General features: G+C 71.1%; 82 protein-coding genes and 1 pseudogene (1 of these 83 only partly in view). 45 read left to right on the top strand and 38 right to left on the bottom strand.

What is annotated here, in order from left to right:
* The first annotated feature begins 156 nt into the window (after positions 1-156).
* Positions 157-813 (top strand): leucine efflux protein LeuE, encoded by a 657-nt coding sequence (gene leuE, locus ACIA8D_RS00930; protein ID WP_399227788.1) that lies wholly within the window; start codon positions 157-159, stop codon positions 811-813.
* A 25-nt stretch (positions 814-838) separates the two neighbouring features.
* Here leuE and ACIA8D_RS00925 read toward each other — a convergent pair whose 3' ends face one another.
* Genes ACIA8D_RS00925 through ACIA8D_RS00915 form a run of 3 tightly spaced genes read right to left on the bottom strand, consistent with a single transcriptional unit; the run spans position 839 to position 4319 of the window.
* Positions 839-1981, bottom strand: coding sequence for an acyltransferase family protein (locus ACIA8D_RS00925; protein WP_399227787.1), 1143 nt, complete (start codon positions 1979-1981; stop codon positions 839-841).
* On the bottom strand, positions 1978-3345 hold the full coding sequence (locus tag ACIA8D_RS00920; RefSeq protein WP_399227786.1) for a polysialyltransferase family glycosyltransferase: 1368 nt from the start codon (positions 3343-3345) through the stop codon (positions 1978-1980). Before ACIA8D_RS00920 ends, ACIA8D_RS00925 begins: the two co-directional genes overlap by 4 nt.
* Positions 3342-4319, bottom strand: coding sequence for a glycosyltransferase family 2 protein (locus ACIA8D_RS00915; RefSeq protein ID WP_399227785.1), 978 nt, complete (start codon positions 4317-4319; stop codon positions 3342-3344). Before ACIA8D_RS00915 ends, ACIA8D_RS00920 begins: the two co-directional genes overlap by 4 nt.
* A 198-nt stretch (positions 4320-4517) precedes the next feature.
* On the opposite strand from ACIA8D_RS00915, the gene ACIA8D_RS00910 reads away from it, so the two are divergent.
* The 14 genes from ACIA8D_RS00910 to ACIA8D_RS00845 all read left to right on the top strand — a co-directional run bounded on the left by ACIA8D_RS00910 (position 4518) and on the right by ACIA8D_RS00845 (position 20623).
* Positions 4518-5819: a DUF6716 putative glycosyltransferase gene (locus tag ACIA8D_RS00910; protein ID WP_399227784.1), complete on the top strand. Its 1302-nt coding sequence runs from the start codon at positions 4518-4520 to the stop codon at positions 5817-5819.
* A 38-nt stretch (positions 5820-5857) separates the two neighbouring features.
* The gene (locus ACIA8D_RS00905; protein ID WP_399227783.1) at positions 5858-7192 is read left to right on the top strand and encodes a cytidylyltransferase domain-containing protein; all 1335 of its coding nucleotides are present in this window, start codon (positions 5858-5860) and stop codon (positions 7190-7192) included.
* Positions 7193-7206: 14 nt separating this feature from the next.
* Positions 7207-8151, top strand: coding sequence for an N-acetylneuraminate synthase family protein (locus tag ACIA8D_RS00900; RefSeq protein ID WP_399227782.1), 945 nt, complete (start codon positions 7207-7209; stop codon positions 8149-8151).
* Between the two features lie 80 nt (positions 8152-8231).
* Positions 8232-9257: a hypothetical protein gene (locus ACIA8D_RS00895; protein WP_399227781.1), complete on the top strand. Its 1026-nt coding sequence runs from the start codon at positions 8232-8234 to the stop codon at positions 9255-9257.
* A 293-nt stretch (positions 9258-9550) separates the two neighbouring features.
* Positions 9551-10735, top strand: a complete 1185-nt coding sequence (locus ACIA8D_RS00890; RefSeq protein ID WP_399227780.1) for a Cmx/CmrA family chloramphenicol efflux MFS transporter — start codon at positions 9551-9553, stop codon at positions 10733-10735.
* A gap of 150 nt (positions 10736-10885) precedes the next feature.
* Positions 10886-12151 carry an amidohydrolase gene (locus ACIA8D_RS00885; RefSeq protein ID WP_399227779.1) on the top strand — a complete coding sequence of 422 codons (1266 nt, stop codon included), beginning with the start codon at positions 10886-10888 and terminating at the stop codon, positions 12149-12151.
* Between the two features lie 135 nt (positions 12152-12286).
* A complete protein-coding gene (locus ACIA8D_RS00880) occupies positions 12287-13348 on the top strand; it encodes a BMP family protein (protein WP_399227778.1) in 1062 nt (353 codons plus the stop codon).
* 204 nt (positions 13349-13552) lie between these two features.
* Positions 13553-14611, top strand: a complete 1059-nt coding sequence (locus ACIA8D_RS00875) for a BMP family protein (protein ID WP_399227777.1) — start codon at positions 13553-13555, stop codon at positions 14609-14611.
* A 133-nt stretch (positions 14612-14744) separates the two neighbouring features.
* Positions 14745-16313: an ABC transporter ATP-binding protein gene (locus ACIA8D_RS00870; protein WP_399228047.1), complete on the top strand. Its 1569-nt coding sequence runs from the start codon at positions 14745-14747 to the stop codon at positions 16311-16313.
* Between the two features lie 2 nt (positions 16314-16315).
* On the top strand, positions 16316-17458 hold the full coding sequence (locus tag ACIA8D_RS00865; protein WP_399227776.1) for an ABC transporter permease: 1143 nt from the start codon (positions 16316-16318) through the stop codon (positions 17456-17458).
* Positions 17455-18711: an ABC transporter permease gene (locus tag ACIA8D_RS00860; protein WP_399227775.1), complete on the top strand. Its 1257-nt coding sequence runs from the start codon at positions 17455-17457 to the stop codon at positions 18709-18711. The genes ACIA8D_RS00865 and ACIA8D_RS00860 overlap by 4 nt, the downstream gene beginning before the upstream one ends.
* Positions 18708-19094: a cytidine deaminase gene (locus ACIA8D_RS00855; RefSeq protein WP_399227774.1), complete on the top strand. Its 387-nt coding sequence runs from the start codon at positions 18708-18710 to the stop codon at positions 19092-19094. Before ACIA8D_RS00860 ends, ACIA8D_RS00855 begins: the two co-directional genes overlap by 4 nt.
* 102 nt (positions 19095-19196) lie before the next feature.
* Positions 19197-19748: a carboxymuconolactone decarboxylase family protein gene (locus ACIA8D_RS00850; protein ID WP_399228046.1), complete on the top strand. Its 552-nt coding sequence runs from the start codon at positions 19197-19199 to the stop codon at positions 19746-19748.
* A gap of 11 nt (positions 19749-19759) precedes the next feature.
* The gene (locus ACIA8D_RS00845) at positions 19760-20623 is read left to right on the top strand and encodes an RNA polymerase sigma-70 factor (protein WP_399227773.1); all 864 of its coding nucleotides are present in this window, start codon (positions 19760-19762) and stop codon (positions 20621-20623) included.
* Between the two features lie 125 nt (positions 20624-20748).
* On the opposite strand, the gene ACIA8D_RS00840 is transcribed toward ACIA8D_RS00845, so the two are convergent.
* Positions 20749-21444 carry a DNA alkylation repair protein gene (locus tag ACIA8D_RS00840; protein WP_399227772.1) on the bottom strand — a complete coding sequence of 232 codons (696 nt, stop codon included), beginning with the start codon at positions 21442-21444 and terminating at the stop codon, positions 20749-20751.
* Between the two features lie 154 nt (positions 21445-21598).
* On the opposite strand from ACIA8D_RS00840, the gene ACIA8D_RS00835 reads away from it, so the two are divergent.
* Positions 21599-22876, top strand: a complete 1278-nt coding sequence (locus tag ACIA8D_RS00835; RefSeq protein ID WP_399227771.1) for a thymidine phosphorylase — start codon at positions 21599-21601, stop codon at positions 22874-22876.
* 94 nt (positions 22877-22970) lie between these two features.
* Here the strand turns inward: ACIA8D_RS00835 and ACIA8D_RS00830 are convergent, their stop codons facing one another.
* Positions 22971-23906, bottom strand: a complete 936-nt coding sequence (locus tag ACIA8D_RS00830) for an AEC family transporter (protein ID WP_399227770.1) — start codon at positions 23904-23906, stop codon at positions 22971-22973.
* Positions 23907-24036: 130 nt separating this feature from the next.
* On the opposite strand from ACIA8D_RS00830, the gene ACIA8D_RS00825 reads away from it, so the two are divergent.
* Positions 24037-24435, top strand: coding sequence for a lipid asymmetry maintenance protein MlaB (locus tag ACIA8D_RS00825; protein WP_399227769.1), 399 nt, complete (start codon positions 24037-24039; stop codon positions 24433-24435).
* Here ACIA8D_RS00825 and ACIA8D_RS00820 read toward each other — a convergent pair.
* Together ACIA8D_RS00820 and ACIA8D_RS00815 are read right to left on the bottom strand one after the other, a co-directional pair.
* Positions 24346-25323: a sigma-70 family RNA polymerase sigma factor gene (locus tag ACIA8D_RS00820; protein WP_399227768.1), complete on the bottom strand. Its 978-nt coding sequence runs from the start codon at positions 25321-25323 to the stop codon at positions 24346-24348. The two genes, ACIA8D_RS00825 and ACIA8D_RS00820, sit on opposite strands and share 90 nt — an antisense overlap.
* 185 nt (positions 25324-25508) lie before the next feature.
* Positions 25509-26798: an MFS transporter gene (locus ACIA8D_RS00815; RefSeq protein ID WP_399227767.1), complete on the bottom strand. Its 1290-nt coding sequence runs from the start codon at positions 26796-26798 to the stop codon at positions 25509-25511.
* Positions 26799-26862: 64 nt separating this feature from the next.
* Between ACIA8D_RS00815 and ACIA8D_RS00810 the strand changes: the two genes are divergently transcribed.
* Complete coding sequence (locus tag ACIA8D_RS00810) at positions 26863-27822, top strand: LysR family transcriptional regulator (RefSeq protein WP_399227766.1); 960 nt, start codon at positions 26863-26865, stop codon at positions 27820-27822.
* A gap of 116 nt (positions 27823-27938) precedes the next feature.
* Here the strand turns inward: ACIA8D_RS00810 and ACIA8D_RS00805 are convergent, their stop codons facing one another.
* Positions 27939-28691, bottom strand: coding sequence for an alpha/beta hydrolase (locus ACIA8D_RS00805; RefSeq protein WP_399227765.1), 753 nt, complete (start codon positions 28689-28691; stop codon positions 27939-27941).
* Positions 28692-28862: 171 nt separating this feature from the next.
* Between ACIA8D_RS00805 and ACIA8D_RS00800 the strand changes: the two genes are divergently transcribed.
* Together ACIA8D_RS00800 and ACIA8D_RS00795 are read left to right on the top strand one after the other, a co-directional pair.
* Positions 28863-30029, top strand: coding sequence for an adenosine deaminase (locus ACIA8D_RS00800; protein ID WP_399227764.1), 1167 nt, complete (start codon positions 28863-28865; stop codon positions 30027-30029).
* 148 nt (positions 30030-30177) lie between these two features.
* Positions 30178-30504: an ATP-binding protein gene (locus tag ACIA8D_RS00795; protein WP_399227763.1), complete on the top strand. Its 327-nt coding sequence runs from the start codon at positions 30178-30180 to the stop codon at positions 30502-30504.
* Positions 30505-30588: 84 nt separating this feature from the next.
* Here ACIA8D_RS00795 and ACIA8D_RS00790 read toward each other — a convergent pair whose 3' ends face one another.
* From ACIA8D_RS00790 to afsQ1, 5 genes are all read right to left on the bottom strand, one after another.
* On the bottom strand, positions 30589-30789 hold the full coding sequence (locus ACIA8D_RS00790) for a PspC domain-containing protein (protein ID WP_399227762.1): 201 nt from the start codon (positions 30787-30789) through the stop codon (positions 30589-30591).
* 86 nt (positions 30790-30875) lie between these two features.
* Positions 30876-31418, bottom strand: coding sequence for a VanZ family protein (locus ACIA8D_RS00785; protein ID WP_399227761.1), 543 nt, complete (start codon positions 31416-31418; stop codon positions 30876-30878).
* A 57-nt stretch (positions 31419-31475) separates the two neighbouring features.
* Positions 31476-32078 carry a hypothetical protein gene (locus tag ACIA8D_RS00780; protein ID WP_399227760.1) on the bottom strand — a complete coding sequence of 201 codons (603 nt, stop codon included), beginning with the start codon at positions 32076-32078 and terminating at the stop codon, positions 31476-31478.
* Positions 32075-33643 carry an ATP-binding protein gene (locus tag ACIA8D_RS00775; RefSeq protein ID WP_399227759.1) on the bottom strand — a complete coding sequence of 523 codons (1569 nt, stop codon included), beginning with the start codon at positions 33641-33643 and terminating at the stop codon, positions 32075-32077. Before ACIA8D_RS00775 ends, ACIA8D_RS00780 begins: the two co-directional genes overlap by 4 nt.
* On the bottom strand, positions 33640-34317 hold the full coding sequence (gene afsQ1, locus ACIA8D_RS00770) for a two-component system response regulator AfsQ1 (protein WP_013001223.1): 678 nt from the start codon (positions 34315-34317) through the stop codon (positions 33640-33642). Before afsQ1 ends, ACIA8D_RS00775 begins: the two co-directional genes overlap by 4 nt.
* A gap of 253 nt (positions 34318-34570) precedes the next feature.
* Here afsQ1 and ACIA8D_RS00765 point away from each other — a divergent pair, with 253 nt between their 5' ends.
* The gene (locus ACIA8D_RS00765) at positions 34571-35335 is read left to right on the top strand and encodes a SigE family RNA polymerase sigma factor (RefSeq protein WP_399227758.1); all 765 of its coding nucleotides are present in this window, start codon (positions 34571-34573) and stop codon (positions 35333-35335) included.
* 254 nt (positions 35336-35589) lie between these two features.
* Here ACIA8D_RS00765 and ACIA8D_RS00760 read toward each other — a convergent pair whose 3' ends face one another.
* A complete protein-coding gene (locus ACIA8D_RS00760) occupies positions 35590-36219 on the bottom strand; it encodes a uridine kinase (protein WP_399227757.1) in 630 nt (209 codons plus the stop codon).
* A gap of 125 nt (positions 36220-36344) precedes the next feature.
* On the opposite strand from ACIA8D_RS00760, the gene ACIA8D_RS00755 reads away from it, so the two are divergent.
* Positions 36345-36758 (top strand): hypothetical protein, encoded by a 414-nt coding sequence (locus ACIA8D_RS00755; protein ID WP_399227756.1) that lies wholly within the window; start codon positions 36345-36347, stop codon positions 36756-36758.
* Between the two features lie 65 nt (positions 36759-36823).
* Here the strand turns inward: ACIA8D_RS00755 and ACIA8D_RS00750 are convergent, their stop codons facing one another.
* From ACIA8D_RS00750 to deoC, 3 genes are read right to left on the bottom strand one after another with little or no spacing between them, the layout of a single operon-like run.
* Positions 36824-37714, bottom strand: a complete 891-nt coding sequence (locus tag ACIA8D_RS00750; protein ID WP_399227755.1) for an aldehyde dehydrogenase family protein — start codon at positions 37712-37714, stop codon at positions 36824-36826.
* Positions 37707-39149, bottom strand: a complete 1443-nt coding sequence (locus ACIA8D_RS00745) for an aldehyde dehydrogenase family protein (protein ID WP_399227754.1) — start codon at positions 39147-39149, stop codon at positions 37707-37709. Before ACIA8D_RS00745 ends, ACIA8D_RS00750 begins: the two co-directional genes overlap by 8 nt.
* 5 nt (positions 39150-39154) lie before the next feature.
* Positions 39155-40108, bottom strand: coding sequence for a deoxyribose-phosphate aldolase (gene deoC, locus ACIA8D_RS00740; protein WP_399227753.1), 954 nt, complete (start codon positions 40106-40108; stop codon positions 39155-39157).
* A gap of 193 nt (positions 40109-40301) precedes the next feature.
* Here deoC and ACIA8D_RS00735 point away from each other — a divergent pair, with 193 nt between their 5' ends.
* Positions 40302-40925 (top strand): PH domain-containing protein, encoded by a 624-nt coding sequence (locus ACIA8D_RS00735; protein WP_399227752.1) that lies wholly within the window; start codon positions 40302-40304, stop codon positions 40923-40925.
* 61 nt (positions 40926-40986) lie between these two features.
* Here ACIA8D_RS00735 and ACIA8D_RS00730 read toward each other — a convergent pair whose 3' ends face one another.
* The 3 genes from ACIA8D_RS00730 to ACIA8D_RS00720 all read right to left on the bottom strand — a co-directional run bounded on the left by ACIA8D_RS00730 (position 40987) and on the right by ACIA8D_RS00720 (position 44173).
* The gene (locus tag ACIA8D_RS00730; RefSeq protein WP_399227751.1) at positions 40987-42642 is read right to left on the bottom strand and encodes a phospho-sugar mutase; all 1656 of its coding nucleotides are present in this window, start codon (positions 42640-42642) and stop codon (positions 40987-40989) included.
* Between the two features lie 152 nt (positions 42643-42794).
* The gene (locus tag ACIA8D_RS00725) at positions 42795-43619 is read right to left on the bottom strand and encodes a purine-nucleoside phosphorylase (protein WP_399227750.1); all 825 of its coding nucleotides are present in this window, start codon (positions 43617-43619) and stop codon (positions 42795-42797) included.
* A gap of 116 nt (positions 43620-43735) precedes the next feature.
* Positions 43736-44173 (bottom strand): gamma-glutamylcyclotransferase, encoded by a 438-nt coding sequence (locus ACIA8D_RS00720; protein ID WP_385764484.1) that lies wholly within the window; start codon positions 44171-44173, stop codon positions 43736-43738.
* 129 nt (positions 44174-44302) lie between these two features.
* On the opposite strand from ACIA8D_RS00720, the gene ACIA8D_RS00715 reads away from it, so the two are divergent.
* Positions 44303-45751 carry an NAD(P)H-quinone dehydrogenase gene (locus tag ACIA8D_RS00715; protein ID WP_399227749.1) on the top strand — a complete coding sequence of 483 codons (1449 nt, stop codon included), beginning with the start codon at positions 44303-44305 and terminating at the stop codon, positions 45749-45751.
* A 174-nt stretch (positions 45752-45925) separates the two neighbouring features.
* Entirely contained in the window at positions 45926-46870 is a 945-nt protein-coding gene (locus tag ACIA8D_RS00710) for a DeoR/GlpR family DNA-binding transcription regulator (protein ID WP_399227748.1), read from the top strand.
* A gap of 163 nt (positions 46871-47033) precedes the next feature.
* On the opposite strand, the gene ACIA8D_RS00705 is transcribed toward ACIA8D_RS00710, so the two are convergent.
* The 3 genes and pseudogenes from ACIA8D_RS00705 to ACIA8D_RS00695 all read right to left on the bottom strand — a co-directional run bounded on the left by ACIA8D_RS00705 (position 47034) and on the right by ACIA8D_RS00695 (position 50909).
* Positions 47034-47579, bottom strand: coding sequence for a TetR/AcrR family transcriptional regulator (locus ACIA8D_RS00705; RefSeq protein WP_399228045.1), 546 nt, complete (start codon positions 47577-47579; stop codon positions 47034-47036).
* A 188-nt stretch (positions 47580-47767) separates the two neighbouring features.
* Positions 47768-48870: pseudogene (locus tag ACIA8D_RS00700) on the bottom strand (RNA-guided endonuclease InsQ/TnpB family protein).
* Positions 48871-49136: 266 nt separating this feature from the next.
* Positions 49137-50909, bottom strand: a complete 1773-nt coding sequence (locus ACIA8D_RS00695; RefSeq protein ID WP_399227747.1) for a biotin carboxylase N-terminal domain-containing protein — start codon at positions 50907-50909, stop codon at positions 49137-49139.
* 456 nt (positions 50910-51365) lie between these two features.
* Between ACIA8D_RS00695 and ACIA8D_RS00690 the strand changes: the two genes are divergently transcribed.
* Entirely contained in the window at positions 51366-51836 is a 471-nt protein-coding gene (locus ACIA8D_RS00690) for a hypothetical protein (protein WP_399227746.1), read from the top strand.
* On the opposite strand, the gene ACIA8D_RS00685 is transcribed toward ACIA8D_RS00690, so the two are convergent.
* The 4 genes from ACIA8D_RS00685 to ACIA8D_RS00670 form a co-directional block, all read right to left on the bottom strand.
* The gene (locus ACIA8D_RS00685) at positions 51808-52419 is read right to left on the bottom strand and encodes a Maf family protein (RefSeq protein ID WP_399227745.1); all 612 of its coding nucleotides are present in this window, start codon (positions 52417-52419) and stop codon (positions 51808-51810) included. The genes ACIA8D_RS00690 and ACIA8D_RS00685 overlap by 29 nt on opposite strands.
* Before the next feature lie 66 nt (positions 52420-52485).
* The gene (mmpB, locus tag ACIA8D_RS00680; RefSeq protein ID WP_399227744.1) at positions 52486-52614 is read right to left on the bottom strand and encodes a morphogenic membrane protein MmpB; all 129 of its coding nucleotides are present in this window, start codon (positions 52612-52614) and stop codon (positions 52486-52488) included.
* A 103-nt stretch (positions 52615-52717) separates the two neighbouring features.
* Positions 52718-52924 (bottom strand): acyl-CoA carboxylase subunit epsilon, encoded by a 207-nt coding sequence (locus tag ACIA8D_RS00675; protein ID WP_326018755.1) that lies wholly within the window; start codon positions 52922-52924, stop codon positions 52718-52720.
* An 11-nt stretch (positions 52925-52935) separates the two neighbouring features.
* Positions 52936-54531, bottom strand: a complete 1596-nt coding sequence (locus ACIA8D_RS00670; protein WP_399227743.1) for an acyl-CoA carboxylase subunit beta — start codon at positions 54529-54531, stop codon at positions 52936-52938.
* Positions 54532-54679: 148 nt separating this feature from the next.
* On the opposite strand from ACIA8D_RS00670, the gene ACIA8D_RS00665 reads away from it, so the two are divergent.
* The 4 genes from ACIA8D_RS00665 (at position 54680) to ACIA8D_RS00650 (ending at position 58936) form a co-directional block, all read left to right on the top strand.
* Positions 54680-55552 carry a biotin--[acetyl-CoA-carboxylase] ligase gene (locus ACIA8D_RS00665; RefSeq protein WP_399227742.1) on the top strand — a complete coding sequence of 291 codons (873 nt, stop codon included), beginning with the start codon at positions 54680-54682 and terminating at the stop codon, positions 55550-55552.
* A gap of 128 nt (positions 55553-55680) precedes the next feature.
* Positions 55681-56811, top strand: a complete 1131-nt coding sequence (locus ACIA8D_RS00660; protein ID WP_399227741.1) for an adenylate/guanylate cyclase domain-containing protein — start codon at positions 55681-55683, stop codon at positions 56809-56811.
* Positions 56812-56852: 41 nt separating this feature from the next.
* A complete protein-coding gene (locus tag ACIA8D_RS00655; protein WP_399227740.1) occupies positions 56853-57656 on the top strand; it encodes an enoyl-CoA hydratase/isomerase family protein in 804 nt (267 codons plus the stop codon).
* A 122-nt stretch (positions 57657-57778) separates the two neighbouring features.
* Positions 57779-58936, top strand: a complete 1158-nt coding sequence (locus ACIA8D_RS00650) for a diguanylate cyclase domain-containing protein (RefSeq protein ID WP_399227739.1) — start codon at positions 57779-57781, stop codon at positions 58934-58936.
* Positions 58937-59150: 214 nt separating this feature from the next.
* Here the strand turns inward: ACIA8D_RS00650 and ACIA8D_RS00645 are convergent, their stop codons facing one another.
* Entirely contained in the window at positions 59151-59435 is a 285-nt protein-coding gene (locus ACIA8D_RS00645) for a hypothetical protein (RefSeq protein WP_399227738.1), read from the bottom strand.
* A gap of 108 nt (positions 59436-59543) precedes the next feature.
* On the opposite strand from ACIA8D_RS00645, the gene ACIA8D_RS00640 reads away from it, so the two are divergent.
* From ACIA8D_RS00640 to ACIA8D_RS00610, 7 genes are all read left to right on the top strand, one after another.
* Entirely contained in the window at positions 59544-59882 is a 339-nt protein-coding gene (locus ACIA8D_RS00640; RefSeq protein ID WP_399227737.1) for a hypothetical protein, read from the top strand.
* A gap of 234 nt (positions 59883-60116) precedes the next feature.
* Complete coding sequence (locus ACIA8D_RS00635) at positions 60117-61373, top strand: Ig-like domain-containing protein (protein ID WP_399227736.1); 1257 nt, start codon at positions 60117-60119, stop codon at positions 61371-61373.
* A gap of 177 nt (positions 61374-61550) precedes the next feature.
* Positions 61551-63029, top strand: coding sequence for an ABC transporter permease (locus ACIA8D_RS00630; protein ID WP_399227735.1), 1479 nt, complete (start codon positions 61551-61553; stop codon positions 63027-63029).
* Between the two features lie 46 nt (positions 63030-63075).
* Positions 63076-63762 (top strand): ABC transporter ATP-binding protein, encoded by a 687-nt coding sequence (locus tag ACIA8D_RS00625; protein ID WP_399227734.1) that lies wholly within the window; start codon positions 63076-63078, stop codon positions 63760-63762.
* A gap of 247 nt (positions 63763-64009) precedes the next feature.
* Positions 64010-66115: a bifunctional polysaccharide deacetylase/glycosyltransferase family 2 protein gene (locus ACIA8D_RS00620; protein ID WP_399227733.1), complete on the top strand. Its 2106-nt coding sequence runs from the start codon at positions 64010-64012 to the stop codon at positions 66113-66115.
* The gene (locus ACIA8D_RS00615) at positions 66112-67260 is read left to right on the top strand and encodes an LCP family protein (protein ID WP_399227732.1); all 1149 of its coding nucleotides are present in this window, start codon (positions 66112-66114) and stop codon (positions 67258-67260) included. The genes ACIA8D_RS00620 and ACIA8D_RS00615 overlap by 4 nt, the downstream gene beginning before the upstream one ends.
* A 61-nt stretch (positions 67261-67321) precedes the next feature.
* Positions 67322-68098, top strand: a complete 777-nt coding sequence (locus ACIA8D_RS00610) for a group II truncated hemoglobin (protein ID WP_399227731.1) — start codon at positions 67322-67324, stop codon at positions 68096-68098.
* Between the two features lie 57 nt (positions 68099-68155).
* On the opposite strand, the gene ACIA8D_RS00605 is transcribed toward ACIA8D_RS00610, so the two are convergent.
* Positions 68156-69070, bottom strand: coding sequence for a helix-turn-helix domain-containing protein (locus tag ACIA8D_RS00605; protein WP_399227730.1), 915 nt, complete (start codon positions 69068-69070; stop codon positions 68156-68158).
* Between the two features lie 129 nt (positions 69071-69199).
* On the opposite strand from ACIA8D_RS00605, the gene ACIA8D_RS00600 reads away from it, so the two are divergent.
* Positions 69200-70243, top strand: coding sequence for an NAD(P)-dependent alcohol dehydrogenase (locus ACIA8D_RS00600; protein WP_399227729.1), 1044 nt, complete (start codon positions 69200-69202; stop codon positions 70241-70243).
* Positions 70244-70353: 110 nt separating this feature from the next.
* Positions 70354-70698, top strand: coding sequence for a DUF1330 domain-containing protein (locus ACIA8D_RS00595; protein ID WP_399227728.1), 345 nt, complete (start codon positions 70354-70356; stop codon positions 70696-70698).
* On the opposite strand, the gene ACIA8D_RS00590 is transcribed toward ACIA8D_RS00595, so the two are convergent.
* The 3 genes from ACIA8D_RS00590 to ACIA8D_RS00580 form a co-directional block, all read right to left on the bottom strand.
* Positions 70699-71523, bottom strand: a complete 825-nt coding sequence (locus ACIA8D_RS00590; RefSeq protein ID WP_399227727.1) for a helix-turn-helix domain-containing protein — start codon at positions 71521-71523, stop codon at positions 70699-70701.
* Between the two features lie 67 nt (positions 71524-71590).
* Positions 71591-72409: an alpha/beta fold hydrolase gene (locus ACIA8D_RS00585; protein ID WP_399227726.1), complete on the bottom strand. Its 819-nt coding sequence runs from the start codon at positions 72407-72409 to the stop codon at positions 71591-71593.
* 164 nt (positions 72410-72573) lie between these two features.
* On the bottom strand, positions 72574-73671 hold the full coding sequence (locus tag ACIA8D_RS00580) for a hypothetical protein (protein WP_399227725.1): 1098 nt from the start codon (positions 73669-73671) through the stop codon (positions 72574-72576).
* Positions 73672-73778: 107 nt separating this feature from the next.
* Here ACIA8D_RS00580 and ACIA8D_RS00575 point away from each other — a divergent pair, with 107 nt between their 5' ends.
* Positions 73779-74951, top strand: coding sequence for a cystathionine gamma-synthase (locus tag ACIA8D_RS00575; RefSeq protein WP_399227724.1), 1173 nt, complete (start codon positions 73779-73781; stop codon positions 74949-74951).
* Between the two features lie 24 nt (positions 74952-74975).
* On the opposite strand, the gene ACIA8D_RS00570 is transcribed toward ACIA8D_RS00575, so the two are convergent.
* The 3 genes from ACIA8D_RS00570 to ACIA8D_RS00560 all read right to left on the bottom strand — a co-directional run bounded on the left by ACIA8D_RS00570 (position 74976) and on the right by ACIA8D_RS00560 (position 76269).
* Entirely contained in the window at positions 74976-75230 is a 255-nt protein-coding gene (locus ACIA8D_RS00570; RefSeq protein ID WP_399227723.1) for a hypothetical protein, read from the bottom strand.
* Positions 75227-75706, bottom strand: a complete 480-nt coding sequence (locus ACIA8D_RS00565) for a sigma factor-like helix-turn-helix DNA-binding protein (protein ID WP_399227722.1) — start codon at positions 75704-75706, stop codon at positions 75227-75229. Before ACIA8D_RS00565 ends, ACIA8D_RS00570 begins: the two co-directional genes overlap by 4 nt.
* Before the next feature lie 77 nt (positions 75707-75783).
* Positions 75784-76269 (bottom strand): MarR family transcriptional regulator, encoded by a 486-nt coding sequence (locus ACIA8D_RS00560; RefSeq protein ID WP_326018767.1) that lies wholly within the window; start codon positions 76267-76269, stop codon positions 75784-75786.
* A 175-nt stretch (positions 76270-76444) separates the two neighbouring features.
* On the opposite strand from ACIA8D_RS00560, the gene ilvA reads away from it, so the two are divergent.
* From ilvA to ACIA8D_RS00545, 3 genes are all read left to right on the top strand, one after another.
* Positions 76445-77686: a threonine ammonia-lyase gene (gene ilvA / locus ACIA8D_RS00555; protein WP_399227721.1), complete on the top strand. Its 1242-nt coding sequence runs from the start codon at positions 76445-76447 to the stop codon at positions 77684-77686.
* Positions 77687-77815: 129 nt separating this feature from the next.
* Positions 77816-78811 (top strand): ATP-binding cassette domain-containing protein, encoded by a 996-nt coding sequence (locus ACIA8D_RS00550; RefSeq protein WP_399227720.1) that lies wholly within the window; start codon positions 77816-77818, stop codon positions 78809-78811.
* Entirely contained in the window at positions 78808-79665 is an 858-nt protein-coding gene (locus ACIA8D_RS00545) for an ABC transporter permease (protein WP_399227719.1), read from the top strand. The genes ACIA8D_RS00550 and ACIA8D_RS00545 overlap by 4 nt, the downstream gene beginning before the upstream one ends.
* 60 nt (positions 79666-79725) lie before the next feature.
* Here ACIA8D_RS00545 and greA read toward each other — a convergent pair whose 3' ends face one another.
* Complete coding sequence (gene greA / locus ACIA8D_RS00540; RefSeq protein ID WP_399227718.1) at positions 79726-80223, bottom strand: transcription elongation factor GreA; 498 nt, start codon at positions 80221-80223, stop codon at positions 79726-79728.
* Positions 80224-80401: 178 nt separating this feature from the next.
* Positions 80402-80806 (bottom strand): DUF4307 domain-containing protein, encoded by a 405-nt coding sequence (locus ACIA8D_RS00535; protein ID WP_399227717.1) that lies wholly within the window; start codon positions 80804-80806, stop codon positions 80402-80404.
* Between the two features lie 131 nt (positions 80807-80937).
* On the opposite strand from ACIA8D_RS00535, the gene mca reads away from it, so the two are divergent.
* The gene (mca, locus tag ACIA8D_RS00530) at positions 80938-81819 is read left to right on the top strand and encodes a mycothiol conjugate amidase Mca (protein ID WP_399227716.1); all 882 of its coding nucleotides are present in this window, start codon (positions 80938-80940) and stop codon (positions 81817-81819) included.
* Positions 81812-82072: a hypothetical protein gene (locus tag ACIA8D_RS00525; protein ID WP_399227715.1), complete on the top strand. Its 261-nt coding sequence runs from the start codon at positions 81812-81814 to the stop codon at positions 82070-82072. Before mca ends, ACIA8D_RS00525 begins: the two co-directional genes overlap by 8 nt.
* Before the next feature lie 123 nt (positions 82073-82195).
* Here the strand turns inward: ACIA8D_RS00525 and ACIA8D_RS00520 are convergent, their stop codons facing one another.
* Positions 82196-84726: the 3' portion of a tetratricopeptide repeat protein gene (locus ACIA8D_RS00520; protein WP_399227714.1), read on the bottom strand. The gene runs 679 nt beyond the window's last position; the window shows 2531 of its 3210 coding nt (coding positions 680-3210); the start codon falls outside the window, past its right edge — the gene reads right to left on this strand; it ends in the stop codon at positions 82196-82198.

The raw sequence follows: 84726 nt of genomic DNA, 5'->3' as shown, positions 1-84726 counted from the left end.
TTGTGATCCCCACGGCGGGGGGGGTTTTTCCTACACCCCCCGCCGGGGGTGGGGGGGGGGGGGGCGGGGGGGGCGCCCCGAGGCGTGGGGGCGGTGCGGCGTCCGATATCCGATACCGCTGGACGGTGCACCGGACGGCCGTGCGACACTCCCGACATGCTGGGTGTCATCGATCTTCCGACCTATCTCGCGGGCCTCGCCCTCATCATCCTCCTGCCGGGGCCGAACTCGCTGTACGTGCTCTCCGTGGGCGCCCGCCGCGGCATCCGCACCGGCTACAAGGCGGCCGCGGGGGTCTGGTGCGGCGACACCGTCCTGATGACCCTCTCGGCCGCCGGGGTCGCCTCCCTGCTCCAGGCCAACGCCGTGATCTTCGGGATCGTGAAGTACGCGGGCGCCGGCTATCTGACCTGGCTCGCCATTGGCATGATGCGCGCCGCGTGGAGCATGTGGCGCACCCGCAAGGAGCGGCTCGCGGCCGAGAGCGGCGTCGCCGAGGAGGAGTCCGCGCTGGAGCGGCCGTTCCGTCGGGCCTTCGTGATCAGCCTGCTCAACCCGAAGGCGATCCTGTTCTTCATCGCCTTCTTCGTGCAGTTCGTCGACCCGTCCTACGCGTACCCCGCCCTGTCCTTCGTGGTCCTCGGCGCCTTCGCGCAGGCGGCCAGCGTGCTCTACCTGTCCGCACTGATCTTCAGCGGCATGAAGCTGTCCGCCGCCTTCCGCCGCCGCAGGCGGCTGTCCGCCGGCGCGACCTCGGCGGCCGGGGTGCTGTTCCTCGGCTTCGCGGTCAAACTCTCGCTGGCCAGCGTGTAGCACCCGCAGCGGGGCGGCGGGAGCGCTACGTCGCGCGCGGGCGCTGGTTCAGCGATCTGCGCAGCAGCGGCGTCGCCCACTTCTCGACGTAACGGTTCAGCAGCCAGGCGAGCGTCAGCATCACGGCGACCGTCGCCCCGAACGTGGCCCACGACGGCAGTCCGATACGCCGGTGCAGGGCCGCGATGGCCACCCAGCCCAGGTGCTCGTGGACCAGGTAGAACGGGTACGTGAGGGCGCCCGCGACCGTCAGCCAGCGCCACTTCGCCCAGCTCGTCCAGCCGAGCGCGATCGCCGCCACCGCCGCGAAGCCGAGCGTGACCACCACGACGATCCCGAACGAGGACCGGTAGGAGAAGAAGTCCGGGTTCGGGGCGTGCCACGTGCGGTCGACCGCGAAGTGCTGCCCGATCAGCCAGCTCACCGCGACGATGCCCCACGCCGTGACGTCGTGGCGGTTGCGGTGCACCAGGTACAGGCCGATGCCGCCGATGAAGAACGGCGCGTACTCCGGCATCAGGACGAGCGTCGCGAGCGGCTCGCCCGAGCCCTCGGCGAGCACCGCCGCCAGCGTCCACACCGCGCAGAACAGCACCACCCGGTGCCGGGTCGCGCCCGGCAGCACGACGCAGAGCGCGAACAGGGCGTAGAAGCGCAGCTCCGCCCAGAGCGTCCAGCACACGCCGAGCACCCGGTCGACGCCGAGCGGCTGCTGCAACATGGTCAGGTTCACGAGCGCGTCGCTCGGCGACACCGCCTTGTAGACCACCACCGGCAGCGCGAACACGGCCGTCACCAGGACGATCGCCACCCAGTACGAGGGCAGCAGCCGGGCCGCGCGCGAGGCGAAGAAGGACCGCAGAGGTCTTCCCCAGCCGCTCATGCAGATCACGAAGCCGCTGATCACGAAGAAGACCTGCACGCCGAGACAGCCGTACGCGAACCAGCCGTGCAGCGTGGGGAACTGGGCCTGCGGCGACGAGCCCCAGGCCTGGGAGATCTCGCCGTCCCTGCCCCCGTAGTGGTACGCCGCCACCATCAGCGCGGCGATCAGCCGCAGCCCGTCCAGGGCGTACAGGCGTGCCGGGTGAGGGGACGGCACCGGTTTCGTCTGCTCGCCCGTCTGCGGCGCCGGAAGCGGCGGCAGCGTCGTGCCGGGTGCCGTCATCCGAGGGCCGTCCGCTTCAGGGCCGTCCGCTTCAGGGCCGCGCGCTTCAGGGAGCGGGCGCGCTTGGCGACCCTGCGCACCGTCGGATTGCGCGGGATGAAGGAGAACTGTGCCGGGAGCGCGCCGGGCAGGGCGAGCGAGGTCAGCCGGCGCCGCTTGAAGTAGCGCCAGGTCCGGTCGTCGAGACGGGTCGCGAGATAGCGCTCGGCGGGGCGGCGCAGATCCGGGTAGATCTTGGCCTGCATGGCGTAGCCGACCGCACGCAGCAGCTCGTCCAAGTCGCCGACGGGCAACGGCTGTTCCTGCGCCTCCACCGCCGTACGGTCGGCCAGGTCGGGCAGCAGCGCGTCGACGATGGTGACCGGCACCCGGTTGCTGTTCTGGTACGGCGTGAGGCGGTCCAGGAGCGTCGACGTGCCGATGCGCGCCACCGGGATGCCGTACAGGGCGCTCGCGGTGAGCAGTGCGGTGGAGAAGCAGCCGACGACGAGGACCGGGCGCATCCGCTGATAGAGGACCTCGGCGAGGACGGGCGTCTCCAGGACGGTCAGCTCGACGCCGAGGCGCTCCGCCTCCTTCTCCAGGACGCGCGACCAGCGGGCCGGGGCAGTGGGGTGCGGCTTGAACACGACGTGCTTGTGGCCGAGTTGGGCGGCGCCGCGCATCATCCGTACGTGCAGGTCCTCTTCCTCCTCGGCGCTGAGGATGCCGAGGGCGGAGAGGTACTGGCCGAGGAGGAGCGCCGGTTCGCCGGGCAGGCGGGGCAGTTCGCCGGCCGCGTCGCACAGGCCGGCGAGCACCTTGAGGAAGACCTCGGTGGGGACGACCTCGGGCGCGACGCCGAACTCCGTGAGCAGCAAGGGCTTGAGGCCCGGCACCAGGTCGAGGTGGAGCAGGCGCCGCACCCGGGTGCCGATCAGCGGGTCGATCTTGTTGCGGGTCGGCCCGTAGCTCATCAGGCCGTCCGCGTAGACGTCGACCGGGGTGCCCGCGAAGATCTGCGCGACGGCCATCGCGGGGTTGACCTGGATGGACTCCACGGCCAGCTCGACGTTGTCGTCGCCGAGGTCCCAGGTGAGCCGCAAGTAGCGTTCCCACAGCGGGATGTCGTCGGCGCGCGGCGTCCAGCTGCCGGGGTGGAAGGGGGCGATCGCCTCGTTCCACGACAGGACGCCGTCGAAGCGGCCCCGCAGCTGCTCGAAGCCGGGCATCTCGTCGACGGCGGGGGTGGTCTCGGGCGTCGCCGCGTTGTTGGCGACCAGCAGCAGCGTGCGGTCCGCCGGGGCGAACTTCTCCGCGTCCATGGCGGCCGCGAGCGTCGCGGCGCCGTACAGGGTCGAGGCGAGCAGGATGCGGGTCGTCATGCCGTGACCTCCGCCCCGACCGGGCGGCGGCGCAGCCGGCGCAGCCGCGTGGCCCGCTGGGTGTCCATCGAGTCGAGCGCGTCGTCCAGCACGCCCTGCGGCATGCGCTTGAGCGCGGCCGCGCTGAGCGACTTCAATGTGCGGGCCACGGGTGGTTCGAACCTTTCGATGGATCCCAAGTGGTGGGAAATGATGGCGCAGTACGTGCGCACGGCCTTCGGGAGAAGCAACTCCGCGTCCCGGTCCTGGGCGGTTTCCCGGACGACCTGGTCGAATGCCCGGATGAAATCGAGCTGCCGTACGTCACCGATCTGAGTGAGCGAGGACGAGACGCCGCGGCGATAGAAAACGCCCAGAGTGCTGACCGCCGCAAAGGATTTCGCCTCGCGGTGCAGCCGCCAGATCCACGGCCTGTCCTCCGCCGTGCGCAGCCCGTCCGTGAAGTGCAGCAGGCCCTCGTCGGCGAGCCGCCGGTGGTACATGCCGGCCCACGCGTAGGCGTAGTCGACGGCGGTCGAGCGGTCGGCGGGCAGGATCGCCGCGCGCGGGTCCATGACGACGCCGCGCAGACCGTGCGGGAAGCGGTGCACCGAGCGGGCCCGCGCCGTGCACTGGACGTGGTCCGTGCGCACGAAGTCGCAGCCCAGGCCCTCTATCGCGGCGAGCAGTCTGCCGTAGTGGCCCGGCGCGAGCCAGTCGTCGCCGTCCAGGAAGGCGAGGTATTCGCCGCGGGCCCGGTCGAGTCCGGTGTTGCGGGCGGTCGCGAGTCCTCCGTTCCGTTCGTGTCGCACGACGACCGCGCCGGGCAGCTCGCGCTCGGCGCGCGCGAGAATTTCCGGTGTCTCGTCCTTGGAGCAGTCGTCGACGAGAATGAATTCGAAGTCGTCGCGTGCGTTCGCTCGCAGACTTCTGAGGGTGTCGGGCGCGTATTGCTGCACGTTGTAGAACGGCACGATGACGGAGAGCTTGACCACGACGGTGACGTTAGGGCGCGGCCCGGCATTCGTCTTGACCGGTGGCTTGATGTCAGGTGAACGACACGTGGCGGGACCGTGAACCGGCCCTGGCGCAGGCCATTTCCGGGGCCGATTCGCCATTCGTCGGTGTGCTGTTAACCCTTTGTTGCATTCCGGTTGGGCCGCGGCTCGGAATTGCTTCCTAAGTTTTCCAGCGTGCCAGTAAGGAACGAAAAGCAGCTCAGGGTCGCCGTGCTCGCGGACTCCGACACCCGGTGGAAATGGGGGTCGCTCACCGCCTCCCGCATCGCCCCCGAAGGCGTCGCCCTCGACGGCTATCTGCTGCGCGGCCGAGCCACCCCGACCCCGCGCCAGCTCCGCGAGATCGGCGTCCGCGCCGACAGCCTGCGCGAGGTCACGGCCGTCGAATTCCTGCGTGAGATGAAGTCCGCAGCCTACGACGTGGTGCTGCTCGCCCTCGTCGGCGGGGGCGTCCAGGCCGTCCTGCACGGCCTCGCCCACGCCTGGCGGGGAGCGGAGCGCCGCCCCGTCGTGGTCACCGGCTACGTCGGAGTCGTCTACGAGAAGCTCGCCGACGGCCTCCTGCTGCGCCACGGAGCCGACGTGGTGCTCGCCAACTCCGCTTACGACGCGGACCGGTTCCGCGCCGTGTACGAGGGGGTGGGCGCGGACGCTTCCGCGGTCACCGAGTGCGCGCTGCCGTTCCTCGGCGGCGAGCCGTACGCCGGTGAACGCGAGCCGTACACGGTGACCTTCGCGGCGCAGCCCTCCGTGCCGGAAACGGCGGCCGACCGGGGCTACCTCCTCGACCGCCTCGTTCAGCACGCCGAGTCGCACCCCGAGCGCGAGGTGCTGCTCAAGCTGCGCAGCAAGCCCGGCGAACACACCACGCACATCGAGGAGATCCCCTACCAGAAGCTCGCCCAGCGCCGCGAACCGCCGGCCAACTTCCGCCTCGTGTACGGGAACATGGGCGAGGTCCTCGACCGCACCGACCTGCTCGTCACGGTCAGCTCGACCGCCGCCCTCGAATCCCTGCACCGGCGGATCCCGACCGCGCTCCTCACCGACCTCGGGGTGCGCGAGGCGCTCGGCAACCACCACTTCACCGGGTCCAACTGCCTCGCTTCCTGGGACCAGTTGGACGCCGGTCTGCGGCCCGAACCGGACCCCGGCTGGCTCGCCCGCCAGGGCGTCGCGGCCGAGGGGGCGTACGAGAGCGCCTTCGACGGCGTGCGCTCCCGGGTCGCCGAGCTGCTCGCCAAGGACCGGGCCCCGCTCGCGCCCTATTACGACCGCACCACCGCCCCCGGCTATCTGCCGCGCATCCTCGCCCGCCACCACCTCGCGCCCGACGGCGCCCCGCTGCCCGGCGCGCCCGCCGCGGACCGGGAGCCGGGTCCGGTGCGGCAGGTCGTGCGCCGGGCCGCCCGCGGCGCCTACCGGCACGGGGTGCAGCGCGTCGCCCCCGTGATCCGGCGGATGGGGGAGCTGTGAGCCCCCGCAACCCCGAACTCCCTGAAGGAGAAGCGCACATGACCGACCTTGAGACGGTCCGGGTCGCCGCTGAGGCGGGCCTCGCCGCCCCCGTGCGACGCGTCCTCGCCGTGATCCCCGCCCGCGGCGGATCCAAGGGCGTACCGGCGAAGAACCTGGCCCCGGTCGGCGGCGTGCCCCTGGTGGCCCGCGCCGTGCGCGAGTGCCTCGCCACCCGGCAGGTCACCGACGTCGTGGTCTCCACCGACGACGCCGCCATCGCCGCCGCCGCGCGGGACGCGGGCGCCGAGGTCGTGACCCGGCCCGTCGCCATCGCCGGCGACAAGTCCAGCTCCGAGGCCGCCGTGCTGCACGCCATGGACGCGCACGAGGCCCTGCACGGCGCGGCCGTCGACGTCGTCCTCCTCGTCCAGTGCACCAGCCCCTTCCTCGTACGGGAGGACATCGACGCGGTGGTCGGCGCGATCCTCGACAAGGGCGCGGACAGCGCGCTCACGGTGGCGCCCTTCCACGGGTTCGTGTGGCGACACTCCAGCGACACGATCGACGAGCCGCGCCCGGCCACCGTGCACAGCGCGGCCGCCGAGGCGGGCGGCGTCGCCGTCCTCGCCGACCGGCAGACCGGCACCGCGACCGGCGGCGGCTACGGCGTCAACCACGACAAGTCGCAGCGCCAGATGCGCCAGGACCGGCCCCAGGACCTCCTGGAGACCGGCGCCGTCTACGGCATGGAGACCAGCGGATTCCGCCGCCACGAGCACCGCTTCTTCGGCCGCACCGAACTCGTGCGCACCGACCCCGCGCGGGTCCTGGAGATCGACGACCCGCACGACCTGGCCCGCGCCCGCGCGCTCGCCCCCCTCTTCGACCAGCAGTCGGCGCTTCCCGCCAAGGAAGACATCGACGCGGTCGTCCTCGACTTCGACGGCACCCAGACCGACGACAAGGTGCTGATCGACTCCGAAGGACGGGAGTTCGTCACCGTGCACCGCGGTGACGGCCTCGGCATCGCGGCCCTCCGCAAGAGCGGCCTCGAACTGCTGATCCTGTCCACGGAGGTGAACCCGGTCGTCGCCGCCCGGGCCCGGAAGCTCAAGATCCCGGTCCTGCACGGCATCGACCGCAAGGACCTCGCACTCAAGCAGTGGTGCGAGGAGCAGGGCATCGCGCCCGAGCGCGTGCTCTACGTCGGCAACGACGTCAACGACCTCCCGTGCTTCGCCCTCGCCGGCTGGCCCGTGGCGGTCGCCAACGCCCATGACGTCGTGCGCGGCGCCGCACGCGCCGTCACCACCGTCCCCGGAGGCGAAGGCGCGATCCGAGAGATCGCCAGCTGGATCCTCGGCCCTTCTCTCGACTCCCTCGAAAAGTAAGGAACGTACCCACCATGTCCAACGCCTCCAACTCCCGCATCCGCAGCTTCGGTTCGCGCGAGGCCGGCCCCGGCCGCCCCGTCTACGTCACCGGCGAGATCGGCATCAACCACAACGGTGACCTGGAGAACGCGTTCCGCCTGATCGACGCCGCCGCCGACGCCGGCTGCGACGCCGTCAAGTTCCAGAAGCGCACCCCCGAGATCTGCACCCCTCGCGACCAGTGGGACATCGAGCGGGACACCCCCTGGGGCCGGATGACGTACATCGACTACCGGCACCGCGTCGAGTTCGGCGAGGACGAGTACCGGGCCATCGACGAGTACTGCAAGAAGCGCGGCATCGACTGGTTCGCCTCCCCGTGGGACACCGAGGCCGTCGCCTTCCTGGAGAAGTTCGACGTCCCCGCCCACAAGGTGGCCTCCGCGTCCCTCACCGACGACGAGCTGCTCCGCGCCCTGCGCGCCACCGGCAAGACGGTCATCCTCTCCACCGGCATGTCGACGCCGAAGCAGATCCGGCACGCCGTCGAGGTCCTCGGCTCCGACAACATCCTGATGTGCCACGCCACGTCGACGTACCCGGCCAAGGCCGAGGAGCTCAACCTGCGCGTCATCAACACGCTCCAGGACGAGTACCCCAACGTCCCGATCGGCTACTCCGGCCACGAGCCCGGCCTCCAGACCACCCTCGCCGCCGTCGCCCTCGGCGCCACCTTCGTCGAGCGCCACATCACCCTCGACCGCGCCATGTGGGGCTCCGACCAGGCCGCCTCCGTCGAGCCGCAGGGCCTGGAGCGCCTCGTGCGCGACATCCGCGTCATCGAGACCGCGCTCGGCGACGGCGTCAAGAAGGTCTACGAGTCCGAGCTCGGCCCGATGAAGAAGCTGCGCCGCGTGCCGGGCGTCGTCGCGGAGGCGGAGATCGCCGTCGCCGCCGGTGAGCCGGTGGGCGTCTGACGGAAATCGCAACGACTCGTGGGCGGCCGGGCGCGGTGCGGACCGCGCCCGGCCGCCCCGGCGCCCTCGGGAGGGCTCGCATGTCCGGCAGTACGTTGTGCTTCGTCGAGAGCCCGGTACAGCTCCTCAACGTCCTGGAGTGGGCACACCACCAGGAGGTCGTCGCGACCGTCGTGGTGCTCTCGCCCACCGACCCGATGACCCGCGGCCAGTTGCGCCGCATGGCCCAGCTCGCCCGCACCGAAGGACACACGGTGCGCTGGGAGGAGGCCCGCGGTGGCGGCGCCGCGCCCTTCCAGACCATCGGCGGGCTCGCCCCCTCGCTGCGCAGGGCCGACCGGATCGTCCTCGGCGACCCGTTCTCCCGCTATGTACAACTGCTGCTCACGATCACCCGCGCCGATGAGCTCGTCGTCGTCGACGACGGCACCGCCACTATGGAGTTCGTCGCCCAACTGGTCCGCGGCGAACGGCTCGTGCGCTGGCACCGGCGCGGCGGCAGGACCGGCCCGCGCGACCTCGTCTTCGGACCCGTCGCGGCCGCCGCGCGCCGCCGGCTCACCGGGCACGCGCGGCGCGACTCCGTGTCCGTGTTCACGTCGATGCCGGTGGACGAGGCCCCCGAAGGCGTCACCGTGAGCTCCAACGACTACACCTGGACCCGCGCCCGGTTCGGCCCCCCGCGCATCACCCGAGGCGCCGACATGGTCGGAACCTCCCTGGTGGAAACGGGCGTCGTCGACCTGGAGCAGTACCTCGTCGCCGTCCGCGAACTGGCCCGTGCGCACGGCGCCACCCGCTACTTCGCGCACCGCCGCGAGAGCGCCGACAAACTGCACCGCCTCGCCGCCGAGACCGGCCTGGAGATCGTCCGCCCCGACCTCCCCCTCGAACTGATCGCCCGGCGCGGCCCCATAGGCCGCACGATCCTCAGCTTCCCCTCGACCGTCGTGCACACCTTGCCGATCGCTCTCGCGGGGACCCGGGTAAGGGTTGCGGTCTGCGAGATCGATCCGACGTGGCTGCGGCGAGGAGTCTCCGACCATGCACAGGGGTTCTTGGCGGGGATCTCGGGCTCGGCGCGGGGAGCGGTGCGGGCATATTGAGCCCCTGCGGCGATTGAGCACGCGGCGCCGTGATTGACGCCTCGGGGCTCCGCCCCGGACCCCGCTGCCCGATCGCCGCAGGGGCTTGATGGAGGGAGGCTGTACGCTCGCCTCCGTGACCAGCCCCGAGTCCGACAGACTCCGGCCACCGGCAGCCGTCCGGTGGCCTTCTTCCGCGCACCGCTGAGGCCCGTCCCTTCCCGGACCGGGTCTCCGCCGCCGCATGCCGCAGCCACCGCACGGCCTGCCGGAACCGCGACCACACCCCTTCTCCACGGTCACGGAGCTCCGTCGTGCCTTTCGCTCTCCACCTGCTCGCCCTCGCCGTCTTCGCGCAGGGAACATCCGAGTTCATGCTCTCGGGGCTCGGCCCCGACATCGCCCAGGACCTGGGCGTCTCCATCCCCGCCGCCGGCGCGCTCACGTCCGCCTTCGCGATCGGCATGATCGTCGGGGCGCCGCTCACGGCGGTCCTCGCCGTACGGTGGCGCCGCCGCCCGGCCCTCTTCGGGTTCCTCCTCGTCTTCGCCCTCGCGCACGTCGTCGGCGCGTTGACGACGAGCTTCCCCGTACTGCTCGGCACCCGCGTCGTCGCGGCGCTCGCCAACGCCGGGTTCCTCGCGGTCGCCCTCGCCACGGCGGTGACCATGGTCGCCCCCGACGCCAAGGGCCGCGCCACCTCGGTCCTGCTCGGCGGCACCACTCTCGCCTGCGTCGCGGGCGTGCCCGGCGGGGCGCTGCTCGGCGGGCTCCTCGGTTGGCGGTCCGCGTTCTGGGCCGTCGCGCTGATCTGCGTACCCGCGCTGATCGCCGTGCTGCGGTCGGTGCCGGCGGCCTCCGGGCCCGGGGCGCACGGCGGCGTCCGCGCGGAACTGCGGGCCCTGCGCGGCCCGCGCCTGCTCACGGTGCTGCTGCTCGGCGCGCTGGTCAACGCCGCCACGTTCTGCACGTTCACCTACCTGGCGCCGGTCGCCACCCAGGTCACCGGGATCGACGAGGCCTGGATCCCGGCGCTGCTCGCCCTCTTCGGACTCGGCTCGTACGCCGGGGTCAGCACTGCGGGCCGGCTCTCGGACGCGCATCCGGCGCGGGTCGTCGGCATCGGCGGGACTGCGCTCCTGCTCGGCTGGATCCTGCTCGCCCTCCTCGCGGGCAACACCGCGGCGACCCTCGTCCTCGCCTTCGTCCAGGGCGCCCTGTCGTTCGCGGTCGGCTCGACCCTGATCGCGCGGGCCCTCTACGCGGCATCGGACGCCCCCACCCTCGCGGGCGGCCTGGCGACGGCCGCACTCAACGTCGGCGCCGCCCTCGGCCCGTTGGCCGGCGGCCTCGCGATCGGGGGCGGCCTCGGATACCGCGGCGTGCCATTGGCGAGCGCGTTGCTCGTGGCGCTCGCGTTCGTTGTGACGTGTGTCGCACGAGTGGTGCGCGGGAGGGCAGGCGGCGAGGCCGCTGATGAGGCCGTTGTGGCGGGCTGAGGCGCAGGTCGAGGCGCAGGTTGAAAAGAGACTTCATACCCCTCCTGCGCGATCCACATGCGCATCACGGCCATATTTCTTACCCCAATACGGCTGAACTTTTGTTGATCGGAGGTTAGTTGGCCCCTGCATCGCCCTACCCTTCACAGGGTGAACCAGTTGAAGTCCCGTGAGTCAGAGGCCGACAAGCCCGGGGAATCCGTGCCGGGCACCGCACTTCCGGGTGCGCTGCCCGAGGCGCTTCGCGCCGAACTCGTTGCCTTCCGGCGCGACCTGCACATGCACCCCGAGCTGGGCAATCAGGAGTTCCGCACCACCGCGGCGCTCAAGACCCGTCTTGAGCGGGCGGGGCTCGCGCCGCGTCTGCTCGGCATGGGGACCGGCCTCATCTGTGACATCGGCACCGAGGACGGCGAGTGGCGCGGCGGGCGCGGGATGCTCGCGCTGCGCGCGGACATCGACGCGCTGCCGATCCCGGACACCAAGGCGGACTGTGCGTACCGGTCGACGGTCCCGGACCGGGCGCACGCGTGCGGGCACGACGTGCACACCACGGTCGTGCTCGGCGCGGGCCTCGTCCTCGCGGACCTGCACAGCAAGGGGCAACTTCCGCACCCCGTACGGCTGCTGTTCCAGCCGGCCGAGGAGGTGCTGCCCGGCGGCGCGCCCGACGCGATCGAGTGCGGGGTGCTCGACGGCGTGCGCAGCATCATCGGCGTGCACTGCGACCCGAAGGTGGACGCGGGCCGCATCGGGATCAGGCCGGGGCCCATCACCTCCGCCTGCGACCGCCTGGAGGTCACCCTCGACGGGCCCGGCGGCCACACCGCGCGTCCGCACCTCACCACGGACCTGGTCACCGCCGCGGCCAAGGTCGCCACGGAGGTCCCGGCGCTCGTCGCCCGCCGTGTCGACGCGCGGTCCGGGCTCGCGGTCACGTGGGGCCGCCTTGAGACGGGCCACGCGTGCAACGTGATCCCGCAGCACGCCGAGCTGTCCGGCACGGTGCGGTGCCTGGACCTGGATTCGTGGCGGCAGGCGCCCGACCTCGTGCACGGCGCCATCCAGGAGATCGCGGACCTGTACCGCGCGAAGCCGGTGGTCAACTACATCCGCGGGGTCCCTCCGGTGGTCAACGACCCGGTGGTCACGGACCTGTTGCGGGACGCCATGGCGTCCCGCCGGGGCGCGGATTCGATCGAGGACACCCAGCAGAGCCTCGGCGGCGAGGACTTCTCCTGGTACCTGGAGCACGTCCCCGGCGCGATGGCCCGCCTCGGCGTGAAGCCGCCGGGTGACCGGGGCTCCCGGGATCTCCACCAGGGCGACTTCGACGTGGACGAGTCCGCGATCACGGTCGGCGTGGAGCTGTTCACGGCGGCGGCGCTGCTGGACGAGCCTGCGGCGCCGGCGTAAGCCGCCGCACTGCGATCGGTCCTCGGCACGAATCGGTAACGCCCCCGTCAAGGGCATTCCTCGGACTTTCTACGCGCGTTATGGTGCGCCGAACTGGGCGCCATACAAGGCGTGTTGGACGAATGGGGACTCCTGATGCGTCGAATACCGCGGCTCACGCAGATAGCCGTAGGCATCACCGGCCTGGCGCTCGCCGCCACCGCCTGTGGCGGCACCAGCAGCGAGAAGGGCGGAGGTGGCGACGAGAGCGGCGGGAAGCTCGGCCTCGCCATCGCGTACGACGTCGGCGGCAAGGGCGACCAGTCGTTCAACGACTCCGCCTACGAAGGCATGCTCAAGGCGAAGAAGGAGTTCGGCTACAAGACCGCCGACCAGGAGCCGAAGGACGGCGAGTCCGACGACGACAAGGCGCAGCGGCTCGCGAACCTCGCGAAGGCCGGCTACAACCCGGTCGTCGGCATCGGCTACGCCTACGGCCCGGCGATGAAGGAAGCCGCGAAGAAGTACCCGAAGACCACGTTCGGCATCGTCGACTCGGTCGTCGAGGGCAAGAACGTGGCCTCCCTGGTCTTCGCCGAGAACGAGTCCTCCTACCTGGCCGGCGTCGCCGCGGCCAAGGCCACCAAGTCCGACCACGTCGGTTTCGTCGGCGGCGTCGACAACGAACTGATCAACAAGTTCGAGGCCGGCTTCGAGCAGGGCGTGAACGACACCAAGAAGGGTGTCGACATCGAGGTCCAGTACCTCGACGAGGACCCGGCGAAGGGCTTCGCCTCGCCGGACCTCGGCAAGGCCGCCGCCGAGAAGCAGCTGGAGGACGGCGCCGACGTGATCTACCACGCGGCGGGCCTGTCCGGGCAGGGCGTCATCAAGGCGACCGCCGAGCAGAAGAAGTGGGTCATCGGCGTCGACTCCGACCAGTACAAGCAGCAGACCCTCGCCAAGTACAAGGACTACATCCTCACGTCCGCGCTCAAGGAGGTCGGGGAGTCCGTCTACTCGCTGGCCAAGTCCGTCGAGGGCGGCAAGCCGCTGACCGGGGTGCAGACCTTCGACCTCAAGGTCGACGGCGTGGGGGCCTCGGAGTCCAACCCGAAGTTCAAGGAGATCGCCGGTCTGTCCGACGCGGTAGCCAAGGCCAAGCAGGGCATCGTCGACGGCTCCATCAAGGTCGACACCAAGCCGAAGAAGAAGTGAACCGGACGGGCTGAGCCCGAGCCGAGCAGGGCCGCCGGTGGCCTCCACCGGCGGCAACGCAAACCCGGTCGTACACGGCCTCGTACACGCGTCGATAACAGTCTGGACAACCAGGGTTCTCTGGCGGGTCTACGCGCGTTACTCTGCGGCGAACTCAGCGTCGGCCCCCTGCCGTTCCGGCGCTTGTACGAAGGAGCACTTCTCATGCGCCGGGTTTCCCGCACAGCGGTCGCAGGCACCGCCACCGCCTCGCTCGCCCTCGCCCTCTCCGCCTGCGGAGGCACCTCGTCGGACGCCCAGTCGTCCTCCGACGGTGGCAAGGACAAGGGCCTCGCCATCGCCTACGACGTCGGCGGCAAGGGCGACCAGTCGTTCAACGACGCCGCCTACGACGGCCTCCGCCAGGCCAAGAAGAAGTTCGGCTACGAGGTCGCCGACCAGGAGCCGAAGGACGGCGAGTCCGACGACGACAAGACCCAGCGCCTCGTGCAGCTGGCGAAGATGGGCTACAACCCGGTCGTCGGCATCGGCTACGCGTACGCCCCCGCCGTCAAGGAGGCCGCGGCGAAGTACCCGAAGACCACCTTCGGCATCGTCGACGACGCCACCGCCAAGGGCGACAACATCGCCGACCTGGTCTTCCAGGAGAACGAGGTGTCCTACCTCGCCGGTGTCACCGCCGCCCTGAAGACCAAGTCCGACACGGTCGGCTTCGTCGGCGGCGTCGACAACGCGCTGATCAACAAGTTCCAGGCGGGCTTCGAGAAGGGCGTCAAGGACACCAAGAAGGGCGTCAAGGTCGAGGTGCAGTACCTCGACGAGGACCCGGCGAAGGGCTTCGCCTCGCCGGACCTCGGCAAGGCCGCCGCCGAGAAGCAGCTGGAGGACGGCGCCGACGTCGTCTACCACGCGGCCGGCCTGTCCGGTCAGGGCGTCATCGAGGCGGCCGCCGCCGAGAAGGCGTACGCGATCGGCGTCGACTCCGACCAGTACGCGCAGGCCCCGCTGAAGAAGTACAAGAAGTACATCATCACCTCCGCCACCAAGGACGTCGCCAAGGCGATCCTCAACCTGGCGGAGTCGGTGCAGGACGGCAAGCCGGAGACCGGTGTCGTCACCGGCGACCTGAAGTCCGGTGAGGTCTCGCTCGCCGACTCCAACCCCGAGTTCAAGAGCGACTCCAAGCTCCAGGCGGCCCTGAAGAAGGCCGAGCAGGGCATCGTGGACGGCTCCGTCAAGGTGCCGGTCAAGCCCCAGAAGTAACACCGCGAGAAGGGGGGCGCGGGTGCCTTCTGCCCCGCGCCCCCTGTCTGCGATCCTGCTCGAACTCGCTTCTCGCACACCGCTGTTGGGGCGCTACACGTGTAGGCGACCCCCTTCCCCAGGAGAGTGCGCCATCGCCACGTCAAGTTCCCCGCCGGCCGAATCCGTCGCCACCGTCGCCGTAGAACTCGAGGGCATCACCAAGCGGTTCCCCGGTGTGGTCGCCAACCACGACATCCGTCTCACCGTCCACAAGGGCACCGTGCACGCCCTGGTGGGGGAGAACGGCGCGGGCAAGTCCACCCTGATGAAGATCCTCTACGGCATGCAGAAGCCGGACGAGGGCACCATCGCCATCGCCGGGGAGCAGGTCTCCTACTCCTCGCCCGCCGACGCCATCGCGCGCGGTATCGGCATGGTCCACCAGCACTTCATGCTCGCGGACAACCTCACCGTCGTGGAGAACGTCGTCCTCGGCAGCGAGAAGCTGTACGGGATCGGCGGCAAGGCACGCCGCAAGATCCTGGAGATATCCGAGCGTTACGGCCTCGGGGTGCGCCCCGACGTCCTCGTCGAGGACCTCGGCGTCGCCGACCGGCAGCGCGTGGAGATCCTCAAGGTCCTCTACCGGGGCGCCACCACGCTGATCCTCGACGAGCCGACCGCCGTGCTCGTGCCGCAGGAGGTCGACGCGCTCTTCGACAACCTGCGCGAGCTCAAGGCCGAGGGCCTGTCCGTCATCTTCATCTCGCACAAGCTCGGCGAAGTCCTCTCCGTGGCCGACGAGATCACCGTCATCCGGCGCGGCACCACGGTCGGCACCGCCGTCCCCGCCGAGACCACGTCGAAGCAGCTCGCCGAGCTGATGGTCGGCACCGAACTGCCCACCCCGGAGACCGCCGAGTCCACCGTCACCGACCGCCCGGTCGTCGAGGTCGAGGAGCTGCGCCTCGCGGCCCCCGGCGGCGGCAAGCCGCTGCTCGACGGCATCACCTTCACCATCCACGCCGGTGAGGTCCTCGGCCTCGCGGGCGTCGAGGGCAACGGCCAGACCGAGCTGATCGAGGCCCTGATCGGCCTGGAGCACGCGGACAGCGGCGTCATCAAGCTGCTCGGCGAGGAGATCACCTCCTGGGCCACCCGCAGGCGCCGCGAGTCCGGCATCGGCTACATCCCCGAGGACCGGCACCGCCACGGCCTCGTCCTGAGCGCCCCGCTGTGGGAGAACCGGATGCTCGGCCACGTCACCGAGCGGCCCAACAGCAAGGGCTTCTGGCTCGACCCGAAGGCCGCGCAGGCCGACACCGAGCGGATCGTCAAGGAGTACGACGTCCGCACGCCCGGCATCGACGTCACCGCCGACTCGCTGTCCGGCGGCAACCAGCAGAAGCTGATCGTCGGCCGGGAGATGAGCCACAACCCGAAGTTCCTGATCGCCGCCCACCCCACCCGCGGTGTGGACGTCGGCGCGCAGGCGCAGATCTGGGACCAGATCCGTGAGGCCCGCCGCGAGGGCCTCGCCGTCCTCCTCATCTCGGCCGACCTCGACGAGCTGATCGGCCTCTCCGACACCCTCCGGGTCATCTACGACGGCCGCCTCGTCGCCGACGCCGATCCGGCCGCCATCACCCCGGAAGAGCTGGGATCCGCCATGACCGGTGCGGCCTCGGGCCACCTGGAGCACACGGAAGACGGTGCCTGACCATGAACATCAGCAAGCGTTGGGATTCCGAGAGGGTCCTTCTCGCGGTGGCAGGGCCGGTCATCGCGCTTGTCGTGGCGTTCGCGCTGACCGCGATCGTGCTCGCGGCCTCCGGCGAGAACCCCTTCGAGCCGTTCTCCATCATGTTCGAGCAGGCGACGTTCTCCGACGTCCAGGTGCTCATCATCAACGACGCCGCCGGTCTCTACGTCGGCGCGCTCGCCGTGGCCATCGGCTTCCGGATGAACCTGTTCAACATCGGCGTCGAGGGCCAGTACCGGCTCGCCGCCTGTGTCGCCGCCATCGTCGGCGCGCACATCGCGTTCCCGGCCTTCCTCCAGATCCCGCTGCTCATCCTGTCGGCGGCCCTGACCGGCGCCATCTGGTCCGGCATCGCGGGCATCCTCAAGGTGACGCGCGGCGTCAGCGAGGTCGTCTCCACGATCATGCTGAACTCGATCGCGGCGTCGGTCATCGCGTACCTCACCCTGGAGGACGCGTTCGGCGTCGCCGTCGGCAACAACCGCACCACCGGCGAGATGGACAAGGCCGGCTGGTTCCCCGGCATCAACCTGGGCGACGCGATCGGCACCATCTACGGCTTCGTCTTCGTCGCCATCGCCCTCGGCATCGTCTACTGGGTGATGCTGAACCGCACCCGCTTCGGCTTCGACCTGCGCGCCTCCGGCGCCTCCGACACCGCTGCCGCCGCCTCCGGCGTCTCGGCGAAGAAGATGGTCCTCACGGCCATGCTCCTGTCGGGCGCCGTCGCCGGTCTCGCCGGACTGCCGACGCTGCTCGGCTCGACGCACACCTTCTCCGACTCGTTCCCGGCCGCGCTCGGCTTCAACGCGATCACCGTGGCGCTGCTCGGCCGCAACAGCCCGGTCGGCATGGCGCTGGCCTCGCTGCTGCTGTCCTGGCTGTTCAACGCGGCCGACCCGCTGGACCTCCAGGGCTACAGCTCCGAGATCGCCACGATCATGCAGGGCCTCATCGTGATCGCCGTCGTCGTCTCCTACGAGGCCGTCCGCGTCTGGGGCACCCGCCGCCAGCAGCAGCGCGTCGGCGCCGAACTCGCCGCGGGCCATGTGCTCGCCGCCTCCGACAACAACGACAAGAAGCCGGAGGTGGCCGCCCGATGAGTACGGCTCCCGTTCTCGACAAGCCGGCCGCGCCCACCGCGCGGCGCAAGCTCAGCCTCCCCGTGCTGCTCCTGATCATCGCGGGCCTGCTCTGCCTGGTCTCGGCGGTCCGTATGATCACCGACGCCAACGGACTGACCTCGGTCAGCCAGATGTCGACCGCGCTCCAACTCGCCGTGCCCATCGGCATGGCGGGCCTCGGCGGCCTGTGGGCCGAGCGCGCGGGCGTCGTCAACATCGGCCTCGAAGGCATGCTGATCCTCGGCACCTGGTTCGGCGCCTGGGCCGGCTACCAGTGGGGTCCCTGGGTCGGTGTGATCGCCGCCCTGGTCGGCGGCGCGCTGGGCGGCCTCGTACACGCCCTCGCGACGGTCACCTTCAACGTCAACCACATCGTCTCCGGTGTGGCGATCAACATCCTCGCCCTCGGCGCCACCCGCTACCTGTCCGTCCTGATGTACGACGGGATGGAGGGCGCCACGTCCCGCCAGTCGCCTGCGGTGCCGTCGCTCGGCGAGTTCACGGTCCCCGGTCTCGCGGACGGCCTCGCCGACCTCAACAAGCAGGGCTGGTTCCTGATCTCGGACGTCGCGGGCCTGCTCGGCGGCCTCATGACGGGCGTGTCCTGGCTGACGCTGATCGCGGTGCTCCTGGTCCCCGCCTCCTGGTGGATCCTGTGGCGCACGTCGTTCGGCCTGCGGCTGCGCTCCTGCGGCGAGAACCCGGTCGCGGCCGAGTCCCTCGGCGTCAACGTCATCAAGTACAAGTACCTGGCGGTGATCGTCTCCGGCGCCCTCGCGGGCCTCGGCGGCGCGTTCCTCTCCATGGTGTCCTCCAACTACTACCTGGAGGGCCAGACCGGCGGCCGCGGCTACATAGGCCTCGCCGCGATGATCTTCGGCAACTGGATGCCGGGCGGACTCGCCCTGGGCGCGGGCCTGTTCGGCTACAGCGACACCCTGAAGGTCCGGGGTGGCACGGAGAACACCCACGCCCTGCTCCTCCTCATCGCGATCCTCGCGCTCCTCGCGGTGGCCTGGCTGATCTGGAAGAAGAAGTACGTGGGCGCGGTCGTCACCCTCGCGGTGTCGGTCCTGCTCTTCTTCTGGTACTCCTCCACCGATTCGGTACCGAGCCAGGTCGCCACGGCCATGCCGTACGTCCTGACGATGCTCGTCCTGGCACTCTCGGCACAGCGCCTGCGCATGCCGAAGGCGAACGGCAAGCCGTACCGGAAGGGGCAGGGCACGTGACGGTCGACTGGGACCACCTGAGAGCGGCGGCTCGCGAGGCCATGTCCCGCGCGTACGCCCCGTACTCGGGATTCCCGGTCGGCGCGGCGGCCCTGGTGGACGACGGCCGCACGGTCTCGGGCTGCAACGTCGAGAACGCCTCGTACGGACTCGGCCTGTGCGCCGAGTGCGGCCTCGTCTCGCGGCTGGTCGCCACGGGCGGCGGCCGTCTCACCCACTTCACGTGCGTGGACGGCAAGGGCGAACTGCTGATGCCGTGCGGCCGCTGCCGGCAGCTGCTGTACGAGTTCGGGGGCCGGGAGCTGCTGATGGAGACGGGCGCCGGGGTGCGGACGCTGGGGGAGATGCTGCCGGAGGCGTTCGGCCCGGAGCACCTGAGCTGACTCACGGGGCCCGGGTGTGGATGTCACACGCGCGGGCCCTTCGGTGTCTTCATGTCGAACGGCCGGGAGAAGCCCGACCGCAAGGCGTCGAAGGTGGACACCATGACACTCCGCATCCAGAAGGCAGAACTCCCCGAGGAACTGAAGCAGGGCATGGTCGACCAGCTCGGCGCGGTGATGGAGCCCGCCGAAGTGCTCTGGCACAACCCGAAGGTCGCCCAGGACGGTCTCGGTCTCGGCCGCCAGGTCGCCCAGTGGGACGCGGCGGACGAGAGCCTCAAGTCGTTCGCGCACATGGCGGTCGCGGCCCAGGTCGGGTGCAGCTGGTGCCTCGACGTCGGCTACTTCCTGGCGCAGAACGAGAAACTCGACCTGACCAAGGCGAGCCAGGTCCCGCGCTGGCGCGACTCCGACGCCTTCACCCCGCTGGAGCGGGACGTCATGGAGTACGCCGAGGCCATGACGAACACCCCGCCGACCGTCACCGACGAGCTGTACGCGGGCCTGCTGAACAGCCTCGGCCCGGCGGCGATGGTCGAACTCACCACGTACATCGCCTTCGTCAACTTCTCGACGCGCGGCAACACGGCGCACGGCATCAGCTCCCAGGGCTTCTCCGAGGCCTGCGAGATCCCTCTGGAGACGCGCTCCTGATGGAGAAGCCGATGGACGATCCCTTCGTCACCCACCGCGGCCTGCTCTTCACGGTCGCCTACGAGATGCTCGGTTCGGCGGCCGACGCGGAGGACGTGCTCCAGGAGTCCTGGCTGCGGTGGGCCGACGCGGACCGGACCGAGGTGCGTGACCCGCGCGCGTACCTGGTCCGCACGGTCACCCGCCAGTCCCTGAACCGCCTGCGCACCCTGTCCCGCCGCCGCGAGGACTACGTCGGCCAGTGGCTCCCGGAACCCCTCCTGACCAGCCCGGACGTCGCGGACGACGTCGAACTGGCGGAGAGCGTCTCGATCGCCCTCCTGACGGTCCTGGAAACCCTCGGCCCCACCGAGCGCGCGGTCTTCGTCCTCCGCGAGGTCTTCGACGTCCCGTACGGGGAGATCGCCGAGGCCGTCGGCAAGTCGGCGGCCACCGTGCGGCAGATCGCGCGGCGGGCCCGCGACCACGTGGCGGCGCGGCAGCCGCGCGTGAAGGTGGCGCGCTCGGAGCAACAGGCGGTGGTGGAACGGTTCCTGGCGGCCCTGCGCACCGGGAACCTGCAAGGCCTGATGGAGGTCATGGCCCCGGACGTGGTGATGATCGCCGACGGCGGCGGCCGGGTGGCCGCGGCGAAGGTGCCGCTGCACGGCGTCGACGTCGTGGCGAGGCTGCTCGCGACGGCGAAGACCAAGGTGACCCAACTGGCGGCGATCCCGGTGTGGTTCAACGCGTCCCCGGCGGCCCGAGTCGAGTTCGACGGCGAACCCGCGGCTGTCAGCCTCGTGGTGCAGGACGCCCGCATCACCCACATCTACGTGATCCGCAACCCGGCCAAGCTGACGCGGATCGACGAGGAGGCGAACTTGTCGAGGTAGCCGGTCACTCCGCCCTCGCGACGGGTGCCCGATCAAGCGTGCGGCGGGGGCCAATCAAGCCCCTGCGGCGATTGAGCAGCGGGGTCCGGGGCAGAGCCCCGCGACCGCAATCCCGGCGCCGCACGTCAAGACACCCGATCACCCCGCCGCACCATCTCCGCGATCCACGCGGGAGCGTACGGCGACGTACACCCCGGCGACGTCGGATAATCCTTGAGCACACCGAGCCGCTCGCCGATGCCAACCGCCCGCGCACGGTACTCGGGATGCGCGATGCCGATCTGCGCGAGGCAGGTGTTCATGGCCCACTGCGACCGCTCAGGCGCGTCCTTCATCTCCGCCTCGACGACATCGAGCAACCCCGACAGATCGAGCCCCTCCGGCTTCTTCGTCACCCGGTCCGCGGTCAGCGCCCACCCGCCGGCCGCGACCACCGGGTCCTCGTCGCCGAGCCACGCAAGCCGCAGCGCCTCGGCGTGCGGACTCTTCTTCACCACGTAATTGATGAGCCAGTCCTGCACCTTCGGGGCACGGGCCGCCCGCAGCATGGCGTCCAGCTCGCCCTCCTCGAACGCCTTCGGCCGGCAGACGAGGAGCGCGAGGAGCCGGGCCGCCGTGTCGCCGGTGGCCCACAGCTCGACCGCGAGGTCCTGCCGCGTCTTGAGGCGTTTCGCGATCGCCCGCAGCTTGCTCAGATTCACGCCGTGGTCGTCGCCGTGCCGCTCGTTGACGGCGCGGGCCTTCGGGTCCTCAAGACCGGCGAGCTCGTCGAGCAGTTCGCGCACCGTCGTCGCGGTCGTCGTCGGCGTGGTCTCGGACACCACGGTCTCCTGTCCGTCACGGGGTGGGGTCTCACCGTACGGGGAGCGGGCCGGGCGGGGCACTTCACGCGAGTCGTCTATGCGCGTAGAGTCGCGCCGTGCCGTGGAGCGTGGCGGGCGCGTCACGCTGTGCTGAACCGTTGGAGGATTTGCCATGGACGTCATCTCCGTCATCCGCACGAAGCGAGACCGCGGGCCGCTCTCCGACGCGCAGATCGACTGGGTCGTCGACGCGTACACGCGCGGCGAGGTCGCCGACGAGCAGATGTCCGCGCTCGCCATGGCGATCTTCCTGAACGGGATGGATCGCGCGGAGATCGCCCGGTGGACCGCCGCGATGATCAACTCCGGTGAGCGGATGGACTTCTCGGTGCTGCCGCGCCCCACCGCCGACAAGCACTCCACCGGCGGCGTCGGCGACAAGATCACGCTGCCGCTCGCGCCCCTCGTCGCGGCGTGCGGCGCGGCCGTGCCGCAGCTGTCGGGCCGCGGTCTCGGCCACACAGGAGGCACGCTCGACAAGCTGGAGGCGATCCCCGGCTGGCGCGCGAACATCACCAACGACGAGATGATGCGCACGCTCGAAGACGTCGGCGCGGTCGTCTGCGCGCCGGGCAGCGGCCTCGCCCCCGCCGACAAGAAGCTCTACGCGCTGCGCGACGTCACGGCCACCGTGGAGTGCATCCCGCTCATCGCCTCCTCGATCATGTCGAAGAAGATCGCCGAGGGCACGGGCTCACTGGTCCTCGACGTCAAGGTCGGCTCGGGCGCCTTCATGAAGGAGCTGGACGCGGCGCGCGAACTCGCCCGCACGATGGTCGGCCTCGGCACGGACCACGGCCTGCCGACGGTCGCCCTGCTCACGGACATGAACACCCCGCTCGGCCTGACCGCGGGCAACGCGCTCGAAGTCCGGGAATCCGTCGAGGTGTTGGCGGGCGGCGGCCCCGCCGACGTGGTGGAACTCACCCTCGCCCTCGCCCGCGAGATGCTCGACGCGGCGGGCCTGAAGGACGCCGACCCGGCGAAGGCGCTCGCCGACGGCCGGGCGATGGACGCGTGGCGGCGGATGATCGCGGCGCAGGGCGGCGAACCGGACGCGGCGCTGCCGACGGCCCGCGAGACGCACGTGGTGACGGCGCCCGAGTCCGGCGTCCTCACCCGCCTCGACGCGATGGGCGTGGGCCTCGCCGCCTGGCGCCTCGGCGCGGGCCGCTCTCGCAAGGAGGACCCGGTGCAGGCGGCGGCGGGCGTCGAACTCCACGCCAAGCCGGGCGACTCCGTCTTCGCCGGCCAGGTCCTGATGACCCTGCACACGGACACCCCCGACCGCTTCCCATACGCACTCGAGGCCCTGAACAACACGTACGACATCGCCCCCGCGGGAACCGACTTCACGTCCCGCCCGGTCGTCCTCGAACGAATCACCTGACGCGGCGCGAGGGCCGGTTCACGCCGCCGCACATCAAGCCTCTGCGGCGATTGAGCAGCGTGGCCCGGGGCGACGGCCCACGTCAACGTCCTGGTCACCCCAACAACGCCGCAACCACCACAAGCACCGGCACCGACCCCATCGTCGACAACAGAATCGACTCCCGCGCCAACCGCTCACCCACCCGGTAATGACTCGCATACGTGAAGATGTTCTGCGCCGCGGGAAGCGCCGAGGTCACCACGACATCAAGCAGCCGCGCCCCGTGCAGCCCGAAGACGAACGACGCCAACGCCCACGCCACCACGGGCTGCCCCACCGCCTTCAACACGGTCGACAACAGCACCGGCATCCGGTCCGCCCCCCGCCCACCCGGCCAGGAACTCCCGCACAGCGAGATCCCGAACGCGATGAGGATCGCGGGGACCGACATGTTCGCGATCAGCTCCAGCGGATCGAAGACCGGCGACGGCACCGTCCAGCCCGTCGCCGACACCAGCACCCCGCACAGCGAGCCGATCGCGATCGGATTCCGGAACGGCGTCAGCAGCCGCTGCCCCCACGAGAGCCGCTCCGCGGCGCTCGCCGCCGCCCCCGTCAGATCGAGCACCGTCAGCGCCACGGGCGTCACCACGAGCTGCTGGAAGAGCAGCACCGGGGCGACGAGCGAGGCGTCCCCGAGGACGTACACGGCGATCGGGATGCCCAGATTCCCGGAGTTCACGTAGCTGGAGCACAGCGCCCCGATCGTGGACCGGCCCGCGCCCCACCCGCGTACGGCGCCCACCGCGATGAACAGCCCGGCCATCGCCGCCGTGGAGAGTGCGGTGACGAGCAGGCTCGGCGAGAGGATCACCGCCAGGTCGGCCTTGGCCAGCATCGTGAACAGCAGCGCGGGCGTCGCCACATGGAACGTCAACTTCGTGAGGACCTCGCGGCCCTCCGCGCCCAAGTGGCCGCGCCGCCCGATGACGTAGCCGACCGCGATGACGATCGCGATGACCGCGAAACCGTTGAGTACCCCCTGCACACGTCAAGACTCCGCCGCGAGCGGATCGCCGGTCAACGTTGATCCACTATCCGAATCAACGTGATCCAGACCACGCTCCCGCATGCCGACGGGACCGATGAATTCCGCACGGCCGCACGGTCATTCGTACGTGGCCGATTCCTCGCTCCCTCCCGAGTCCTCGCCCGTCGTGGTGCTCGACGGGCCCATCCGCTCCGGCGACGCGCCCGGACTGTGCGCACGCCTGTGCGCCGCCCTGCCCGGCGCCCCGGCCGTGACCTGCGACGTCTCCGGCGTGACCACCGCCGATCTGACGACCCTCGACGCGCTCGCCCGGATGCAGCTCGCCGCCCGCCGCGCCGGGTCCCGGATGGTGCTCCGCGACCCGCCCGCCGGCCTCGCCGTGCTCCTCGAACTCGCGGGGATGGCCGAGGTGCTGGGCGCGGCCGCCGCCGACGAGTCAGGCGTCGAGATGGTCCGGGACGCCGAACAGCGGGAACCAGCGCTGCGTGTCGAGGAAGCAGTGATACCCCGCGATCCGCCCCGCTGAGAACTCGATGACCTGGATCGCCCAGGGCGCGAAGCCCCCCTTGTCCGGATCCGGCTTGTAGTGGGCGAACGCCGGCGTCCCGTTCGACACCACCGGCAGCAGCCGCGAACCCGCGCAGGACGCGCCGATCGTGGTCATGAAGCCCGTGATGTCCTCGGGCCCGCGCAGCCACAGGTCGAACGGCGGCATCGTCATGATGGCGTCCTCGGCGAGCAGCTCCGTGAGCGCCTTCATGTCGTAGCCCTCGAACGCCGCGATGTAGCGCTCCAGGAGCTTCTGCTGCTCCTCGTCGAGCGGATTCGCCGTCGCGGAGTCGGCGGGCGGGGCATCCGCCAGCGTCGCCCGCGCCCGCTGCAGCGCGCTGTTCACCGACGCCACCGACGTGTCCAGCAGGTCCGCGACCTCCTGCGCCTTCCACGCCAGGACCTCGCGCAGGATCAGCACCGCCCGCTGCTTCGGCGGCAGCTGCTGCAGCGCGGCGACGAACGCGAGCCGCACCGACTCCCGCGCCACGGCGGCCTCCGCCGGATCGTGCACCGCCGGCAGCACGCGGGCGTCCGGAATCGGCTCCAGCCACACATTGTCGGGACGGGGGTTGAGCGCGACCTGGGCGAGCGGCGCCGCCGCCGTCAGGTCCATCGGGCGAGCCCGCTTGTTCCCCGCGTTCAGCGAGTCCAGGCACACGTTCGTCGCGATGCGGTACAGCCAGGAGCGCAAGGACGAGCGGCCCTCGAACTTGTCGAAGCTGCGCCAGGCCCGCACCATCGTGTCCTGCACGGCGTCCTCGGCCTCGAATGCCGAGCCCAGCATCCGATAGCAGTACCCGGTCAGCTCGACCCGGTGTTTCTCCAGGTCGTCGAGCCCGGCCTGTGTCGCGGTGTCACTCATCGCCCCTGCCCCCAACCATGGTTGACGCCCCCATCGCCGCTGTGAGTTCCAGCACGACGAAAGCTACCGCAGCCCACTGACAACGGCCCCCCGACCGGGGAAAAGCCCAGGTCGGAAGGCCGTTGTGGAAACGCCGGAGGCAGTTGTCGAGGTCGCCACGCGTGTGCGGGCGGCCACGAGGGGTGTCAGTGCGCCGCGATCGGGCCGCCGCCCGTGCGGTGCCGCGTGGAGCGGGCCGCGTACGTGCCCCACACCGTGATCGCCACGACGCCGAGCACCGCGAGGAAACCGAGGCCCACCGTCCCCGGCCAGCCCGCCACGTGGAAGGCGACGGCGCCGACGGCCGAGCCGACGCTGGACCCCACGTAGTACATGGTCTGGTAGAGCGCGGAGGCCTGCGCCCGCCCGTGCGTGGCGGTGTGGCTCACGGACGACGAGGCCGTCGCGTGGCCCGCGAAGAAGCCCGCGGTGATCAGCACGAGGCCGAGCAGCACGGCGACGATGTTCGGCACCAGGGCGAGCAGCAGCCCCGCCATCGTCGTGCCCGCCGCCAGGTAGAGCGTGCCCCGCCGCCCCAGCCGCGTGACGAGCCGGCCCGCGGCGGCCGACGACACCGTGCCCACCAGGTAGACGATGAAGATCGAGCCGACGACACCCTGCGGGAGCGAGAAGGGCGCCGCGGACAGCCGGTAGCCGATCACCGTGTAGACCCCGCCGAACACCATCATGAACAGCGCGCCGATCAGGTACAGGCGGCGCAGCAGCGGGTTCGCGAGGTGGCTGCCCACCGTGGCGGCGAGGGCGCGCGGGCGCAGCGAGCCCGGCGTGAAGTTGCGCGGCGTCGGCAGCAGCATCCGGAACGCGACGGCGCACGCCACCGCGATCACGCCGATCACCCCGACGGCCACCCGCCAGCCCCAGGCCTGCGCGAGCCAGCCGCCGATGATCCGGCCGCTCATGCCGCCGATGGAGTTGCCGGCGACGAACAGTCCGATGGCCGCGACCAGTGCCTTCGGCCGTACCTCCTCCGCGAGGTACGCCATCGCGGAGGCGGGCAGCCCCGCGAGCGCGGCGCCCTGCAGCGCGCGCAGCGTGATCAGCGCGCCGAGCGAGGGCGCGAAGGGGACCAGGAGCCCCACCGCGACCGCCACCGTCAGCGATGCGGTCATCACCGTGCGCCGCCCGAACCGCTCGGACAGCGCGCTCAGCGGCAGCACGCACACGGCGAGCGCGAAGGTCGACGCGGAGACCGTCCAGGCCGCCGCGCTCGCGCTCGCGCCGTAGTCGTCGGAGATGAGGGGGAGCAGGGCCTGCGTCGAGTAGAGGAGCGCGAAGGTGGCGACTCCGGCGAGGAACAGGGCGAAGCTCATGCGGCGGTAGCCGGGGCCGCCGGGTGTCATCCGGGTGTCGGAGAGGGGCAGGGTGTCGGCGACCGCGTCGGTGGGGGCGGCCGCCTGGCTACTGGCAGGTGACATGCCCACGAACGTAGGCTCACCTGCGTTCATGCGTCCAATGCATGAAGACGCCATAATCGTTCCCATGCAGCATGAGCAGAGGTCCGGGCGGTACGTGCCGCCGTTGAGTGACACGGAAGACATCGTCACGCTCCTCGCCCCGCGGCTCGCCCACTTCGCCGGGGTCGCCCGCACCGAGCACGTCACGCGTGCGGCGCAGGAGATGAACGTGCCGCAGTCCACGCTCTCCCGCGCGATGGTCCGCCTCGAGCGCGACCTGGGCGTCGACCTGTTCGCCCGGATCGGCCGCACGGTGTCGCTAACCCCGGCGGGCCGTACGTTCCTCGGCTCGGTGGAGCGCGCGCTCGGCGAGATCGAGCGGGCCGCCGAGTCGGTGCGCGCCGACGCCGACCCCGAGTCCGGCAAGGTCGCCTTCGGCTTCCTCCACACCATGGGGACGGAGACGGTGCCCGCCCTCATCCGGGCTTTCCGCGCGGACTACCCGCGCATCCGCTTCAGCCTCGTGCAGAACTACGGGGAGGCGATGCTGGAGCGGCTGCGCGCGGGCGAGCTCGACCTGTGCCTCACCTCGCCCGTGCCCGACGAGCCGGGGCTCGTCGCGCGCCGCCTCGACGAGCAGCGGCTGCGTCTGGTCGTCCCCGATGACCATCGCCTCGCGGCCCGTAAGCGCATCCGCCTGGAGGAGGCGGCCGAGGAAACCTTCGTCACGCTCGAACCCGGCTACGGGATGCGTCGCATCTTCGACGACCTGTGCGCCGAGGCCGGGTTCAGGCCGCGGGTCGCGTTCGAGGGCGAGGAGACCGAGACGCTGCGCGGCTTCGTCGCGGCGGGACTCGGGGTCGCGCTCCTGCCGCCGCCGACCGTGCCGCGCCCGGGAGTCGTGGAGCTCGCGGTGACGGGCCAGCGGGCGGTGCGCGAGATCGGCGTCGCCTGGCTGGACGGCCACCCGGACACGCCCCCGGTGGCAGCCTTCAAAAAATTCCTGCTGTCGCGCCGGGGGAAGCTCCTTCCGGAGCACATTTAAAGCCCCTGCAGGGGGCACCTCCCAGCGGTAGCTGGGGGAGATTGAGCAGCGGGGCCCGGGGCAGAGCCCCGCGACCGCAACCCCGGCCCGGCGCCACACCTGCATCCGGCGCCACACTAGAGCGTCCGCCCGAAGCCGGCGGCCAACGGCATCCGCAACCCCAAGGGCGGCGGCGCCGCAAGCGCATCCTGAAGCGGCCGGGAAAACGGCCGCCCGAACAGCGTGCCGAGCGCGAAGTCCACGGCCAGCGAGCCGACTTCGTACCGATGCTGCGCCAACCCGTGCCCGTCCGAGTGCACTTCGAAGCGGCACACGTCGCGGTTCGTCTTCTTCGCACGGCCCGCGAGCCGGAAGGACAACTCCGGGTCCGTGCGCCGGTCGTCCGTGCCGTGCACGATGAGGACCCGGCGGCCCGCGAGCTGCCTGACCGGTTCGAGCGGCGCCGCCACATCGTCCTCCGGCAGCCAAGGGGCGAGCGCCAGCACGGAGTTGACGGCTTCGTGCCCGGCCGCGTGCAGCGCCGCACGGCCGCCCATGTCGATGCCGGCGAGGCAGATCGGTACGTCCCCGTAGCGGCGCACGACCTCGTCGGCGGCCCACCGGGCATCGCGCGCGAGTTCGGCCTGCGTCTCGTTCCAGCCGCGGCACCGGTACTGCACGACATGGGCGACCAGGCCCGCGTCGCGCCCCGCGCGCGTGAGGCGGCGCGCGAGCGGGCGCAGCGCCGCCCGGTCCATGGGCGAGGGTCTGCGGGTCGACGTCTCCTCGCCCGCGGGGAGCAGCAGCACCACGCCGCCCACCGCCCCCGGCACCGGCCCGGCCGCCTTGGCAAGCCGCGCCTCGCGGCCCTGCGTCGCTCGCTGCTGCATGACAGCACAGTGTCAGAAGCCGACCGCACGACGCCGGTGGTCGGGTCACTGTTGCGTATCGACGGATCATGCCCGGCCGTTCTTCGCCCTCCCTTGCCACTCTCGTCGCGTTCCGCAACGAACGGACAACGAACCGCAGCGATCTACGCGCGTAGGAGTTAGAGTGCGGAAATGACGAGCCCGATCACCGCGAACCCCAACAGCCCCCGGGTGCCGACCGCCGAGCAGATCCGCCGCGCGCCCAAGGTGCTCCTGCACGACCACCTCGACGGCGGCCTGAGGCCCGGCACGATCGTCGACCTGGCGCGCGAGCAGGGGTACGAGAACCTGCCGGAGACCGACCCCGACAAGCTCGGCGTCTGGTTCCGCGAAGCGGCCGACTCCGGGTCCCTGGAGCGGTACTTGGAGACGTTCAGCCACACCTGCGCCGTCATGCAGACGCGCGAGGCGCTGTTCCGGGTCGCCGCCGAGTGCGCCGAGGACCTCGCCGAGGACGGCGTCGTCTACGCCGAGATCCGCTACGCCCCCGAGCAGCACCTGGAACAGGGGCTCACCCTCGAAGAGGTCGTCGAGGCGGTCAACGACGGCTTCAGGGAGGGCGAGCGGCGCGCGAAGGGGAACGGCCACCGCATCCGGGTCGGCGCCCTGCTCACCGCGATGCGACACGCGGCCCGCGCGCTGGAGATCGCCGAACTCGCCAACCGCTACCGGGACCTGGGTGTCGTCGGCTTCGACATCGCGGGCGCCGAGGCCGGCTTCCCTCCCACCCGCCACCTCGACGCCTTCGAGTACCTCAAGCGGGAGAACAACCACTTCACGATCCACGCGGGCGAGGCCTTCGGCCTTCCGTCGATCTGGCAGGCCCTCCAGTGGTGCGGCGCGGACCGGCTCGGGCACGGGGTGCGCATCATCGACGACATCAAGGTGGAGGCGGACGGCGGCGTGCAGCTCGGCCGCCTCGCCTCGTACGTGCGCGACAAGCGGATCCCGCTGGAGATGTGCCCCTCGTCGAACCTGCAGACCGGTGCCGCGAGTTCCTATGGCGAGCACCCCATCGGGCTGCTGCGAAAGCTGCACTTCAGGGCCACGGTCAACACCGACAACCGGCTGATGTCCGGTACGTCGATGAGCCGCGAGTTCGAGCACCTGGTCGACGCGTTCGGTTACACGCTCGACGACATGCAGTGGTTTTCTGTCAATGCGATGAAGTCAGCATTCATTCCTTTCGATGAACGACTGGCGATGATCAATGACGTCATCAAGCCCGGATACGCCGAGCTGAAATCCGAATGGCTGTTCCGCCAGACCACTTCCACCAGCGGTTCTGTCGCCGAATAGGGCTTTCCGGGGGGACGTTGAAGCGGCCGGGAACACGTGTTCCCGGCCGCTTTTTCCGGCGGTTCGCTGTTTGCAGGCGCAGCGAAGGAATGTTTACGGTCGTGGACCGCTCATTCCCCCGTCATCGTTCAAGAGGACGCATTTCACAATGAAGCAGTCTGCTGCAAAGACCCTCGGTGTCGCCGCTCTCGGAGCCGCTTTCGCCGCCGCCGGCGCCGGTGCCGCGAACGCTGCCCCGGCCGCCCCCGACGCCACCGACGCCGTCGGATCCGTGACCTCCGCCCTCCCGGTCCAGGACGTGGCGTCGACGCTGCCCGGCGCCGAGGCGCTGGGTGGCGCCCAGACCGCGGTCAACAACGGCCTGCACACCGCCGGCCCGGTCGTCGACCAGGCCACCAAGTCGGCCCTGCCCACCGACGGTGGCGACGCCGTCTCCGGGCTGCTCGGCGGCCTGCCGGTCGGCGGGCTCAGCTGACCCGGCCCACCGCACACACGCCGAAGGGGCGCACCCGCGATCACGCGGGCGCGCCCCTTCGGCGCGTACGGCTGTGGTGCGGCGTCACCAGGCCTGGCGCACCTTGTTCTCACTCGGGAACAGGATCCACAGCGCGATGTAGAGCAGGAACTGCGGGCCCGGCAGCAGACAGGAGACCAGGAAGATCACTCGCATCGTGGCCGCGGAGGTGCCGAAGCGCCGTGCCAGCGCTGCGCACACTCCGCCGATCATCCGTCCGTTGGTGGGGCGGGCAAGGGCGGTCATGGTGGGCTCCTTCGCGAACCGTAGGTCTTCGGTGTGTGGTGCTTACGTCTTCGAAGGTACGGCGATCGGCCGGGCAAAGCGTCAGCTCACGGGGCGATGCCGACCCTGGGAATCGTCGGGGTCGGACCCTGAGCGGGCTCCTGCGGGGGGAGGGGCTCACCGTCGGCCCTGCGGCGGAGCCGGGAGCGCAGGACGGGCACCACGAGGAGGTGGGCGAGCGCGACACCCACGGTGTTCAGGAACAGCGAGTCGACGTCCACGACCTGCCCGGGCACTCCGGTCTGCAGCAGTTCGATGCCGAGCGAGATCAGCGCCGCCACGGCGACCGTGCGCACAAGCGAACCCCACAACGACACCTGCAGGCGGCCGCCCGCGACGGGCAGGAGCACGCCGAGCGGGGCCAGCAGCGCCAGGCCCTCACCGAGCCGCACCGTGGCCTCGCGCCAGCCGAGCGCGAGGTCGGAGCGGATCCCGGCGAGCGGGTGCAGGTTCGCGGCGCTGACCCAGGGAACGTCCAGGGGGCGCAGCGTGAACCACGCGACGAAGAGGAGATGCGCGGCGAGCAGGACGATCCCTGCCGCACGGAAACGGACGGCGGCCCTGTGGCCGCCCGAGCGATGGCGCTGCACGCACCCCTAGACGCCGGGCGCGGGAGGATCGGTTCCGCCGAGGTCGCAGGGCGTTCGTCAGTTCACGGTCTTCGTCGGCGCCGGGATCAGGCCCGGGCGGGCCTTCAGGGCCTCAGAGCAGGTGTACTCGCGGGGCGGATCGGCGTCCGGGCCGCCGAGGATCACGTGCTCGTCGTCCTCCGCGGTGACCTCGCTGGTCGCGAACGTGCAGATGACCTGGGCCAGGGCGTAGGGGGACAGGTCGTCCGGCGGGGCGCTCAGGCGGAGCGCGTCCGCGGGATCGCCCTCGCGGGGGCCCGAGACCTTGAGGCCGGAGCGGACGTCCGTCGTGTAGCCCGCCGACTTCTCCTCGGCGGAGGGGGCCGACTCCAGCTGCGCGAGCAGCTCCCGGGCCACCACGACCCGGTCGGAGGACTGGCCGCGCTCCAGCGTGATGGTCCGGTCGACCGTGACCAGCTGCGACGTACAGACCAGATAGACCTGCACCGGGAACTCGCCGCCGGCCTGCGCCCCCACCTTGTCCGAGCCCGACAGGGAGCAGCCCACGCGCGTGGGAGCGGCGCCGAAGTCGGTCGGCACCTCCGTGGGACGGATCCCGCAGCCCGCGAGCAGGACCGCGGCGAGGCCGACGAGGACCAAGGGGCGTACGCGTCGCGTCACTTGGCGGCACCGCCTTCCCGCGCCTCCTTGGCGTCCTCCTCCGTGGCGGACGCGAGGGGCCCCGCGTCCCGCGGCAGGCGGAGCGTGAAAACGGCCCCGCCCTCGGGGGAGTTGGCGGCGCCGATCCGGCCGCCGTGGATCCGCGCGTTCTCCACGGCGATGGACAGGCCGAGGCCGCTGCCCTCCGAGCGGGGCCGCGAGGCGCTCGCCTTGAAGAAGCGGTCGAAGACGTGCGGCAGGACGTCCTCGGGGATGCCCGGACCGTGGTCGCGTACGGCGATGACGATGTCGTCGCCCGCCACCCGCACCGAGACGCGCACCGGGGACCCGCCGTGCTTGAGCGCGTTGCCGATCAGGTTCGCGAGGATCACGTCCAGGCGGCGCGGGTCGAGGCGGGCCGTGATGCCGCGCTCGGCGTCGAGTTCGACGGCGTCCAGCCAGGCGCGGGCGTCGATGCAGGCGGTGATCTGGTCGGCGAGGTCGACGTCGTCGAGGACGAGCCGGGCGCTGCCCGCGTCGAAGCGGGTGACCTCCATGAGGTTCTCCACGAGGTCGTTCAGGCGCCGGGTCTCGCTGACCACGAGACGTACCGCCGGTTCGATCATGGGGTCGACCGAGCCGGTCTCGGCGTCGAGCTCCTCCTCCAGGATCTCCGTCACCGCGGTGATCGCGGTCAGCGGCGTACGCAGCTCGTGCGACATGTCGGCGACGAAGCGACGCGAGGACTCGTCGCGGGAACTCATGTCCGCGACCTTCTTCTCCAGGTTCTCCGCCGTCTTGTTGAACGTACGGGACAGCTCCGCCAGCTCGTCCGTGCCGGACACGCGCAGCCGGGTGTCGAGCTTGCCCTCGCCGAGGCGGCGCGCGGCGACGCCGAGCCGGTGCACGGGCTTGAGGACCGTCGTCGCGGCGGCCTGCGCGAGCAGCGCCGAGCCGACGAGGGCGAGCGCGGTCGCGATGCCGAGCGACCAGGCGAGCGAGCTGAGGTCCTTGGCCTCCGGCTCCAGGGACTTGAGCATGTAGCCGGTCGGCCCGTCGTCCACGGTGGCGCCGCCGACCAGGTACGGGGTGTCGTCCTGGGTGATCCGCTGCCAGTACAGGTGGTACGCGTGCTTGTTGCCGCCGTTGATCGGCTGCTTCTTGGTGACCGCGTCCTGGAGCGACTTCGGCACGTCGGTGACGGTGAAGGCGTCCAGGTCCGAATTGCCCACGACCTGGCGGCCGTTCTCGTCCTTCGCCAGGAGCAGCACGCTGAAGTGCTGGCTGCTGCCCGCCATCAGGTTCGCCGCGTGCTGCAACTCGCCCTGCGTGGGCGCCTCGGGCAGCGCCGCCGCCCGGTTCTGCATCTCCTGCTTGAAGTCGCTGAGCGCCGAGTCCTGGGTGCGCGTGAGCACGGCCTCGCGATTGAGCCAGTACGCGATCCCCGACGCGGACACCGCGGCCGTCAGGGCCACGAGCGCGAACACGACGACCAGGCGCAGCCGGAGGCTGGTGAAGCGCAGGCCGGCGAGGAGGGTCTTCTTGGCCGCGGCCGCGCCCCGGAGCTTGTCGTGCGGCTTGGTCACTGAGGCGTGTCCAGCCGGTAGCCCACCCCGCGCACCGTACGGATCAGGGTCGGCGACGACGGGACGTCCTCGACCTTCGCGCGCAGCCGCTGCACACACGCGTCGACGAGCCGCGAGTCGCCGAGGTAGTCGTGCTCCCACACCAGGCGCAGCAACTGCTGCCGGGACAGCGCCTGTCCGGGCCGCCGGCTCAGTTCGAGCAGCAAGCGCAGCTCGGTCGGCGTCAGTTGCAGGTCCTCGCCGTTCTTCGTCACCGTCATCGCGGCCCGGTCGATCACCAACGAGCCGAACGTCGCCGCGTCGTTGGCCTCCCGCTCGCCGCGCCGCAGCACCGCCCGGATCCGCGCGTCGAGCACGCGCCCCTGCACCGGCTTCACGACATAGTCGTCGGCGCCGGACTCGAGGCCCACCACGACGTCGATGTCGTCGCTGCGCGCGGTCAGCAGAATGATCGGCAGTTGGTCCGTGCGCCGGATGCGGCGGCACACCTCGAAACCGTCGATGCCGGGCAGCATGACGTCGAGGACGATCAGATCGGGCCGCTGTTCGCGCAGCAGCTTCAGACCGTCCTCTCCGGTGGCAGCGGTGGCGACCCGGTGGCCCTGGCGCGTAAGTGACAGCTCCAGGGCCGTACGGATGGCGTCGTCGTCCTCGATCAGCAACAGGGAAGGCACAAGCGCCATTCTGGCCCATCAGAGGCCTTCAGTTCGACCGAGTGTGCGCGTCAGGTGCGGGGAAGGGGCGCGGAACGGGCCCGGCGGGGGCGCTTCCTCCACGTCCGCTCCCTATTACGGGAGCCGCTGTGACAGGCCTGTGACAGTCGACGGACACCGTCATGAACTCGGCCCGGCAAGCTTTTGGTCATCGCGAAGAAGCATCGCGACGACGACGCAGAAGTATTCGGTACTCCACGACGGGGGGCGCGAGATGAACACGCTGCACAGCACCACCTCAAGCGCGGTTGTCACGCGTCTGCACGACATGGGCCGAGTGGTTTCCGAGCGTCACGAGAAGTCCGGCGCTGTGACCGGGCGGGGGTGCGTTCGCGGCGCCGGGCGTCAGCACACCGGGATCATGACGGTGGTTGACCCGCGGGAAACGGTGACCGAGGGGGGTCACGGGGGAGCCGCGTACAGGGAGGACTCGGGGGAGCAGCGCCGGACATCCTTGTCGGAGGCCGAGTTCACGGCTTACGTCCAGGAGCGCCGCGCCTCCCTGTACGCAACCGCCTACCACCTGACCGGAGACCGGTTCGAGGCCGAGGACCTGTTGCAGAGCGCGCTGTTCTCGACGTACCGGGCCTGGGACCGGATCAGTGACAAGGCCGCGGTCGGGGGCTACCTCCGCCGCACCATGACGAACCTGCACATCAGCGCGTGGCGCCGCCGCAAGCTGAACGAGTACCCGACCGAGGAGCTGCCGGAGACGGCCAACGACACGGACGCGATGCGCGGCACCGAACTGCGCGCGGTCCTGTGGCAGGCGCTGACCCGGCTGCCCGAACTCCAGCGCACCATGCTGGTCCTTCGTTACTACGAGGGCCGTACGGACCCGGAGATCGCGGAGATCCTCGACATCAGCGTGGGCACGGTGAAGTCCAGCATCTGGCGGTCGCTGCGGCGGCTGCGCGAGGACGAGGTGCTGAGCTTCGGGCGTGACCAGGAGGAGTCCTTCGGCGAGCTTGTCGCCTGAAGGCTGGGGGGAACGGGGCCCTGTTCGGGGGAGCGGGGTTCAGCACGGGGGAAGTACGGGGGAGCAGTAGGGGGGAGTGGGCGGGACCGGAAGGCCGGGGGGTCTTTCCGGTCCCGTTCCGTATGTTCCGGCCCGCCGTGGTTGCGGTCTCGGGGCTCTGCCCCGGACCCCGCTGCTCAATCTCCCCCAGCTCCCGCTGGGAGGTGCCCCCTGCAGGGGCTTGAAATGCCCGCTCAATCGCCGCAGGGGCTTGATCAGGAACGCGCTTTCACGCAGCGGCCCGCCGCGGCCGCGGCGACGCGGCCCAGGGCCTCCTCCTTGCCGCACGGGTGCGCGCCGAGTGCCGCCTGGCGGGCCACGATGGACCGCTCCGTGCGCATCAGGCGCCAGCCGCGCCGCAGCAGGAACGGCACCGACTTGCGGCCCTCCTTGAGGTCGCGCAGCAGCCGGCGGCGGAACGTCGTCGACGGGCGGCCGCGCAGGCACAGCGCGTCGGCGAGCACGCCCAACTCCCGGCAGCGTTCCACGATGTCCGCCGCGAAGATGCCCTCCGCGATGAACAGCGGCGTGCGTTCGATGTCCAGCGTCTCCTCGCCCACACGCGAGCTGGTGGAGATGTCGTAGACGGGAACGCTCGTACGGCCCTGCGCGCACAGCGCCACGATCGCGGCGACCGCGACCTCGGAGTCCCAGGACAGCGGAGAGTCCCAGTCGATGTCCGAAGTGCCCTGAACCAGGGGCAGCGTGGGGTCCCCCGCCTCCTTGTAGAAGTCGTCGAGGCACAGGACGGGCAGCCCGGAGCGGGCCGCGAACGACGACTTGCCGGAGCCCGAGGGGCCACAGAGCAGGACGACCCGCGTCGGTATCGGAGGATGCGAACTCACGAGACACCAGTGTGAGGCATGGCGACCCTGTCACCTCCCCGCGTGGTGCCGTTGTGGCACGCACCACGCCAACTACCCTGAGTGCGCACATGATTACACAGGCGAAAGGTTTCGGGCGGAACGCCATGGCACGACACGCAGACCACCAACCCACTTCCTCCGTGCGGCGCACCTTGATGCGTCTCGGACTCACCGTGACCGCGGCGGGCGCGGTCGTCGCCGCGGGGGCCGTCTCCGCGAGCGCGGCGCCGATCCCGCTGCCGCAGACGCAGACCGGCGACGAGAACGTCGACGCGGCGGTCGGCGGCGTATCGACGGCGCTCGACTCGGCCACGTCGAACGGCCTCGGCACGCTGAAGAAGCTGCCGATCGACCCGCTGGCCGGCACGGGCGTCGACCCGCTGGACAACTCGATCGGCACGCAGGTCGCGGACTTCGTGCCGATCAGCACCGCCTCGGTCACCGGGCCCGTGGCCTCGGGGGCGTCGTTGGAGGAGCTGCCCGTGGTGGGCCCCGCGATGAGCGTGCTGCCGGGCTGACCGGCATGACGGTGGCCCCGGCTCCTCCTGGACGGCGAAGGAGCCGGGGCCACTGTCGGGACCGTCTAGTACGCGGAGCCGGACGCGCCCAGCGAACCCGTCGGGTGCCAGACCGTCTTGGTCTCCAGGAAGTACGTCAGACGGTCCGTGCCCGGGTCCGCCGCGAAGTCCTCCACAGGCTGTGGACGGCGCACGCGCTTCAGATTGTCGGCGGCCGCGATCTCCAACTGCTTCGCGAGATCGGTGTCGGCGCCCGTCAGGTCGATGCCGTTCACGTCCTGGTGCGCGGCGAGCGAAGGGGCGATCTCCGCAGCCTTCCCGGACAGGATGTTCACGACGCCGCCGGGCACGTCCGAGGTCGCGAGCACCTCGCCGAGGGAGAGCGCCGGGAGCGGGGACGTCTCGCTGGTGATCACGACGGCGGTGTTGCCGCTCGCGATCACCGGGGCGATCACCGAGACGAGGCCGAGGAAGGACGAGTCCTGGGGCGCCAGGACCGCCACGACACCCGTCGGCTCGGGGGTGGACAGGTTGAAGTACGGGCCCGCCACCGGGTTCGCCCCGCCGACGACCTGGCCGATCTTGTCGGTCCAGCCCGCGTACCAGACCCAGCGGTCGATCGCCGCGTCCACGACGGCCGCCGCCTTCGACCTGCTCAGGCCCTCCGCCTCGGCGACCTCGCGCGCGAACTGCTCGCGGCGCCCCTCCAGCATCTCGGCGACGCGGTACAGCACCTGCCCGCGGTTGTACGCCGTCGCGCCCTGCCAGCCGCCGAAGGCCTTGCGGGCGGCGACCACGGCGTCACGGGCGTCCTTGCGGGAGGACAGCGGGGCGTTGGCCAGCCAGTCGCCACTCTTGCCATCGGTCACTTCGTACACCCGGCCGCTCTCGGAACGCGGGAACTTCCCGCCGACGTACAGCTTGTAGGTCTTGAAGACCGAAAGACGCTCAGACATCGAGGTAGGCCTCCAGACCGTGACGGCCGCCCTCGCGGCCGAAGCCCGACTCCTTGTAGCCGCCGAAGGGCGAGGTCGGGTCGAACTTGTTGAACGTGTTGGCCCAGACGACCCCGGCCCGCAGCTTGTTCGCGACCGCGAGGATGCGCGAGCCCTTCTCCGTCCAGATGCCGGCCGAGAGGCCGTACTGCGAGTTGTTGGCCTTGGCGACCGCCTCGTCCGGCGTGCGGAACGTGAGCACGGACAGGACCGGGCCGAAGATCTCGTCGCGGGCGACGGTGTGCGCCTGCGTGACGTTCGTGAAGAGCGTCGGCGCGAACCAGTAGCCGGAGGAGGGCAGTTCGCAGGGCGCGGACCAGCGCTCGGCGCCCTCGGCCTCGCCCTGCTCGGTGAGCGCGGTGATCCGGGCCAGTTGCTCGGCGGAGTTGATGGCGCCGATGTCGGTGTTCTTGTCGAGCGGATCGCCGAGCTGCAGGGTGGTCAGGCGCCGCTTGAGGGAGTCGAGCAGCTCGTCCTGGATCGACTCCTGGACGAGGAGGCGGGAGCCCGCGCAGCAGACCTGGCCCTGGTTGAAGAAGATGCCGGTGACGATGCCCTCGACGGCCTGGTCGATGGGGGCGTCGTCGAAGACGATGTTCGCGCCCTTGCCGCCGAGTTCGAGCGTCAGCTTCTTGTCCGTACCGGCGACGGTGCGGGCGATCTCCTTGCCGACGGCCGTGGAGCCGGTGAAGGCGACCTTGTTCACGTCGGGGTGGGCGACGAGCGCCGCGCCCGAATCCCCGTATCCGGGAAGGATGTTGACGACGCCCTTCGGCAGGCCCGCCTGGCGGCAGATGTCCGCGAAGAACAGGGCGGACAGCGGGGTCGTCTCGGCGGGCTTCAGCACCACCGTGTTGCCGGTGGCGAGCGCCGGGGCGATCTTCCACGCCAGCATCAGGAGCGGGAAGTTCCACGGGATGACCTGGCCCGCGACGCCCAGCGCCCTGGGGTTCGGGCCGAAGCCCGCGTGGTCGAGCTTGTCCGCCCAGCCCGCGTAGTAGAAGAAGTGCGCCGCGACCAGGGGAAGGTCGGCGTCGCGGGTCTCCTTGATCGGCTTGCCGTTGTCGAGCGTCTCCAGGACGGCGAGCTCGCGGCTGCGCTCCTGGATGATGCGGGCGATGCGGAAGAGGTACTTGCCGCGCTCGGCGCCGGGCAGCGCGGACCACTTCTCGAACGCCTTGCGGGCCGCCTTCACGGCACGCTCGACATCCGCCTCACCGGCCTGCGCGACCTCGGAGAGGACCTCCTCGGTGGCGGGGGAGACGGTCTTGAAGACCTTGCCGTCGGCGGCGTCGGTGAACTCGCCGTCGATGAACAGCCCGTAGGAGGGGGCGATGTCGACGACGGACCGCGACTCGGGCGCGGGCGCGTACTCGAATACAGATGCCTTGGTCATGGTGATCAGTCCACCGTCACGTAGTCGGGACCGGAGTAGCGGCCTGTCGCCAGCTTCTGACGCTGCATCAGCAGGTCGTTGAGGAGGCTGGAGGCGCCGAAGCGGAACCAGTGGTTGTCGAGCCAGTCCTCGCCCGCGGTCTCGTTCACGATGACCAGGAACTTGACGGCGTCCTTGGAGGTGCGGATGCCGCCCGCGGGCTTCACGCCGACCTGTACCCCGGTGGCGGCGCGGAAGTCGCGGACGGCTTCGAGCATGAGGAGGGTGTTGGCGGGGGTGGCGTTGACGCCGACCTTGCCCGTCGACGTCTTGATGAAGTCGGCCCCGGCCAGCATGCCGATCCAGCTCGCGCGCCGGATGTTGTCGTACGTCGAGAGCTCGCCGGTCTCGAAGATGACCTTGAGGCGGGCGGCGCCGGAGGCCTCCTTCACGGCGCGGATCTCCTCGTACACCTTCATGTAGTCGCCCGAGAGGAAGGCGCCGCGATCGATGACCATGTCGATCTCGTCGGCCCCCGCGGCCACGGCCTCCCGTACGTCCCCGAGCTTGACCTCGAGGGCGGCGCGGCCGGCCGGGAAGGCGGTCGCGACGGAGGCGACCTTCACGTCCGTGCCGGCGACGGCGGCCTTCGCGGTGGCCACCATGTCGGGGTAGACGCAGACGGCCGCCGTGCGGGGCGCGGAGCGGTCGGTCGGGTCCGGGTTGACCGCCTTCGCGCCGAGGGCCCGGACCTTGCCCGGGGTGTCGGCGCCTTCCAGGGTCGTCAGGTCGATCATCGAGATGGCCAGGTCGATGGCGTACGCCTTCGCCGTGGTCTTGATGGAACGGGTCCCGAGCGAAGCGGCGCGCGCCTCCAGGCCGACCGCGTCGACGCCGGGCAACCCGTGCAGGAAGCGGCGCAGCGTGCCGTCGGACGCGGTGACGTCGCTGAGAGCGGGTGCGGGTGCAGAACTGGGCATGGTCACGAGGGGAGCATATCTACGCGCGTAGCGGCTGTACAGGTCGCGGTGCGGTTGCGGGGGCCGTGGTTGCGGACTCGGGGCTCCGCCCCGGGCCCCGCTGCTCAAACGCCGCAGGGGCTTGATCCTGCCCAGCCGCTCGATCGGTCGGCTGATGGATACGGGTCTTGACGGGTCGGGCACAATCGGAGCCATGACGAGCAGCCAGACCACACCTCCGCAGGCGCCCGACCGGATCTATCGGTCTCCCGCCGGTATCGCGGGCGGTGTCGCGCTGATCCTGATGGGCGCCTGGCTGGGCGGCGACGCGGTGGTCAACGGGGACGGGCGGACGCCGTGGACGGTGCTTGCCGCGCTGCTGCTCGTCGTGCCGCTGGTCGTCGCGTTCACGATCCGGCCGGCCGTCTTCGGGAACGAGGAGCGGCTGCGCGTGCGCAACCCGTTCCGTGACATCACGTTGCCGTGGGGCGCGGTCGCGGGCTTCAGGTCCGGGTACTCGAACGAGGTCCTCGTCGAGACGGGCGCCAAGTACCAGCTCTGGTCCATCCCGGTGTCGCTGCGCGGCCGACGCAAGGCGCAGCGCCAGCAGCTGCGCGCGGCCAAGGGCGGCCGCACGCCCACGGGGGCCAGCGGCCTCCCGGTGACCGAGCCGCGCGCGCCCGGCGACCAGGCCATGGACGAACTGCGCGAACTCCACGACACCCGCGCCGCGGCGGAGAGCTCACGCGGCGAGGTCACGACCCGCTGGGCCTACGAAATCATCGCCCCGGCGGCCGTAGGAGCCGTGCTCCTCGTGTTCCTGATTGCGCTGGGCTGACCCTCACGACCACGGGGCTCCGCCCCGGACCCCCGTGGCCGCGACCGCGGGCTGCGCCGCGCTAGATGCCGGCCGCAACGGAGAGGTCCCGTTTCAGGGACGCCAACCGCTGCACGGCAGTGCCCCGCGCCGCCGGCAACGCCGACCGATCGGCGACCGCCACCACGACCTCCAGGTAACACTTCAACTTCGGCTCCGTCCCCGACGGCCGCACCACGACCCGCGCCCCGTCCAGGGTGTAGCGGAGCCCATCCGTGGGCGGCAGCCCGCCCTCCCCCTCGGAGAGATCGTCCGCGCGGGTCACCGCAAGCCCTGCCAGCTCCACCGGCGGAGCCCCCCGCAGACGACTCATCGCGTCCGCGATCACCGAAAGGTCCTCGACCCGCACGCTCAACTGGTCCGTGGCATGCAGCCCGTGCTCCAGCGCCAGGTCGTCGAGCGCGTCGAGGAGCGTACGGCCCTGCTCCTTCAGCTCACTCGCCAGCTCGGTCACGAGCAGCGCCGCCGTGATGCCGTCCTTGTCGCGCACGCCCTCGGGGTCGACGCAGTAGCCGAGCGCCTCCTCGTAGCCGTAGCGCAGGCCCTCGACACGGGCGATCCACTTGAAGCCGGTCAGCGTCTCCTCGTACGGGAGCCCCGCCGCCTCGGCGATCCGGCCGAGCAGCGAGGACGACACGATCGACTCGGCGAGTACACCGCTCACCCCCCGCTTCACCAGGTGCGCCGCGAGGAGCGCGCCGACCTCGTCGCCGCGCAGCATCCGCCAGTCGCCGCCGCCGGGCACGGCCACGGCGCAGCGGTCCGCGTCCGGGTCGTTGGCGATGATCAGGTCCGGGGTCTCGTCCTGCGCGCGGGCCGTCGCGAAGGACAGGTCCATCGCCCCCGGCTCCTCCGGGTTCGGGAACGCGACCGTGGGGAAGTCCGGATCGGGCTCGGCCTGCTCCGGCACGAGCACCGGCGCGGGGAAGCCCGCGCGGGCGAAGGCCGCGAGCAGCGTGTCCTTGCCGACGCCGTGCATCGCCGTGTAGACGGCACGGGCCGAACGCGCGGAACCCGGCGCGAGCACCGCGTCCGTGCGCGCCAGATACGCCTCCAGGACGTCCTCGCCGAGCGTCTCCCAGCCCGACTCCGCGCGCGGCACGTCGTTCAGCGACGCCACCGCGTCGATCTCGGCGGCGATCTCCGCGTCGGCCGGCGGCACGATCTGCGAGCCGTCGCCGAGGTACACCTTGTAGCCGTTGTCGCGCGGCGGGTTGTGCGAGGCCGTGACCTCGACGCCCGCGACCGCGCCCAGGTGCCGTATGGCGAAGGCGAGCACGGGGGTGGGCAGCGGGCGGGGGAGGACCGCGGCGCGCAGCCCGGCCCCCACCATCACGGCCGCCGTGTCGCGCGCGAAGTCCGCCGACTTGTGGCGGGCGTCGTAGCCGATGACCACGACGCCGTCCGTCTGCCCCTTCGCCTTCAGGTACGCCGCCAGGCCCGCGGCCGCGCGGATGACCACCGCGCGGTTCATCCGCATCGGGCCCGCGCCCAGTTCGCCGCGGAGACCTGCGGTGCCGAACTGGAGTGTGCCGGCGAAGCGCTCGCCGATCGACTCCAGGTCACCCGCCTCGATGAGCTTGGCGAGTTCCTCGCGGGTCTCCGGGTCCGGGTCCTCCGCGAGCCAGGTCTTCGCCCGGTCGAGCGGTGCGTTGCCAGATACGGTCACGGTTCGCATTCCTTCGGGAGTTCTCGGGCCGCAACGGGGTCGACGTCTCGGGGCTCCGCCGCGGACCCCGCTGCTCAATCGCCGCAGGGGCTTGATTGTCCGGACCTCGCGCCTCGAGCGCCGGTGGGCTTGGTTGTGCCGAAGCGGCCCAGGGGCAGCGGTCAGATCTTCGCGAGGACCTTGGTCAGCAGGTCGCCCATGGCGGTGGCCGAGTCGCGGCCCGCCTGGAGGACCTCTTCGTGGTTGAGCGGCTCGCCGGACAGGCCCGCCGCCAGGTTCGTCACCAGGGAGATGCCGAGCACCTCGGCGCCCGCCTCGCGGGCCGCGATGGCCTCCAGGGTGGTGGACATGCCGACCAGGTCGGCGCCGAGGATGCCGGCCATCCGGACCTCGGCGGGGGTCTCGTAGTGCGGGCCGGGGAACTGGGCGTACACGCCCTCTTCCAGGCTCGGGTCGATCTCCTGGCACAGCGCGCGCAGCCGCGGCGAGTACAGGTCGGTGAGGTCGACGAAGTTGGCGCCGACGATCGGCGAGGCCGCCGTCAGGTTGATGTGGTCCGAGATCAGGACCGGCTGGCCCGGGCGCATGCCCTGGCGCAGACCGCCGCACCCGTTGGTGAGCACGATGGTCTTGCAGCCCGCCGCGGCGGCCGTGCGCACGCCGTGCGCGACGGCGGCGACGCCGCGGCCCTCGTAGAAGTGCGTACGGCCCAGGTAGACCAGGGCGCGCTTCTCGCCGACCTGGTACGAGCGGACCGTGCCGCCGTGGCCCGCCACCGCCGCGCCGGTGAAACCGGGCAGCTCGGTGAAGGGGAACTCGGCGGCGGGCTCGCCCAGCGCCTCGGCGGCGGGCGCCCAGCCCGAGCCCATCACGAGGGCGACGTCGTGGGTCTCGGCGCCCGTCAGCTCGCGCAGCCGCGCGGCTGCGGCGTCGGCGGCGGCGTACGGGTCGGCCAGGACGTTGTCCGGAGTAAGAGAAGCGTTCACGCCGACGAGGGTAGCCTGTCGTTGCCTACGCGCGTAGATGTCGGAGGTCACGTCCTTGTGATCGTTGCCTTGTCGTTTCCGACGAACGGGGGAGCGGGAAGTGCTTCCGGGCGCCCTCAGCAGGGGCGCTTGCGCAGCTCCATCGCATAGTCGTGCGGCGCGCCCGCGGACTCGGCCGCGTCGGCGATCTCGCCCAGGTACCGCGCGGAGGGGAGACCGCCCTCGTACCCGTTCAATACGTAGAGCCACGCCGGCTCCTCGCCCTCCAGGGTGTCCACACGGACCCGCATCCGCCGGTAGATGTCGAGCCCGACACCCTCCCAACGATCCATCGACTCCTCGTCCATCGGGGCGATGTCGTACAGCGCGACGAAGACCTGGGAACGCGGCGCCTCGACGATCGTGGCGAGTGCGCCCTCCCAGCCCATGTGCTCGCCCCCGAACGTGAGCCGCCAGCCGTTCAGCCAGCCCGTCGCGCGCAACGGCGAGTGCGGGGCGCGGCGCGTCATGAGCCGCGCGTCGAGATTGCCGGCGTACGCGGCGTAGAGCGACATGGGACCGAGCGTACGTCAGTGGACCCGCGTGTCCCGTGAGTAACGGAAGCACCCCTCTTACGGGGAGATACGTGCGCCCGTGCCCGGACGGGGGCCCCGGATCGGTGCGGGCTTGAAGCGTGCGGGACAATGGGGCATGTGACTCGGATCGTGATCATCGGTGGCGGACCTGGCGGATACGAGGCGGCGTTGGTGGCCGCGTCCCTCGGCGCGGAGGTGACCGTCGTCGACTGCGACGGCCTCGGCGGGGCGTCGGTGCTGACCGACTGCGTACCGTCGAAGACCTTGATCGCCACGGCCGAGGTGATGACCACCTTCGACTCCTCCTATGAAGAGCTCGGCATCATCGTCGAGGACGACACCCCCGATCCGGACAGCCCGGCCCGCGTCGTCGGCGTGGACCTCGGCAAGGTCAACCGCCGTGTGAAGCGCCTCGCGCTCGCCCAGTCCCACGACATCACCGCCTCCGTCACCCGCGCGGGCGCGCGCGTGCTGCGCGGCAAGGGCCGCCTCGACGGCCAGCAGGCGCTCGACGGCTCCCGCAAGGTGATCGTCACCGCGGCCGACGGCACCGAGGAGACCCTCGTCGCTGACGCCGTGCTGCTGTGCACCGGCGGCCACCCGCGCGAGCTGGCCGACGCGCAGCCAGACGGCGAGCGGATCCTCAACTGGACGCAGGTGTACGACCTGGACGAGCTCCCCGAGGAGCTCATCGTGGTCGGTTCCGGTGTCACCGGCGCCGAGTTCGCCGGTGCCTACAAGGCACTCGGCTCCAAGGTCACCCTCGTCTCCTCCCGCGACCGCGTGCTGCCCGGCGAGGACCCGGACGCCGCCGCCGTCCTGGAGGACGTGTTCCGGCGCCGCGGCATGAACGTCATGGCCCGCTCCCGCGCCGCCTCCGCCAAGCGCGTCGGCGACCGCGTCGAGGTCACGCTCTCCGACGGCCGGGTGATCTCCGGTACGCACTGCCTGATGGCGGTCGGCGCCGTCCCCAACAGCGAGGGCCTCGGCCTGGAGGAAGCGGGCGTCAAGGTCAAGGAGTCGGGCCACATCTGGACCGACAAGGTCAGCCGCACCACCGCTCCCGGCGTGTACGCGGCCGGTGACGTGACCGGCGTCTTCGCCCTCGCCTCGGTCGCCGCGATGCAGGGCCGCATCGCGATGTACCACTTCCTGGGCGACGCGGTGACCCCGCTGAACCTCAAGACGGTCTCGTCCAACGTCTTCACCGACCCGGAGATCGCGACCGTCGGCTACACGCAGGCCGACGTCGACTCGGGCAAGATCGACGCGCGCGCGGTCAAGCTGCCGCTGCTGCGCAACCCGCGCGCGAAGATGCAGGGCATCCGGGACGGCTTCGTCAAGATCTTCTGCCGTCCGGGCACGGGCATCGTGGTCGGCGGAGTGGTCGTCGCGCCGCGCGCTTCGGAACTGATCCACCCCATCTCGATCGCGGTCGACAACAATCTGACGGTCGAGCAGATCGCGAACACGTTCACCGTGTACCCCTCGCTGTCGGGCTCGATCGCCGAAGTGGCGCGGCAGTTGCACACGCGGAAGATCGCCGAAGAGAGCTGACGCGGGGCAACGGGCCGCAGGTCACGGTGAGTTGCGGCCCATGCGGGGGGCATAGGCGAGATGTATAGGCACCCCGCCGCGCCTATACCACTTCCACGGTTCTTGTGCGAACAGAATCTGTAATTCGGCGCAAACTGCTGAAAGCAGACGGTCGTTGGGGTTACTGTCAGTTTCGTGTTCGCTGCAGAACGTCGTCAATTGATCCTCGAAATGGTGCGAGCCAACGGAGCGGTTTCGCTCCGTGAGCTCGCCCGCGTCGTCCAGACCTCTGAAGTGACCGTACGGCGGGACGTGCGCGCACTGGAGGCAGAAGGACTCCTCGACCGCCGGCACGGCGGTGCGGTATTGCCGGGCGGATTCACGCGGGAGTCCGGCTTTCCGCAGAAGTCACATCTCGCGACCGCAGAGAAGACGGCCATCGCCGATCTCGCCGCGGGTCTCGTCGAAGAGGGCGAGGCCATCGTGGTGGGCGCGGGGACGACCACGCAGGAGCTGGCCCGCCGGCTCGCGCGTGTGCCGGGCCTGACCGTCGTCACCAACTCCCTCCTGGTGGCACAGGCACTCGCCCATGCCAACAGGGTCGAGGTCGTCATGACCGGTGGCACGCTGCGGGGTTCCAACTACGCGCTGGTGGGCAGCGGTGCGGAGCAGTCCCTCCAGGGGCTGAGAGTCTCCCGCGCCTTCCTGTCCGGCAGCGGTCTGACCGCCGAGCGCGGGCTCTCCACGTCCAACATGCTGTCGGCGTCCGTGGACCGGGCGCTCGTGCAGGCCGCGTCCGAGGTCGTCGTGCTCGCGGATCACTCCAAGCTCGGTACGGACACCATGTTCCAGACCGTGCCGACCGATGTGATCACGCGGCTCGTGACGGACGAGCCGCCGGCGCACGACGACCGGGCGGCGACGGAGCTTCAGGCGCTGGCCGATCAGGGGGTGCAGGTCGCTGTTGCGGGGGCCGGGGCGGAGGACCCTACCGGGGGCGGTGAATCCGTCCCGGCGCGTCAGCCGCGCCGGGATGTGCCCTTGCCCGGGCAGCGGCGGGGCCACCCGTTGCGTGCCGCGGCCCTGGACGCGGCCCCGCCCGAGCGGACGGCCCGGGTGGCGGATCTGCGACGCCGGTGAGCTCCCGCCCGTCCGGCGTCGCGCCCTGGGGCTCTGCCCCGGACCCCGCTCCTCAATCGCCGGAGGGGCTTGATATGCCCAAACGGCTGGGCCGATTAAGCCCCTGCGGCGATTGAGCAGCGGGGTCCGGGGCGGAGCCCCGTGGCCGCAACACCGGTGCCGGTCAACAGGCGATCCCGCGCAACGTCAACCGCAGCAGCCGATCCGCCAACCCCGGGTCCGACGGAGTCTCCTCCGCCGCGAGGGCAATCGCGTTCGTGAGCTGAAGGAGGTCCGTCATGGAGACATCCTGCCGCACCGCCCCCACCCGCTGCGCTCGCGAGAGCAGCGCCTGGCCGGCCTCCCGCATCGGATCGCTGCACCGGGCCAGCGCGGAACTCGCGTCCTGCGAGGCCGACATGAGGGCCCGCGAGAGCCCCCGGTACTCGCTCGCGTGCGTGATGATCTCGCGCAGCCAGGTCACGAGCGCCGTACAGGGCTGCGGAGCGTCGAGCAGCGCCCGGGAGCGGGCCAGCAGATCGTTCACCGCCTCCTCGAAGACGGCGCTCATCAGCGCGTGCCGGTTGGGGAAGTGCCGGTACAGCGTGCCGATGCCGACCCCGGCCCCGCGGGCCACCTCCTCCAGGGAGGCGCCCGTGCCGTGTTCGGCGAAGGCGATCCGGGCCTGCGCGAGCAGCCGCTCGTAGTTGCGGCGCGCGTCCGCGCGCATGCGGCGCGAGCGATCGTGCTCGGCTGTCGTCATCGGGCCTCCCTGGGCGTGCGCGGGCCTGGTGCGCAGGACTTCAAGGATGCCCGATCGCGGGACCGCGGCGGTGCGGAGGGATCGCTACCGCATTGACATGCTCCTCGCACTGAAGGGGGGCGAGGATTCTGGCCTTCTTGATCGGACCTGTGCCGCTACGCGGCACGGGTTCCGGTCTTGAATCCGTGGCTTCCTGTTTCTTCGCGCTGTGCCGGGACTGCTCCCGGTCTTACCGGCGCTCCGCAGGCCGATACCGCCAGTCCGGCGGCCGTCTTGATGTTGATCGCGGCGTTGATGTCCCGGTCGTGGACCGCGCCGCAGGCGGCACACGTCCACTCCCGAACGTTCAGGGGCTTGGGGCCGTCCTTGACGCCGCAGGAGGAACAGACCTGAGAGGTCGGCTCGAAGCGGCCGATCTTCACCAGGGCGCGGCCGTACCGCTCAGCCTTGTACGCCGGCATGCTGATGAACGACGGCCATCCGGCGTCGTGCACGGACTTGGCCAGCCTGGTGCGGGCCAGTCCCGCCACCGACAGGTCCTCCACGGCGATTCCTTGGTTCTCGGAGATCAGCTTCGTGGAGAGCTGGTGGTGGAACTCACGGCGGGCGTCGGCGACCTTCGCGTGGGCGCGGGCGACCTGCAGGCGGGCCTTGGCCCGGTTCTTGGATCCCTTCTGTTTGCGGGACAGTTCTCGCTGGGCCTTCTTCAGCTTCTTCTCCGCGCGCCGCAGGAACCGCGGGGAGTCGATCTTCGTGCCGTCGGAGAGGACCGCGAAGTGGGTGAGGCCGAGGTCGAGGTCGAGGCCGATGGTGCGGTCGGTTGCGGGCATCCGCCGCGCGTCGGCGGCGGGGTCGGTGTCGATGACGAAGGAGGCAAAGTACCGCCCGGCCGCGTCCTTGACGACGGTGACCGAGGTGGGGGTGGTGGGCAGGGTGCGGGACCACTTCACCTTCACCGCCCCGATCTTCGGCAGGCTCAGCAGGCCGCCGCTGCTGGTGATGCTCCAGCGGGCGTTGGCAGCGCCTCGGTATCCCGCAGGGACTGCTGGAGGACGACGGCGGAGACTTCGCCCAGCCAGGAGCGTGAGGTCGTCTGCTTCGCCTGGGTGATCAGGCGGGTGGACAGCTCGCCGACGGTCGGGAACGGCCGGGCGGCCTGACGGGCGTCTTCACGGGCGCGGACCGCGTCGTTGAACACGACTCGGGCGCACCCGAACGCCCTGGCCGGCGCGGCCTGCTGAGCGGTGTCGGGGTACAACCCGACCGGAGCTGCATGACGATCACGCTAGGCACGTCGAACTCCCGTCGTCACCAGGAACGTACGAGCGACTCGGCACCGTCACAGGCAGAGTCCGGCTCCGCCGGAACGCCACTATGACGCGAACACCGGACTCGCTTTCCCCCTGACCTGAAGGCCGGGGCGCCGCGAATGAATTCCGGTGGCGTCGGTGCGAACGACCGGGGGCCCGCCGACCAGAACGGTCGACGGGCCCCCGGCGTACGGCTGTTGCGCCTGGCGCGGCGTCAGTCCTTGATCTCGCAGATCGCGGCGCCCGAGGTGAGGGAGGCGCCGATCTCGGCGGACAGGCCCTTGACGGTGCCCGACTTGTGGGCGTTCAGGGGCTGTTCCATCTTCATGGCCTCCAGGACGACGACGAGGTCGCCCTCCTTGACCTCCTGGCCCTCCTCGACCGCGACCTTGACGATCGTGCCCTGCATCGGGGAGGCGAGGGAGTCGCCGGAGGCCGCCGTGCCGGACTTCTTGGCGGCGCGGCGCTTCGGCTTGGCACCGGCGTTGAGGCCCGTGCGCGCCAGCGACATGCCCATGCCGGCCGGGAGGGAGACCTCCAGGCGCTTGCCGCCGACCTCGACGACGATGTTCTCGCGGCCGGCCTCGTCCTCGTCCTCACCGGGCGCCGGAGCGGCGAACGGCGGGATGTCGTTGACGAACTCGGTCTCGATCCAGCGCGTGAAGACCGTGAACGGGTCCTGGCTGCCGGTCAGTTCGGGGGCGAACGCCGGGTCGGTGACCACCTTGCGGTGGAAGGGAATGGCGGTGGCCATGCCCTCGACCTCGAACTCGGCGAGCGCGCGGGAGGCCCGCTGGAGGGCCTCCTTGCGGGTACGCCCGGTGACGATCAGCTTGGCGAGCAGGGAGTCCCAGGCCGGGCCGATGACCGAGCCGGACTCGACGCCCGCGTCCAGGCGGACACCGGGGCCCGCGGGGCCCTCGAACTTGGTGACGGTGCCCGGGGCGGGCAGGAAGCCGCGGCCCGGGTCCTCGCCGTTGATGCGGAACTCGAAGGAGTGGCCGCGCAGTTCGGGGTCGCCGTAGCCGAGCTCCTCGCCGTCGGCGATGCGGAACATCTCGCGCACGAGGTCGATGCCGGCGACCTCCTCGGTGACCGGGTGCTCGACCTGGAGACGGGTGTTGACCTCCAGGAAGGAGATCGTGCCGTCCGCGCCGACGAGGAACTCGACGGTGCCCGCGCCGACGTAGCCGGCCTCCTTGAGGATCGCCTTCGACGACGAGTACAGCTGCTCCAGCTGCGCGTCGGACAGGAACGGCGCCGGGGCCTCCTCGACGAGCTTCTGGTGGCGGCGCTGCAACGAGCAGTCACGGGTGGAGACGACGACCACGTTGCCGTGCTGGTCGGCCAGGCACTGCGTCTCGACGTGGCGCGGCTTGTCGAGGTAGCGCTCCACGAAGCACTCGCCGCGGCCGAAGGCGGCGACGGCCTCGCGCACCGCGGACTCGTACAGCTCGGGCACCTCGTCGAGGGTGCGGGCGACCTTCAGGCCGCGGCCGCCGCCACCGAAGGCGGCCTTGATCGCGATCGGCAGGCCGTGCTCCTCGGCGAACGCCACGACCTCGTCGGAGCCCGAGACCGGGTCCGGGGTGCCGGCGACCAGCGGGGCGCCCGCGCGCTGCGCGATGTGCCGGGCGGCGACCTTGTCACCGAGGTCGCGGATGGCGTGCGGGGGCGGGCCGATCCAGATCAGCCCGGCATCGAGGACGGCCTGGGCGAACTCGGCGTTCTCCGACAGGAATCCGTAGCCGGGGTGGATGGCGTCCGCGCCGGAGTCCTTCGCCGCCTGGAGCACCTTGGCGATGTCCAGGTAGCTGGTGGCCGGGGTGTCCCCGCCAAGGGCGAACGCCTCGTCGGCCGCACGGACGTGCAGAGCGTCCCGGTCCGGCTCGGCGTAGACGGCAACGCTCGCGATCCCCGTGTCCCGGCACGCCCGGGCCACGCGGACAGCGATTTCGCCACGGTTGGCGATGAGCACCTTGCGCACGATGGCTCCCTCCTTGCTGTGTCTTCCCGGGGGCATCCCCCGGACCCCCGGCCGTGGTCGCCCGAGCCGGGGCGGTCGGCGGGTCACCGTGAAGCTTGACTCACTGAAACAAGCTGAGTTTAGGGACTGCCGACACGGACCCACGAGGCGTCCCCGGGCGTGAGCTTGCCCACACGCAGTGTCACCCGGGATCCACCCGGTGGGTGGAATCCCTTGTCGCGCCTGGATACGCGCGATCCCTCACCGCAACCCTAGCCCGCCTCTGTGGTCAAGGTCTCTGTGAGACCGCGCCGCGCCCCATGGGCATTCTTTGTGGAGTCCCTACGAATGGCCCAACGATTCTTTGCCTTCGCGGGAACCTCGGCAGAACCCTTGTACCGGGGTTTACCCGTTAGTAGCGTTCGGGATGTCTTGGCCGTACTAGCGGTAACAGTCAGTGGAAGTGGGTGGGGGCCGGTGGCTCGCAAGCCGGTGGCGTGGGTTGCCGCGATCGTGTTGTTCGCGGAGGCGTTCGGGATCGCGCTCCTGAACTGGTTCCTGGGCCTTGTGGTCGACAACCAGGACATGTCCCTCGCCGGGCTCGACCCGCGGGCGATGTCGGTGGGCGCGTGGATAGCGGGCGGCCTGTTCGGGCTCTATCTGGCGCTGTGCGGGATCGTGCTGGCGCGCACCGCGGTCGTCGACCGGGCGCCGGCCGGGTTCGGGCGGATCCTGCTGATCAGCGCGGCCGTCGTGCACGGACTGCTCGGCGCGTTCTCGATCAGCCTGGTGGGCTGGTTCAGCTTCGTGTTCATGATGGTCGTGCTCGCCCTGCTCGTGCTCACGCTGGTCGCGTTCGACCGGCACGAGCAGGGGGAGCGGGAGCCGCAGGGGGACAGCCCCGCGCAGAACGGTCCGGCTACTCCGCCGGCGCCCACAACTCCGTGATGCCGATGCCCAGTTCGGCGAGCAGGCGGCGGACCAGTGGCAGCGAGAGGCCGATCACGTTGCCGTGGTCGCCGTCGATGCCGTCGATGAACGGGGCCGAGCGGCCGTCCAGGGTGAACGCGCCCGCGACGTAGAGGGGTTCGCCCGTCGCCACGTACGCGGCGACCTCCGCGTCGCTCGGCTCGCCGAAGCGGACGACGGTGGAGGCGGTGCCCGAGGCGTACCGGCCGCTCGCCGTGTCGTAGACGCAGTGGCCCGTCTGCAGCGTTCCGGCGCGGCCGCGCATGGACTTCCAGCGGGCCGTGGCCTCCTCGGCGTCGGCCGGCTTGCCGAGCGCCTCGCCGTCGAGGTCGAGCACGGAGTCGCAGCCGATGACGACGGCGCCGCCCGCCTCGGGGCGTGCCGAGACCACGGATGCCTTGGCCTCGGCGAGCGCGAGGGCGAGTTCGGCGGGGGTCGGGGCCGTCACGGCGTCCTCGTCGACCCCGCTGACGATCACCTCGGGGGCGAACCCGGCCTGCCGCAGCAGACCGAGGCGGGCGGGGGACTGGGAGGCAAGGATCAGGCGGCGTGGAGCAGTCATGCGGCTCAGGTTATCCAGCGTGACGCGGTGCGTTCCCCGGTCGGCCGCCCTGCTCGGTCGCCCGGATCACGCGGTCCCCAGCATCAGGAACATCACGACCATGGCGAGGGCCAGCACAAAGCCCGCGCGCCGCAGCATCGCCTGCGTTTCGCGGAGCTCCTTCGGGGGCTCGTCATCGGGGTCTGACCACAGCACATACAGCATGGTGCTGCTCGCGCGTGCGGGGCGCCTGAGTACGCGTACTCAGGCGCCCCGCTACGAAAGGACTAATTCACGCGGGCCCGTGTGATCACGTAATTCACGCGGGCCAGTACGTCCGGGACCAGCTCGACGCCCCCGGGGCCGGCAGCCGGTGCCGGGCGATACGGGAGGGGTCGGACCACGCGTCCCGGTCCGCCGCCGCGGCCGGGGCGTCCGGGACCGCCGCGGCGCGCGCCTGGACCACCGCCAGTGCGGCGGCCAGCTCCTCGGGGGTCGGATTGCCCCGTACGACCTTGATCATCACAGCGGCGCTCCTTACAGCGGGATGTTGCCGTGCTTCTTCGGGGGCAGTGATTCCCGCTTCGTGCGCAGCTGACGCAGGCCGCGCACCACGTGGGAGCGGGTGTCGGAGGGCAGGATGACCGCGTCGATGTAGCCGCGCTCGGCCGCCGTGTACGGGTTGAGGAGGGTGTCCTCGTACTGCTGGATGAGCTCGGCGCGGGTGGCCTCGACATCGTCGGCCGCCGCGATCGTCTTGCGGTGCAGGATGTTGACCGCGCCCTGCGCGCCCATGACCGCGATCTGCGAGGTGGGCCAGGCCAGGTTGAGGTCGGCGCCCAGGTGCTTGGAGCCCATGACGTCGTACGCGCCGCCGAAGGCCTTGCGCGTGATGATCGTGATGAGCGGCACGGTGGCCTCGGCGTACGCGAAGATCAGCTTGGCGCCGCGCCGGATGATGCCCTCGTGCTCCTGCTCGACGCCCGGCAGGAAGCCCGGCACATCGACGAAGGTGAGCACCGGCACGTTGAAGGCGTCACACGTGCGGACGAACCGCGCGGCCTTCTCCGAGGCGTGGATGTCGAGGCAGCCGGCGAACTGCATCGGCTGGTTGGCGACGATGCCGACCGGGCTGCCCTCGACGCGGCCGAAGCCCGTGATGATGTTCGGCGCGAACAGCGCCTGGGTCTCGAAGAAGTCGGCGTCGTCCACGACGTGCTCGACCACCGTGCGCATGTCGTACGGCTGGTTCGCGCTGTCCGGGATGAGGGTGTCGAGCTCCCGGTCCTCGTCGGTGAGCGCGAGGTCGGCCTCCTCGGGGAAGGCGGGCGGCTCGCTCAGGTTGTTCGACGGCAGGTAGGACAGCAGCGACTTGATGTACTCGATCGCGTCCTTCTCGTCGCCCGCCATGTGGTGCGCGACACCGGAGCGCGAGTTGTGGGCGCGGGCGCCGCCCAGCTCCTCCATCCCGACGTCCTCGCCGGTGACCGTCTTGATGACGTCGGGGCCCGTGATGAACATGTGCGAGGTCTGGTCGACCATGACCGTGAAGTCGGTGATGGCGGGGGAGTACACGGCGCCGCCCGCGCACGGCCCGACCACGAGCGAGATCTGCGGGATGACGCCCGACGCGTGGGTGTTGCGGCGGAAGATCTCGCCGTACATGCCGAGGGCCATGACGCCCTCCTGGATGCGGGCGCCGCCGGAGTCGTTGATGCCGATGACGGGGCAGCCGGTCTTCAGCGCGAAGTCCATCACCTTCATGATCTTCTGCCCGAAGACCTCGCCGAGGGCGCCGCCGAAGACCGTGAAGTCCTGCGAGAACACGGCGACCGGGCGGCCGTCCACGGTGCCGTATCCGGTCACGACGCCGTCGCCGTACGGCTTGTTGGCGTCAAGGCCGAAGTCCGTCGACCGGTGCCGGGCGAACTCGTCCAGCTCCACGAAGGAGTCCTCGTCGAGCAGCAGCTCGATCCGCTCACGTGCGGTCAACTTGCCCTTGGCGTGCTGCTTTTCGACCGCGCGGGCGGATCCGGCGTGGGTCGCCTCGTCGATCCGGCGCCGCAGATCGTCGATCTTGCCTGCGGTCGTGTGGATGTCGATCTTCGCTGTCGGCTGTTCCAACTCGGACATCGGGATGCGGCTCCCTGCCTGCTTCGACGCTGCTCACGGGGACGGTTGGGGGAAGGTCCAAAAAAGGGGAGTGGGGCTACTGATTCGTAGCGTAGTGGCCTGAATACCGTTCAGCAGTGCGGTCTTTGCCACACCTAGGCTGGGTTGCATGACGCCGCGAGATGGTTCAGACGTACCCGCCAACCCCTGGTCCGACCTGGACAGGCCGCCCCTGTCCGAGGCCGGCCTTCGCCGGTCCCTGCTGCGGGACGGGGGCCTGTGGTCGTCCCTGGAGGTGGTGCCCCGCACGGGGTCCACCAACACGGATCTGGTGCACCGGGCCACGGCGGGGCCCGTGGCCGAGGGCACCGTGCTCGTCGCCGAGGAGCAGAGTGCGGCGCGCGGGCGGCTCGACCGGTCCTGGTCGGCGCCGCCGCGCTCGGGCCTGTTCTTCTCGGTGCTGCTCAAGCCGGGCGAGCACGAGGTGCCGATCGCGCGCTGGGGCTGGCTGCCGCTGCTCACCGGGGTCGCGGTCGCCACGGCCCTGTCCTCGGCGGCCGGTGTCGACACGGCGCTGAAGTGGCCCAACGACGTGCTCCTCACGGTCGACGGCGAGGAGCGCAAGGCCGGCGGCATCCTCCTGGAGCGGGCGGGTGCGGACGCCGTTGTGCTCGGCGTCGGCCTGAACGTGTCGCTGCGCGCCGACGAGTTGCCCGTCCCGACGGCGGGTTCGCTGACGCTCGCGGGGGCCAAGGTCTCCGACCGGGAGCCGGTGCTGCGGGCCGTGCTGCGGTCCCTGGAGAAGTGGTACGTCGAGTGGTGCGCGGCCGAGGGCGACCCCGCGCTCTCTCGCTTGCAGGAGACGTACGCGGCGGGCTGCGGCACGCTCGGCCGCCAGGTCCGGGCGATCCTGCCGGGCGACCGGGAGCTGGTCGGCGAGGCGGTGGCCGTGGACGGCGACGGCCGGCTTGTGATCGCCACGGAGGCCGGGGGCCGGGAGGCGGTCGGCGCGGGCGACATCGTGCACCTGCGACCTGCGTAGGCGTGTACCACCGGGCGCCTCCCGGCCGACGCCACCCGGATGCGGACGAAGTGACGTGGGGCACAGGTGCTGCCGTAGAGTTGAGCCCGGTCGATACCTGACCGCGGCAGATCGGAAGGGCAGCAGGCGTGACCGTCGACGACTCGGGCTCCGGCACGGGCTCTCCCACCGACCCCGAGAAGCCGGAAGGAGCGGAACCAGAAGAGGCTGAGGCCGAGGATCCGCTCGCCCTGCGGCTCGAAGGGCTCATCCTCGGGGCCGAGCGCAGATACACCCCGTTCCAGGCGGCGCGCAGCGCGGGCGTCTCCATGGAACTGGCCTCCCGGTTCTGGCGGGCCATGGGCTTCGCCGACATCGGCCAGGCCAAGGCCCTCACCGAGGCGGACGTGCTGGCGCTGCGGCGCCTCGCCGGTCTCGTGGAGGCCGGGCTGCTCAGCGAGGCCATGGCCGTACAGGTCGCCCGGTCCACCGGACAGACCACCGCGCGCCTCGCCGAATGGCAGATCGACTCGTTCCTGGAGGGCCTGACCGAGCCCCCGGAGCCCGGCATGACCCGCACCGAGGTCACGTACCCGCTGATGGAGCTGCTCCTGCCGGAGCTGGAGGAGTTCCTCGTCTACGTGTGGAGGCGCCAGCTCGCCGCGGCGACCGGCCGTGTCGTGCAGGCCGGTGACGACGAGGAGATGGTCGACCGGCGGCTCGCCGTCGGGTTCGCGGACCTCGTCGGGTTCACGCGGCTCACCCGTCGTATGGAGGAGGAGGAGCTCGGCGAGCTCGTCGAGGCCTTCGAGACCACCGCGGCGGACCTCGTCGCGGCGCACGGCGGCCGGCTCATCAAGACCCTCGGCGACGAGGTCCTGTACGCGGCCGACGACGCGGGCATCGCGAGCGAGATCGCGCTGCGCCTGATCGAGACGATGAGCAACGACGAGACGATGCCGGAGCTGCGCGTCGGCCTCGCGTTCGGCACGGTCACCACGCGCATGGGCGATGTCTTCGGCTCGACCGTGAACCTCGCGAGCCGGCTCACGTCGATAGCGCCCCGGGACAACGTCCTGGTGGACGGCGCCTTCGCCGAGGAGCTGATCAGGATCGGGGAGACGCCCACCTCCGAGGCGGAGGCCGCGGCCGAGGCGCAGAAGGCCAAGGAGGACGGCGAGGAGCCGCCCACCTACCGGTTCGCGCTCCAGCCCATGTGGCAGCGGCCCGTGCGCGGCCTCGGCGTCGTGGAGCCCTGGACGCTGACCAGGCGCACCTGACAACCTTGGCGGTTAACTGGCGTTAACCGAAAGGGCGTGTCATGGGTGACGAGCGGCGGTTCGGGGAGTTCGTGGCGGTACGGAGCCACGAGGACGGAACGGTCGCCGAGCTGGTGCTCGACCGGCCGAAGGCCATGAACGCCGTGTCGAGCGACATGGCCCGCTCGATCACCGCCGCGTGCGACGCGCTGACGGCCGACCGGGACGTCCGGGTCGTCGTCCTCACCTCCAGCGCCGAGCGCGCCTTCTGCGTCGGCGCGGACCTCAAGGAGCGCAACTCCTTCTCCGACGCGGAGCTGCTGCGCCAGCGGCCCGTGACCCGCGCCGCGTACACGGGCGTCCTGGAGCTGCCGATGCCGACGATCGCGGCCGTGCACGGGTTCGCGCTCGGCGGCGGCTTCGAGCTGGCGCTCGCCTGCGATCTGATCGTGGCCGACGGGACGGCCGTCGTGGGCCTGCCCGAGGTCTCCGTCGGCGTGATCCCGGGCGGCGGCGGTACGCAGCTGCTTCCGCGCCGCGTCGGGGCCGCGCGGGCCGCCGAGCTGATCTTCACGGCGCGCCGGGTGCGGGCGGCGGAGGCCGGGGAGGTGGGGCTCGTGGATCAGGTCGTGGCGGCGGGCGCGGACCGCGAGGAGGCGCTCGCGCTCGCCGCGCGGATCGCCGCCAACTCGCCGGTCGGTCTGCGCGCGTCGAAGAAGGCGCTGCGGCTCGGGCACGGCCTCGACATGCGGGCCGGCCTGGAGGTGGAGGACGCGGCTTGGCGGTCCGTGGCGTTCTCCGGGGACCGGGCCGAGGGGGTGGCGGCGTTCAACGAGAAGCGCAGTCCGCGGTGGCCGGGCGAGTGACGGGGGGGGGCGGTCGCACCGACGTACCACTCGATTACTTTCAGTGACGCCCGGCTGCTCGTGAGCCCCGGCCTGGCGCACCAAATTCACCGAAATGCCGGAAAACTCCTTACTCTGGAGTGATGGGTGAGGACGTTCGGCTACGCGCCGTGGTGACGCTCGCGCAGGGCATGGCCGCCGCGCGCAGCCCACGCGACTCGTGGCGCGCGGCAGCGCTCGGCGCCTGCCGCGCGCTGTCCGGGAGCTTCGCGGCGCTCTCCGTCTGGGAGCGTGAGCGCGGCCGGCTGCGGGTGCTCGTCAACGTGGGGGAGCTGGCCGAGGGGGAGGAGGAGTTCCCCGAGGGCGAGGGCTACCCGGTGCACCGATTTCCCGAGATCACCGAGTTCCTGCACGAGCGGTGGGCCAAGGGCGGCGAGCCGGACGCCTGGGTCGAGACGGCGGAGGGCCCCGTGGACCGGGCCGGCTACTGCCATCAGCGGGTCGCCGCGCTACGGCGCAGGGGCCGCGGCTGCTGCGTCGTGGCGCCGATCGTTCTGCACGGGCGGGCGTGGGGCGAGCTGTACGTGGCGCGGCCGACGGGCGCCGAGGTGTTCGGCCGCTTCGACGCCGATTTCGCCACGGTCCTCGCGGCGGTCGTCGCGGCCGGCATCGCGCAGACCGAACGCCTGGAGGAGGCGCGCAGGCTCGCCTTCACCGACGCCCTGACCGGGCTCGCCAACCGGCGGGCGGTCGACATACGCCTCGACGAGGCCGTGGAGCGGCACCGGGCCGACGGCTCCGTGGTCAGCCTCGTCGTCTGCGACCTCAACGGCCTGAAGCGGGTCAACGACACCTACGGGCACGCGGCGGGCGACCGGCTCCTCGAACGGTTCGGCTCGGTGCTCTCGCTCTGCGGGGCGATGCTGCCGGGAGCCCTCGCGGCGCGGCTCGGCGGCGACGAGTTCTCGCTCGTCGCCGTGGGGCCCTCGGCCGACGAGGTGGTCCGGGTGGGCGACGAGATCTGCTCACGGGCCGCCGAGCTGGACCACGGCGACGGCGTCGCGTGCGGCATCGCGTCCACCGGGGACCCGATCGGCGAGGTGAGCAGCGCGCGCCGCCTCTTCCGCCTCGCGGACGCCGCGCAGTACAAGGCGAAGGCGCTGCGCGCGGCGAAGCCCGTGGTGGCGGGGCGCGACGGCGGCCTCGCCGACCCGGTGGTCCGCCTCGCGGACTCGCCGCCGGCCCCGGGCGAGGGGGAACGGCGGCGCATCAGGGGCCTGGAGCCGGGCGCCGACCGCTAGGGCCTGTCGTTTGGATCAGGCCGGGCTCGCGGGGCCTGGCACGCACGCTCGCGGCGTTGTCGTCGGTCGACGACGCTCCGCGTCGCCTCCCTCCTCCGCCTTGCGATCGCACGCACCAGGCCCCGCTCACGGAGCCGAATGGCGCGGCCTCCCGTATCCAGCCTGATCCGTCAGAAGGGCCCTAAGTCGCCCGCCACCCGGCGCAGTTGGGGCCCTACGCCTCGTAGGCCCGGCCCCTGCGCACCGAGTACGTCACGAAGCCGACGCCCAGGCCGAGGAAGGCCGAGCCGCCGATCACGTACGGCGTCGTGTCCACCTGACCCGTGTCGGCCAGGCGGAGTTGACGGTCGGACTGCTCGGTGACCGCCGTGGCGGTGCGCTGCTGGTCCGCATGGGTGACATGCTCGGGAGTCGCCGTCGCTGTGGGAACGAACCACAGCGCACCGAGGAGCGCCGCGGCGGCAGTGGCGGTGAACAGTGATCGACGTGCGGCAGGCACGGAAGCGATCCCCCTTGTGGCGCTGGCGAATTGGCCGTGTGTGCTGATGTTAGTTAAAGACGTGGGTCACAGGAAAGTCACGAGGCGGATGGGTCGTACGCTCCGCCCATGAGCACTGATGACACGTCACGTTTTGTTCGCCTCAAGGTGGAATTGGTCCTGGAGGTCGCCGACGCGGAGGCGCTGACCGGGGCGGCTCTGCAGCGCGTGGCCGAGGACGAGGAGGTCGGGCCCGAGGAGCGGGCGCAGGCCGTGAGCGCCGTCGAGGAGGACGAGGCGGAGGCGGTCGCGTATCTCGTCGACCCGTTCGATCTGGTCGCCGACGTGCCGGGGGCGGAGCTCGTGCAGGCCTCCTGGTCCAGTGAGCAGGTCGACTACGACCCCGATTCGCCGGACTGGGACCTCGGCGAGGATGATGAGGAGGGGGAAGCGGAAGACGGCGTGTAGCGGTCCTCGAATCGGGAACCCTGGGCGGCAACCGCTGCCCGGGGTTTTGTCGTCCCTGGTGAGGGAGTCCCGACGTGGTCTTGCCCACACCGACGGTCCATCGGGAACGGGACGAACCGGTCACGGCGTTGAGTGGGTACGAGGGGGCTGTTGTGTCCTCTTGGGCCTGCCGTCGACCGGGCTCGGGGCGGCCGACAGCAGGTGCATTCGGCGAAGTCGGGAAATTCGGCGACTATGGAGAAGCGTGTGATAACGGACGGTAAGCGGCGCAAGGGTCTGATGGCCGCGTCCGCTCTGCTCGGCGGTGTGCTCGTGCTGACGGCCTGTGGTGGCGGCGACGAGGGCGGCTCGGGCAAGAAGGAATCGCAGGCGCAGGCCGATGAGGCCGCGGCGAAGAAGACCTCCGAGGCCGACATCAAGATCGCGCCGAAGGACGGCTCCGACAACGCGAGCATCAACAACGCCGCGAAGGTCACCGTGAGCAAGGGCACGCTCACCGATGTCGCCATGACCACGGCCGACGGAACGAAGGTCGAAGGCCAGATCTCCGCCGACAAGAAGAGCTGGAAGCCCACGACGCAGCTCGAGCGCGCGACGAAGTACAAGATCGCCGCCGAGGCGAAGGACTCCGGCGGCCGCGTGGCGCACGAGAACGCGCAGTTCACGACGGTGTCCCCGACCAACAGCTTCATCGGGAACTTCACGCCGGAGGACGGTTCGACCGTCGGTGTCGGCATGCCCGTGTCGATCAACTTCGACAAGGAGATCAGCAACAAGGCCGACGTGCAGAAGCACATCACCGTGACCTCCAGCAGCGGGCAGGAGGTCGTCGGGCACTGGTTCAACGGCACCCGGCTCGACTTCCGCCCCCAGGACTACTGGAAGGGCGGCTCCACGGTCACCATGAAGCTCGACCTGGACGGGGTCGAGGGCGCCAACGGCGTGACCGGTGTGCAGCAGAAGACGGTCTCGTTCAAGATCGGGCGCGACCAGGTCTCCACGGTCGACGCGAAGACCAAGATGATGACCGTCACGCGGGACGGAAAGACCGTCAAGACCATCCCGATCTCCGCCGGTTCCCCCGAGAACAAGACCTACGAGGGTCAGATGGTGATCTCCGAGAAGTTCAAGGAGACCCGGATGGACGGCTCGACGGTCGGCTTCACCAACAACGACGGCAAGGGCGAGTACGACATCAAGGACGTGCCGCACGCGATGCGCCTGTCGAGCTCCGGCACGTTCATCCACGGCAACTACTGGGGCGCCAAGTCGATCTTCGGTGGCGCGAACACCAGCCACGGCTGCGTCGGCCTCCAGGACGCCAAGGGCGCCAATGACAACAGCACGCCGGGCGCCTGGTTCTACAACAACTCGATGGTCGGCGACGTCGTCGTCGTGAAGAACACCGGCGACAAGACGGTCCAGCCGGACAACGGTCTGAACGGCTGGAACCTGAGCTGGTCGCAGTGGAAGGCCGGGTCCGCCGAGTAGTCACCGGGTCGTACCCCGCGGGGGTCTCATGGCGTTCTCATGACGGCCTCACGCAACCCTTACAACACCGCCATACCGTTTCGCCGCAGCGGGAGCCGGAGCGTCCTCGGACGCTCCGGCTCCCGCTGATTCCTGTCAGAGCCCCCTTCGCGGTGGGCCGTCATCGGCGAGGCTTCGATGTTCTTCACCTATCTCCGGCGTGAGCTGCGCCGCCGCAGAAAAGCGGCGCTGGTCGTCGCCTCCGGGCTCGCGCTCGGTATCGCGCTCGTCATCGTGGTCGGCTCGGTGTCCGCCGGGATGACCAGGGCGCAGGACAAGGTCCTGCAGTCGCTGTACGGCCTGGGCACGGACATGACCGTCACCAAGGCCGCGAGCGCACCCAAGGCGGGCGACAGTACTGGCCGCCCGAAGTTCGACTTCGACGCCAAGGACAGTGACTCCGGTGACAAGGAGCAGTCCAGTGACCGCGTGATGGTGCAGGGCTTCCAGACCCTCGCCGACTCCACCGTCGCGAAGGTCGCCGACCAGAAGGGCGTCGCCGACACGGTGGGCGGGCTCAGCCTCCAGGTGATGAAGGTCAGCGGCCGGTTCACGCGCGGCCAGTTCAAGCAGGACGGCGACAGACGTACGCAGGGCGGGCCCGGTGGCGGCGAGGGCGGTCAGCCGCAGGGCCGCGTCCAGGGCGGCGGCGCCAACTTCGACGTCAACTCCTTCTCCGTCTACGGCACCGACGTCACCCAGCGGAGGCTCGGCCCGCTGACCTCCTCGAAGATCACCAAGGGACGGAGCTTCACGACCTCCGAGACCGACGCGAAGGTCGCCGTCGTCGACTCCTCGTACGCGAAGCGGAAGAAGCTCGCCGTCGGCGACAAGGTCACCGTCAAGGGCGACAAGTACCGGGTCATCGGCGTCGCGACCGCCGACAGCGGGGACGCGGCCGCCAATGTCTACGTGCCCCTGAAGCGGGCCCAGACGCTCGCGGACGTCAAGTCCAAGGTGACGACGGTCTACGTCAGGGCGACCGACTCGCAGCGGATCGACGCCGTGAAGGCGGCCATCCAGAAGAACATCTCCGGCACCACCGTCACCACGTCCGCCGATCTCGCCGACACCGTCTCCGGCTCCCTGTCGACCGCCTCGAATCTGGCCTCGACCGTCGGCAAGTGGCTGTCGATCGCGGTGCTCGTCGCCGCCTTCCTGGTGGCGGGGCTGCTCACGTCCTCGGCGGTGTCCCGGCGGGTCCGGGAGTTCGGCACGCTCAAGGCGCTCGGCTGGACCTCGGGCCGGGTGACGCGGCAGGTCGTCGGCGAGGCGGTCGTCAACGGGCTGATCGGCGGCGTCCTCGGCATCGCGGTCGGGCTCGCGGGCGCGTACGCCGTGACGGCGATCAGCCCCACCCTGTCCGCGCAGCTCGGCGGTGGCGGCGGCATGGGTGGTTCTCCCGGCGGCGGAGGCTTCGGCGGCGGCGGAATGATGCGCCGGGCCGCGGGGGGAGGCGCGAAGACCCTCGACATCGCGCTCAGCGCGCCCGTCTCCGCCACCACCATCGCCCTCGCGGTCGGCCTCGCCGTCGCGGGCGGGCTGATCGCCGGCGCCTTCGGCGGTTGGCGGGCCTCGCGGCTGCGCCCCGCAGACGCGCTGCGCCGCGTCGAGTAGAGCCACTGGTCACGCCAATCACCCCACGTAGTACAGGAGTTGCACCATGTATCAGCTCACCGGCGTCACCAAGCGGTACCGGCGCGGCAAGGACACCGTCGACGCGCTCGCGGGCGTCGATCTCGTCATCGGCGACGGCGACCGGCTCGTCATCCAGGGCCCGACCGGCGGCGGCAAGTCGACCCTGCTCCAGATGCTCGGCGGGCTCGACCGGCCCACGGCGGGCAGCGTCGAGCTCGACGGGGTCGACCTCGGGACGCTGCCGGAGGCCCGGCTCACCAAGGTCCGCGCCGAGTCCATCGGCTTCGTCTTCCAGTCCTTCAACCTCGTCCCGACGCTCAGCGCGCTGGAGAACGTCGAGACGGCCCTCGTGCCGCTCGGCCTGCGGAGCGCGGAGCGGCGCGAGCGGGCCGCCGAGGCGCTGCGCTCCGTGGGCCTCGGCGAGCGGCAGCGGCACCTGCCCGCCGAGCTGTCCGGCGGCCAGCAGCAGCGCGTCGCCATCGCGCGCGCCCTGGTGAAGAACCCGAAGGTGCTGCTCGCCGACGAGCCCACGGGCAACCTCGACGAGTCGATGCGCGACGAGATCATGGACGTACTGGAGGAGCGCTGGAAGGAGCACGGCCTGACCTTCGTGATGGTCACCCACGACTCGGCCATCGCCCGGAAGGCGCCCCGCCTCGTGACGATCAGCAAGGGGCGGATCACGGTCACGGAGAACGCCTCGGCCGCCTGATCCGGACGCGCCACAGGTGTCGTCGAGGTGAACACGTATCGAGCAAAGGGTTGTACTCGAAACGACAGGTGTGCCGTTTGTCACGTGTCACACGGGTCCCAGATGTTTGCCAATGCCCCAATTCCCTGGCTGCCGCATCAATACACTCGCCTCCCATGTGTGAGTGGAACGTGGAGAACGGGCGCCGAATATGGTCGGCTCGTCAGGAGCGGGGCCGGCCGGGCGGCGACGCCGGCGCCGACGCCTGATGGGGGCACGGCACAAACAAGCGAGAGATCCGCGGGCGCACTGGCTGCTGCTCGCGCTCACCCTGCCGGTGCTCCTCGGTGCCCTCCTCTTCCAGGGCTGGACCCAGAACGAGGTGGACGGCGCCAAGACCAAGCCTGCCTGCACGCAGCCCGTGCCGGAGTCGGCCTCCGGCGCGGGCCCGGTGCTGTCCGTCGACGGTGGCCGGGTGCACAGCGCCTCGATGCCGCCCGGCACCGTCGCGCTCACCTATGACGGCGGCCCCTACCCGAAGGCGACGCCGAAGCTGCTCGCACTGCTCAAGAAGCACCACGCGCACGCCACGTTCTTCCTCAATGGCGCCAAGGCCGCGCAGTACCCGAAGCTCGTCGAGCGGATCAGGGCCGAGGGCCACGACATCGGCTCCAACACCTACACGGGCGCCGACCTGGGCAGCTCGTCCAAGGTGCGCAGCAAGCTCGAACTGGGGCTCACACAGAGCGCGTTCGCGGGCAGCGGCGGCTTCCGTACCACGCTCCTGCGGATGCCGATGACCACCACCGTCGCCACGATGTGCGGCGGCGAGTGGCCCGCCGCGCAGGCCGCGTCCGCCAACGGCTACACCCTGGTCGCGGCCGACCGGTCCGGGCAGCGGGTGCGGGACGGGCTGGTGCGCCAGCTCAGCCAGACCTCGCTCGGCTACCGCGAGACGCAGAAACTCCTCGCGCATCCGCAGGCCAAGCGGTTCGTCGGCGTCACCGAGGGCGCGAACAGCGCGCAGCGGGCGACGTCCGACGTGGCCGCGCCCGTGCGCTGGCTCGGGCAGGGCCTGATCTGGTTCCAGACCCTCGGCCGCAGCTTCGTCTCGGCCATCTCGTGGGTGCTCCTCGCCGCCGCGGGACTCGGTGTGCTGCGCCTGTTCGTGCTCGTGCTGTTCGCCCGCGCGCACGTCAGACGCCTTGAGCGGTTCCGCCCCGGCTCGCCCTGGCTGCGCGAGATCCGCGACCCGGTGACCGTGCTCGTACCCGCGTACAACGAGGAGGCGGGGATCGGCGCGACGCTGCGCTCGCTGCTCGCCTCCACCCACCAGCCGATGCAGATCATCGTCATCGACGACGGGTCGAGCGACCGCACGGTGCAGATCGCGAACGAGTACGCGGCCCGGGACCCGCGCGTCCAGGTGCTGTGCCAGCCCAACTCGGGCAAGGCGGCGGCCCTCAACCACGGCCTGAGATACACCCGTTGTCCCTACGTCGTGATGATCGACTCGGACACCGTCTTCGAGGCCGACGCGATCCAGCGCCTGGTCCAGCCGCTGGCCCACCCGGCCGTCGGCGCGGTCAGCGGCAACACGAAGGTCGGCAACCGCAAGCGCCTCCTCGGCCGCTGGCAGCACCTGGAGTACGTCTTCGGGTTCAACCTGGACCGCCGGATGTTCGAGGTCCTGGAGTGCATGACGACCGTGCCGGGTGCGATCGGCGCCTTCCGGCTCGACGCGCTGATGGGAGTCGGCGGCCTGAGCGAGGACACCCTCGCCGAGGACACCGACCTCACCATGGCGCTGTGGCGGGCCGGCTGGCGGGTGGTCTACGAGGAGACCGCCATCGCCTGGACCGAAGTCCCCACCTCCCTGCGGCAGTTGTGGCGCCAGCGCTACCGCTGGTGCTACGGCACCCTCCAGGCGATGTGGAAGCACCGGGGCGCGGTCCTGGAGGTCGGGCCCGCGGGTCGCTTCGGGCGGCGCGGCCTGTCCTACCTGTTCCTCTTCCAGGTCGTGCTGCCGCTGCTCGCCCCGATGATCGACGTCTTCATGTTCTACAGCGCCGTGTTCGCCGGCGACACCGCGAAGTCCGTGGCCGCCTGGGTGGGCTTCCTCGGTCTCCAGATGGTGGTCGCGGCGTACGCCCTGAAGCTCGACGGAGAGCGCAGGCGCACGCTCTGGTCCCTGCCCCTCCAGCTGTTCGTGTACCGGCAGTTGATGTACCTCGTGGTCATCCAGTCGGTGGTGGCCTTCGTGGGCGGCAGCCGGTTGAAGTGGCAGCGCATGCACCGTTCCGGAACGGCCGCCGCGGCGGCCCAGCACATCGTCAGGCCGGCCGATCAGCCGGACCTGCCGGTCGCGAGGTGAGGACCCTGAACCCCAGCGCGCACACCCCGACGCCCTACCCGTACGACGAGTACGAGGTCGAGCACCACCCGTTCGACCCGGTGCCGGCCAACCGGCCCGGCGGACGGGCCGACGGCGGCTACAAGCGCAGCGAGCGCGAGCCCAAGCGCAAGCGGCGGCGCACCAAGTTCGGCCTCGTGGTCCGCGGTCTGTGCCTGCTCGTGCTCCTCGCGGTGCTCGCGGGCGCGGGGACGTACGTGTGGGCGGGGACCCGGCTCGACGGGGAGGTCGACCTGGCGTCGATCCCCACCAGGGCCGCGCCCGGCAAGGGCACCAACTACCTGATCGTGGGCTCCGACAGCCGCGAGGGCCTCAGCGAGCAGCAGACCAAGAACCTGCACACCGGCTCGGAGCTGGGCTCCGAGGGGCGCCGCACCGACTCGATGATGGTGCTGCACACCGGCGTCCACGGCACCACCCTCACCAGCCTGCCGCGCGACTCCTGGGTCACCATCCCGCCGTACGTGGACCCGAAGACCGGCGTCCACCACAAGCCGGCGAAGAACAAGCTCAACGCGGCGTTCTCGCTCGGCGGCCCCGAACTCCTGGTCCGCGCCGTCGAGTCGAACACCGGGCTGCGCATCAACCACTACACGGAGATCGGCTTCGCCGGGTTCGTCGGCATCGTCGACGCGGTCGGCGGCGTGCCGATGTGCGTCGACCGGCACATCGTCGACGACAAGGCGGGGCTCGACCTGACCAAGGGCTGCCACAACCTGACCGGGCGTGAGGCGCTCGGCTTCGTGCGCCAGCGCCACCAGGAGAAGGAGGGGGACATCGGCCGCTCCCGCAACCAGCAGAAATTCCTCTCCGCGCTCGCCAAGAAGGCCTCGTCGCCCGGGGTCCTGATGAACCCGTCCACCATGTACGGCACGGCCGGCGCGGGCCTCGACACGCTCATCGTCGACAAGTCGACCGGGGTTCCGGACCTGACCCGGCTGTTCAAGGCGATGCAGGGCGTATCGTCGGGCCAGGGCAGGCAACTGGGCGTGCCCGTCGGCACCTTGGGCCTCGCCACCTCCAAGGGCAGCGCCATCCTCTGGGACAAGCAGAGGGCGAACCGGCTGTTCACCGAGCTCAGGGAGGACCGCCCGGTGACCGAATAGAGCCCCGAAACCGCGACCCCGGACCTGGCCACAGCGGAGCGACACTGCTTCGCTGGACGCCATGACGACTCGATCCCGCACCATCGAGTACATCCGCTACCGCATCCCCGAGGACCGCTCCGCGGAGTTCCTTGCCGCGTACACCCGCGCGGCGCGGCAACTCACGGCCTCGGAACACTGCGTCTCGTACGAACTCGCCCGCTGCGAAGAGGACTTTGAGCACTACATCCTGCGCATCGTGTGGACGTCGACCGAGGACCACCTGAAGGGCTTCCGGGCCTCCGACCTCTTCCCGGTGTTCCTCACGGAGATCCGCCCCTACGTCGGGTACATCGACGAGATGCGCCACTACGCGCCGACCACGGTGCGCGGCACGGGCGCCTCGGAACCCACGCTCTACGCCTGGGCGGGCGGCGCCGAGGCGTTCGACCGGCTCACCTCGGTGTTCTACGAGAAGGTGCTGAAGGACGACCTCCTCGGCCCGCTCTTCGCCGACCTCCCGGCGGAGCACGCCGCACACGTCTCCCGCTGGCTCGGCGAGGTCTTCGGCGGCCCGCCGGTCTACTCCGAACAGCACGGCGGCCACAGTCACATGGTCGCGATGCACATCGGCAAGGCCGTCACCGAGCCGCAGCGCCGCCGCTGGGTCAACCTCATGCAGGACGCGGCGGACGAGGCGGGCCTGCCGACGGACTCGGAATTCCGCTCGGCGTTCCTGGCATACATCGAGTGGGGCACGCGGCTGGCGGTCCACTTCTCGGCCCCGGACGCCGAACGCCCGGCGGAGCAGCCGGTCCCGCATTGGACGTGGGGAGCGGCGCCGCCGTACCAGCCCTGAGGGGAGCCCGCTCTTCGGACGAGAGCCCGCGGGGTCCGGGACAGCGCCCCGCGACGTCTACAACTTCGCCCGCAACGATTCGTCCACGCCCCAACTCGCCAGCAGCCGCAACGCCTCCGCGGAGGCGGACCCCGCCTCCGCGTGGTACACGGACAAGAACTGCCCGTCGTCGTCCGGCAAGTGCAACGTCTCGTACGCGAGCGTCAGCTCACCCACCAGGGGGTGCCGCATCCGCTTCACGCCGTGCCCCTTCTCCTTCACGTCGTGCGTGGCCCACAGCCGCCTGAACTCCTCGCTCTTGACGGAGAGTTCGCCGACCAGGGCCGACAGTTCCGGATCCTCGGGGTTGCGGCCCGCGTACAGCCGCAGATAGCTGACCATGTCGGTCGCCTTGGTGTCCCAGTCGACGAACAGCTCCCGGTAGTCCGGGTTCAGGAACGTGAGCCGCGCCCAGTTCCGCTCCACGCGGGGCAGCTGCCCCCAGTCGCCGAACAGCGCCGCCGCCATCCGGTTCCACGCGAGGATGTCCGAGCGCGGACCGCCGATGTACGCGGGCACGCCCTCCATCGCGTCGAGCAGGTGGCGCAGCGCGGGCCGCACCTGCTGCTGCCGTTTCGGGGCGGGCTGCTTGCGGCGCTGCCGCGTCGGCCGGGCCAGGTGCACGAGGTGCGCGTGCTCGGTGTCGCTGAGCCGCAGGGCGCGCGCGATGGCGTCGAGCACCTCCGCCGACACATTGCGCCCGTTGCCCTGCTCCAGGCGGGTGTAGTACGCCACCGAGACCCCGGCGAGCTGCGCCAGCTCCTCGCGCCGCAGGCCCGGTACCCGCCGGTGCCGCCCCGCCGAGGCGAGGCCCACGTCCTCGGGCTTGAGCCGGGCCCGTCGGGTGCGCAGGAACTCGCTCAGCTCGGCGCGCCGGTCCAGCTGGTCCGGGCGGTCCGCCGCGGCTTCCCCGGTCGCATCGTTCTCGTCCATGCTGTCCAGTATTCCCGTTCGTACGACCGGGAGCCTGACCCCGCCAGTAGTAGGACCACTGGACGTACGCAAAGCGGTGACCTGCGCATTCTTTGGTGATCCGGGTGGTCCGGCAGCAGGCTTGAGGACATGACCACGACTGTTGCCGCTTACGCCGCTCCCAGCGCCAAGGCCCCGCTGGAGCGCACCACCATCGAACGCCGCACCGTCGGCGAGCACGACGTACTGATCGACATCAAGTTCGCCGGAATTTGTCACTCCGACATCCACCAGGCCCGCGAGGGCTGGGGCGAGGCCATCTTCCCGATGGTCCCGGGCCACGAGATCGCCGGTGTCGTGGAGGCCGTCGGCGCGGGCGTCACCAAGTTCAAGGTCGGCGACCGGGTCGGCGTCGGCTGCATGGTCGACTCCTGCGGGAAGTGCGAGCCCTGCCGCTCCGGCCAGGAGCAGCACTGCGTCGAGGGCAACGTCCAGACGTACAACGCCGTCGGCAAGGACGGCGAGCCCACCTACGGCGGCTACTCGCAGCAGGTCGTCGTCACCGAGGGCTTCGTCGTCGGCATCCCCGAGGGCCTCGCGCTCGACGTGGCCGCGCCGCTGCTCTGCGCCGGCATCACCACGTACTCCCCGCTGAAGCACTGGGGTGCGGGCCCCGGCAAGAAGGTCGCGGTCGTCGGCCTCGGTGGCCTCGGCCACATGGGCGTCAAGATCGCGCACGCGCTCGGCGCGGAGGTCACCGTCCTGTCGCAGTCGCTGCGCAAGAAGGACGACGGCCTGAAGCTGGGCGCCGACCACTACTACGCGACGAGCGACCCGAAGACCTTCGAGGAGCTCGCCGGCACCTTCGACGTGATCCTCTCCACGGTCTCCGCGCAGGTCGACTTCGGCGCCTACCTGGGCCTGCTGAAGACGGGCGGCGCGCTCGTCAACGTCGGCGCCCCCGAGGAGCCGATCTCCCTCAACCTGTTCTCACTCATCGGCGGCAACAAGGTGCTCGCCGGCTCCATGATCGGCGGCATCGCCGAGACCCAGGAGATGCTCGACTTCTGCGCGGCGCACGGCCTCGGCGCCGAGATCGAGCTGATCGAGGCGAGCCAGGTCAACGAGGCGTACGAACGGGTCCTCGGCTCGGACGTGCGCTACCGCTTCGTGATCGACGCGGCGACGATCTGATCGCCCGCACCCTTTTCATGACCTGAGAGGTCATGGCCGCCCTCCCCGGGCCCCGGCAGGATCGAACCCGTACCCACCAGATCCCGCCGGCCCCGAGGGAGGGCTCCTTCATGACCGCCTACGCGATCGCCGTGCTCGGCACCACGCCCGGTGCGCCGCACCCCGACGTCCTCACGTACATCGAGCGCGTGCAGTCCACCTTCGCCCCGTACGGCGGCCGCTTCCTGGTGCACGGCACGAAGGGGGAGTGGGTGGAGGGCGAGGCGCCCGGCGGCATCGTGATGGTCGAGTTCCCCGACCCGGCGGCGGCCCACGCCTGGTACGCGTCGCCCGCCTACCAGGAGATCCTGCCGCTGCGCACCGACCACCTGCCCGGCAGCCTGGTCTTCCTCGAGGGCGTCCCGGAGGCGTACGACGCCGCGCGCACGGCCGCGGCCATGCGCGCCGCGGACTGATCAGTGCCCGCCGGTGTCCGCCCACGCCACGTCGTCCACCGCCAGGAACGGCGTCCCCGCGACCGCCGAAGGCGTCGCCCCGGTGAACGCGCGGACGTCCCGGTGCAGATGGGACTGGTCGGCGTACCCGCTGTCCGCGGCGACGCGGGACGGCGGGAGCCCGGCGGAAAGCCCGTGGGCCGCACGGTCGAAGCGGACGAGCCGGGCCGCGTGCTGCGGAGTGAGCCCGACCTGCGCGCGGAACCGGGACCACAGCCGCTTGCGGCTCCAGCCGGTCTCATGGGCGAGACGGTCGACCCGTACGAGACCGTGGTCGGCCGCCAACCTCCGCCAGGAATACGCGACTTCAGGGGCGAGGGTGCGCCCCTCCCGCGCTCTCAGGGCGAGCTCCCGCTCGGCGATCGCGAACCGCTCCGGCCAGGACCCGGCCGTACGCAGGACGTCCTGCAGCCGCTCGGCCGCGGCCCGGCCCCACAGCTCGTCGAGGTCGACCGGCTCCCCGTACGGGCCGCCCGGCGCGCCGAGCACCGCGTGCGCGAGCGCGGGCGAGAGCCGCAGTTGCAGGCAGGCGAAGCCCCGCTCGCCCGCGGCCCGTACGGCGTCGGGGGCGAGGCCGACGACCATCCGCTCGCAGGTCCGGCTGCCCGTCCCGCCGTGCAGGGACAGGGGGGTGTCGCCGAGATTGAGCGCCACGGTGACCGACGGGTGCGGGATCAGTTGCAGGTTCCGCAGCTCCGTCGCCCGGTCGCTGAAGCCGGCCATCCGCAGCCCCGCGAGCCGCCCGGGTCCCGCCGGTACGGCGATGTCCCACGAGGGCCGAGGCATGCGATCCCCTTCTCGAGTCACCGGTGGCTGGGCCTGTTTGGGGCGCACCCCGGCTCGGCGCCGGCCGTCAGTTGGTGCCGGCCGTGGCCGCCGCGATGAACTCCCGCAGCAGCGCCCCGGTCTCCTCCGGTGCTTCCAGCATGACCATGTGCCCCACCCCCGGCAACAGTTCGATCCGGGCCCCCGGCACGGCGCGGTACGCCTGGGCCGACGAGGGGCGCCAGCGCCGGTCCTCGGCGCCGAAGAGGACGAGGAGCGGCAGCCCCAGCGGAGCGTGGCGCTCCGGGAGAGACCGCTGCCCCAGGTAGTCCCGGTTGCCGCGCATCGTCCCCACGAAGGCCCGGTGCGTCATGGCCAGCGTGGCCTCGACGTAGGAATCGGGGATCTCGACGGGCCGTGCGGCCGACGCGCTCGTGGCCTTGCGCAGCGTGTCCGGCGTCCGCAGCCGCCACAGCAGCGGGCCGACGACCGGCACCAACAGCAGTCGGATCAGCGGGAGTTCGGCGATCTGCGCGTTCAGGTCCGGGCCCATGCCGATGAGCACCACGGCCGACACGGCCCCGGGCCGCCGCTCGGCCAGGGCCGTGGCCACCATGCACCCCGACGAATGCCCGACGACGGTCACCCGCCCCACCCCGAGCCGGTCGAGGACGGCCTCGACCCGGCCCGCCTGCTCCGGCACCCCGAACCCGCCGGTCCTCGGCGCGGAGGAGCGCCCGCACCCCGGCAGATCCACCCGGATCACCCGGAACGTCTCCGCGAGCGCCGGTACCACCGGGTCCCAGTGTTCCAAGGAGCCCGCGCTGCCGTGGATCAGCAGCACGGCGGGCGCCTGCGGCGGCCCGCTCACTTCCACGTGGACATCTGTTGCGTAGAGCTCCGCCATGACGCTGCCCGCCTCCCGTTGCCGTACCGGCTGTGGATCGAGCATCACGGCGGAAGGCCCCGGCCGTATTGGACGGATGTTCCCGGGCGGGCAAGATCAAGCCCCGCCGGCGATCGAGGCGCGGGGTCCGGGGCAGAGCCCCGAGACGTAGGCACGGCACCGGGTCAATGGCGAAGCGTCGCCGGGCTTCCGCCGTTCGCCTCGTAGCCGGCGACCGCGAGGGCCCGGTACACCGCGTACGACGCCGCCGGGTCCGGCTCCGCGGTCCACGGGATCGCGCCCACGTGCCCGTCCACGTGCACCAGCTGCTGCATCGCCTCGGACCAGCGCTCGCTGCGCACCAGGAAGAACACCAGCAGATGCCGGACATGCGCGAGCATCGGGTCGTCGGGGCGCGCGGAGTGCACCGCGTACAGGGCGCCGTGCAGCGCCTTCGTGACGACCTCGCTCTCGTAGAACCCGCGCACCAGGTTCACGTCCGGCACGTGCTCGTACAGCGCGAACAGCGGCAGCGCCGCGAGCAGCGAGCCGCGCGGCGCACGCGCGGCGGCGGCCTCGGCGAACGAGAAGGCCTGCTCGCGCGAGCCGTGCCATTTCTCCGTCCAGTACCGCAGGCCCGCCAGATGCGCGCCCATGTGTCCCGGCGCCGTGTCGAGGATCTTCAGCCACAGTTGCTCGAACTCGGCCTGCGAGTAGCCGAGTCCGCGCGCGACGGCGAGGTGCGTGATGTGCGGGACGGGGTCGCCGGGGGCCAGCAGCGCCGCCTGCTCGCAGGCGCCACGGGCCTCTTCGAGGACGATCCGCTGCTCGTCGGGGGTGCCGCCGCCGCGCCAGGCCTGCTGCACCAGGAACTCGGCGAAGACCTGCGCCCCGCCCGCGTCCTTCGGCGCCTGCGAGCGCCACGCGTGCAGCCACCCGGCGCCGAGCCGGGGCGTCTGCTGGGCCTCCAGGGCGGCGGCCCCGGCGATCGCCTGCACCCGCTCCCAGCGGGTCTCGGTCTCCTTGCCGGTCCCGGCGAGGAGCTGGGAGGCGGCCGTGAAGTCCTGGTTGCGCTGCACGACCGCCATCACGTCGAGCAGGTCCTGGTCGGGGCCCGGCAGCCGCACGTCCAGGTCCTCCTGGAGCATGAACCCGTAGTCCGCCGGGTCCGCGGCGTCCGGAGAACCGGGCGCGACCTGACGAATCCCGCCGCGGCGACGCATCAACTGCGACACCACGAGCCCGATCATGACCGCGGCCATCAGCCCCCAGAGAATTCCCATATCAACAACGCTAACGTGCCGGTCCGACACCGGGTTCCCGACGGCGGTGGCGGCAAAAGGGCGCTGCGCCCCACCTCCGCGCTCCCGAGCGCCTACGCTCGGGCGCCATGAGCGACACGCACAGCCACAGCGGCAGCACCCCGCGCGGCTTCGAGACCACCGCCATCCACGCCGGCAACACGGCCGACCCCGTGACCGGCGCCGTCGTCCCGCCGATCTACCAGGTCTCCACGTACAAGCAGGACGGCGTGGGCGGCCTGCGCGGCGGCTACGAGTACAGCCGCAGCGCCAACCCGACCCGTACCGCACTCGAAGAGAACCTTGCCGCCCTCGAAGGCGGACGGCGCGGCCTCGCCTTCGCCTCCGGGCTCGCCGCGGAGGACTGCCTGCTGCGCACGCTGCTGAGCCCCGGCGACCACGTGGTCATCCCGAACGACGCGTACGGCGGCACGTTCCGGCTGTTCGCGAAGGTCGTGACGCGGTGGGGCGTCGAGTTCTCGGTGGCCGACACCAGCGACGTCGAGTCGGTGCGCGCCGCGATCACCCCGCTGACCAAGGCCGTGTGGGTGGAGACGCCCTCGAACCCGCTCCTCGGCATCACCGACATCGCGGCCGTCGCCCAGGCCGCCCACGAGTCCGGCGCGAAGCTCGTCGTCGACAACACCTTCGCGAGCCCCTATCTCCAGCAGCCGCTCGCCCTCGGCGCCGACGTCGTCGTGCACTCGATGACGAAGTACATGGGCGGCCACTCCGACGTCGTCGGCGGCGCGCTGATCGTGAACGACGACGAACTCGCCGACGACCTCGCGTTCCACCAGAACGCGATGGGCGCGGTGGCCGGCCCGTTCGACTCCTGGCTGGTGCTGCGCGGCATCAAGACGCTGCCCGTGCGCATGGACCGGCACAGCGAGAACGCGACCCGCGTCGCCGACATGCTCTCCCGCCACCCGAGGGTCACGAAGGTGCTTTACCCGGGCCTGCCCGAGCACCCCGGGCACGAGATCGCGGCGAAGCAGATGAAGGCCTTCGGCGGCATGGTGTCGTTCCGGGTCGAGGGCGGCGAGGAAGCGGCCGTCGAGGTCTGCAACCGGGCGAAGCTGTTCACGCTGGGCGAGTCCCTCGGCGGCGTCGAGTCCCTCGTCGAGCACCCCGGCCGGATGACGCACGCCTCCGTCGCGGGCTCCGCCCTGGAGGTCCCCGCCGACCTCGTACGCCTCTCCGTGGGCATCGAGTCGGTCGACGACCTGCTCGCGGACCTCCAGCAGGCGCTCGCCAAGTAACAGCCGAGCTCGGCAACAAGTAGCTCACCAGCCGGTCAGCTGTGGAGTCGTCTTCGAGGGCGGCTCCACCCACGGCCGCTCGACCGTCGCCCACACCAGGAACGCGACGACGGCGGCGACCAGCACGAACCACACCAACCGCGCGGCCGCCCGGCGCCGCTTGCGCGCACGGCCGCCCCTGCGCATCGCGTCCGCGCACAGCTCCGCGGGCACCACGGGAGCGGGCCCGCTGTCGAGCACGGCGCGCACGGCCGCCTCATTGCGCTCCTGGAGACTCATGCCGGGGCCGCTCCCCGCAGTTCGGCGGGCGCGGGGCCGCGCGGCGGGTGCAGGACGAGGGCCATCGCCCGCGCGTGCACGGTGCGGACGCGTTCCGCGGGCAGCCCGAGCAGCGAGGCGGTCTGCTCCTCGCCGACCCCCTCGAAGAGCCGCAGCACGAGGACGAGGCGCTCCCGTGGGCTGAGCTGCCCGAGCGCGCCGCCCCGCGCGCGGTGCCGGCGCCACGCGCCGCGGGCGAACCGGACGGCCAGCTCCTTGCGCGCGCAGTCGTAGGGATCCTCACCCCGAAGACGGTCCCAGGAGGCATACGTCCGGCCGAGGGCGGCCGTGAGCAGCTTGCGCGCGCGAGGGTTGGCGTCCGACGGTTCCCCCGTCAGGAGCGTCGCGGCACGCAGCAGCCGCCCGGCCGCGCCCGCGACGAACGCCTCGAACTCACGGGCCCGGCGGGCATCCTGCGACGCCTGCCGTTCTCGCACCCTTCATATGAGGCCGAGCGCGGCTCCCTGGTCAAGAGGCGGGAGCCGCTCTTGCCGTACCGGTGTGCCGGAAACCGTCAGGAGTCGGCGGGCGGTGTCGGCTGGCCGTGGCGCGCGGAGAGCGCGGAGTTGAAGCGCGCCAGGAGCGCGCAGAACTGCTCGCGCTCCTGCGGCTCCCACTCCTGTGTCAACTGCGCCATCAATTCCTGCCTGGACGTGCGAACCTCGTCGAGCCGGGCCGCGCCGCGCGGCGACAACTGAAGCACCACCGCACGTCCGTCCTCCGGGTGAGAGGTGCGCTTGACGAGTCCCGTGTCGACGAGCGGGGCGACCTGGCGGGTCACCGTCGAGGAGTCGATCCCCATGCTCGACGCGAGCGCCTTGACGCCCATCGGGCCTTCCTTGTCGAGGCGGTTGAGCAGCAGATACGCCGCTCGGTCCATCGAATTGCGCACCTGCCCGACCCCGCCGAGCCGGGTCTGTTCGGCGCGACGGGCGAAGACCGCCACCTCGTGCTGCAGCGTTTCGAGAAGGCCGGTGTCACCAGCGGTCGTCATGTCCATCATTTCCTGTGGTGTGGGCATGGCCGGGGGCTCACTTCATGCGTGGGTGGTGAATTGCTCTGGATTGGCCCACAGGGTACGCGGCGAAAGCGCTGGCCGTACCGGCCGTGCGCAATCCGGTCTCGCAGCGTGAGCATCCCGTGAGGCGTGCGCCGTGAGCTGCAAGACTTTCGTCATGAGCAACAGCGCGTCTGACTACTTGCCGACCCCGACGCCCGCCGTGACCCTCGACGACGTCCGCGGCGCCCAGAAGATGTTGTCCGGGGTGGCGCGGGTGACGTCGATGGCGCACAGCCACCACCTCTCCCAGCTGGCCGGGACGCCGGTCCACCTCAAGTGCGAGAACCTCCAGCGCACCGGCTCCTTCAAGCTGCGCGGCGCGTACGTGCGGATCGCGGGCCTGCTGCCCGAGGAGCGCGCGGCCGGGGTCGTGGCCGCGAGCGCGGGCAACCACGCACAGGGTGTGGCCCTCGCCTCCTCACTCCTCGGCGTGCGCTCCACGGTGTTCATGCCGGTCGGCGCACCCCTGCCGAAGGTCGCCGCGACCCGCGAGTACGGCGCTGAGGTCCGGCTGCACGGCCAGGTCGTCGACGAGACCCTCGCGGCGGCGCAGCGGTACGCGGAGGAGACCGGGGCGGTGTTCATCCACCCCTTCGACCACCCGGACGTCGTCGCGGGCCAGGGCACGCTCGGCCTGGAGATCCTGGAGCAGTGCCCGGAGGTGCGGACCATCCTGGTCGGCGTCGGCGGCGGCGGGCTCGCGGCCGGCATCGCCGTCGCGGTGAAGGCGCTGCGGCCCGACGTCAAGGTGATCGGCGTGCAGGCGGCGGGCGCGGCCGCGTACCCGCCCTCGCTGGCCGCCGGGCACCCGGTCGCGATCGAGGCTCCGTCGACGATGGCCGACGGGATCAAGGTGGGGCGGCCCGGCGACGTCCCGTTCGAGCTCGTCTCCGGCCTGGTCGACGACGTCCACACGGTCTCGGAGGACGCGCTCTCCAGCGCCCTGCTGCTCTGCCTGGAGCGCGCCAAACTGGTCGTCGAGCCCGCGGGCGCGAGCCCCGTCGCGGCGCTCCTGAGCGAGCCGGGGACCTTCGAGGGCCCGGTCGTCGCGCTGCTGTCCGGCGGCAACATCGACCCGCTCCTGATGCAGCGCGTGCTCACCCACGGCCTGGCCGCCGCGGGCCGCTACCTCTCGCTGCGGCTGCGCCTGACGGACCGCCCCGGCGCCCTGGCCACGCTTCTCCAGGTGTTGTCAGTGGCCGACGCTAACGTCACCGATGTGAGCCACGTACGGACCGATCCGCGGCTCGGGCTCACGGAGGCGGAGGTGGAGCTGCACCTGGAGACCAAGGGTCCCGCGCACTGCGCCGAGGTCGGCGCCGCGCTGCGGGAGGCGGGTTACACGGTCATCGACTGAGCCCGTCGTCGACCGGGTTCACCCGTTCGCCGGGCGCCCGGAACCCGGAAAATTTACACTTTCTCCACGTAAGGCGATGTACCTAGGCACAGCACGCATCAGGTAGCACCCACACACTGGGGGAACCACATGCCAGGCGCCATCTACGCCGAAGGTCTGGTCAAGACCTTCGGCGACGTAAAGGCTCTGGACGGCGTCGATCTGGACGTACCGGAGGGCACGGTCCTCGGCCTGCTCGGGCCGAACGGGGCGGGGAAGACCACGGCCGTGCGCTGTCTGACGACACTGCTCACGCCGGACAGCGGCAAGGCGGTCGTCGCGGGCATCGACGTATTGAAGCATCCGAACGAGGTACGGCGCTCCATCGGCCTGTCCGGCCAGTTCGCCGCGGTCGACGAATACCTGACCGGGCGGGAGAACCTGCAGATGGTCGGGCAGCTCTACCAGCTGTCCAAGAAGGCCGCCAAGAAGCGGGCCGGCGAGCTCCTCGAGCGCTTCAACCTCATGGACGCCGCCGACCGCCCCTCCAAGACGTACTCCGGCGGCATGCGCCGCAGGCTCGACCTCGCGGCCGCGCTCGTCGTCTCCCCGCCGGTGATGTTCATGGACGAGCCGACGACGGGCCTCGACCCGCACAACCGGCAGCAGCTCTGGGAGGTGATCCGGGAGCTGGTCGCCGGCGGCACGACGCTGCTGCTCACGACCCAGTACCTGGAAGAGGCCGACCACCTGGCGCACGACATCTGCGTCGTGGACCATGGCCGCGTGATCGCCCGCGGCACCGCCGACCAGCTCAAGGCGCAGACCGGCGGCGAGCGCGTCGAGGTCGTCGTGCACGAGCGGGAGCACATCGACGCCGCCCGCGAGATCCTCAGCGGCTACGGCAAGGGCGAGACGACCGTCGCCGAGCACACCCGCAAGCTGACCGTCCCCGTCATCGGCGGCGCGAAGCTCCTCGCGGAGGTGATCCGCGACCTGGACACGCGCGGCATCGAGATCGACGACATCGGCCTGCGCCGCCCGACCCTGGACGACGTGTTCATCTCGCTGACCGGCCATGTCGCCGAGGAACCGGCGGCCGACGAGAGCGAGCAGACCGAGGGCCCGAAGGGGGCGAGGAAATGAGCGCCGTCACCAACACCGTGCGCGCGCCGCGCGGCGCGGGAGGCGTCGGGCAGTCCGTCCGGGACTCGCTGGTCGTGGCCCGCAGGAACCTCATTCGCATGACCAGGATTCCCGAAATGATCCTTTTCGGGATTATTCAGCCGGTCATGTTCGTGGTGCTCTTCACGTACGTCTTCGGCGGGTCCATGAGCGTCGGAGGGTCCACCGACCCCGACGTCTACAAGAACTTCCTGATGGCCGGCATCTTCGCCCAGACCGTCACGTTCGCCACGGCGGGCTCCGCCGCAGGGATCGCCGACGACATGCACAAGGGGCTTGTCGACCGGTTCCGCTCGCTGCCGATGGCGCGCGGCGCGGTGCTCACCGGCCGCACCCTCGCCGACCTCGTCCAGACGGCCGTGACGCTCGCGGTCCTCGCGGCCGTCGCCCTGCTCGTCGGCTGGCGCACGGGTTCACCGGATCCGACCAACGCCGGAAGGGTCCTGGGCGGCTTCGGTCTTCTCCTGCTGCTCGGCTACGCGTTCACCTGGATCGGCGCCATCATCGGCCTGTCCGTGCGCACGCCCGAGGCGGCCACCTCGGGAGGCATCATCTGGCTCTTCCCGGTCACGTTCATCTCGAACGCCTTCGTGGACACCGGCATGATGACCCCCTGGCTGCGGCACGTCGCGGACTGGAACCCGTTCAGTGCGACCGTGCAGGCGTGCCGGGTGCTCTTCGGCAACCCGGGAGTCTCTCAGTCCTCGGCCTGGCCCATGCAGCACCCGGTATGGGCCTCGCTGATCTGGTCCGTCGTGATCATCGCCGTCTTCCGCACCCTCGCGGTCCGCAAATACCGGAACGCCACCGCGTGAAACCACGAAGAGGCCCCCGCGACGCGTGCGTCGCGGGGGCCTCTTCGTGGTTCGTAGGCGTCAGCCGTTGAACGGCACCGCCTTGAGGATCCGCACCGAGGCCTTCTTGCCGTTCGGCAGCTCGTACTCGGCGTCCTCGCCGACCTTGTGGCCATTGACCCCCGTACCGAGCGGGGACTGAGGCGAATACGTCTCGAAGTCGCTGCTCGCGTACTCGCGCGAGGCGAGCAGGAACTCCAGGGTGTCGTCCTCGTCGCCGTCGAAGGCGATCGTGACGACCATGCCGGGCGCGACGACGCCGGTCGCCGCCGGGGCCTCGCCGACCTTGGCCTTCTCCAGGAGCTGGGTCAGCTGGCGGATGCGGAGCTCCTGCTTGCCCTGCTCCTCCTTGGCCGCGTGGTACCCGCCGTTCTCCCGCAGGTCGCCCTCCTCGCGCGCCGCGGCGATCTTCTGGGTGATCTCCTCGCGCGCGGGACCAGACAGGTACGCCAGCTCGTCCCTGAGCTTGGTGTACGCCTCCTGCGTCAGCCAGGTGACGTCTTCGCTGGTCTGGGTCACAGGTCGCTCCTCGTAGGTACTGGGTATACAAAGCATCGCCCTACTCAGAAGGATGTTCCCTACTGAGTGGGCGAAACCACGAGCCTAACAATTCAGGCGTGAAAGGGGGAGGACAAAAGGCATCAGCGTTGCGTCGGCGCAGGTCAGCGCCTGTGCAACGGGTCGACAATCGGTCCGGTCAGTCGGCGTGGCAGCCGATGAGCTCCGCCGACGTGCCCCTGCCGGTGGTGCGCAGCGTGACGACCTTGTCGATCCGCTCCTGCTTCTGGTCGAAGCGGAAGTCGGCGCGGCCCACCTCGGCGCCGTTCTCGCTCTGCGAGCGGATCGTGCAGTAGCCGGTGGCGTCCGTGTCCTTACGGATCTCCATGTGGACCTGGACGTTGTTCTTGTTCGTGTCGAACGCGATGAGCTCGCCGCTGAACTTGCTGCCGCCGACGACGTAGTACCAGCCGAACCAGATCATCAGGGCCGCGAACAGCGTGCCCAGAACGATGCCGGCGATCTTCAGCTTGCGGTCGGCGCGGGCGTCGGCGGAGCGCGAGGATCCGTATCGGCCCTCGGGCAGCTGCTGCACGGCGCTCATCGCCCAGTTCCTCTCGCGTCGCCCGACCGTGGCCGGGCACCGGAATTTTCCGCCCCCCGGTTCCGTCACTATAGAAGCTGCCCGTTGCACTCCAGGCACCCGGGCGCCCACATCTCACCGAGGAACTTGTCTTGACTGAGCAGCTGCGACTCATGGCCGTTCACGCCCACCCCGACGACGAGTCGTCGAAGGGCGCGGCCACGATGGCCAAGTACGTGTCCGAGGGGGTGGACGTGCACGTCGTGACCTGCACGGGCGGCGAGCGCGGCTCCATCCTCAACCCGAAGCTCCAGGGCGACAAGTACGTCGAGGAGAACATTCGGGAGGTGCGCCGCAAGGAGATGGACGAGGCGCGCGAGATCCTCGGCGTCAAGCAGGACTGGCTGGGCTTCGTCGACTCGGGGCTGCCCGAGGGCGACCCGCTGCCGCCGCTGCCCGAGGGCTGCTTCGCCCTCGAGGACGTCGACCACGCGGCCGGCGCCCTGGTCAAGCAGATCCGCTCGTTCCGTCCGCAGGTCATCACGACGTACGACGAGAACGGCGGCTACCCGCACCCCGACCACATCATGACCCACAAGATCACGATGGTGGCCTTCGAGGGCGCGGCCGACGCCGAGAAGTACCCCGAGGCCGAGTTCGGCCCCGTCTTCCAGCCGAAGAAGCTCTACTACAACCAGGGCTTCAACCGGCCCCGCACCGAGGCGCTCCACAACGCGCTGCTCGGCCGCGGCATGGACTCCCCGTACGGGGACTGGCTCAAGCGCTGGGACGACATGGCGCGCACCGAGCGCACGCTGACCACGCACATTCCCTGCGCCGACTTCTTCGGGATCCGCGACAAGGCGCTGATCGCGCACGCCACGCAGATCGACCCTGACGGCGGCTGGTTCCGCGTCCCGATGGACATCCAGCAGGAGGTCTGGCCGACCGAGGAGTACGAGCTCGCGAAGTCGCTCGTCGATACCTCCCTCCCCGAGGACGACCTCTTCGCGGGCATCCGACACAATGCCTGATGTGAACGCGAATCTGGCATTGACCCATCTCGTCCCCCTTGCCGCCAAGGAGGTCGACGAGAACAAGGTGACTCCGGGCGTGCTCGGCTTCATCGTCTTCGCCGTGATGGCCGTCGCGGTGTGGGGCCTGATGAAGTCGATGAACAAGCACATGGGCAAGGTCGACTTCAAGGAGAAGTCGGACGAGCCCGCCGGTGCGAGCGAGCCCGCCGGTGCGACGAGCGGCAAGGACGCCGGGCAGAAGCCCGCCTGAACCCGCCGCCGGCCCCGCGCACGAGAGCGCGCGGGGCCGTCCTGCTGTCCGCCGCGCGCCCCGGCCTGTCATGTTCAGGGCGGGGCGGGCGCGGCCATGGGTGCTGCGCGGGGCGGGCGCGGGCTACGAGCGCTGCGCCTGCTCGGCGACGCCCATCACGTCCCGCGAATGCCGGCTCGGCACCATGCCGAGACGCCAGGCCTGCCAGCCCGCGTCCAGGTCCACGCCCCGCTCCAGGAGCAGCTGGTACGCCTCCACGTAGTCGTCGAGCTTGCCGTCGCGGGCCGGATGCGTGGCGGCGGCGAGCTGCGACAGCTCCTCCTGCGCGACCGCCGTGCCGACCTCCGAACCGCCGGGCGAGGCGTACGGGAGCAGCGTGCAGCGCAGGAACGTCGCCCAGTCCTCGCCCCTGCGGTCCTCGTACCCGGCGAAGACGGCCGCCGCCTCCTCGCACAGCTCCATCGCCTGCGCGAGTCGCGCGTTGCCCGCGTCGACCACCGCGAGCTCCAGACACGTCCACCCCTCGCCGTGCGGCACCCCGATGCGCTGGAAGTCGGCGCGCGCGTCGACCAGGAGCTGGCGCGCGAAGCCGGAATTCCTGAGCGAGCCCGTCTGCGCCGCCCGCTCGTCGCGCGTCACCCGCGCCGAATGGTGCCGCGCGCAGGCCAGCCCGTACACGTCACGCATCCGCGAGAACATCGTGCGCGAACGCTCCAGCTCCCGCACCGCCTTGTCGAGGTCGCCCGTCTCCTCCAGGGCCTGGCCCAGGTAGTAGTACGTCCACGCCTCACCGCGCGCGTCCTCGTTCTCACGGTGCCGGGAGGCCGCCTGGCGCAGCCCGTCGGCCGCCGCGGACGGCTCGCCGTCGATGAGCCGGGCACGCGCCAGCTCGGTCAGCGCCCAGGCCTGGCCACGGCCGTCGCGGGTCTGCCCGTACAGGTCGAGCGCGGTCCGCAGCTCGTCCTCCGCGCGCGGCACATTGCCCATCCGCAGGCACAGCTGACCGAGCTGGAAGTGCGCCCACGCCTCACCGTGCAGCGACTCGTTCTCGCGGTGCAGCGCGAACGCGTCGGTCAGCAGGGCCAGCGACATGCGTACGTTCGCCCGGTCGCGCTCGACCGCCGCCAGCGCGTGCAGCGTCCAGCCGCGGTCGCCCTTCGTCTCCGGCGTCGTCTGCAGATCCAGCGCCTGCCTCAACTTGGCCGCCGCCTCGCCGAGTTGGCCCTGGTGGTGCAGGGTGATGCCGAGGGAGCACAGCGCGCGGCCCTCGCCCGCCCTGTGGTGCGCCTCGCGGTACAGGTCGACCACCGAGGTCAGCGTCGTACGCGCCTTGTCCAGCTCGCCGAGCTGGCGGGCCGCGATGCCCGTGCGCCACTGGACCGAGCGCATGAGCAGCCCCTGGTCGATCGACTGCGTCAGCTCCTGGATCTCGCCCAGGCGGTACAGGTCGCCGCGCAGCAGACAGTAGTCGCACAGCGCGCCGAGCAGGCCGAGCACCGCGTCCTGGTTGACGCCCTCCGCGTGCCGCAGCGCCGCCGTGATGAAGCTCGACTCGTCGTCCAGCCAGCGCAGCGCCGCGTCCAGGGACGTGAAGCCGTGCGGCCCCGTCTGGCCCGCGCGCGTCGACATGTTGCCGTCGACCAGGCGGATCACCGAGTCCGCCAGATCCGCGTAATTCTGGATCAGCCGCTCCTGCGCGGCCGTCCGCTCCGCCGGCTCCTCCTCGTCCGCGAGCCGGGCCTGCGCGAAGGCGCGCACGAGATCGTGCAGGCGGTAGCGGCTGCCGCGCACATGGTCGACGAGCCCGGCCCCCGCCAGCGCCGTCAGATACCGCTTCGCCTCCGCGGTGGTGGTGGCCAGCAGCGCCGCCGCGGCCGCCGCACCGAGCGAGGCGCGCCCGGCGAGCGCGAGCCGCCGCAACAGCCGCCTGCCCTGCTCGGACTGATCGGTGTAGCGCAGCCACAGCACCCGCTCGACCGGGTCCACGGGACCGTACGCGGCAAGGTCCGCGGCGAGCCGACGCGTCGTACGCGGCCCGATCGCCGAACCCGCGACACGCAGCGCCAGCGGCAGGCCGCCGCACAACTCCCGTACGGCGTCCGAGGATTCGGCGTCGTACGGGCCGCTCGCGTCCTCCGCCGCGTCCCGCAGCAGCTCCTCCGCGCCCGCCGCGTCCAGCGCCCGGACCGGCAGATGGTGCACCCACGCGGGAGTGTCGTCGCCGAGATCGAGGGGCTCGCGCGAGGTCACGATCACCAGGCTGTCGGAACGCTCAGGGACGAGCGTGCGGACCTGCTCGGCGCTCGCCGCGTCGTCCAGCACGATCGTCACCGGCAGCCCGGTCAGATGCTGGTGGTACAACTCGCTGAGCCGCTTGACCTGCTGCTCCTGCGAGGCCCGCTCACGAAAGAGCAGTTGCTCGCGCGGCGCGCCCAGCCGGTTCAGCAGATGCAGCAGCGCGTCCCGCGTCGGCAGCGGCGGGGTGTCCGGGCGGTCGCCGCGCAGATCCACCACGCACGCCCCGCGGAACTGGTCCCGCAACTCGTGCGCCGCCCGCACCGCCAGCGTCGTACGCCCGGCGCCCGGGTCTCCGTGCAGCACCACCACGGTCGGCCGGGTCTCGGTGCTGGCCCGCGCCGCGTGCACCCACTGCG

The sequence above is a fragment of the Streptomyces sp. NPDC051684 genome, assembly GCF_044453445.1.
Lineage (GTDB): Bacteria > Actinomycetota > Actinomycetes > Streptomycetales > Streptomycetaceae > Streptomyces.
This window is presented reverse-complemented; position numbering and strand designations above follow the sequence as displayed.

What these genes read in the sequence shown, in the direction of transcription:
- ACIA8D_RS00835 (WP_399227771.1), top strand. Translation starts at nt 21,599, where the DNA reads ATGGACGTCATCTCCGTCATCCGCACGAAGCGAGACCGCGGGCCGCTC.
- ACIA8D_RS00735 (WP_399227752.1), top strand. Translation starts at nt 40,302, where the DNA reads ATGACGAGCAGCCAGACCACACCTCCGCAGGCGCCCGACCGGATCTAT.
- ACIA8D_RS00920 (WP_399227786.1), bottom strand. Translation starts at nt 3,345, where the DNA reads ATGACGACCCGCATCCTGCTCGCCTCGACCCTGTACGGCGCCGCGACG.
- ACIA8D_RS00720 (WP_385764484.1), bottom strand. Translation starts at nt 44,173, where the DNA reads ATGTCGCTCTACGCCGCGTACGCCGGCAATCTCGACGCGCGGCTCATG.
- ACIA8D_RS00575 (WP_399227724.1), top strand. Translation starts at nt 73,779, where the DNA reads ATGAGCGACACGCACAGCCACAGCGGCAGCACCCCGCGCGGCTTCGAG.
- ACIA8D_RS00850 (WP_399228046.1), top strand. Translation starts at nt 19,197, where the DNA reads ATGACACTCCGCATCCAGAAGGCAGAACTCCCCGAGGAACTGAAGCAG.
- ACIA8D_RS00865 (WP_399227776.1), top strand. Translation starts at nt 16,316, where the DNA reads ATGAACATCAGCAAGCGTTGGGATTCCGAGAGGGTCCTTCTCGCGGTG.
- ACIA8D_RS00655 (WP_399227740.1), top strand. Translation starts at nt 56,853, where the DNA reads ATGGGTGACGAGCGGCGGTTCGGGGAGTTCGTGGCGGTACGGAGCCAC.
- deoC (WP_399227753.1), bottom strand. Translation starts at nt 40,108, where the DNA reads ATGCCCAGTTCTGCACCCGCACCCGCTCTCAGCGACGTCACCGCGTCC.
- ACIA8D_RS00630 (WP_399227735.1), top strand. Translation starts at nt 61,551, where the DNA reads ATGTTCTTCACCTATCTCCGGCGTGAGCTGCGCCGCCGCAGAAAAGCG.
- ACIA8D_RS00560 (WP_326018767.1), bottom strand. Translation starts at nt 76,269, where the DNA reads ATGGACATGACGACCGCTGGTGACACCGGCCTTCTCGAAACGCTGCAG.
- ACIA8D_RS00640 (WP_399227737.1), top strand. Translation starts at nt 59,544, where the DNA reads ATGAGCACTGATGACACGTCACGTTTTGTTCGCCTCAAGGTGGAATTG.
- ACIA8D_RS00805 (WP_399227765.1), bottom strand. Translation starts at nt 28,691, where the DNA reads ATGCAGCAGCGAGCGACGCAGGGCCGCGAGGCGCGGCTTGCCAAGGCG.
- ACIA8D_RS00715 (WP_399227749.1), top strand. Translation starts at nt 44,303, where the DNA reads ATGGGGCATGTGACTCGGATCGTGATCATCGGTGGCGGACCTGGCGGA.
- ACIA8D_RS00900 (WP_399227782.1), top strand. Translation starts at nt 7,207, where the DNA reads ATGTCCAACGCCTCCAACTCCCGCATCCGCAGCTTCGGTTCGCGCGAG.
- ACIA8D_RS00535 (WP_399227717.1), bottom strand. Translation starts at nt 80,806, where the DNA reads ATGAGCGCCGTGCAGCAGCTGCCCGAGGGCCGATACGGATCCTCGCGC.
- ACIA8D_RS00635 (WP_399227736.1), top strand. Translation starts at nt 60,117, where the DNA reads ATGGAGAAGCGTGTGATAACGGACGGTAAGCGGCGCAAGGGTCTGATG.
- ACIA8D_RS00795 (WP_399227763.1), top strand. Translation starts at nt 30,178, where the DNA reads ATGAAGCAGTCTGCTGCAAAGACCCTCGGTGTCGCCGCTCTCGGAGCC.
- ACIA8D_RS00595 (WP_399227728.1), top strand. Translation starts at nt 70,354, where the DNA reads ATGACCGCCTACGCGATCGCCGTGCTCGGCACCACGCCCGGTGCGCCG.
- ACIA8D_RS00750 (WP_399227755.1), bottom strand. Translation starts at nt 37,714, where the DNA reads ATGTCTGAGCGTCTTTCGGTCTTCAAGACCTACAAGCTGTACGTCGGC.
- ACIA8D_RS00590 (WP_399227727.1), bottom strand. Translation starts at nt 71,523, where the DNA reads ATGCCTCGGCCCTCGTGGGACATCGCCGTACCGGCGGGACCCGGGCGG.
- ACIA8D_RS00550 (WP_399227720.1), top strand. Translation starts at nt 77,816, where the DNA reads ATGCCAGGCGCCATCTACGCCGAAGGTCTGGTCAAGACCTTCGGCGAC.
- ACIA8D_RS00570 (WP_399227723.1), bottom strand. Translation starts at nt 75,230, where the DNA reads ATGAGTCTCCAGGAGCGCAATGAGGCGGCCGTGCGCGCCGTGCTCGAC.
- ACIA8D_RS00610 (WP_399227731.1), top strand. Translation starts at nt 67,322, where the DNA reads ATGACGACTCGATCCCGCACCATCGAGTACATCCGCTACCGCATCCCC.
- ACIA8D_RS00810 (WP_399227766.1), top strand. Translation starts at nt 26,863, where the DNA reads ATGCAGCATGAGCAGAGGTCCGGGCGGTACGTGCCGCCGTTGAGTGAC.
- ACIA8D_RS00845 (WP_399227773.1), top strand. Translation starts at nt 19,760, where the DNA reads ATGGACGATCCCTTCGTCACCCACCGCGGCCTGCTCTTCACGGTCGCC.
- ACIA8D_RS00875 (WP_399227777.1), top strand. Translation starts at nt 13,553, where the DNA reads ATGCGCCGGGTTTCCCGCACAGCGGTCGCAGGCACCGCCACCGCCTCG.
- ACIA8D_RS00905 (WP_399227783.1), top strand. Translation starts at nt 5,858, where the DNA reads ATGACCGACCTTGAGACGGTCCGGGTCGCCGCTGAGGCGGGCCTCGCC.
- ACIA8D_RS00580 (WP_399227725.1), bottom strand. Translation starts at nt 73,671, where the DNA reads ATGGGAATTCTCTGGGGGCTGATGGCCGCGGTCATGATCGGGCTCGTG.
- ACIA8D_RS00705 (WP_399228045.1), bottom strand. Translation starts at nt 47,579, where the DNA reads ATGCGCGCGGACGCGCGCCGCAACTACGAGCGGCTGCTCGCGCAGGCC.
- ACIA8D_RS00600 (WP_399227729.1), top strand. Translation starts at nt 69,200, where the DNA reads ATGACCACGACTGTTGCCGCTTACGCCGCTCCCAGCGCCAAGGCCCCG.
- ACIA8D_RS00670 (WP_399227743.1), bottom strand. Translation starts at nt 54,531, where the DNA reads ATGTCCGAGTTGGAACAGCCGACAGCGAAGATCGACATCCACACGACC.
- ACIA8D_RS00880 (WP_399227778.1), top strand. Translation starts at nt 12,287, where the DNA reads ATGCGTCGAATACCGCGGCTCACGCAGATAGCCGTAGGCATCACCGGC.
- ACIA8D_RS00685 (WP_399227745.1), bottom strand. Translation starts at nt 52,419, where the DNA reads ATGACTGCTCCACGCCGCCTGATCCTTGCCTCCCAGTCCCCCGCCCGC.
- ACIA8D_RS00895 (WP_399227781.1), top strand. Translation starts at nt 8,232, where the DNA reads ATGTCCGGCAGTACGTTGTGCTTCGTCGAGAGCCCGGTACAGCTCCTC.
- ACIA8D_RS00925 (WP_399227787.1), bottom strand. Translation starts at nt 1,981, where the DNA reads ATGACGGCACCCGGCACGACGCTGCCGCCGCTTCCGGCGCCGCAGACG.
- ACIA8D_RS00790 (WP_399227762.1), bottom strand. Translation starts at nt 30,789, where the DNA reads ATGACCGCCCTTGCCCGCCCCACCAACGGACGGATGATCGGCGGAGTG.
- ACIA8D_RS00605 (WP_399227730.1), bottom strand. Translation starts at nt 69,070, where the DNA reads ATGGACGAGAACGATGCGACCGGGGAAGCCGCGGCGGACCGCCCGGAC.
- ACIA8D_RS00765 (WP_399227758.1), top strand. Translation starts at nt 34,571, where the DNA reads ATGAACACGCTGCACAGCACCACCTCAAGCGCGGTTGTCACGCGTCTG.
- ACIA8D_RS00730 (WP_399227751.1), bottom strand. Translation starts at nt 42,642, where the DNA reads ATGCGAACCGTGACCGTATCTGGCAACGCACCGCTCGACCGGGCGAAG.
- ACIA8D_RS00585 (WP_399227726.1), bottom strand. Translation starts at nt 72,409, where the DNA reads ATGGCGGAGCTCTACGCAACAGATGTCCACGTGGAAGTGAGCGGGCCG.
- ACIA8D_RS00815 (WP_399227767.1), bottom strand. Translation starts at nt 26,798, where the DNA reads ATGTCACCTGCCAGTAGCCAGGCGGCCGCCCCCACCGACGCGGTCGCC.
- ACIA8D_RS00755 (WP_399227756.1), top strand. Translation starts at nt 36,345, where the DNA reads ATGGCACGACACGCAGACCACCAACCCACTTCCTCCGTGCGGCGCACC.
- ACIA8D_RS00625 (WP_399227734.1), top strand. Translation starts at nt 63,076, where the DNA reads ATGTATCAGCTCACCGGCGTCACCAAGCGGTACCGGCGCGGCAAGGAC.
- ACIA8D_RS00525 (WP_399227715.1), top strand. Translation starts at nt 81,812, where the DNA reads ATGCCTGATGTGAACGCGAATCTGGCATTGACCCATCTCGTCCCCCTT.
- ACIA8D_RS00800 (WP_399227764.1), top strand. Translation starts at nt 28,863, where the DNA reads ATGACGAGCCCGATCACCGCGAACCCCAACAGCCCCCGGGTGCCGACC.
- ACIA8D_RS00665 (WP_399227742.1), top strand. Translation starts at nt 54,680, where the DNA reads ATGACGCCGCGAGATGGTTCAGACGTACCCGCCAACCCCTGGTCCGAC.
- ACIA8D_RS00820 (WP_399227768.1), bottom strand. Translation starts at nt 25,323, where the DNA reads ATGAGTGACACCGCGACACAGGCCGGGCTCGACGACCTGGAGAAACAC.
- ACIA8D_RS00620 (WP_399227733.1), top strand. Translation starts at nt 64,010, where the DNA reads ATGGGGGCACGGCACAAACAAGCGAGAGATCCGCGGGCGCACTGGCTG.
- ACIA8D_RS00745 (WP_399227754.1), bottom strand. Translation starts at nt 39,149, where the DNA reads ATGACCAAGGCATCTGTATTCGAGTACGCGCCCGCGCCCGAGTCGCGG.
- leuE (WP_399227788.1), top strand. Translation starts at nt 157, where the DNA reads ATGCTGGGTGTCATCGATCTTCCGACCTATCTCGCGGGCCTCGCCCTC.
- ACIA8D_RS00650 (WP_399227739.1), top strand. Translation starts at nt 57,779, where the DNA reads ATGGGTGAGGACGTTCGGCTACGCGCCGTGGTGACGCTCGCGCAGGGC.
- ACIA8D_RS00545 (WP_399227719.1), top strand. Translation starts at nt 78,808, where the DNA reads ATGAGCGCCGTCACCAACACCGTGCGCGCGCCGCGCGGCGCGGGAGGC.
- ACIA8D_RS00860 (WP_399227775.1), top strand. Translation starts at nt 17,455, where the DNA reads ATGAGTACGGCTCCCGTTCTCGACAAGCCGGCCGCGCCCACCGCGCGG.
- ilvA (WP_399227721.1), top strand. Translation starts at nt 76,445, where the DNA reads ATGAGCAACAGCGCGTCTGACTACTTGCCGACCCCGACGCCCGCCGTG.